Below are 111,345 nucleotides of genomic sequence, written 5' to 3'. Positions count from 1 at the left end.
GACCTGCTCGTGGTGGGGCGGCGGCCGCACGCCGTCAGCGTCAAGGAGGCCGGCCTGTGGGTGGCCTTCTACGTCGCGCTCGCGGCCCTCTTCGGCGCGCTGCTGTTCGCCTTCGCCGGTTCCACCAGCGGCGCGGAGTTCTTCGCGGGGTACGTCACCGAGTACAGCCTCTCGGTGGACAACCTGTTCGTCTTCGTGATCATCATGTCGCGCTTCGCGGTGCCCCGCGAGCACCAGCACCGGGTGCTCTACATCGGCATCCTGATCTCCCTGGTGCTGCGCGCGGCGTGCATCGCCGCGGGTGTCGCGGTGCTCGCCGCGTTCAACTGGGTGTTCTACCTCTTCGGCGCGTTCCTGATCTACACCGCGATCAAGGTCGCCCGCGACGCCGGTGGTGACGAGCCCGACGACGAGGGCAGCGGCATGATCCGCGCGCTGCAGCGGTTCGTGCCCACCACCGACACCTACGACGGCGGCAAGATGGTCACCCGCGTCGACGGCAAGCGGATGTTCACGCCGCTGCTGCTGGTCGTGGCCGCGCTCGGGCTGGCGAACGTGATCTTCGCGCTGGACTCGATGCCGGCCATCTTCGGGCTGACCAAGGACGGCTTCATCATCTTCACCGCCAACGCCTTCGCGCTGATGGGGCTGCGGCAGCTCTACTTCGTCATCGGCGGGCTGCTCGACCGGCTGATCTACCTCAGCTACGGGCTGGCGGTCATCCTCGGTTTCATCGGCCTCAAGCTGATCGTCGAGGCGCTGCACGGGTCGCACGTCGAGGAGATCCACTTCCCGGTCCCCGACATCGGCATCGCGGCCTCGCTGGGCTTCATCGTGCTCACCCTGGCGATCACCACGGTCGCCAGCCTGGCCCGGTCCCGCACCGCGCGGGCGGAACCGGCGCCCGAACCGGTGACCAGCGGCGCCGAGTCGGAATAAAGCCGCCCGCACGGCGTTGACCGAGCATGGCGCGCAAGTCGCCGGAGAGGCTCCTGGCCGACCACCGGACCGAGGTGCAGCACCGCATCGAGTCGCTGCAGCGGCACCTCACGTCCATCGTCGAGTCGGCGACCTGGACCACCAACGACGACGAGCACGACCCGGAAGGCGTCACCATCGCCTACGAGCGGGCCCAGACCCAGGGCCTGCTGACCGACGCCAAGGCCGAGCTCGAAGCGCTGGACGAGGCCGCCAGGCGCGTCGAGGACGGCACCTACGGGCAGTGCCAGCGCTGCGGCAAGCGCATCACCAAGGAACGCCTCGAAGCCCTGCCCGCGGCCAAGCTGTGCATCCGCTGCACCTCGGCCCGGCGCTGAGTCAGTCCTCGCCGACGGACAGGCGGGAGAGGCGCGTCGGGGTGGGCCAGCGGACGTGGTGGGCCCAGCCGGCCTTCTCGAACAGCCAGATCACCCGTGCCGAGATGTCGATCTGACCGCGCTGGACGCCGTGGCGCGCGCAGGTCGGGTCCGCGTGGTGCAGGTTGTGCCAGGACTCGCCCATGCTCAGGATCGCCAGCGGCCAGAAGTTCGCCGCCTTGTCCCGGCTCTTGAACGGCCGTTCGCCCACCAGGTGGCAGATTGAGTTGACCGACCACGTCACGTGGTGCAGGAACGCCACCCGGACCAGCCCGGCCCAGAAGAACGCCGTCAGCGCGCCCCAGGCGGTCCCGGTGATCAACCAGCCCATCAGACCCGGCAGCAGGAACGTCGCGACCGTGAGCGGGCCGAACAGCTTGTGCACCAGCCGCATGTCGGCGTCGGCCAGCAGGTCCGGGACGAAGCGCTCCTGGTTGGTCAGGTCGCGCTCGAACACCCAGCCCATGTGCGCGTGCCAGAACCCGCGCACCAGCGCGGCGGGCGAGGTGCCGAAGGCCCAGGGGGAGTGCGGGTCGCCCTCGCGGTCGGCGAAGGCGTGGTGCCTGCGGTGGTCGGAGACCCAGTGCATGATCGGTCCCTGCACCGCCATGCTCGCCACCACCGCCAGGGTGATGCGCAGCCACCGCTTCGCGCGGAAGGCCCCGTGGGTGAAGTAGCGGTGGTAGCCGACCGTCACCCCCAGGATGGTCAGCACGTACCAGCCCGCGGCCAGCGCCACGTCCCACCAGTTCAAGCCCCAGCCCCACGCCAGCGGCACGGCGGCCACCAGGGCGAGGAACGGGCCGAGGATGAACACGTACACCGACAGTTGCGGACCCCACGGCCTGCGTCCGGCGAGCATGGGCTTGGGGCCTGCGATCTCAGCTGCGTCCAACTCGAGCTCCTCGCGTAGTTGCGGGGAAATCCCGCCTCGACCACCAAACCCCGAATGCTCTGGTGATCGCAAGAAACGGGATGGCAACCGAGAGTGAACGGCCAACGATTCCGGGGACGCGTGCGCGGTCTGCGCACACCGCTGGTCCCGGTCTACGTCGCGGACGGTAGCACGGGTGTCGCTCCTGGTCGGACGACCGGATCGCCGTCGGCGCCGATGCTGGGAATCACCGACGAGGAAGGTGAGCAGCGATGGTGACCGAACTACTGATGCAGTGGGGCCCCGGGCCCGGACCCGGAGGCCACGGCGGAGGTCCGTTCTGGATCTTCGGCCTGGTGTGGATGGTGCTGATCGCGTCGCTGATCGTCACCGCGATCTACGCGATCCTGCGCAGGACGCGGCGGCCTTCGGCGACCGAGAGCGCGCGGATGATCCTCGCCGAGCGCTACGCCCGAGGCGAGCTCAGCGGTGAGGAGTACCGGGAGCGCCTCGGCGAACTGCGCTGAGCGAGGGGTGCGCGACTTCGCGAGAGGTCGCGCACCCCAGGCCCCACTATCGGGCGATGGGCTCAGGGCCGGTGGAGCTGGTCGGTGAGGTTCCAGGAGCGCCAGGACATCTCACCCGCGTTGGCGTTGATGTCCAGGACCACCGAACCCTTGATGTCGGCCGGGAGCCGCTCGATCGCGGGCAGCGCGTCCGCGGACAGCTCCGCCAGGTACTCGGGGTCGACCTTGCCGGTGTGCTCGAAGCGGGAGACGTTGGCCTCGGCGACCGCGCCTTCCGGGTTGAGCCCGGCCAGCACCAGCAGCGCGCCCATCGCGGTGCCCAGCACCGCCGTGGGCAACCAGTGCGCACGCAGCCGCACGCCCGCCGCGATGATCATCGCGTAGACCACGCCGAGCCAGATCTCGCAGGTCATCACCAGCAGCCGCAGGACCGTGTACCCGTAGGCGTCCTGGTAGGACCACATCCGCGCCAGCGCGGAGCCGACGATCACCAGCGTCAGCACCGCCAGCGCCCCGGCCAGGCCGCGCAGCAGGTTCCGCTCGGCCCGCGTGCGCCTCGGCGCCCAGCGCGCGGCGGCCGCGATCACCGGCAGGGTCAGGATCGTCACCAGCGTCAGCTGCCAGAACCCGTTGCGCGCGTAGGAGGAGAACGTCACCCCGGCGCTGTCGCGCACGTGCGCGGGACCGCCGAACAGCGACGCCGCCTGCACGACGATGAACAGCGCGAACAGCGCCACCAGCACGCCGATCGGCACCGCCCACTCCGCTCCGCGCAGCGTGCGCCGCTCACCGCCGGGCGCGTCGAGCTTCGGAGGGCGCAGCGCGGTGAAGGCGGCGCCCAGGGCGAGCAGGGTGAAGGGCGCGAACACGAACGTCGCGCGGAAGAACGTCTCGAAGTCCAGTTCGGGCACGACCGCGTCGGCGATCCGCGCGAAGTTCTCGTCGGCGCCGGCGAACAGCGCCCCGAAGATCAGCAGCAACAGCAGCGCGACCAGCACCGAGAAGCCCATCCGCAGGGCTCGGCTGCCGCGCACCCGGCCGCGCATGCCGCGCGCGGTCCACGGCAGCGCCCGGCAGGCGGCGATCGGCACCGCCACGGCCATCAGCACCAGCTCCCGGACCGCCCGGGCGCGGCTGATCGCCAGCGCCGCCGCGACGGCGGAGGTGAGCACGCACAGCGCCGCCAGCCACTCGGCGCTGCGCAGCGCGCACACCGACAGCAGCAGCAGGCCGGTGACCACCCACAGCACCTGCCCGATCCGGACGTCGCGCACGGCGAACAGCAGTCCCGCCGCCGCGCACAGCCCGAACAGCGTCCAGCCGATCCCGGGGCCTTCCAGCGGGAGGAACACGGCTGCGGCGACACCGGTGATCAGCGCTGCGGGCAGCGCTCGGGGCACGCCGTTCTCGGGCCGGGGCCAGAAGGAGTCGAACAACGGGGGTGCGGGGACCTGGTACTGCGAGACGACCGGCGGGGGAGCGAGGTGGTCGGACATGTTCCTCCAGAGCGAACCGTGCTTCGCCTGAAGACGTCTCAAGCCCGGCGCGGGTTGCGTCGCGCCGGGCTTGAGGAAGTCGGACCGTCAGTTGTTGCGCGCGGCCTGCCGGGAACCGGGCGCGGAGAGCCGGCCTCGGGCGGTGACCAGCGCTGTGCGCGCGTTGGCGCGCTCGCCGTGGGCGAGGTGCTCCGCGGCGGTGCGCACCGCGGTCGCCGCGTCCGCGGAGACCGCGATCTGCGGGTGCTCGTCGAGCAGCCCCACCGCGCGCATCAGTTCCTGGCGGGCGCGGTCAGCCGGGGTGTTCGGCTTGGTCAGCAAGTCGATGAGGGCTGTGTCCACCGCGTCGCGAAGGGCCGCCTCGGTCGAGCTGTGCGGTAGTGCAGTCACGGGCCGGGAGTCTATGCGCTGAACGGCACAATTTTCTCGGCCGCTGATCACCCACATGGGTGGATCTCTGTGGTCCGGTGCAACGGTGAGCTGAACACGACCCGTCATTTTTGCTTCTGGCCCGTCGAATTCGCGCGCTGGAGCGACTCGTCGCGCACGCGCCCGGGCTGAGCATTTCGCCTGGTTGTGCGGCTTTCGGCACTTCGTCCGCTCTGAGATGTGCCCTAACGCACGTTTAGTTGATGTGCGCAACTAACTTGTTACGGTCACGGCGAGTACCGATTTCTGCTCAGCGAGTTCGGCTGAGTGACCGGAACGGATGAGGTTTCCGGGGGAAGCGCGGGAACCGAAAGGGGCGCGAGGGTGACTACTGGCCAGCAATGGGACATCGTGACCAGCGTCGGGCTGACCGCGCTGGGAGTGGCGGCGGCGCGGGCGCTGGAGACCCATCGCGAGGACCGGCTGATGTCGGACCCGTTCGCCGCGGCGTTCGTGAAGGCCGCCGACGCGCCGGCGCCGATGCCCACCTCGCCGGAGGAGGTGGCGCAGCTGCCGGAGGACTCCATCTGGGCCCAGGCCAAGATGGAGGACTACATGGGCGTGCGGTCGCGCTGCTTCGACGACTTCTTCGCCGCGGCGGGCGAGGCCGGTGTCCGGCAGGTGGTGATCCTGGCCTCCGGCCTGGACGCGCGTGCCCACCGCCTGGACTGGGCTGTCGGCACCACCGTCTTCGAGATCGACCAGCCCAAGGTCCTGGAGTTCAAGCGGACCGTCCTCGACGGACTCGACGCCGCGCCGAAGTGCGCGCACCGGCCGGTGCCGATCGACCTGCGCGAGGACTGGGCCTCGGCGCTGACCGAGGCCGGTTTCGACACCGAGGTGCCCACCGCGTGGCTGGCCGAGGGCCTGCTGCCCTACCTCCCGCCGGAGGCCGAGCAGCAGCTGCTGACGAGCATCGACCGGCTGTCGGCCTCCGGCAGCCGGTTGGCGGTGGAGGACTTCAACGACGTCCGCCGGCTCTTCGAGGACGACGACCTCGCCGACTTCGGCCAGGAGTGGGGCCTGGACATGCGCGACCTGCTGCACTCCGACGATCGCCCCGAGTCCCCGGACGTGCTGCGAGGCCTGGGCTGGAAGACCGAGGTCGAAGGCGCTGAGGCGAAGGCGCGGGGCTACGGCCGCGACCTGAGCGGGATGTTCGGCGAGATGGCCGACGCCAGCCGCTTCGTGGAGGCGCGCAAACCCGCCTGAGGTGCGCGGGGTCCGAAATGACCTGTTCGGCAGGTGATTTCGGACCCCGTCGCACGTCCCGCGCCGACGGCGTTCGCCGCCTACGATCGGGGAGTGGCAGAACAGGACTGGGACATCGTCAGCGGCATCGGCGTCACCGCGCTGGCGGTGGCCGCCGGGCGCGCGATCGAGAGCTGCCGGGACGACCGGCTGATCAACGACCCCCACGCCCAGACGCTGGTGCGCGCCGCGGGCCAGGGGATGGCGTTCCCGACCACGCCGGAGGAGCTGGCGGCCATCCCCGACGACGGGCGCCGCTGGGCCGAGCGCATCGACCACTACATCGGTGTCCGCTCCCGCTTCTTCGACGACTTCTTCGCTCAGGTCGCCGAATCCGGCGTGCGCCAGTTCGTGATCCTGGCCGCCGGATTGGACACGCGCGCCTATCGGCTCGACTGGCCCGACGGGACCGCTGTGTTCGAGCTGGACCAGCCGAAAGTCCTCCAGTTCAAACGGGAGATCCTCGATCGGGTCGAGTCCGGTTGTGAGCACCGGATGCTGGGAATCGACCTGCGGGAGGACTGGCCCGCCGCGCTGATCGCCGCCGGCCTGGACGTCGGCGTTCCCACCGGATGGCTGGCCGAAGGGCTGCTGCCGTATCTGCCGGGCGAGGCGGAACGAGGGCTCCTGCAGGCCATCACCGACCTGTCCGCGCCGGGAAGTCGCTTGGCGGTGGAGGAGTTCCACGACACCAGCAAGATCGCAGGTGACGCGAAGATCTCCGAGTACGGCAAGCAGCAGGGCATGGACGTCAGCGCGATCCTGCACGACGACGGCCGCCCTGCCGCTCCGGATCTGCTGGTGGAGCTGGGCTGGAACAGCGAGGCCGAGACCAGCGAGGACGCGGCGGTCCGCCTCGGCAGGGATCCCGGGCTGGCGATCGGCCCGATGCTCGAGGTCAGCCGTTTCGTGACCGCCTCGAAACCCGGGTGAAGACGATCACCGCGACTGGGCGGGCATGATCGGAGTAGCCTGGGATTTCGCACTGTCCGCGAGCGAAAACGGGTGAGCTCGGTGTTCCTGACAATTCTCGGCTGGATCGTGTTCGGCCTGATCGCCGGTTTCCTGGCCCGCGCCATCGTGCCGGGCAAGGACGACATCGGCCTGCTGATGACGATCGTCCTCGGCGTCGTGGGTTCCGCGGTCGGCGGTTTCCTGTTCGGCTTGTTCACCGTGGGTCTGCGCGGCTTCGAGCCCGCCGGCTGGATCGGGTCGGTCATCGGCGCGGTGATCGTGCTGGTCATCTACAACAAGGTTACCGGCCGCAAGCGCCGCGTCCGGTCATAGTTTCCGGCCGACGCCGACCAGCCCGGTCATGCGCTCCGGGTTGTCGCCGACTTCCGAGGGGGAGACCGGTCGCCACTGCGGCATGAAGACCAGGCCCGGTTCGACCAGCTCGAAGCCCTCGAAGAACCCGCCGATCTCTGCTCGCGAGCGGAACGTCAGAGGAGTGGCGGTCCGCTGCTTGTAGAGGTCGGCGTGTTCGCCGGCGACGTCCGGCCGCCCCTCGTCGGTGGCGTGCGAGATGCACAGGAAGCTGCCCGGCGCCAACGCGTCCCGGTACCGCGCGATCATCTCGCGAGGTGCGGAGTCGTCGCCGATGAAGTGCAGCAGCGCCACCATCATCACCGCCACCGGCTGGCCCGGGTCGAGCAGCGCGGTGACCTCGTCGGAGGCCAGGACGGCTTCGGGATCGCGGGCGTCGGCGCGCACGATGTCGGCGTCGGCGTTGTCGGCCAGCAACGTCTTGCTGTAGGCCACGGCGACGGGGTCGGTGTCGACGTAGACGACGCGGCTGCCGGGCGCCGCCAGCTGCGCCACCTCGTGCACGTTGCCCACCGTCGGGATGCCCGAGCCCAGGTCGAGGAACTGCCGGACGCCCTGTTCGACGCAGCAGTGCACCGCGCGTCGCAGGAAGGCGCGGTTGGCCTGCATGATCTGCGGCAGCTCCGGCCACATCGCGATCGCCTCGTCGCCCATCTCGCGGTCGACGGCGAAGTTGTGGCTGCCGCCGAGGTAGTAGTCGTAGACCCGCGCGGCGTTGGGCTTGTCCAGGTCGACTTCGTTGGGCTCGGACATCGCAGACCTCCTCACGGCTGGGCGGGGCCACCGCCCAGCCGTGATGTTAGAGGTCGGCCACCCCGATCCGGGGTCAAGCAGCGGCCACGGTTCGGTTGCTGAGCCGTACCACCGCCGCCAGGGCCACGAGGGCGACCGCCGCGCCCGCGGTCATGATGACCGCCATCGCGGGTCCGTCGTTGCCCAGCACTCCGACCAGCGGCGCGATCAGCGCGCCGAGCCCGAACTGGCAGGCGCCCAGCAGTGCCGCGGCGGTTCCCGCGGCCTCGCCGTGCCGCCCCAGCGCCAGCGCCGGGGCGTTGGGCATCACGAAGCCCATCGACCCCAGGACCAGCCACAACGGCACCAGGAATCCGACCAGCCCGCCGATGCCGGTGGTGGTCAGGGCGATCATCACCAGCCCGGAGGCGGTGGCCACGATCAGGGAGGTCACCACGATCTGCATCGTGGTGAAGCGGTTGAGCAGCACGACGTTGAGCTGCGAGGCGCCGATCAGCGCCACGGCACCCGCTCCGAACACGAGCCCGAACGCCTGCTGGTTGAGCCCGTACTGCTCCTGCAGCACGAACGAGGAACCCGACACGTAGGAGAACAGCGCCGTCATCGCCAGCGCGGCCACGACCAGCAGCAGCACGAACTCGCGGTCGGTGAGCAGCTTGCCGTAGGTCTTGAGCACGGGCGCGAAGTGCGGTTCCTGCCTGCGCTGCGGCGGCAGCGACTCCGGCAGCGCGAGCACCGCCAGCACCAGCAGGGCGGCACCGAGCGCGGCCAGCACGCCGAAGACCCCGCGCCACGAGGTCGACAGCAGCACCGCGCCGCCCAGCGTCGGCGCCAGGATCGGTGCGATGCCCATGACCAGGATCAGCCGCGAGAGCGCGGTGGCGGCCGCACGCCCGGACCACAGGTCGCGCACCACCGCCATCGCGACCACCATCGCCGCGGCCGCCCCGACTCCCTGCACCACGCGCAGCCCGCCGAGCACGGCGACGTTCGGCGCGATGAGGCAGGCCAGCGAGGCGAGGATGTGCAGCGCGGTGCCGGCGATGAGCGGCTTGCGGCGTCCGACGACGTCGGAGAGCGGGCCGATCAGCAGTTGTCCCAGCCCCAGGCCGAGCAGCGTCCCGGTGAGGGTGAGCTGCACGGTGGAGTCGGGAGCCCCCAGGTCCGCGCCGATGGAGGGCAGCGCGGGCAGGTACATGTCGATGGTCAGCGGCCCCAGGGCGATCAGCGCCCCGAGCACCACGATGATGCGCAGTCGCTCCAGCCCGGTCGGTTCGTCGGCGCGGACATCACTCGTCCGGGCCGGCGCCGCCGGGGATTGCACAGCAACGTCTTCCATCGCTTCCTTCCGGAAATGTCGTCCAGTACCCGACGTAGAGCGTGGTGGAAGCCGCGTTTGTTCCGGAGAAATCAGGAATTCTCTGTGATGCGGATTACAGACGATGAATTATGAGTCCATTGTGGACGAGTATTCCCGGAATCGATGACAGTTCTGTGAATTCCGGGTTCCGCGCGGGCTGCCCGGGCCCGGCGGACCCGGGCAGCCGCTCGCTCAGTGCTGGGTGAGCATCGTGCGCATGGAGTCGATCTCGGACTGCTGGCTGATCATGATCTCCCGCGCCATCTGCTGGGCGTCGGGGAATCGACCCTTCTCCACCTCGGTCCGGGCCATCTCGACCGCACCTTCGTGGTGCTTGATCATGAGCATGAGGAACTTCTGGTCGAACTCGGGGCCCTTGGTCTGGCCGAGGCTCGCCATCTCGTCGGTGGACATCATGCCGGTCATCGAGTGACCACCATGTCCGCCGTGCCCTCCATGTCCGGACTGCTGGGCGTTCCAGTCGCGAAGCCAGCCGTTGAGCTTGTCGATCTCCGGGCCCTGCGCCGCCTCGATCCGGGCGGCCAGGTCCTTGACCTGCTGGGAGCCGGCGTTCTGCGCGGCCATCCTGGACATCTCGATGGCCTGCTGGTGGTGCGGCAGCATGCCTTGGGCGAACATCACGTCGACGTCGTTGTGCGCGGGTGCGGTCTGAGCGGGCGGAGCCGCCGGAGCGGGGGTCTCCGCCTGGCCGCAGCCGGCCAGGAACGACAGGGACAGGGCGGCGCCGAGCACAGCGGCGCCCGTGCGGGCGTGCTTCATCACGAATTACCTCGTCTTCGAATGGGCGTGATCGGGCGTGACCGGGTCGGGCCGGTCCGGAGGCCGATCAGCGCCGGAGTACGCAGAGTGCGGCGAGCCGCCGAGGTAAGGGGTCCGGAGGTCGCGCCCGTTGCAGTGTGCGCCGAATCCGGGAGAGGAACATCTCGGCCGTGACGACGGCGGCCAGGTGCAGCCGCGGGGCCAGCAGCACGAGGAAGCTCGCGGCGACCGCCAGGCACAGGTGCAGCGCGTCGTGCCCGTCGGGCGCGGCGTCGTCGGAGGCCTGGACCTGGGCGTGCGCGCTGACCGCGTGCTGGGCGTGGTGCGCGTCGTGCTGCGCGGGCACGTGGTGCATGAGCACCACGCCGAGGGCCAGGGCCACCAGCAGGGCCCAGCGGAACGCTCCGGTGCGCACGGGCAGGTCCGTCAGGACTTCACCAGGCGCGCGATGGCGTCGCTGGCCTCGCGGATCTTGGCGTCGGCCTGCTCGCCGCCCTCGGACATCGCCTCGGAGACGCAGTGCTTGAGGTGCTCGTCGAGCAGCCCGAGCGCGACGGCCTGCAGCGCCTTGGTGGTGGCCGAGACCTGGGTGAGCACGTCGATGCAGTACTCGTCGTCGTCGATCATGCGCGCAAGACCGCGCACCTGACCCTCGATGCGACGCAGTCGCTTGGCGTAGTCGTCCTTGTTGTGGGCGTAGCCGTGCATCGAATTACCTCCCCTGGGTCGGTGGACCCACCACCTTTATACCCCAGGGGGGTAATTGTGGCCAGTCAGAGGAACTCGCTGCGCGCGGCCGGCTTCTCCGCTGCCGTCCCGCGCTGCTCGGCGCGGCGCATCCACAACCAGCCGCCGAGCTGGACGAGCGCCGCACCACCGGTCAGCGCCACGGCGATGACGGCGTACGACGGCCAGCCGTTGATCACGCCCAGGGCCACCGCCACGGCGAAGAACAGCAGCGTGCGCACCAGCAGGATGCCGAGTTGGCTCTTGGTCACGGCCTGACCACCTCCGGCCCCCGAGTCTAGGCGGGATCCCGGCGGCGTCCGTCCGGGCGTGCGGCATTGACGCTGCGTGTCGGCCTGCTTACTTTTGATGACGGCCGTGCTCACATCGAACGGAGCGTCGGATGACCGAACCGCTGGGGCCGGATTCGTTGATGTGGCGCTACTTCGGCGACTGGCGCGGGTTGCTGCTGGCGCTGTGGGCCGGGTCGATGCAGAACATGCACCCGCAGCTGGGCGCGGGCGTGGAGGAGCACTCGGAGTTCTTCGACGAGCGCTGGGAGCGGCTCTACCGATCGCTGTACCCGATCGGCGGCGTGGTCTACGACGGCCCGCGCGCGGCGGAGACGGCGAAGCTGGTCCGCGGATTCCACAACGGCATCAAGGGCGTCGACCAGCGCGGCAGGCCCTACCACGCGCTCAACCCGGAGACGTTCTTCTGGGCGCACGCGACGTTCCTGGTGATGCCCATCCTGATCAACGACCGCCTGGGCAAGCCCCTGGCCGAGGAGCAGAAGGCGCAGGTCTACGCCGAGGGCGTGCAGTGGTACCGGCTCTACGGCATGAGCATGCGCCCGGTCCCGCCGGACTGGCCGAGCTTCCAGCGCTACTGGGACCACATGTGCCGGGACGTGCTGGAGGTCAACAAGGCGACCCTCGACGTCCGCGACCTCTCCCGCATCGGCAGGCCGCCGCTGATGCGGTGGTTGCCCGAGCCCGCGTGGCGGTGGGTGCGGCCGCCGATCGCGCGGCTCATGCACTGGCTGACCACCGGCTGCTACGACCCGCCGATCCGCGAGAAGCTCGGCCTGCGCTGGACCCGCCGCGACGAACTCCTCCTCACCGTCGTCGGCCGCGTGTTCGCGGCGCTGTGGAGCCTCGTCCCCTTCAAGCTCCGCTTCCACCCGCGAGCCAGGGCGGCCTGGAACCGGGCGGAAGGCCGCCTCCCCGCCGACGCCCCGCTGGTCGAAACCCCACCCCGCAACTACCCACCCCCGCACAAGCGCGCGGACCCGAAGCACTACTTCCCAGGCCCCGTCGCCTGACCGGGTGAGGGATTCGAATTTCGCGCGAAATTCGAACGGCAGGTTTCGGCCTCGAATTTCGCGCGAAATTCGAACGGGGCTGGTCAGCGCCAGTGGCGGTCGAGCTTGGCGACGTCGGGAGCCGTGCGGGGGCGGCCCGGCTGGGCGGCCCAGCGGATGCCGTTGGTGAGCACTCTGCGGATCTCCGGCTGGTGGTAGACGGGGTAGCGCTGATCGCCGGGGCTGAAGTAGAAGATCCGGCCGTGACCCCGGAAGAACGTCACGCCCGACCGGAACACCTCACCGCCGTCGAAGGACGAGATGAAGAGCAGCTCGTCCGGCGCGGGGATGTCGAAGAACTCGCTGTAGGTCTCCTGCTCCGGGATGACCAGCGGGTTCGGCACGCCCTCGGTGATCGGGTGGTGCGGGGCGACCGTCCACACCAGCTCCTGCTCGGCCGCGTCCCGCCAGCCCAGCGAGCAGGTCGTGCCCAGCAGCCGCTGGAAGATCTTCGAGAAGTGCCCGGAGTGCAGCACCAGCAGCCCCATGCCGCCCAGGACGTGCCGCTGCACCCGATCCACCACCGCCTCGTCGACCTGACCGTGCGCGCGGTGGCCCCACCACAGCAGCACGTCGGTGTCGGCCAGCACCTCCTCGGGCAGCCCGTGCTCCGGGTCGGCCAGCAGGGCGGTGCGCACCGAGGCCTCCGGCAGCCCCTGCCGGATCCCCTCGGCGAGGGCGCCGTGGATGCCGTCCGGGTAGATCTCGGCCATCACCGGAGGGTCCTGCTCGGCCTCGTGCACGCCCTCGTTCCAGACCGTGATGCGCAGACCGCTCACGCGACCGCCACCTCCCGCTTCTCGGCGGCCGAGAGGTAGCAGGCGTCGATGACCTCCGCGCGGCGCAGCGCCTGCGAGCCGTCGTTGTCCGGCCACTCCTGCGGAGAACCCAGCAGCCGCACGAAGTTCTCCACCACCGCGGCGTGCGCGCGCCCGGGTTCGGCGCTGGGCTGGTAGTCGGCGATCTCGCCGTCGACGTCCCGGTAGACGTGCAGGTCACCGACCTGCGCCTTGGTGGCGCCCACCGCCCTGAGCTCGGCGCCGCCCTCGGTGCCCAGGACGCTGAAGTCGATGAGGTCGGTGGGATTGCGGAACGCCGCCCACGAGGTCTCCAGCACCAGCGTCCCGCCGCCTTCGAGCCGGATGAACGCCGAGGCGAAGTCCTCCACCTCGAAACCGCCCTTGGCCTGGGCGGTTTCCCACTTCATGCCGCCGATGTTGCGCGGACCCAGCTCGGCGTAGGTCACCGCGCTCACCGACTCCACCTTCGGCTCGCCGAGCAGGAACAGCGCGTAGTCCAGCACGTGCACGCCGATGTCGGCCAGCGGCCCGCCACCGGCCATCTCGCGGTTGGTGAACCAGCTGCCGATCTTGGGGATGCCGCGCCGCCGCATCCAGGACGCCTTGGCGTAGTAGGGCCGTCCGAGCTCGCCGCTCTGGATGATCCCGCCGAGGGTCTGGATGTCGCCGCGCAGCCGGTGGTTGAACGCCACGTCGAGCACCCGGCCGGCCGAACGCGCCGCGTCGACCATCTGCCTGCCCTCGATGCCGTTGCGGGCCAACGGCTTCTCGCTGAGCACGTGCAGTCCGCGCTTGAGCGCGGCGACGGCGATCGGGGCGTGCAGGAAGTTGGGCACCGCGATGCTCACCGCGTCCAGGTCGGGAAGCTCGACGAGCTGCTCCCAGCTCTCGAACAGGTGCGGTGCGCCGTACTGCTCGCCGAGCGAGGCCAGCATGTCGGCCTCCTGTCCGGCGATCGCCACGATCTCAACGTTGGGCAGCGCCTGGTAGGCGGCGAGGTGCTGCTGCCCAGCCCAGCCGACGCCGACGACTCCGACCCGGAACGTGGGGTCACTCATCAAGGGACTCCTTCTTCTGCGGTGGCTTCAGCCCTTGATCGCGCCGGCGGTGAGACCGGCCACGATGCGCTTCTGGAAGACCAGCACGAGTACCAGCAGTGGCAGGGTGACGAGCACGGAGGCCGCGCTGATAGTGCCGATCGGGTGGTCGAAATCGCTCGTTCCGGAGAAGTAGGCGATGGCGACCGGAACGGTCCGGGCCTCCGGCGTGGAGGTGAGCGTGACCGCCAGCAGGAATTCGTTCCACACCGAGATGAACACCAGGATCGCCGTGGTGGCGATGCCGGGCACGGCCAGCGGCAGGATCACCGCGCGGAACGCGGTGAACGGGCTCGCCCCGTCGATCAGCGCGGATTCCTCCAGCTCGAACGGGATCTCGCGGAAGAACGAGGTGAGCACGAAGATCGCCATCGGCAGCGCGAAGGTCAGCTTCGGGATGATCAGCCCGGCGAGGGTGTCGTAGAGGCCGATGTCGCGCCAGATCGTGAACATCGGCGCGGCGATGGCGATCACCGGGAACGTCGTCACCGACAGCACCAGCCCGAGGACGATGCCCTTGCGCGGCAGCTTCAGCCGTGCCAGCGCGTAGGCGGCGAACGAGGCCAGCAGCAGCGCCAGCGCGGTCGTCACCACCCCGACCACCAGCGAATTGCCCAGCGCCGTCAGGAAGTCCTCGTCGGCCAGCACGTCCAGGTAGTTCCGCAGCGACGGCGAACCGGGCACCAGCGAACCCGAGGACAGCTCGGCGCCGGTCTTGAGCGAGGTGTTGACCAGCCAGTAGAACGGCACCAGCGAGGCCAGCATCACCACCAGCCCGAACAGCAGGACCACGGGGCGGCTCATGACTTCTCCTCCGCGACGTCGCGAATGTTGCCGCCTGCGAAGCGGATGTAGACCAGCGACACGGCCATGACGGTGATGAAGGTGAGGATCGACAGCGCCGAGCCCTGCCCGATCAGCCGCTGCTCGCGCAGCTCCTGGTAGGCGATCATGGACATCGTCTCGGTGCCGTTGGAGCCCTTGGTCAGCACGAACGGCAGGTCGAAGATCCGCAGCGCGTCGAGCAACCGGAAGATCGCCGCCAGGGCGATCGCCGGGCGCAGCAGCGGCAGCGTGACCCGCCAGAACGTCTGCAGGCGGCTCGCCCCGTCCAGGTCCGCCGCCTCGTAGACGTCGCCGGGGATGACCTGCAACCCGGCCAGCACCAGCAGCGCGACGAACGGCGCGGTCTTCCAGACGTCCGCGGCGATGATCACGGCCATCGCGTAGCCGGGTTCGGCCAGCCACACCTGCTCGCCGCCGGGCAGGCCGAGGGCGCGCAGCAGGCCGGTGACCAGGCCGAGGTTGGACTCGAACATGGCCTGCCAGGTGATCGCCGAGACCACCGTCAGCACCGCGTAGGGCACCAGCAGCACCGAGCGCAGCAGGTCGCGGCCCCGGAACGCCACGTTGAGCAGCAGCGCCATCGCCACCCCGATGACCACTTCGAGCGCGACGGAGGTGAAGGCGAACAGGAAGGTCTGCCCGAACGCACGCCACCACTGCTCGGAGACCAGCGCGTTCCAGTAGTTGGTCAGGCCGACGAAGTGCGACAGACCCGCCCGCCGGACGCTGTAGACGTTGAGCGACAACCAGATCGCGTAGCCGATCGGAACCGCGGCGACCAGGAACATGATCACCAGCGCGGGGGAGACCATCCACACCGCGGTGCGCCGCTGCTGGGCGTCGACGCGGCTCATCAGAACGTCTCCTGCGCGGACTCGACGTCCGCCGCCATCTTCCGCACGCCCGACTCGACGTCGGTCTGCCCGGAGATCACCTCGTAGGCGTTGTCGTAGATCGCTCGCGACACCTGGGCGTACACCGGCGAGCGCGGACGCGGTTTCGCGTGCAGCAGCGACTCCTTGAGCTGCGGGATGAACGGCAGCTCGGCGCGCACCTCGGGGTCGTCGTAGAGCGCGGCGAACACCGGGGCCTGGGCGGTGCGCATCACCATCTTCTTCTGGAACTCCGCGCTGGTCGCGTAGTCGATGAGCGCGACCGCCGCACCAGGGTCGTCGGACTTGGCGGCGATGGCCAGGTTCCAGCCGCCGAGCACCGCGGCCGGCCGGCTGCCCTCGTCGAAGGCGGGCAACGCCGCCGCTCGGGTGACAGGTCCCGCCGAGGTCTCGCTGATGAGCTTGTGCGCGCTGGGCCATTGGCGCAGGTACCCGGCTGATCCGGACTCGTAGGCGCGGCGGGCGTAGTCCTCGTCGTAGGTCAGGCACGCGCGGTCGATCGCCCCGGAGTCCACGCCCTGCGCCATCAAGCGCAGCACCGCGCGGGTCTGCGGCGAGTCGACGGTGACCCGGCCGGAGTCGTCGATCACCGAACCGCCTGCGGAGTAGAGCAGTTCCAGGAAGTTCGCGGTGAGGCCCTCGTAGCGCTTGGCCTGCATCTGCACCCGCTTCGAGCGGTCCTGCCCGGCCTGGGCGTAGACCTCGCGCCAGGTCGTGGGCGGCGGAACCCGGTCGGCGCGGTAGAACAGCAGTCCGGCGTTGGTGTAGAAGGGGACCGCCCAGTCGCGCCCGGCGTAGCGCACCGTTTCCCACGTCGACGGCATCAGCTCGTCGCGGTGCCGTTCGGTGAGCCTGCTGTGGTCGAGCAGCCAGCCCTGCGTCGCCCACTCGCTGGTCCAGGTCACGTCGGTGAGGTAGATGTCGCACTCCGACGACCCGCCTTCGAGCCGCTGCAACGCCTGCGCGCGGGTGGAGTCGGTGTCCTGGCCGATCTCGACGTAGCGCGCGCTGAGCCCACCACCGCGCGCGTTGAACTCCTGGGTGAGGTGCTCGAAGACTCCGGTGTTGCGGACCCCGCAGATGGTGACCTCGCCGCGAGCGCCCTGGGCCGATCCGGGCTCTGCGACTGCGACCTGCGGTGCGTGCTCGCCCGGCGGACCAGCCGGGGGAGGGCTCGCGCAGCCGCCGAGGAGCAGCGCCGCGACGGCGAACGCGGCCCAGGGCCGGGATGAGGGCATGGCATGTCTCCGCTTCGCGGTTCGTCGGCGGTGATCCCGGGACGAACCCGGTCACCGGTCGAACGGCGGCGTGAGACGATCACATGGTTGCGGCGCGGTTACCGGGTGTCAAGGCATGTCGCGCACCAGCCGGTGAATCCCCTCGGGGGACAGCACGTTCTCGATCCCCGCCACGACCGCGCCCGCCAGCCCCGCCGAGCGGCCCAGCGTGCTGTTGGCCAGCGACAGGTGCCGGGTCGCCAGCGGCAGCGCCCGGCGGTAGACGACGCTGCGGATCCCGGCGAGCAGGTCGTCGCCGACCGAGGTGATCAGTCCACCTAGGACGATCCGCTTCGGGTTGTAGAAGTGCACCAGCATCGCCACCACCTCGCCGATGGTCGCCGCGGCGGCCCGAATCCTGCGGATGGCCAGCGCATCGCCGTCGCGCAGCAGTCGCGCCAGGTCCTCTATCGTCTCCGGCCCGCCCGACTCGGCGCGCAGCCCGCGCAGCACCGCGTCGGCCGAGGCCACCGCTTCCACGCAGCCGACGTTGCCGCACTGGCAGATCACGTCGTCGGCGCCGGGCACCCGGATGTGCCCGATGTCGCCGGCCGCGCCGTCGGAACCCCGGTGCAGCTCTCCGGTCGCCGAGACGATGCCGCCGCCGATCCCGGTGCCGATCTTGAGGAACAGCAGCGGGGACTCCTCGGCGGGCAGCGCGCGGGCCTCGCCGAGGGCCATCAGGTTCACGTCGTTGTCGACCGAGGCGGTGCAGTCGAAGCGGTCGGCCATCGTGTCGCCGACCGGGAAGCCGTCCCAGCCGGGCATGATCGGCGGCCGCACCGGCATGCCCATGCGCGGATCGACCGGGCCGGGAAGCCCCATCACCAGCGCTTTGACCTCGTCGGCGGCGACGTCGGTGCTGCGCAGGAGGTCCCGCAGGTGCTCGGTGAGCACGTCGAGCGCCTGCTCCGGCCCGACCGAGAGGTCCAGCGACACCTGCGTCTCGGCGAGCAGGTCCTGGCCGAGGTCGGCCACCGCCAGCCGGGTGCTGTGGGCGCCGACGTCGGCGGCGAGCACGACCCCGGCGCGCGGGGCGATCGCCAGCCGGTGCGCGGGACGTCCCCGGCCGCCTCCGCTGAGCGCGCCGCGCTCGGCGACGACCCCGGCCGCGATGAGCGCGTCCAGGTGGCTGTTGACGGTGGAGCGGGCCAGGCCGGTGTGCTTGACCAGCTCGGCGCGGCTCTCCGCCGTGCCGGAGGCGATGAGCCTGGTCAGCCCGCTGAGCACCAGGTCCGCGTCAGCGCGCCCTGACGTCCTCGGCACCGTCAACCGGACGGGATCCCATCCCACGGTCGCCCCCTCTGCCGTATTTACCGCTTATTTATGACCGAAAAGAAAATAAATTGTAGCTCTTGTCGGCATAAATGTGGGGTCCTAGCGTGAGTGAAGACGAAAATCGGGCGTGAGACACCCGTCGTTGACATCGGAACCGACCGAGGGAGGCAGGCGCGTGAGCCCTGGGAACACCAGGCGCGGCGCTGCGATCGTGGGCGCCGGGATGATCGGCGAGGTGCACCGCCGCTCCGCGCTGCTCGCCGGCGCCGAGATCACCGGAGTGCTGGCGTCCACGCCGCAGCGTTCGCTGGAGAAGGCGGGGGAGTGGAACGTCTGCGCGTTCGCCTCCTTCGACGAGGTCCTCGCCGACGACCGCGTCGACGTGGTGCACATCTGCACCCCCAACGCCACCCACGCGCCGTTCGCCGAAGCCGCGCTCGCCGCGGGCAAGCACGTGATCTGCGAGAAGCCGCTGGGGATCTCGCTGGAGGAGGCCGAGCGGATGGCCGCGGCCGCCGGCGCCAGCGGACTCGTCGCCACCGTGCCCTTCGTCTACCGCTACCACCCGCTGGTCCGCGAGATCCGGGCGCGGCGGCAGGCCGGCGAGTTCGGTGACTGGCACCTGCTGCACGGCAGCTACCTGCAGGACTGGATGCTCGACCCGGACGCCTCCGGCTGGCGCGTCGACCCCGACCAGGGCGGGGTGTCGCGGGCCTTCGCCGACATCGGCTCGCACTGGTGCGACCTCGTGCAGTGGGTGTCGGGGGAGACCTTCACCGACGTCCTCGCCGAGTTCTCCATCGCCGTGCCCACCCGCCCGGCCGCCGGGGGAGCCAGCTTCAGCGGCCCCAGCGGCGAGGTCGGCGAGCGGGTCGCGGTGCGCACCGAGGACACCGCGGCGCTGCTGCTGCGCACCGGCTCCGGCGTGCTCGCCTCGGCCACGATCTCGCAGGTCGCGGCGGGCCGGAAGAACCGGTTGTGGTTCGAGCTCGACGGTTCCGGCGGCAGCGCGGTGTTCGACCAGGAGAACCCCGAGCAGATCTGGCTCGGCGGCGCCGAGAGCAACCGCGTCCTCACCCGCGACATCGGCACCGGGTCGGCCGAGCAGCGCAGGCTCTCCAAGCTGCCCGCCGGGCACGCGCAGGGCTACGCCGACTGCTTCGACGCCTTCGTCGCCGACACCTACGCGGCGATCGACGGCGGAGACCCCGAAGGACTCCCCACTTTCACCGACGGACTCCGCTCGGCCCGACTGGTCGACGCGGTCGTGCGCGCATCCGGATACGGCTCCTGGACGAAGGTGTGATGATGCGACTCGGAATGCTCACCGCTTGCCTCCCGCAGTGGACGCTGGAGCAGTGCGCCGGCTGGGCCAAGAACAACGGTTACGAGGCCCTGGAGGTCGCGGTCTGGCCGGGAACCGGCGGCCGGGACTTCGAAGCGGCCCACCTGCCGGTCGCCGAGTTCGGCCCCGAGCAGGTCGACGCGACCAAGGACCTCTTCCAGCGCTACGGCCTGGAGCTGTCGGCGTTCGCCTACTACGAGAACAACCTGCACCCCGATCCCGCGCGCCGCGAGGAGATCCGCACCCACCTCAAGCACTCCATCGACGCCGCCCAGGCGCTCGGCGTGCCTTACGTGGGGACGTTCATCGGCCGCGACTGGACCAAGTCCGTCGCCGACAACCTCGCCGAAGGGCAGCGGGTGCTGCCCGAACTCGTCGACTACGCCGGTGAGCGGGGTGTGAAGCTCATCGTCGAGAACTGCGTCATGGAGGGCTGGCACCCCGACGGCTACCCCGGCAACCTGGCCTACTCGCCGGAGCTGTGGGAGTGGATGTTCTCGCTGGGCTTCTACCTCAACTGGGACCCCTCGCACCTGACCTGGATCGGGATCGACCCGGTGGAGACCATCGCGCCCTACATCGACCGGATCGTGCACGCCCAGGCCAAGGACGTCGAGCTCGACCCGGCGGCGCGCAACCGCTACGGCTTCTTCGGCAAGGTCGACAAGGGCGGCAACCCCTGGGACATGGGCTGGTGGCGCTACCGCGTGCCCGGCCTCGGCCAGGTCGACTGGCCGAAGGTCGTGGACCGGCTCTACGAGCACGGGTTCACCGGCACGCTGTCGGTCGAGCACGAGGACCCCGTCTGGGGCGGCGACGACGAACGCATCACGCAGGGCCTGCGCATCGCCCAGCGCACCCTCCGGCCGTTGATCGTGGGTTGATTCCCTCCCTGAAGGGGTGAGGTCCTTGCCGACACTGTCCGTTCAGCTCTACAGCGTCCGCGACCAGCTGGCCGCCGATCAGCCCGCGACGCTGGCCCGCCTCGCCGAGATCGGCTTCCGCTACGTCGAACCGTTCGGCCTCGGCTCGCTGGCCAAGAGCCAGGCCGAACGGCTGGCCGCCACCCGCAAGCTCCGCGCCGACCTCGACGCCGCCGGACTGGCGGTCTCGGCGACGCACGCCGCTCTGCCGAGCGTGGGGGAGCTGGCCGAGGAGTGCGCCGAGCTCGGCGCCGACACGGCGTTCATCCCGCACCCGCGTCAGATCCCGGGATTCGGCGAGGACACCTTCACCGACACCGCGGCCCTCGACGCCTTCGCCGACGCCCTCGGCCAGGCCGCCGCCGACGCCCCGGACGGTCTGCGGCTCGGCTATCACAACCACTGGTTCGAGTGGGCCGAGCTGCCCGGCGGTCCCGCCTACGACCGCCTGTGGCAGCGCACCCACCCGCAGGTCCTCGCCGAGCTGGACGTCTACTGGGCGATCGCGGCCGGAGCCGACCCCACCCGGATCCTGAACGCGCTCGGCTCCCGTGCGGTGGCGGTCCACCTCAAAGACGGCCCCGCCACCCGAGACGCTCCCCAAACCCCCTTGGGCACGGGGGCCCTGAACGTCCCCGCCGTCCTCGAATCCGTCGCCGAAACCCCCTGGCACGTAGCGGAAATCGACACCACGGACCGCGACCCCCAAGACCTCCTCGCCACCAACGCATCCCTCCTCCGCTCCCACGGATCCACCTTCACCTGACCCCGCAGAAGCCCCACCCCACCTCACTCCCAACCCGGATTACCGCAGTAATCGGGTCCCCGAATACGGCCGTATTCCGGCACCGGATTACGGCGGTATTCAGGGTGCGGATGACGTGAGTGATCGTGGAACCCGGTGCGGAACGGGGCGCGCCGGGTGGGGCCGGTGTCCGTCGGGTGATTGCGGTTCAGGCGTCCATCGGGGTGGGGGTGGGCGGTTGTGGTCCGGGCCGGCCGTGATCGGAATCCGTTTTGTCCGGTCGGTTCGGGTCGCAACCCTCACGCGGTGCGCGCGGGTCCGGGGGACGTGAGATATCGAACCGGTGACGGAGCGGTGTGTGGGGTGGGGCGTGGGCCGGGGTGCGGTTGATGATGATCGGTATGTCTGAGAACGGGTCGAAGGACGCTGGAGCCGGGTCGGAGCGGGAGTCCGGGGCGGTGGAGCCGAGCGCGAACGGCGCGGCGGCCGAGGACGTGACCGCCGAGGGCACCAACGGCAAGGACGCCGAGGGGACCGCCGGTGGCAGCGGGGCCGTCGAGAAGGCGGGGGAGCCCGTCGAGCGTTCCGGTGGCGGCAAGCACGAGCTCGCGCCGCAGAGCCGGACCGGCGTGCTGTGGACCGCGCTGGCCATCGCGGGCGTCGTGCTGGTCTTCCTGCTGATCTTCGTCGCGCAGAACTTCGCGGCGGTGACCGTGCACTTCCTGGGCCTGGAGTTCAGCCTACCGATCGGTCTCGCCCTGCTGTTCGCCGCGATCGTCGGCGGCGTGCTCGTGTGGCTGGCGGGCACGGCGCGCATGATCCAGATGCGCCGCGCCGCCAAGAAGGCCCGCAAGCAGTCCTAGTTCGGTTCCCCCAGAGGAGCCGAGGTGAACGGGCCGCCGAGCAGTTCGTGCGAGGTGTTCGCGGCGACGCGGGAGGCGAAGACGGCCTCCGCGTCGTCGCGGGACGCGTAACCGAGCTCGGCGGCCTCGGTCAGCGGCACCGGGCGTCGCGCGTTGTCCGAGACGCCCCAGATGACGCGGTAGCCCGGAGACGGGTGCGACAGGCAGGATTCCAGCAGCCGCGCGCAGTCGTCCGGCGAGAGCCACAGGCCCAGCCCGCGCTCGTCGCCCACGGTCTCGAAGCACGCGCCGATGCGGATGCAGATCACGTCGATGCCGAACCGCGAGTGGTAGAGGCTGCCCAGCGCCTCCATCGCGGCCTTGCTCACCCCGTAGTAGGTGTCCGGGCGCGGCGGTGAGTCCGCCGCCAGCGTCGCGGCCTCCGAGAGGGGGCGGAACCCGGCGACGTGGTTGCTGGAGGCGAGCACGACCCGCCGGACGCCGGTGCGGCGGGCGGCGTCCAGCACGGTGCGGGTGCCGTCGATGTTGACCGAAAGCGTTTCGGCCCAGCTGTTCTCGCGGCTGTGGCCACCCAGGTGCACCACCGCGTCGACGTCGGCGCAGGCCCGCGCCATGGCTTCGGGGTCGGTGACGCTGGCTTCGACGATCTCGACCGCTTCGCCGTCCGCCGCGGGCGCGGGTCGAATGATGTCCAGCAGCCGCAGCGTCCGGCCCTCGCGGCGCAGCCGAGGCCGCATCAACGTGGCGATGCCGCCGGCTGCGCCGGTGATCAAGATGCGTTCCGACAAGGTGTTTTCCCTTCGCATCAAGGAATTCCGGATGCGTGGTGCCGCGCCGAACGCTGGTTGACATGTGATCGACGCCATACTAGCGTCCGGCTCCGGAACTTTACGAAACGAATTGTTCAGGGCTTCGCGGGAAATCCGTGAGGTCCGTACGGCCCAATTGGGAAGCGCTTTCCTCCCCTTGGGCGAGCAAGCACCACATCCGGCGCACGCGCCCGGGTCGACGACGATCCCGCAGCGAGCTCGAAAGCCGCGGAGTTCCAAGCCATCGGATGTGAAGGGGTGGGCCGGTGCACGCGCTGGACTGGGTCATGGTGATCGGGTACTTCGGGTTGATGATCGGCATCGGCTGGTGGTCGCACCGAAGGGTCAAGACCGATAAGGACTTCTTCATCGCCGGGGGTCGAATGCCCTGGTGGCTGGCCGGGATCTCGCACCACATGTCCGGCTACAGCGCGGTGTTGTTCGTCGCCTACGCGGGAGTGGCCTACAGCCAGGGCGTCACGGTCTACTTCTGGGGATTCGCCTCCATCGGCATCGGCGTGGCGATCGGGGCCTGGTTGTTCGCCGCGCGCTGGAACCGGTTGCGCGCCGAGTTCGGCGTGGCCTCGCCGCTGGAATTCCTCGCCCGTCGCTTCAACATCCCCACCCAGCAGGCGCTGGCCTGGAGCGGCGCCTCGCTGAAGGTCTTCGACGTGGCCTCGAAGTGGTTCGCGGTGTCGATCCTGCTGGAGTCCTTCGCGGGCGTGCCGATCCTGGCGGGCATCCTGGTCACCGGTGGCGTCACGCTGCTGTACTGCACGGCGGGCGGGCTGTGGGCGGACGCGCTCACCGACTTCGGGCAGTTCGTGATCCAGGGGCTGGCCGGGATCGTGATGATCTGGGCGGTGCTGTCCTCGCTCGGCGGGATCTCGGGGCTGTGGACCCTGTGGGACCGGCTGCCCGCTGGGCACCTCTCGCCGGTCACCGAGGACTACACGACCGTCTTCCTGCTGGTGTACGTGCTGGTGAAAACCCTGGAGTACAACGGCGGGATGTGGAACCTGGCGCAGCGCTACATGGCCTCGCCGGACAACCACGCCGCCCGCAGGGGCGCGCTGCTGTCCTCGGCGCTGTACCTGGTCTGGCCGCTGGTGCTGATGTTCCCGATGTTCGCCGCGCCGCTGTTCGTGCCGGGGCTGGAGGACCCGACGACCTCCTACGCCGCGATGACCGAGAAGCTGCTGCCCGCGGGCATGGTGGGTCTGGTGCTGGCCGGGATGTTCTCGCACACCATGGCCATGGTCGCCTCCGACGCCAACGCCATCTCGGCGGTGATCACCCGGGACATGCTGCCGGTGCTGTGGCGCAAGGCCCGCGCGTTCGGCGAGGTGCAGCGGTTGCGCGCCGGCCGGATCGCGACGTTCGGCTTCATCGCGCTGAGCATGCTGGTGGCCACCCAGGCGGACAACCTCGGTGGCGTGCTGTCGATCGTGGTGTCGTGGGTGGCGGCGCTGATGGGGCCGATCTCGGTGCCGCTGCTGCTGGGGATGCTGCCGTGGTTCCGCCGCTGCGGTTCACGCGCGGCCCTGGTGTCGTGGGCCGGTGGTCTGATCACCTACGCGGTGCTCTACTACGGCGTGGACGCCGGTCAGACCGCGACCGTGGCGACGCCGATCCTGGTCTCGCTGGCCCTGTTCATCAGGCTCGGGGCCGTCGCCTCCGAACGGACCGAGGAGGTCGACGAGATGCTCGACGTGCTGGACCGCGCCGCGAAGGGCGCCGCAGCGGCGGCCGCGCGGTGAGCGCGCACGTCACCGGCTACGCCTATCCCTGGGACGTGCGGCCCGGGTTCGCCGACCGGGTCGCGGCGTCCGGGGTGGACGAGGTCGCCGTCGCGGTCGCGTACCACAGCGCTCGCGCGGCCACGCCGTTCGACGAGACCCGCAGCGCGGTGGTGGCCCGCCACGCCGCGCTCTACCGGCCGGTGGGCACCGGCTGGGGGAGGCTGCGCCCGGCCGAACCGGACTGGGTGGGGCCCGACAGCGCCGGTGAGGCCGTCGCGGAGCTCCGCCGCAGCGGCGTCGACGTCGCCGCCTGGCTGGTGCTGACCCACAACTCCCTGCTGGGCGGGCGGTTCCCGGACGTCGCGGTGCGCAACTGCTTCGGCGAGGTCTACCCGTGGGCGCTGTGCCCGTCGCACGCCGAGGTGCGCGACTACGCGGTGCGGCTCACCCGGTCCGCGCTGGACGGTCTCGACGTGCGCTCGGTGGTGCTGGAGGCGTGCGGTCAGCTCGGCGCGGTGCACCAGCACCAGCACGAGAAGACCGACGCGGTCTGGTCACCCGCGGCGGCCCGGCTGCTGTCGGTCTGCTGCTGCGCGGCGTGCGCGCGCGGCTGGACCGGCCTGGACGCCGAGCGGGTGCGGGAGGCGCTGCGCACGGAGGTCCGCCGCGTCATCGCCACCGGCGATCTGACCGCTGTGGACGACGAACTGCCCGCCGACCTGCGAGAAACCCTGCTCGAGACCCGTTCTGCGGCCACCGACCTGCTGCGCGGCGCCGTGCTGGAGGCGATCGGCACGGGTCGCCGGGTCCTGCTGCACGGCAGCGCCGATGCCTGGGCGACGGGCGCCCTGCCGGGACTGACGCCGCGCGCGGCCGGCGAGGTCGACGGCGTCGTCGTGCCCTGCTGGAACTCGGCCGGGCCGGAGGAGGTCGCCGCGGCCAAGGACGCCGGGGTCGACGACGTCGGCGCCTACGTGACCGCCGTCGGACCGCAGGCCGGCGGCCTGGTCGACCACGTCCGCCGGGTGCGCGCGGCCGGAGCGGGCCAGCTGCACCTCTACCACCTCGGGCTCGCGGGTCCGGCCCGCGCTCCGCTACTGCGGGAAGCCGCCGACGAGGCTCATCGCGGTGGTTGAATCCGTCGGTTTGGCCCGATTCCGGGGTGATCGCGAGAATCGTCGGGGGAATTCCGCCAGTAAGGGGTCCGGACTCCATTCGAGTGACCTCGAAGGCTCCTTTATCGGGGTTCACCCCGTGCGCATCCGGGGCTTTTCACACCTTTTTCCCACGGTCGCGGTTCAGTGGGAAAAATCCCGGTGGAGGTCTCGTCCGTCCAGCTGTGGTGGGGAATACCCGCCAACCTCCACTATTGAGTGAAGATCATCCGATAAGGTGCCTGGCGTATCGAGGGCACGCGATGTCGGACCGCCGGGATGCGCCCTGGCGTGGGCGAAAGACCATCGATGGAAAGAACGTGGAAGTGACGACCCAAGACGACTCCCAATCCTCGCCAGGCCCAGAAAGACAACGCCCGGGCGGTTCCTCGATCCGGTCGCGACTGACCTGGGCGGTGTTCGTCCCGTGGGTCGTCGTCGCGGTGCTGTGGTCGGTGGGGTGTTCGCTGTTCGCCTTCGACGCGTTCTTCGCCCGCCAGATCGCGTCCGGCGTGCAGTCGATGTCGTTGCCCGCGGTCAACGCGCTCGACCAGGTCCAGCGCGAGCGGCTGCGCAGCCTGGAGGTCATCAGCCAGCCCGGCACGGGGATCAACGAGCTCGCCGGTCAGCAGCGCGCCACCGACAGCGCCCTCGACGAGCTCAACGCGAAGGCCGCCCCGGTGCTGGAATCGGCGCCCGCCGACGTCATCGCGCCGATGAACCAGCTCAACGGCTACTTCAGGCAGCTGCCCGCCGTGCGCGAGCGGATCGCCGGCCGCCAGGCGACCGTCGAGGAGCTCAACGCCTTCTACGACGAGATGTTCGCCACCGCGACCAAGCTCTTCGACATCCAGTCGCGCATCACGCCCGACTCCGAGGCCCGCCAGGGCTCGCTGGCCGCGGTCGGCCTGTTCCGCGCGTCCGACACGCTCTCCCGCGAGTCCTCGATGGTCGGCACCATCCTCACCAGCGGTGAGCTCAGCCCCGCCGAGCACCGCGAGCTGACCGGCTACATCGTCAGCCACCACGCCATCGTGCAGGCCAACATGACCACGATGCTGCCCGAGGTGCGCCAGCGGTACCAGGCGATGATCGCCAACCCGGACTGGAAGCAGCTGGTGGCCGCGGAGGACCAGCTCGTCCAGCACGGGGCCTTCGGCCCGAACGAGCGGCCGCAGCTGCGCGTCGAGGACTGGCGCCGGATGACCAACGACATCGGTGCCGAGATGTCCAACCTGGTGCGCACCCAGAGCGAGCTGGTCGCCAACGGCGCGGTCAGCCGCGCGACCGGGACGCTGTGGACGGTGCTGATCGGCAGCCTGGTGGCGCTGGCGGTGTCGGTGGGCTCGTTCTTCTTCGCCCGCCGCGTCTACCGCACGGTCATCGACGACGCGCTGCTGACGCGGCTGCAGGGACTGCGCACCGAATCGCTGGCGATGGCCGAGCGGCTGCCGGACGTGGTGCGCAGGCTCCGCGAAGGCGAGCCGGTCGAGGTCGACGCCGAGCTGGTGGCCCTGGGCCACTACGGCAGCGACGAGGTCGGCGAGGTCGCCCACGCGATCCAGCTGTTCCAGCAGGAAGCGGTGCAGGCGGCCGTCGGCGAGACGAGGGCCAGGCAGGGCGCCCGCGTGGTGTTCGTGGGCATGGCGCACCGCATCCAGCGGCTGCTGCGCGGCATGCACACCACGATCGACGAGCTGGAGCGCAACGAGGACAGCTCCCAGCAGCTGGCCAGGCTGTTCGACCTGGACAACGCCACCACCCGCGCGCGCCGCACGGTGGAGAACCTGCTGGTCCTCGGCGACCAGCAGCCCGGTCGCCGGTGGAGCCGCCCGGTCGCGCTGATGGACGTGCTGCGCTCCTCGGTCTCCGAGATCGACCAGTACTCGCGCGTGGTCATCGGCCACGTGCCGGAGGTGATGCTGCACGGTTCGGCGGTGGGCGATGCGATCCACCTGATCTCCGAGCTCATCGACAACGCCACCGCGTTCTCGCCGCCGAACACGCAGGTGCACGTGGGGGCCCACGAGGTCGCGCGCGGCATCGCCATCGACATCGCCGACCAGGGCCTGGGCATGGATCCGGAGATCCGGCAGCGGGCCAACGAGATGATGCACGAGCCGCCGGAGTTCGACCGGCTCGTGCTGGAGAACAACAAGGCCGAGCAGCTGGGGCTGTTCACCGCCGCCCGGCTGGCCTCGCGCCGGGAGATCTCGGTGGAGTTCGGCGTGTCGGCCTACGGCGGGACCCGCGCCACGGTCCTGCTGCCCGACCGGATCCTGGAGGCGGGCCACAGCGGCGACGGCGACACCGTGCAGGTGCCGGTGAGCGCTCTGGACCGCCGTCGCGAGCTCGCCGGGAACCTGGAGCAACAGCCGGTCAACGGTGCGCGGCCCGAACGAACGTTGGTGCCGCAGCCGCGCGAACTGAGCTGGAATGGGACCATGACCGACCAGTCGACCGCCCCCGGCAGGGCCGCCGAGACACCCGACCACGAGTGGCCGGCCAAGGCATCGCCCGCTCCCGAGCAGCAAGCCGAGCGCGGCGAGGGCGGCGGCAAGGCGAACCGTCCCTGCCTGCCCAAGCGGGTGCCGCAGACGCACCTGGCCGACGGCCTCAAGGACGACCCGGACGCGGAAGAGCAGTCGATGATCGCTTCGCCGAGCAAGCTGGCGGGGTTCCGCCGGGCGTTCCGGGGCGGTTTCGACGAATCCGATGGCGGCGACACGTGACCAGATCAAACGACAAGCAAGCGCGTGTGAGGTGGGCATGACCGAGACAGCTTCGAAATTGAGTTGGCTGCTGGACGACTTCGTGCACGGCGTGCACGGAGCCGACCACGCCGTCGTGCTGTCCAACGACGGCCTGGTCATCGCCAAGTCCGCCGGGCTGGACCGCGACGCCGGCGACAAGCTCGCCGCGGCGGCGTCGAGCATGCGCAGCATCGGCAAGGGCGTGAGCAAGGACTTCGGTCGCGGCCAGGTCGCGCAGACCCACGTCGAGATGGAGCGCGGGTTCCTGTTCGTCTCGGCGGCGGGCAGCGGCGCGTGCCTGGCGGTGCTGTCGGCGGCCGACACCGACATCGAGCTGGTGGCCTACGAGATGGGCCGCCTGATCACCCGGGTCGGATCCTTCCTGTCGGCCGCGCCGCGCGAGCTGCACGGGTTGGCGGCGGAGAGGACCTGACGGTGGACGAGGCGTGGTACGACGATGAAGCCGGGCCCATGGTCCGGCCGTACACGATCACGCGCGGCCGGACCCCTGGGCAGCACAAGCACCGGCTCGACACGGCGACCCAGGTGGTCACCGTCGAGCCGCGACCGGAGACCCCGAGGCTGGAACTCACTCCCGAGCACCGAGCGATCCTCGAGGGGTGCCACCGCCCGGTGTCGCTGGCGGAGCTCGCCGTCGCGCTGGGACAGCCGATGGGAGTGGTCCGGGTCCTGTGCGGTGACCTGCTCGATCACGGTGCGGTCTTCGTGCGCACGCCTCGTACCGAAGTCAGCCGAGAAATCTTGGAACAGGTGTACCGTGGGCTTTGCAAACTCTGAGGTGACCGAGGCGAAAACCCGGTCAGAACAAGCCGTTCCGGTGCAGTCCGGCCGGGACGACGCCGACGATGGCGGAAATCCCGCCCCGATACCCGTGAAGCTCGTCGTGGCCGGTGGTTTCGGTGTCGGCAAGACGACGATGGTCGGCGCGGTGAGCGAGATCCCGCCGCTGACCACCGAAGAGGAGATGACGGTCGCCAGCGAGGGGATCGACGACCTCAGCGGCGTGGAGCGCAAGGAGACCACCACCGTCGCGCTGGACTTCGGCCGCATCACCATCTCCGACGAGATCGTGCTGTACCTGTTCGGCGCCCCCGGCCAGAACCGGTTCTGGCCGCTGTGGAACGACCTGGCGCTCGGCGCGGTCGGCGCCGTGGTGCTGGTGGACACGCGCAAGCTGCAGGAGGCGTTCGCCTCGGTGGACTTCTTCGAGCGGCGCGGCATCCCGTTCGTGGTGGCGGTCAACATCTTCGACGACGGCTACCAGTACGAACCCGAGGAAGTGCGCGACGCGCTGGTGATCCCGGCCGAGGTCCCGATCGTCATCTGCGATGCCCGTGAGCGCGAGCTGTGCAAGAACGCGCTGGTCACGCTCGTGCGCCACGCGATCGACCGCACGCCTTCGGGACTGACCTGACCGCCCGCCCCGGGTACCCGGCGTCGGGTACCCGGGGAACGGGGCTCAGCTCAGCGGCTCGGTCCGGCAGCGGAAGTGGCGCAGGATCGGTGGGTTCTCCGTGATCCGGTAGCCGGGCACCGACTCGGGGTACTTGGCGATCTCGGCGAGGACCTCGCCCACGTACTCCAGGTGGCTGTGGTCGTAGACCCGCCGCGGCAGCGCCAGCCGGACCAGCTCGAACGGCGCGGGCGAGATCAGCCGGTCGTTCTCGTCGAGAGCGCCCAAGTACAGCGAACCCAGTTCGGCGCAGCGGATCCCTCCCTCGCGGTAGAGCGCGCAGGCCAGCGCGTGCCCCGGGAACTGCGCCGGCGACAGGTGCGGCAGCAGCCGACCCGCGTTGAGGTAGACGCCGTGCAGGCCGGACGGGCGGATCGTGCTCACGCCCGCGTGGTGCGCGCGTTCGGCGAGGTAGGCCGCCTCGTGCTCGCGGTCGGCGAGGTACTCGGGCGTGACGACCTCGCGCAAGCCCTGCGCCAGCTGCTCCATCGTGGACCCGGTGAGCCCGCCGTAGGTGCGGAACCCCTCGGTGGCGATCACGTCGACCTCGCACCGGTCGGCCAGATCGGTGTCGTTGAGGCCGATGAACGCTCCCTCCGGTGACAGGCCGTCCTTCTTCAGGCTGGCCACGGCACCGTCGGCGAGCTCGAACGCCTCGCGCGCGACCTCCAGCGGAGTCTTGTCCCCGTACCCGGCTTCGCGGCGGATGACCAGCCAGGCGTTCTCGGCGAACCGCGCTGCGTCGAGGATCAGCGGCACCCCGCGCTCGCGCGCGAGCGCGCTGATCTCCTTGAGGTTGGCCATCGACACCGGCTGCCCGCCACCGCCGTTGTTGGTGATGGTCACCAGGATCTGCCCGACCCGGTGCCCGTCGGGGCCGTCGAGGACCTCGCGCACCGCGGCGACGTCGATGTCGCCCTTGAACGGGTGGTCGCTGTCGAGGTCGAACAGCTCCTGGTTCGGCAGGTCCCTGGCCTCGGCGCCCAGCCGCTCCACGTTGGCGCGGGTGGTGTCGAAGTGCGTGTTGCTCAGGCTGATCCTGCCTTCGCCGAGCAGCGCGGTGAACAGGACCCGCTCGGCGGCGCGTCCTTGGTGCACCGGGAGCAGGTGCCGGTAGGGCACCACTTCCCGCAGCGCGTCGCGGTAGCGGTAGTAGGACTCGGCACCCGCGTAGCGCTCGTCGCCGCGCTGCGCCCACGCCTGCTGGTCGACGGAGACCGCGCCGGTCCCGGAGTCGGACAGCAGGTCGATGCTCACCTGGTCGGCGGGCAGGTTGAACGGGTTGTGGCCCGCGAGATCCAGCGCCTCGACGCGCTGCTCGCGGGTGGTGATGGGGATGCGGCGCACGACGGCGGAGACGTAGGGGCGCAAGTGCGGCATGGGGTGTGCTCCTCGATGTGGTTGCGGCTGGGTGTTGTGTGAAGAAGGCGGCGGTAGCCGCTGTTTCAGGTGTGGGACTCAGCTCGCACCCCCGCGGGTTCTGACACGTCTTCTGGGGAGGGCGCCGTAGCGCCGTGGACGTGCATCAGTCTCGGATCCCGGAGCCAGAGGGCGTGTCAGGTTCCGCCACCCGCACCGCCAAGCACAGCGACTCATCACCAAGCTCTAGTTCTCGGGCGCCGTGCCGCCGTAGGCCTCGGAGGAGGCGTAAATCGTGGTTCCGGTCTGATCGGGGCTCAACCGCAGCGAGACGTGCGCGAGCAACCCGGCCCGGGCCGCCAGGTCGCGGTCGGTGAGCGCGCCGATGACCTCGTCGAGCATCACCGGGTCGATCCGGTGGTCGCGCAGGTGCCGCCGGACGCGCTCGCGGGCCACCGAGTCGTCCGGCACGTAGTCGCGCAGGGGCAGGTAGATGCTGTAGTTGCTGGGCTTCTCGCGGTCGCCTTCGACGAAGGAGTAGCTCGACACCAGGGGGCGGCCGGGGAAGCGCTCGACACCGGGCGCCAGCGTCCGGCAGAAGTCCCCGACCTGGTAGCGGTCGATGCCCGGAACCGCGGAGGCGGCCCGCTCGACGTCGTCGATGCGCGCGTCGTGCTGGGAGACGTAGAGCTTGACCCGGGACTGCGGGCTGTTGTCGAGGTCCAGGGCGAAGAACGTCAGCCGGTCGGCTTCGCGGCGCAGCGCGTAATCGACGACGGTGGGGTGAGCGCCGTCCAGCCCGAGCCGGGTGAACGCCTCCTGGACGACCTTCGGGGCGTGGTCCGCGCCGTGCACGTCGGGGTTGAAGTAGATCTTGAACCGGGGACGCCCGTCGGCGTCGAAGATGAAGGAGAACCACCAGGAGAACCTGCCCCGCGGTTCTTCCGGGCTGAACAGGTCCTCGACGGCGCGCAGCCGGTCCAGCGCCAGGTCGTAGCGCTCGGCGAGGGCGGTGACCAGGTCCCGGGCGGCGTGCAGGTTGGCGGCGGGTCCGGGTGCGGCGGGCAGTGTTTCGGCGAGGATCCGCAGGTGGCGGCCCCCGCCGTCGTCGACCTGGACGGAGAACTCGATCGGGGTGGCGTCGTCGGCGACGTCGGACGGCCACAGCGGCGGCTGGGCCAGCGGGCGGTCGCGGGCAGCTCCCAGGACCTCCCCCAGCAATCGGAGCGGATCGGTCCGGTCCATTCCCACGACTCGGCAGAGGTTGTGCAACTGCCTGCTCGTGAGATCGCCGAGGGTCGCGTCGGCAGTGCTCATTGCAGCCTCGATCAATCTGGCTTACGACTCCGGCTCCGTGTTCGCCGGAAAGTGACTGGCGGGCGCAGCAGCACCCGTGATCTTGACGATCAAAGGTAACCGAGGTGGTCTTCACAGAGTTCTCCGGTGGCGTGAAACCGACTGCTGTGCAGTCGAACTGCGCAGATCATCCACTGTGACCGCCCGGCCGCCGGATGATCAACAGTGAGTGACCGAAATACTGTTCAATTGGCAATGAGGCCACAGTGGACTGTGTAATTCAGCGGATGGGAACTAGGGGGATCGGTGCCTACCGGTAAAAATTCGAGCCCATGCCTGGTCAGCCGCCCGCGTTCGCATTGCCGCGCCGGAGAGGTGCAGGTGTGAACAAAGGGAAACCCCTTCGTGAGTATGATCTTGAAGCGGTCCGCGCGGCGGAAGCGGCGAGACGCGGGAGCGCGTCCGCGCCGCGCCCGGTGTGGCGGACCTCTGGGGCGTCCAGGTCCGCCTGGCCGGTCAGTGATGGCGTACAACAGGCGTGATCGGGCCCGCATGGTCGGGTGACGGTCGCGGGTCCGGGGGTCGTCCTCCGGTACACTTCCGCGGCCGGGCGCAGAGTGAAGTTGGAGAGTCTCGATGGCACGTGACGCGGACCACGACGATTCCGGCGGGGTCTCCGCGATCCTGAACCGGATCGACCCGTTCGCGTGGGTACCGATCATCACGATGCTGGTACTCGCGCTGGTGACGGCGTTGGTCCTGGAAGTGCCGTTGCTCGGCCTGATGCTCCTGATCATGGCCTTGGTGATCTTCGGCTTCGACCTGTGGATCAACAGCCGCAAGCAGGCGGGCAAGGCCCCGTTGCGCATGCCCCGTCGCAGGCGTCGGGATGACGACGACTTCGACATGGACTTCGACCGCGACGACCGCGGGCCGTCCCGCGCGGAGACCTCCCGTCCGGAGCGCGGCGCGCAGCCGCCCGCCGGTCGGCCCGGTGCGCGGCCGGGAGCCAACCAGGGTCGCCCGGCCGGAGCAGGTCAGGCCCGCCCGGCCGGTCAGCAGGGCCGTCCCGGCGGTCAGCCGCCAGGCGGTGGCCGTCCCGCCCCGAACCAGGGCCGCCCGCAGGGGAACCCGCCGAACCAAGGCGGTCGTCCGGCAGCACCCGGTCAGGGTCGCCCCGGCGCCCCCAACCAGGGCCGTCCCGGCGGGAACCCGCCCGCGGGCCCGCCGCCCGGCGCCGGTCGTCCCGGCGCCCAGCCCCCGGGACCGGGTCGCCCCGGCGCCCCGGGCGGTCGCCCTCCGCAGCGACCGGCACCCGGCGGCAACCGCTACTGATGCACGAGATCGGCCCCGGCCAGTTCAGGCCGGGGCCGATTCGCGTCCGGGGTCAGTGCGGCGCGGGCTCCGGGTCGCGCACGGCCTCGGGCGAGCTGTTCTCGCGCAGGCCCCGCCGCGCGAGCTCGGGGTGCACCCCCTCGCCGAACCAGTACGCCTCCTCCAGGTGCGGGTAGCCCGACAGCACGAACTCGTCGATGCCCACCGAGTGGTACTCCTCGATGAGGTCGGCGACCTCGGAGTGGCTGCCCACCAGCGCGGTTCCGGCCCCGCCGCGCAGCAGTCCGACCCCTGCCCACAGTCCCGGGTGGACCTCCAGGTCGCGGGCGCTGGAGGGCAGGACGCCGCCGTGCAGCGCGGCCATCTTCTGCTGCCCGACGGCCTCGGTCTTGGCGATCTTGGCCTGCGAGGCCGCCACGTCGGCGGGGTCCATCTGCTCCAGGAACCGCTGCGCCGTGTCCCACGCGTCGGCGCTGGTGTTGCGGGTGATGACGTGCGCGCGCAGGCCGAACCGCAGCTCGCGGCCCTCCTCGGCGGCCAGCTCCCGCAGCCGCTGCACCTTGCGCCCCACCGCCGCCGGCGGCTCTCCCCAGGTCAGGTGCACGTCGGCCCGCCGGGCCGCCACCGGCAGCGCGGCCTCCGAGGATCCGCCGAAGTACAAGGGCGGGACCGGTGCCGGGGGCTCGAAGGACGTCGCGCCGCGCACGCTGTAGTGCGCACCGTCGAAGTCGACGGGCTCGCCCGCGAAGATGGCGCGCATGATCGCCAGGAACTCGTCGGTGCGGGCGTAGCGCTCGTCGTGGTCGAGCCAGTCGCCGTAGCGCTGCTGCTCGGTCGACTCACCACCGGTGACGATGTTGAGCAGCAGCCGCCCGTCGGAGACCTTCTGGTACGTGCTGGCCAGCTGCGCGGCCAGCGTCGGCGACAGCGAACCCGGCCGGAACGCGACCAGGAACTTGATCCGCTTGGTGCGCGCCAGCAGCGCGGCGGTGGTGATCCAGGCGTCCTGGCACCAGCTGCCGGTGGGGGTGAGCATGCCGGTGAAGCCGAGGTGCTCCACGGCTTGGGCGACCTGCGCGAGGTAGTCGATGTCGGGTCGGCGCGGCGTGTCGGCCCCGGTCGGCGTGGTGTGCGGGCGGTCCACGACGGACCGGCCGTCGCCGTGCGTGGGCAGGAACCAGTGCGTGGTGATGGGCATGGGGGGAGTTCCTCTTAGACGGTCGCGAGCCGGCTCGCGAAGCGGTGGTCGACGTAGTCGGCGAAGGCGAACCTGCGCGGGATCTCCTCAGCCGCCACGAAGGCGTCGGCGAGCTGCTGCTGCGAGCGGACGACCTTGTCGTCGAGCGGGATCGGCAGGTCGGGCCCGAGCTCGGTGGCCTTGCGGGTGACCTCGATGGGCAGCCCGGTGTCCTGCGACCACGCCTGGGCGCGCTTCTCGCGGTGGGTGTCGGCGAAGCGGTACGCCCGCGACAGCCGCCCGAGGTAGTCGGCGATCGCCGAGTTGCGCCGGGCGTCGGCCAGGGCGTCGGTGCCGGCGACCTGGAAGCTGTAGCCGTTGGCCCCTCCACCGCGCCCGTCGGCGATGACCCGCGCACCGGATTCGAGCTGGACCTGCGCGAAGTACGGGTCCCAGATCGCCCACGCGTCCACCGCGCCCTGCTCGAACGCCCCGAGCGCGTCGGCGGGTTGCAGGAAGACGAGCTGGACGTCGTCGGGCGTGAGTCCGACGGCCGCCAGCGTCTGCAGGATCTGGCCGTGCGCGGAGCTGCCCTTGGCGACCGCGATCTTGCGCCCGCGCAGCTGGTCCCGGGAATGGAGCGGGGAGTTCGGCAGGACGACGAGCGCGTCGCTGGCGACGTTGCCCTGGGAGGCGGCGACGATCTTGATGTCGGCCTTGGCCGCGGCGGCGAACAGCGGGGGAGTGTTGCCGGTGCCGCCGATGTCGATGGCGTCCGCCGACAGCGCTTCCAACAGCGGCGGGCCGGAGGTGAAGGTCGCCCACTCGACCTCGTACGGGAAGTCGTCCAGCCCGGCCGAGCGCAGCAGCGACTGGGATGCGCCCTTCTGGTCGCCGACGCGGAGTGTCACCCCGGCGAGCTGGTCGGGCGGGATCGGCGGCGGGACGGGTGCGGAGGCGGCATCACCGCCGCGGCCTCCGGAGCACGCGGCGAGCAGTCCGGCGGCCGAACCGGCTGCGGCCAGGGAAAGGAAATCACGACGGCGCACGGTGTTCACTCCATCTGCGAGGCACGACGAATCCACCCGATGACGCGAGGTCAGCGGGCGCGCGTGAGGGGACGGTCGGTTCTGGTCAGAACCGCCCGGGAATCAGCGAGTGGGACGGGCTCGAGACGAGAACCGCCCGGGAGTCCTCGAAGGCTCTACGGAGCCGGACAGATGGAGCTGGCCTGCCGTCGCAGATCGACGTGCAGGCGCCAGGAGAAGGCGTTCCGGGCGAACACGACCACGGATGTTCGCAGCACCCCGCCCGCAGGTCAACGCACGAGCCCCCGGTCCCACGGGCCGGGATCGGCTGCGCGCCGCACGCGCTCGAAACACCGCGGGTCCCGGATTTCAGTGGACATCACCGACCCCGATTTCAGTGGAAATCCGTCCGGGAGTTCCACTGAAATCGGGGTCGGGAGGGGATGTGCCCAGCCGGGTGGGTCAGACGGTGGCGGGGGTCTTGCGCGCGCCCAGCTCGGGCGTCGGAACCCGGTGGGTCTCGCGGGCGGAGGCCACCGCGATGATGTTCAGCGCGCACAGGCCCGCGGTGAACAGCGCGACGTAGACCCAGCCTTCACGCCCACCACCGATGGCCTCGGCGATGCTGGGGGAGAACCCGGCCAGCGCGAAACCGATCTGGGTGCCCACGGCCATGCCCGACAGCCGCACCTTCGCCGGGAACATCTCGCCGTAGAAGGCCGGCCAGATCCCGTTGGTGGCGCTGTAGACGACGCCGAACAGCAGGATGCCGAAGGTGAAGATCAGCGCCCAGCTGCCGACCGACAGCGACCACAGGTAACCGAACATCAGCACCGCGCACCCGGCGGAGCCGCCGATGAACACCGGCTTGCGGCCGACCCGGTCCGCCAGCCCCGCCCACAGCGGGATCGCCGCCAGCGCAACGATGTTGGCCAGCACGCCCACCCACAGGATCGGCGTCTTGGCCAGTCCCACGGTGTTCACCGCGTAGCTGAGCGCGTAGACGGTGAAGATGGTGCTCACCGCCGCGATCACCGATGCGACGACCACCCGCAGCACGTCGGCCCAGTGGTCGCGGAACAGCGGCAGCAGCGGGGTCTTCTCGCGCTTGGCGTCGGCGACCTCCTCGACGAAGACCGGGGTCTCGTCGAGCTTGCTGCGGATCACCAGTCCGACGATCACGACCACCGCGCTGAGCCAGAACGGAATTCGCCAGCCCCAGCTGACCAGGTGCTCCTCCGGCAGCGCGGCGACCGGCAGGAACACCGCCGTGGCCAGGATCTGCCCGGCTTGCGTGCCGCTGAGCGTGAAGCTCGTGTAGTAGGCGCGCCGGTGCGCCGGTGCGTGCTCCAGCGACATCGAGTTCGCCCCGGCCTGCTCGCCCGCTGCCGAGAAGCCCTGCAGCAGGCGCAGTGCGACCAGCAGCGCCGGTGCTGCCAGGCCGATCTGGTCGTAGGTGGGCAGGCATCCGACCAGGACCGTGGAGATCCCCATCAGCAGGACGGTGAACACCAGCACCCGCTTGCGGCCGAAGGCGTCGCCGATGTGGCCGAGGACGAACGCCCCGATCGGCCGTGCCAGGTAGCCCACGCCGAAGGACGCCAGCGCCAGCAGGGTGCCGGTCGCGGGGTCGGAGGTGGGAAAGAAGATCTTGTTGAACACCAGCGCTGCGGCGGTGCCGTAGATGAAGAAGTCGTAGTACTCGAGCGCACTTCCGATCCACGCGGCGATCGCGGCTTTGCGCGGTTTGCCCTGGGTGGCTCTCGGGCCGTCGGTCACTGTCTGCTCCAGGAAGTCCGTGCACCGTTGCGCGGTGACTTATGAACCATCTAGTTAGTTCTCAAGACTGTGAAGCGCCCGCGAACGTGTGTCAAGGCCGTGTTTCAGTCCTGTGACAGGAAGCCGAGCACCATGTCGCCGAGCATCCGGCGGTAGTGGTCGCGCCGCTTCGGGTCGAGCAGGTCGCGCTCGAAGATCGCCTGGAACGTGTAGCGGTTGGCGGTGCGGAAGACGCAGAACGAGCTGATCATCATGTGCACGTCGAGGGCGTCGACGTCCTCGCGGAACTGCCCGCTCTCGCGCCCGCGCCGCAGCACTCCGTCGAGCACCTCCACCGCTGGCCCGGCCAGCCCGGGCAGCAGCTCCGACTTGGTCAGGTGCTCGGCGCGGTGGATGTTCTCGATGCTGACCAGCCGCAGGAAGTCCGGGTGCGACTCGTGGTGGTCGAAGGTCAGCTCGGCCAGCCGGCGGATCGCCTCGGCGGGTTCGAGCGCGTCCACGTCGACCTGGCTCTCCAGGCCGCGGATGACCGCGTAGGCGTTCTCCAGCGCCGCCAGGTAGAGCTGGTCCTTGCCGGAGAAGTAGTAGTAGATCATCCGCTTGGTGGTGCTGGTCCGCGCGGCGATCTCGTCCACCCGGGCGCCGGCGTAGCCCTTGTCGGCGAACTCCTCGGTGGCCACCCGCAGGATCTCGGCGCGAGTCCGGTCGGCGTCGCGCTGCTTGATCGCTCCGGTGTCGGACGTCGGTGCGGCCACGATGCTCCCCTGCGGTTGTTGCACTTCAGCGCCACTCTAATGCACTGAGTCTTCCGGGGGAGGGCCTCGTGTGCCTACAATTAACTAGCTAGTTCGTTACTTAATGGGGAGTGCGGAGTGCACGACGGCTACCTGGTGGGGCTCATCGGATCGGGCATCGGCCCGTCGCTGAGCCCGGCGTTGCACGAGCGGGAGGCCGCCGAGCTCGGCCTGGACTACCGCTATCTGCGGTGGGACCTCGACGATCTCGGCGAACCGCCGAGCGCCGTCGGCGAGCTGCTGGCCCGCGCCCGCGCAGAGGGCTACCGGGGGCTGAACATCACCCACCCCTGCAAGCAGCTCGTGCTCGATCACCTCGACGAGGTCGACGCCGACGCCGCAGCGCTGGGCGCGGTCAACACCGTCGTCTTCGACGGCACGCGCGCCATCGGCCACAACACCGACCACTCCGGGTTCGCCCGCAGCCTCCAGCGAGGACTGCCCGAGGTCGCCCTGGACCGTGTCCTGCTGCTCGGGGCCGGAGGTGCCGGCGCCGCCGTCGCGCACGCGCTGCTGGGCCTGGGAGCGGGGGAGGTCCGGATCGTCGATCTCGACGCCGACCGCGCCGCGGAGCTGGCCGCCTCCCTGCCCGAACGCGCGGTAGCCGGCGGGCGGCTCGACGATGAGCTGGACGAGGCCGACGGTCTGGTGCACGCCACGCCCACCGGCATGGCCGCCCACCCCGGGCTGCCGGTGCCCGCCGCACTGCTGCGGCCGGAGATGTGGGTCGCCGACGTCGTCTACCGGCCGCTGGCCACCGAACTCGTCGTCGCCGCCCGCCAACGCGGCTGCCGGGTGCTCGACGGTGGTGGCATGGCGGTGTTCCAGGCGGTGGACGCGTTCCGGCTGTTCACCGGCTTGGAACCGAACGCCGAACGGATGCTGCGGCACTTCGCCGAACTGGAGGGAGCGCATGTCTGAGCCACGACGGTCCATCGCCACGGTCTGCCTGTCGGGCACCCTGGAGGACAAGCTCGCCGCCGCCGCTGCGGCCGGTTTCAGCGGCGTGGAGATCTTCGAGAACGACCTGATCGCCTCGGCCGCGTCCCCGGCCGAGATCGGCGCCCGGTGCCGAGACCTGGGCCTGTCGGTCGACCTCTACCAGCCGTTCCGCGACTTCGAAGCAGTCCCGCCCGCGCGGCTGCGCGACAACCTGCGCCGCGCCGAGCGCAAGTTCGACGTCATGGAGCAGCTGGGCGCCGACCTGGTGCTGGTCTGCTCGACGGTGTCCCCGGACGCCGTCGACGACGACGAGCTGGCCGCCGAGCAGTTGCGGACGCTGGCCGACCGCGCCGAAGCGCGCGGGATGCGGGTGGCCTACGAGGCGCTGGCCTGGGGACGTTTCGTCAACACCTACGAGCACTCCTGGCGGATCGTGCGCCGCGCGGACCACCCGGCGCTGGGGCTGTGCCTGGACTCCTTCCACGTGCTCTCCCGCGACGGCGATCCGTCGCTGATCCGCACCATCCCCGGCGAGAAGCTGTTCTTCCTCCAGCTGGCCGACGCGCCGAAGCTGGACATGGACGTGCTGCAGTGGAGCAGGCACCACCGGCTGTTCCCCGGGCAGGGCTCGTTCGACCTCACGACCTTCGCGGGCAACGTCCTGGAAGCCGGCTACACCGGGCCGCTGTCGCTGGAGGTGTTCAACGACGTCTTCAGGCAGACCGATCCGAAACCCGCTGCCGTGGACGCGATGCGGTCGCTCCGGCTGCTGGAGGAGCAGCTCGGGATCCCGGTCGCCGAACCCGCACCCGACCTCGACGGGTACGCCTTCACCGAACTCGTCGCCGACCCCGCCACCGCCGCCCGGCTGGCCGAGGGGCTCGCCGCGCTGGGCTTCACCGAGACCGGGGAACACCGCAGCAAACCCGTGCGGCGCTGGGAGCAGGGCGGTGCGCGGGTGCTGATCAACACCACCGCGTCCGCCCCGGACACCGCGGAGATCGGTGCGCTGGCGGTGGAGAGCTCGGACCCGCTGCGCTCGGCGCGGCGGGCCGAGGCGATGAGCTCGCCGATCCTGCCGCGCGAGCACGGACCGCAGGAAGCGGGCCTGGCCTCGGTCGCCGCGCCCGACGGCACCGGCGTGTTCTTCTGCGACACCGCCGCACCCGACGGCTGGCTCTCGGACTTCCGCGACACCGCGGCTCCGGGGCGGGGGCTGGGGGTCACCGGCATCGACCACGTGTCGCTGACCCAGCCGTTCGACCACTTCGACGAGGCCGCGCTGTTCTGCCGCTCGGTCCTCGGCCTGGAACCGGAGGAGATCACCGAGTACGCCGCGCCGTTCGGCATGGTCCGCAACCGCGGGATGGTCGACGCCACCTGTTCGGTGCGCATCGCGCTCAACGGCACCCTGGTCCGCCGCGGCGAGTGGGCCCCGGCCGTCCGCGATCCGCAGCACATCGCCTTCACCTGCACCGACGTGATCGCGGCGGCCGAGCAGCTGCGCGCCTCCGGTGCTCCGGTGCTGCCGATCCCTGACAACTACTACGACGACCTCGACGCCCGCTTCGGTCTCCGCCCGGAGCTGCTGGAGACCCTGCGGCGCTGCTCGGTGCTCTACGACCGCGACGCGGGCGGCGAGTTCCTGCACCTGTTCACCGAGCTGTTCGGCTCGCGGGTGTTCCTCGAACTCGTCCAACGCATCGAGGGCTACGCGGGCTACGGCGTGGCCAACGCGCCGGTCCGCATGGCCGCGCACCGGAGGCAACGCTTGACCGCGTTCGGTGCCGCCTCGCGGAACTCCTAAACGTTCAGGGGCTGTTCGGCGGTGCTGAGCCGCTGGACCAGATCGAGGTTCCACTCGGTGATGTACCGGTGGAGGAGGAACGCGTCGACCAAGACCCACACCAACGTCACCGGCAAGCCGACGAGGGTGAGGGTGAGCACCAACTGGGCGATGCCGGTGCCTTCGCGGTCGACGTAGAACCGGTGCACCCCGAGCACGCCGAACACGGCGAGCATCAGGTACGCGGCCACGGGTGAACGTGCCTGGGCCTGGTAGCGCATCAGCTGCTGCTGGTCGGGTGAGACCGTCATCGCGAACCCCCTGGGTGTGTGCTCCCGTGGCGATCGCATCAGCGGGAGGGTTCCACGTTGCGCCGACCCGGCGCGACGGGGCAGAGCCCAAAGCCCCGGCGCCCCTTCTCCGCCCGGTCGCGCGGCGTTGGACGTCGCGATCGGACCATTCATGTGCCTGCATGTGGAGGATGATCCACGCCGTTCTCTGGCGGAAACTGGGCGAAATCGTACGACGTACGGAGTGAGAGGGGCCCTGCGCCAGATGCAGCAAGTGAATCGTCGGACGCTCATGACCGCCGCTGGGATCGCCGGCCTGGCCACCGTGCTGCCGACCGGAACGGCGGCGGCCGCACCGGGTCGCTGCGGAGATCACGCCTGGTGCGACCCCGGGCGCTCGCCCGACGAACGAGCGGCGATGGTGCTGCGCGAGCTGACCCTGGACGAGAAGATCTCGCTGCTCGGCGGCGATGACCTGGCCGGTGCGGCCGGATCCGGGCACACCGGCACCGGTCACGGCGTCGAACGGCTCGGGATCCCACCGGTCTACTACGGCGACGGCCCCGTCGGTTCCCGGCAGGGCAGCGGCACCTCGATGCCCTCGGGCGTGTCGCTGGCCGCCTCGTTCGACCCCGAGCTGGCTACGACCTACGGCGCCACCGTGGCCAACGAGGTGCGGTGCAAGGGCAACGACGTGGTGTTCGGCCCGACCGTCGACGTGCTGCGCGTGCCGACCTCCGGCCGCGCCTTCGAAGGCTTCGGCGAGGACCCGTACCTGTCCTCGCGGATCGGCGTCGGCTGGGCGGCCGGAGCTCACTCCGAAGGCGTGATGGTGTGCGTCAAGCACTTCGCCGCCTACACGCAGGAAGGCGTCCTCGGCGTCGTCGGCTCGCGGATGCTCTACAACGCCGTGGTCGACGAGCGCACGCTGCGCGAGATCTACCTGCCGCCGTTCGAGGCCGCCGTGCGCGAAGCGGGTGTCGGCGCGGTCATGGGCTCCTACAACCGGGTCGGCGGCCAGTACGCCTGCGAGCACCAGTGGTTGCTCAACGACCTGCTCAAGCACGAGTGGGGTTTCACCGGCTACACCATCGCCGACTACGCCGCGATGCACTCCACCGGGAACTCGCTGGCCAACGGGATGGACTTCGAACCGTGGCCCGCGCTGGTGTACTCGCCGGCCGCGATCCGCACCGCCCTGGCCACCGGCCAGGCGGCGACGTCCGATGTGGACGAACACGCTCGCCGCATCCTGCGCACGATGTTCTCGCACGGCATCTTCGACCGCCCCGCCTACCCGAACGACGACAGCCAGATCGACAAGAAGGCACACCTCGACACCGCCGGGCACGTCGCCGAGCAGGGCATGACGCTACTGCGCAACGACGGACTGCTGCCGCTCGACCCGGCCGCGCTGCGCGGCAAGACCATCGCGGTCATCGGTGAGGCCGCCGACAAGTTCGTGCAGGGCGGCGGTTCGTCCTCGACCACCCCGTACAGCTTCGTCTCCCCGCTGCAGGGAATCCAGCGGCGCGGCGCCGAGGCCGGCATCACCGTCGTCCACGAACCCGGCACGACGCCGGGCGCGGCGGCCGAGGCCGCCCGCAACGCCGACATCGCGGTGGTCGTGGTCTCGGACATGATGTCGGAGTTCCTCGACAAGCCGAACCTCGACCTGGACTCCGGCATCGCCCAGTTCCCGCCGCCCGCGCTCGGCAACCCGCTGGCCGACCAGGACGCGATCATCGAGGCCGCGCTCGACGCCAACGCCAACACCGTCGTCGTGCTCGAAACCGGTGGTCCGGTAGCCACGCCGTGGCGGTACCGCACCCGCGCGCTGCTGGAGGCCTGGTACCCGGGTGCGAACGCGGGGACCGCGCTCGCGTGCGTGCTCTTCGGCGACGTCGACCCCGGCGGTCGGCTTCCGCTGACCTTCCCGGACAGCGACGACGACGTGCCCACCGCCGGTGACATCGCCCGCTACCCGGGCAAGGGCCTGGACGTGCACTTCACCGAAGGCGTGTTCGTCGGCTACCGGCACTACGACGCCGAGGAGATCGAACCGGCGTTCCCGTTCGGCCACGGCCTCTCCTACACCTCCTTCGCCTACTCCGACCTGCGCGTCTCCGGTGAGAAGGTGAGCGTGGTCGTCACCAACACCGGCAACCGGACCGGGCACGCCGTCCCGCAGCTCTACCTCGGCCTGCCCTCGCCGCGCGAGGACGTGCCGCAGCCGCCCCGGCAGCTCAAGGGCTTCGCCAAGCTCACCCTCGATCCGGGGCGCTCGGCGTCGGTGGAGTTCACGCTCACCGACCCGGCCCTGTCCTACTGGGACGAGCTGGCGGGCGGTTGGACCGTCGCGGCCGGGGAGTACCGGGTCCACGTCGGCGAATCCTCCCGGGACATCCGCGGTGACGGCAGCTTCACCGTCGCCGCCGAACGCCGGGTGCGGTGAGTCAGGGCTTGGACGCGTAGTACACGGCGGCCATGTCCTCGTCGGCGTGGCCCGCGGTCAGGGCTCGGGCGAACCGGGCCCTGACCGCCTCGGCCAGGTCGAGGCGCACGCCGGCGCTGGCCGCCTGGGAGACCAGACCGGCGTCCTTGGCGGCTGCGCTGAGGGTGAACGCGGGTGGGAACTCGCCGCTGATGATCGCGGCGCCCTTCATGTGCGCGTAGGCCGAATCGGTCGCGGTGCCCTTGATCGCCGCCAGGAACTCCGATGGGTCCACGCCCAGGTCCTCGGCCAGCGCGATCGATTCGCCCACGGCGTTGGTCAGCGTCAGCACCCAGTTGTTGGCGACGAGCTTCAGCCGAGATCCGCCGGCCTGCGACGGGTCCTCGCCGACCCACTGGGTGCGGGAGCCGACCGCGTCGAACAGCGGCGCCACGACCTCGCGCACCGCCGGAGCGCCTGCGGCCAGCACCACCAGCTCGCCCTTCTCGGCGGGGAGCTTGGTGCCCAGCACGGGGGCGTCGACGACGGTGACACCGCCGATCTCGGCCGCGGCCGCGCACACCGCCTCCGTTCCGGGCAGACCGATGGTCCCCATCTGCGCCCACACGCCACCGGTGTTCAGCGCGGCGGCGGCCTCGCGGCCGGCGCTGAGCGTCGAGTCGGCGTCGAGCAGCATCGTGACCAGGACGTCCGCGCCTCGCGCGGCCTCGGCGGGGGAGTCGACGACGGCCGCGCCGGTCTCGGCCAGCGGCTCGGCCCGGCTGCGCGTGCGGTTCCACACCCGCAGGTCGAATCCGGCGGCGGCGAGGTTGCGCACCATCGGCGCGCCCATCGTGCCGGCGCCGAGGAAGGCGACTGTGGTCATGGCGAACTCCCAACCCAGAGGACTCGAATTCGCCGCCGATTCTCCCCGCAGGCCTTCGGGAGCACCAAGCCGACACACCACCGGCGTGTTGGTGCCGGGCGCGCGCAAAGGGTTCGGGCGCAGGGCGTTTCCCGGCCGGAACGGGACGAACCGGCCACAGTGGATGATCAGAGGAGCTCGATGCGCCAGGTGCGGGAGATCAGCAGGAACCCCGTCAGAGCCGCGGCCGTCAGCGCCGCCGCGCCCTCGTTGAGGAACAGGCACATGAGCGACAGCACGCCCGCGCAGGCGGCCAGCGTCATCCGGGCGGAGACGCGAGCGCGCAGGTAACCGAAGGTGCTGGTCTGGCTGAGCCTGCGTGCGAGCCTGGGATCCTCGTCGACGAGCTGCTGCTCGATCTCGCGCAGGCGGCGCCGTTCGTCCCTGGGAAGCATGGCCCACCTCCACCGGGTAGTACCGCCTGGTTGAACAAGTATCGCAACGTTGGAACGTGCTGTGAAGGGTCAATCCAGGCGACGTCCGCAGCAACCCACAACCCTGTGACCTGCGATGGGGCGTTTTCACGACGAGAGGCGGGCACCCGCAGGTGCCCGCCTCTCGTCTCGCTCGGCCGTCACGCGGCGACAGGGGCCTCCACCTGGAGGTCCAGGCCGCCGTCGCGGGTGCCGACCCGCAGCCGGGTGCCCTCGGTGAGCTCGCCGTCCAGGATCAGGTCGCTGATCCTGTCGTCGACCTCCCGCTCGATGGCCCGGCGCAACGGCCGCGCACCGAACTCGGGCTGGTAGCCGCGGTCGGAGACCCAGGCCACCGCGTCGTCGTCGAAGACGACCTCGACGCCCAGATCGGCCAGCCGCTTCGTGGTGGTCGCCAGCAGGGCACGGGTGATGGTGTGCAGCTGCTCGCCGTCGAGGCGCTTGAACACCACGATCTCGTTGATGCGGTTGAGGAACTCCGGCCGGAAGGCGTCCTTGAGCTTCGGCATGACCCGCTCCTCCAGGTCCTGGGTGGGGCTGCCGGCGGTGAAGCCGATCTTGCCGCCCGCGCTGGAGACGACCTCCGAAGCCAGGTTGCTGGTCATGATCAGCACCGTGTTGCTGAAGTCCACCGTGCGGCCCTGACCGTCGGTCAGGCGGCCGTCGTCGAGGACCTGCAGCAGGGTGTTGAACACGTCCGGGTGCGCCTTCTCGATCTCGTCGAGCAGCACCACGGAGTAGGGGTTGCGCCGCACGGCCTCGGTCAGCTCACCGGCCTCGCCGTGCCCGACGTACCCGGGCGGGGCGCCGACCAGCCGGCTGGCGGTGTGCCGCTCCTGGAACTCGCTCATGTCCAGCCGGATCATCCGCTGCTCGTCGCCGAACAGCGACTCCGCCAGCGCCTTGGCCAGCTCGGTCTTGCCGACACCGGTCGGACCCAGGAACAGGAAGCTGCCCACCGGACGGGACGGGTCGCCCAGTCCGCTGCGCGAGCGCCGCACCGCGCGGGCCAGCGCCCGCACCGCGTCGTCCTGCCCGACGACCCGCTCGTGCAGCTCCGACTCCAGGTTCTGCAGCCGGACCTTCTCCTCGGCGGTCAGCCGCGCCACCGGAACACCGGTCGCTCGGGAGACGACCTCGGCGATGTCGGCCGGACCGACTTCCAGCACGCCCGAACCGCCCTGCTCCAGCCGTGCCTGCGCGGCGGTGATCTCGTCGCGCAGCGCGGAGGCGCGCTCGTAGTCCTCCTCGGCGACCGCCTCGTTCTTGTGCTGCTCCAGCCGCTCGACCCGCTCGCGCAGCTCGGTGTCGTCGGCGACACCGGCGTTCAGCCGCTTGCGGGCACCGGCCTGGTCGATCAGGTCGATGGCCTTGTCCGGCAGGAACCGGTCGTTGATGTACTGGTCGGACAGCTTCGCGGCGGCCTGGACGGCCTCCTCGGTGTAGCTCACCTTGTGGTGCTTCTCGTACTGCTCCTGCAGCCCCCGCAGGATCGTCACCGTGTCGGTCACGCTCGGCTCGGGGACCTGGACCGGCTGGAAGCGGCGCTCCAGGGCCGGGTCCTTCTCGATGTTCTTGCGGTACTCGTCGAGGGTGGTGGCACCGACGACGTGCAGCTCACCGCGAGCCAGGCGCGGCTTGAGCATGTTGCCCGCGTCCATCGCGCCCTCGGCACCACCGGCGCCGACGACGGTGTGCAGCTCGTCGATGAACACGATCAGCTCGCCGCTGTGCTCGGCGATCTCGTCGATGACCTTGGTCATCCGCTCCTCGAAGTCACCCCGGTAGCGGGTGCCGGAGAGCATCGCCGAGAGGTCCAGCTGCACGACCCGCTTGCCGGTGAGCACCTCGGGCACGTCACCGGAGGCGATGGCCTGGGCCAGTCCCTCCACGAGCGCGGTCTTGCCGACGCCGGCCTCACCGACCAGCACCGGGTTGTTCTTGGTGCGACGGGACAGGATCTCGATGGTCTGCTCGATCTCGTCGGCGCGGCCGATCACCGGGTCCAGGCCGCCGTCGCGGGCCTGCTCGGTGAGGTCGCGGCCGTACTCGTCCAGCGTCGGCGTCTGGCCGCCGCTCGGGCTGGACTGCGGCGCCTGCTGCGGGGCGGGCCGCTGCCCGGCGTCGCGCAGGGCCTCGGGGCCCGCACCGGCGCCGGCCAGCAGGCGGCCGGCCTCGGTCTCGGGGTTGGCCGACAGCGCCAGCAGCAGGTGCTGCGGACCGATGTAGGTCGAACCCAGCGCGCGAGCCACCCGGTGGGCGTCGGCCAGCGCGGTGCGCGCGGCCAGCGTCAGCGAGACGGACTCCTCGTCGACCGGGCTGCTCGCAGCGGGCAGGTGGCCTTCGACCTGCTTGGCGAAGGACTCGGTGTCCACGCCCAGCTGGCCGAGCTGCGCCCGGGTCGGCTCCTGCTTGGCGGCCGACCACAGCAGGTGCAGGGCGTCGAGGCTGCCCTGCCCGCGGTCGCGGGCGAACTTCGCGGCCTCGCCGACCAGCTGTTGCGCCTGCTCGGTCATCAGCTCGGTGATGTCGACGCGGCGCGAGCCGCCCGTGGAGTCCTCGGCCCCGAAGAAGCGCGCGAAGTACTCGTCGAACGGGCCACCGACCGGTCCGAAGAACGTCGCCATTACTTACCTCCTCGTGACGGTGTTGCTCAGCATCGCCGCCATCTACTTGAGTCTGTCACTATCAACCAACATAAGTGAGCGCGCCGTAATTCCAAGTTGATCGTGGAGTGGTTCGCGTCACGTCCGGCGCGGGTTGGAGGTGCTCAGCCCGCCGCGGCACCGCGGGTGTGGTGGTCCCCGCGCGAAAGGGGCTCGCCGAGGTGTTGACCTCCAGTTAAGTGGAGGTCGCAGGCTGAGGTGACCTGCTCAGATGAAAGGGACACCTCATGGGAACGTCTGTGGATCGCTCAGTATTCGACGAGGCGTATGTGGCGGGCACCGCACCGTGGGTGATCGGCGCGCCGCAAGAGGCGATCGTCGAGCTCGAACGGGGCGGTGAGATCGGGGGAGCGGTGCTCGACCCCGGCTGCGGCACCGGCGAGCACACCATCCTGCTGACCGAGCTCGGCTACGACGTGCTGGGCGTGGACTCGGCGCCGCACGCGATCGAACTCGCCCGCGCCAACGCCGCCGCCCGCGACGTGCCCGCGCGCTTCGAGTCCGCCGACGCGCTGGCGCTGACCGGCGGGCCCTTCGACACGGTCGTCGACAGCGCCCTGTTCCACGTCTTCGGGGAGGAGGACCAACTGCGCTACTTGCGCAGCCTGCACGGGGTGTGCCGGCCGGGGGCGACGGTCCACGTCCTGGCGCTGGCCGACGCCGAGCCCGCGCTCGGACCGCGCGTCGCCGAGTCGGTGTTCCCGCGCGTGTTCACCGATGGCTGGCGACTGGAGCGCGTCCGCCCGAGCACCTACCGGGGCGTCGCGCGCGGTGATCACGCGCAGGCCCACGGAGTCGCCGAGGGCGCGCAGGTGGACGTCCCCGCGTGGCTGGCCACCGCCACGCGGCTGTAGCGGTGGTGGTCCCGGCCTGGGAGCGGCTGGCATGCTGGGGCGCATGACCGAGGATGCCGCGTGCGCGGTCGCGCACGGTGAAGTGCCGGCCGAATCCGGGCAGCGAGTGCTGGCGGCGGTCTTCGCCTCGCCCGTCGCCGAACACCTGCTGCGCTACGGCCGGGACCTCGGCTACGCCACGATGCTCATCGAGCCCGACCCGGAACGTGCCGCGGGCCTGGACGCTCTGGCGGAGGTGCCGGAGCTGAGCCCCGGCACGGACCTGGTCGTCACCGACCACCACCGCGACGAGCTCGGACCGGTGCTGCGCGACGCGCTGCGGCACGAAGCCCGCTGGATCGGGATCATGGGCAACCCGCGCCACGAGGGCCCGCACGTCCAGGCCCTGCGCGACCTCGGCGTGGACGACGCGCAGATCGAGCGGGTGCACCGCCCCATCGGGCTCAACATCGGTTCGCGCACGCCGCCCGAGATCGCCATCGCCACGCTGGCCGGTCTCATCGCCGACCGCAACGGAAAACCGGGCGGCTTCGAGTTCTGATGCCGCTCGGGGAAGCGCACGGCGTCGGAGCAGCGCTCACGGCCGATCCCGTTCCTCGGGCAGCAACGAACCGAGCGGTCCGAGGTCGAGGTTGAGGTCTTCCGGGGAGAGCCCGAAGTGGTCCTGGAGCTCGGACATGGCCTCCGCCAGCTGCATGAGGCCGAGTCCGATCTCCTCGATCTGCTCCTCCGACAGATCGCCTTCGTCGACCCGGCGCAGCGCCTGCCGCTCCATGAGCTGACGCACGAGTTCGACCAGGGTGAGGACCAGGCGCACGAGGTCGCGCTTGATCGACTCGGAGTCCGCTTCGATCCGGTTCTGCAGGCGTCGCGATCGCGCGTGCGCGTCGTCGTTCGGCTCGGTCACGCCGGTGGTCCCTCCTGCCCCGTGGTCTCCGCGCGGATGGAGGTGATGAGCGCCCGCAGGGAGACCTGGACGAGGTCGACGTCCGCGAGCGAGATCGTGATGTCGCCGGCGATGACCACGCCCCCGGCCAGGAGCCGGTCCAGCAGGTCGACGAGCGCGACGTCCTGGGGTCCGCGCAGCTCCACCGGTGCCGGTTCCTCGGACGTCATCGCTGCTCCCGCTCGTCTTCCAGGATCGTGGCGAAGGAGTACGGCGGCCACGGCCCGGTGAGTTCGAACCTGAACTTCGGGTGGCCGTGCGCCAGCTCTCGCAGCTTCTCCTTGAACGAGCCCTCGCGGGTGTCGTCGACCAGGTAAGCGCCGTTGAGCACCATCACACCGTCGTAGCCCGCGAGCTCGCGGCTTTGCGGTGGGTGGGCGGTCGACTCCTCCGCCAGCTCGACCAGCGACGCGTGAACCTCGGCCGCGTGGTGCAGTGCCTCCTCCTTCGCCTGCTCACGGCTCTCCTCGCGGCGGCGGAGCCGCTGCAAGTACGCGGCGCCGGGCCGCTCGCCCCGGGGCTCGCTCGAACCGGGTTGACCGGCGGAGATGTCCGCGTACGCCTTGACGCCCCACTCCGTTCGGCCGGTGACCCGGTCGAGCACGGTCTCGAACCTGTCCGCCCGGTCCGCCAGGCACTCGCGCACGCGGCGGTCGCTGTAGTAGACGGTGGCGAACCCCATGGGCGCCACCGGCCGGACGCTCGCGGCCGCCTCGACGACCCGGTTGTGGTCGCGGACCGCCTTGCCCAGCCAGTCGAGATCCTCCAGGTTGCGGCGCAGCGCCGGTTCGCCGAACTCGTCCTCGGCGACGTCGCTGACCAGCGCGCTCAGGCCCGCGACCTCGACCCAGCGGACGGTCGAGCCGGCGATTCCCTCCAACTCGGACGGGAGGTTCGCGTCCTGTCCGCGAGCGATCGCGTACACGTAGGTCAACGGTTCAACCACCACGCCGCTCCTCGTCCTCTTCGGTGTTCGGGGGTGTCTCTGCGGAACCGGATTCGAGCTCGCGCACCCTCCGCTCCAGGCGGCGGTTCTCGTGAACGAGGTCGCGCTGCCCCGAGGACAGCGACGGGTCGTGCTCCCACCAGTCGATGCCCATCTCCCGTGCGCGTTCCACGGAGGCCACCACGAGCCGGAGCTTGATGGTGAGCAGCTCGATGTCGAGCAGGTTGACCCGGATGTCGCCGGCGATGACGATGCCCTTGTCGAGCACGCGTTCCAGGATGTCGGCGAGGTTCGCGGACTCGGACCGGGACGACAGCGCACCCGCCTGCCCGTACCTCGCCGGAGGGCCGGTCCTGCCACCGTTCGGCTCCGTCATCCGGGTCCTCCCTCGATCAGCGCTCGTTTCCGCGCCCTCGCGCGTAGCGGTCGACGCGGCGATACGAGACGAGCTCGCCGCTGTGGTCCACCGCCGCCTCGTACACGGCCAGGAGGTCCGTGCTGTCGGGCACGCGGCGGCTTTCGACGACTTCGACGCCCACGAGCCAGCCGTCGTCGGTGCGTTCCAGCGAGGTCACTCCCTCCGATTCGCGCCCGGTGAGCGCCGTGACGTGATCGACCGCGAGCTTCGCGGCCTCCGCGGCCCCGAGCTGCCGCGTCCGCTCCTGAGCGGGGACTTCCTGGCGACGTGGTGCGTTCTCCTGCTCCTCGTCGCGACGGCGACGTCGTCGCTCGGTGGGCTCCGACGCCCGACGCGACGGCGGGCGTTCCCTGCGCGGCTTCGCGTCGTCCCTGGCATCACCGGCCACTGCGGATCACGTCTCCTCGGTCAGGTTCTGCGCCTCCACCAGACGGTCCAACAGCGCCATCTGGAGGTCGTCCCGCTGCTCGTCGGTCAACTCCCCGACGGCGTGCGCGTCTTCGACCTTCGCCAGCTCGTTGCGCACCACCGCCGGGTCGTAGTACTCGGCCTCCGCCGCGTCCTTGAGCTTCTCCGCCACCCACACCGTCGCTCGGGCCGGTTTCAAGGGGAGGTCGAGGAACGCCGTGATCAAACCCATGTCAGTCCTCCGGCACGAAGTCGTACGGCGCGAGCGGGCCGATCTGGCGCAGGCCGATCCGCTCGGCCCACCGCTGCGCGAGTTCTCCGAGCGCGTCTTCGAAGTCGGAGACCTGATCCCGGTCGACGAGGAAGGACACGTGCAGGGCTTCCGATTCGCCGACGACGTCGTGGACTCGCGACCGCAGCGTCGCCGAGTCGGTCGCCAGGACCAGCTGCTCCGCATCGGCCCGGCGTTTGGCCACCACCGCGTCGTGGACCAGTTCTCCGAGCCGAACGCGTTCTTCGTAGGCGGCGTCCTCCGCGACACCGCGCAGCTGCTCCCGCAACTCGGCGATCACGGGGTCCTCCGCGACGACTTCGCGCAGGTGCGCATCGTCGAGGTAGGAACCGCGGACCGCGTACTGGATCGTGCCGTCGAGCTCGGCCAGCGCCGATGTGAACTCGTCGCGATGGGGTTCGAGGAGTTCGTCGGCGACGGCGTCGGCATCGGCGAGGACCGCGCCGAACCGCATGGGCAGCACGGTGGTCTCGACTGCGACGGCGTCCAGCACGCGTTCGTGCGCCAGCAGGTCGGCGGGTGTGCCGAGCGGACGGTTGATCTCCAGATCGCTGATCAAGGCCGACAGCCCACCACGTGACACCACGCGCACCTCGGATTCAACCCCGACAGTCGGGAGAGCACCAGGCCCGGCCTCCTGCTCACGCGTGATCCCGTACACGTACGCACCGTGCCTCGTCTCGGCGCGGCTCTGCTGGTGATCGGCCTGCGCGGTCATTCCTCCTTCTCCCTCCGCTGGGCGCTTCGCTTGGGTCGCGCCGGTTCCTTCTCCCGTTCGCGGCTGCTGTCGCGGAACTCGTCGACCGTGTCCTTGGCCGCCTCGATCACTCCCTTCGTCTTGCCCTGCGAACCGCTCTCGGTGACGCCCTCGACGAGCTCGGGCAGGTCCTTGCCGCCCTTCTCGTGCAGGTCCAGGCGGTTGGTCGCCTCGGCGAAGCGCAGGTAGGTGTCCACGCTGGCGACCACCACGCGCGCGTCGATGGTGATCAGCTCGATGCCGACGAGCGAGACGCGCACGAACGCATCGATCACCAAGCCCTTCTCCAAGATGAGGTCCACGACGTCGGCGAGACTGCTCGCCTGTTGCTTGGAAACAGCGGAACTTCGGCTCTGTTGGTTATTTGCCACCGTCACGGAAGCAGCCTCCCCGCGTTCGCAGCATCTGCGTCTTCGGTCTCTTCCTCGCGAGATCTTGTTCGGCATCCGAATGGATAAACTCGGAGTACCCCGGTTCTCGCGGAACACACCTCAGCGGGCAACGTTTTCGGTGATCAACGAAGGTGGCCGGGATGGGCCGCGTCGACCACGTCGTGAGGCCACTGTGGACGGCTTCGATCGGCTCCGAGGTCGCCTGCCGGGATCGCACCTGCCTCGACGCTTCCGCTGAGATCGAGTCGTGCGACGTGCCGGGCCTCCGAGTCTCGCCGGACCGTTGCGCGCTCGCGAACTCTCGCCCCGGCGGATCCGGGTGGTTATGCTCCGCGCACCCGACGACGGGTGCAGAAGGAGGCTTCAGGTTGACCGGGATCGCTTTTCGGGAACTGAGTCCGGTGTCCTTCCTGGAACGCGCGGCGGCGGTGTTCGCCGACCGGCCGGCGGTCGTCGACGGCGATCGCCGGGACACCTACGCCCAGCTCTGGGACCGCGCGCAGCGGCTGGCCGGGCTGCTGGCCGCGCGGGGAGTCGAACCCGGTGATCGGGTCGCGGTGCTCTCGCCGAACACCCACCTGCTGCTGGAGGCGCACTACGGCGTCCCGCTGGCCGGTGCGGTGCTGGTCGCGCTCAACACCCGGCTGGCCCCGTCGGAGATCGCCTACGTCGTGGAGCACAGCGGGGCGAGCCTGGTCCTGGTCGACGCCGAGTTCCGGGAGGTGCTGGGGGAGCGGTCGATCCCGGTGATCGACTCGGAGTCCTACGACGACCTGGTCGACGCGGCCGAACCGCACCGGGTCGAGGTGACCGACGAGCGGTCGCTGCTGTCGATCAACTACACCAGCGGCACCACCGGCCGCCCCAAGGGCGTCATGTACCACCACCGGGGCGCCTACCTGCAGGCCCTGGCGATGGCCTACCACGCCAAGCTCGACACCTCGTCCCAGTACCTGTGGACCCTGCCGATGTTCCACACCAACGGCTGGTGCTTCCCGTGGGCCGTGACGGCTGCCGGGGGCGTGCACCACTGCCTGCGCAAGGTCGATCCCGGGGAAGTCTGGCGCGCGATCGATGCCGAGGGCATCACGCACTTCTGCGCCGCGCCGACCGTGCTGACGATGCTCGCCGAACACCCCGACGCGCGGACGCTGGACCACGTGCTGCGCGTGTTCGCGGGTGGCGCACCGCCGTGGCCGGCGCTGCTGGCGAGGATGAGCGAGCTCGGGTTCGACATCCGCCACCTGTACGGGCTCACCGAGACCTTCGGCCCCGCCGTGGTCTGCGAGTGGCAACCGGAGTGGGACAGCGCTGACCCGGAGCGCCGGGCGTGGCTGATCGCCCGCCAGGGCATCGCCAACGTCGTCGCCGAACCGGTCCGCGTCACCGATCCCGAGGGCAACGACGTCCCCGCCGACGGGCGGACGCCGGGCGAGATCCTGCTGCGCGGCAACGATGTCATGCTCGGCTACTACCGCGACCCCGAGGCCACCGAGAACGCCACCCTCGACGGCTGGTTCCGCAGCGGCGACCTCGGCGTTCGCCACCCCGACGGCTACGTCGAACTGCGCGACCGCCTCAAGGACGTGATCATCTCCGGTGGCGAGAACATCACCTCCATCGAGGTCGAGAACGCCCTCACCGCCCACCCCGACGTGCTGGAGGCCGCGGTGGTCGCGGCGCCGCACAAGAAGTGGGGTGAGGTCCCGGTCGCCTTCGTCAGCCTGCGCGCGCGGTCGAGCGCGGGGGAGGCCGAGCTGATCGACTTCGTCCGCGCCCGCATCGCCGCGTTCAAGGCGCCGAAGAAGATCGCCTTCGGCGAGCTGCCCAAGACCTCCACCGGGAAGCTGCAGAAGAACGTGCTGCGAACCCGAGCCGTCGCCGACTGACCACGCTCCGCGACGATGCCGCGTCAGCTGGTCAGGACATCGGACAGCACCGCGGCCTGGCTGATGTCCGGGTGCTTGGTGCCCGTCAGCAGCGTCAGCCGCTTGCGCGCTGCCAGTTCGCGCAAGTGCCCGAGCGCTTCAGCTCGTTCCGGCCCGTCGAGCTCGGCGCGGTAGCGGCGGCGGAACTCGTCGAACTTCTCCGGGTCGTGGCCGTACCACTTGCGCAGCTCCGTCGACGGCGCGACTTCCTTGCACCACTCCGTGAGAGCGGCGTCGTCCTTGCTCATGCCGCGCGGCCAGACGCGATCCACCAGCACGCGGTTGCCATCCCGGTCGGCCGGTGCCTCGTAGATCCTGCGGACCTGAACGTCCGTTTTGCCCTTCGCCAACGTCGCTCTCCTCGTGGCGTGATGGCTGTCGCGCACAGTGATTCCCCCTTCGCCGTGCGCCGAAACCAGGCCGCCGACGTGCGCTGATGCTGCCCGGAGCGGAATGGCGCGGTGCTTCCCACGACCCCGGCCTGGATCGGGCGGGGCCGTTCGGGCGATACTCCGCAGATCGCTGATCCGCGTCGGGGCGGGTCGCGACGAGTTGAGGTAGGGGGCCGAGTGGCAGGGGAGATCGAGCTCAGCCGGCACGTCGAGGAGCACCACGAGGCCGCGGAGGCGACGGGCTCGAACGTGATCGGCGGGCTGCTGGGCCTGGCGAGCCGGGTGGGACGCGATGTCGCGCGCACCGGTATGGGCCTGGTCCGCGAACTGCCCGGTGGCGTCGAGGTGGAACGCCAGGTGCAGGCCATCGAGAAGGTCGTGGCCTCCGGCGTGCGGGTCTGGCTGGACTCCGTCGACGAACGCCAAGAGGACGAAGCGGAGCACCCGGATCCGGAGGCTCCCGAGGACGAGGACGTCGCCAACGGCCACGACGGGCTGCGCGAGGCGATGTCCGAGCTGCTGTTCCGCTCGGCGACCGCGAGCAAGGCCGAGGCCCGAGAAGGCCTCTACGCCGGAATCCTGCGGCTGATCACCCCGGACGAAGCCCGCATCCTCGCGGGACTCGGTGACGGTGCCGCCTATCCCGTGGTGCACGTCGCCGAGCGCGCCGGCATCGGCGGGACCAGCAGGTTCGCGCTCCGCAACGGCTCGACCGTCGGTCGTGCGGTGGGAGTGGCCCTGCACGAGGAGGTTCCGCTCTACCTCAGCCGCCTGCACGCGCTGGGACTGGTCGAGATCGGCCCCGAGCTGGAGGCCATGGACGACCAGTACGAGATCCTGCAGACCGAGTCGCGGATCCGGGAAGCGTTGCGCTCGGCGAAGTCGACGAAGGTGGTGCGCCGCAGCGTGCGGATCTCCGAGCTGGGCGCGCGGTTCTGGCAGCGATGCGATCCGACCGTCCTGCCGACCACCGGCGACGCGTTGAACGCGTAGTCGCGACAGGTATGGTCGCAGCCACTGCGGCGGGGTGCGCAGGCGGTTTCGGGGTTTTCCGGGGAAGGGTGTGAGATGGGCGCGATCCTCCAGGACTTCGGCGAGCACTGGATGCTCTACCTGTCGATCCCGCTCGTGGCCGCCTTGATCGGTTACGTCACCAAGATCCTCGCGATCAAGATGATGTTCTACCCGGTGGAGTTCCGCGGGAAGAAGCCGTTCCTGGGCTGGCAGGGCATCGTCCCCAAGCACGCGGCGAAGATGGCCGGCATCGCCTGCGACACGCTCACCGAACAGCTCCTGAGTCCGCAGGAGGTCGTCGAGCGGCTCGACCCCGAGCGCATCGTCGCCGAGGTCGAGAAACCGCTCCGGCACGCGATCGAGGAGATCGTCGAGGAGGTCGGCTCCACCTACCAGCCCGGCGTGTGGGAGGCGATGCCGAAGATCGTGCGGCGGGCCATGATCCAGCGGGTGCAGAACGACGCACCGCGCATGCTGGCCGAGATCATGGACGAGATCAAGTCCGATGTGGACAACGTCTTCGACCTCAAGTCCATGGTCGTCACCGCGCTCGTGCGGGACAAGGAGCTGCTGAACCGGATCTTCCTGGAGGCCGGCGGCAAGGAGTTCCAGTTCATCCGGCGCTCCGGCGCGGTGTTCGGCTTCATCATCGGCCTGGTGCAGATGTCGGCGTGGGTGCTGTTCAAGGCGCCGATCCTGATGCCGCTGTTCGGCCTGTTCACCGGGTGGTTCACCGACTGGCTCGCGCTGAAGATGATCTTCCGGCCGCAGCAGCCGACCACCTACTTCGGCCTCTTCGAGTGGCAGGGCCTGTTCCTCAAGCGCCGCAAGGAGGTCTCCGAGGCGTACGGCGAGCTGATCGCCAGGGAGATCGTCACCCCGCGCAACGTCATCGAAGAGGTGATGCGCGGACCGCTGTCGGACAAGGTGCTGGCGCTGGTGACGCGCAAGGTCGACGAGGAGCTCAGCAGGCGCACCAGCATCGCCAAACCGCTGGTGGTCTTCGCCGTCGGCGGGCGCCGCTACCAGGACCTCAAGGGCCGCATCGCCGAGATGGTGATGAGCAGGCTGCCGGAGACCATGAGCTACGTCGAGGACTACGCCGCCGACGCCATGGACATCCGCAACACCCTGGTCAGCAAGATGCAGGAGCTGGAGGCCGACGAGTTCGAGGAGCTGCTGCGCCCGGCCTTCCGCGAGGAGGAGTGGATGCTCATCGCCACCGGCGCGCTGCTGGGCTTCGGCGTCGGCGAGGTGCAGGTCCTCGCCCTGGAATTCCTCGCAAGCTAGACGGCGTCGGCCTCGACGGCGGTGTGGGTGCGGATGACGCGCGCGGGAACTCCGGCCAGCACGCTGTTGGGCGGATAGGTCCCGGCCGTCACCTGGGCGCCGGAGGCGACGATGGAGTTCTCGCCGATCTGAGCCCCGGCGAGGATGACCGATCCGGTGCTGATCACGGTCCCGGAACCGATGGTCACCGGGCGCACGGGCAGCGGCCACTGCGCGGCGACGGGCACGTCGGTGAGGTCGTGGCGGTGGTGGTGGTCGACGATCGTCACGCGGCTGGAGGTCCACACGTCGTCACCGAGCACCACCGACGACATCGCCAGGATCTCGGAGTTGCGACCGAGCACGCAGCGATCACCCAGCACGATCATCGGATCGCCGTCGCCCAGATCGGCTCCGGGCAGACCCGCGGAGAGCACCGAGTGCTCGTTGATGATGCAGTCCGAGCCGATGTGGATGCGTTCGGAGCCGGTCAGCGCTCCCTGCGGGAACGCGAGATGACTGCGGGCTCCCATCGACCCGAACCGGCGGCCTTCCCGGGTCCGCGCGGTAATGGCGGCGCCGTTGCGCGCCCACTGCCACCAAGCCCGCGTCAGCCGGCCCATCCAACGGTTCATCTGTCGACCTCGAACAACGACGCAACCCTGCGTTCCCACAACGAGCAAGCCCTACCCAGCGGTAGGGAAGCTACCGTAACGGGCCGCGCGTCGGTCCTCGAACACCCGTCGCGATGCTCCGGCGTTCCTCGCGCCCGGTGACCGCTGCTCATGAGCGTGCCGCCTCGCCGCCGAAGTCGCCGGTCACTCGCGCTCGGGGTGGGGCGAGTGACCGGCGAAGATCGACTTTGTGGCTGGAGGTGTCCGATGTGTGATTTGCTGGGGTTTGTGCCCGGCTCGCCGCGGGTTCGGCTCGCGAGCGGTGAAGCGAACGTACTGCGGAGGTGCGAGAAATGGGATTTCACCTGCACAGGAGGGTGAGACTGGGGCCGATCTACCTCAACGTCCACAACACGCGGATCACGTCGTGGGGGTTCAAGCTCGGCCGGTTCAGCCGGAACATGACGCACGGCAAGACGACCATCGACACCCCGGGGCCGGGGCGCTACACGTTCGACGGCAAGCGGCGGCGTCGGTGAGCTGAGTTGGTGAGAGGTGGACCGGAAGTGGGGTGGCATTCCGGTCCACCTCAGATCGTGGGGTTCTTACGGGGAGGTCTGCGACACCGCCGCGGGGGCGACGGCGGGCGCAGGTTCGGGGGTGGGTGCTGCGAGCGCCTGAGCCGTCGGGGCGATGGTGGCCATGGCCAGGACCGCGGCAGCGGCGAGACCATGCGTCAGGCGGGTGGGGTCCTCGCGAACGGACTCCGGGAGCACTTGGAGAAGACGCTGGCGGAACACGACCTTCCTTTCGGGAGCGCAGGGCTTGTCCGGGGGTGCGAGCGGAAGCGGTCCCAACCGTTCGGGGGCTCCGGCTGTCGTCGGGGACGGCTGCCGCCGTGACCCTTCCGTAACTCGCCTCATCGAAGGTAACCAGGGGTAGTCGCAGCTTCAAGATGCCTTCACGCGAACAGGGGATACACAGGCCTGCTACCCCTGATCGATTGCGGAGGGTAACTGAAGGTGTTCATGTGCGACCAGCGAAAACGCCTGCGCGCACGAGCGCGCGTGACGTCAGCCACAAGAGCAAGAAGTCCCTGGTCAGAGCGCCTTTTCGGTCGCGCCGGTGTTCGATTGCACGCCCTGGCGCGTGAGCGGGGTCACTGCGGGATCAGGGGCTGGGGTGCAGGTCCTGGGTGCCGATGACCCGGAGCAGGTCCAGCTTCTCCCTGGCGTCGGTGCCCTCCGCTGGGAAGTAGGCGAGCAGCTTGAGGTCCGAGTCCGGGGTGAGCAGGGTTTCGCAGTTGATCTCGACCACGCCGACCTCGGAGTGGATGAAGCGCTTCCGGTCCAGGTGGCGGATTCCGACCTCGTGCCGCTCCCAGAGCTCGCGGAACTCCTCGCTGCACTCCAGCAGGTCCTCGACCAGGCTGGTGATGTCCTGCTCGCCCGCGCGCCGGGAGTAGGTCGCGCGGAGGTCGCTGACCTGGGCCGCCGAGTTGTGCGTCCAGTCCTCGCCGGGCATCCCGGCCCGCACCTCGGGTTCGGTGAACCAGCGCCACACGATGCTGCGATGCCGCCCCCGGTACGACCGGTGGTCCCCCATGAGGGCGATGGCCAGCGGGTTCTGCCACAGGACCTCGTTGAGGTCGGTGCAGATGACGACCGGGACGTCGGTGAGCCGGTCGGCCAGGCTGATCAGGCCCGGGCGGACGTGCCCGCCCGCGCGGCGCGGCGGCGGGGTCAGGCCGGCCAGGTGGAACAGGTGGTCGCGCTCGTCCAGGTCGTACCGCAAGGCGCGCGCCAGACCGGCCACGACGGACTCGGACGGGTGCGAACCGCGCTGCTGCTCCAGGCGCGTGTAGTAGTCGGTGGAGATCCCGGCGAGCTGGGCGACCTCGTCCCGTCGCAGACCCGGGGTGCGCCGGCGGAGCCCCTCGGCCAGGCCGACGTCGGACGGGCGCAGCAGCGCGCGGCGGCGGCGAAGGAAGTCGGCGAGTCCCGGTCGGTCGATCACGCCACCCATTCTCGACCTGACCGCGCCCGGCAGCCAGGGAGCGCGCGTCCCTGGATGAAGCGGGCCTGTGCGCCCTCGGCGGGAGCGGCCACGGTGGTGGCATGACAGCTCAGCTCACCACCCGCCGCCTCGGCGTCACCGGTCCCACCGCCACCTCGCCCGGACTCGGCTGCATGGGCCTGTCCGGCGTCTACGGCCGGACCGACGACGACCAGAGCCTGAAGGTCATCCACGCCTACCTCGACGCAGGGGGCAACGTCCTCGACACCGGCGACTTCTACGGTCACGGCCACAACGAGATGCTCATCGGCCGCGCGCTCCGGGAACGGGACCGCGACGAGGTCGTGCTCTCGGTGAAGTTCGGCGCCATGCGCGGGCCGGACGGCGCCTCGCTCGGCATCGACGCGCGTCCCGAGGCGGTGCAGAACTTCCTGCACTTCTCCCTGCAGCGCCTCGGCGTCGACCACGTCGACGTCTACCGGCCCGCCAGGCTCGACCCCGACGTCCCCATCGAGGAGACCATCGGCGCGATGGCCGAGCTGGTCGACAAGGGCTACGTCCGCCACATCGGCCTCAGCGAGGTCGGCGCGGACACCCTCCGCCGCGCCGCGTCCGCGGCACCCATCAGCGACCTGCAGATCGAGTACTCGATGCTCACCCGCACGATCGAGGACGAGATCCTGCCGACCTGCCGGGAGCTCGGCATCGGCATCACCGCCTACGGCGTGCTCTCCCGGGGGCTCATCGGCGGCAGCGGTGCCATCGGCGGCGGCCTGTCGTTCATGCCCCGCTTCCAGGAGGGCAACCGCGAGCACAACCAAGCGCTGGTCGACCGGGTGCGCGAGATCGCGGCCGAGAAGGACGCGACCGTCGCGCAACTGGCCATCGCCTGGGTCGCCGCGCAGGGCGAGGACGTCCTGCCCGTCGTCGGCGCGCGGCGCCTGGAGCAGGTCGACTCGATGATCGGCAGCAACGCCGTCGCGCTCGACGCGGGCGACCTCGCGCGGATCGACGAGCTCATCCCGCGCGACGCGGTGCGTGGCGACCGCTATCCGACCGCGTTCATGGCCCAGCTCGACAGCGAGAGGTGACCCGCCCTCAGGGCTTGCGGGCGATCAGGCCGTACTGGGGGACGCTCGGCTCGGACTCGTCCGGGTTGCGCCAGCGGGCGCAGGAGACGATCCCGGGCTCGAGGACCTCGAGGCCCTCGACGAACGCCGCGATCTCGTCCCCGCCCCTGGCGGTGATCGGGGGAGTGGCGTTGTCGTTCCAGAACGCCATCGCCTCCCGGTTGGCCTCGCCGTCGAGCTCGGTCGTCGGGTGGCTGATCACCACGTAGCTGCCGGACGGGATCGCCTCCACCAGCTGCCTGACGATGGCGGTGGCCTGGGCGGTGTCGGGGATGAAGTTGAGGATCCCCAGCAGCATCACGGCCACCGGGCTCTGGAGGTTCAGCGTCCGCGAGGCCGCCCGCAGGATCTCGCCCGGGTGCCGGGCGTCGGCCTCGATGTAGTCGGTGCGGCCGAGCGTCGAGCTGGTCAGCAGCGCGCGGGCGTGGGTGAGCACCAGCGGATCGTTGTCGACGTAGACGACGTGCGAGTCCGAGGCGATCCGCTGCGCCACCTGGTGGGTGTTGTCGGCCGACGGCAGCCCGGTCCCGATGTCGAGGTACTGGCGGATGCCGGCCTCACCGGCCAGGTGGGCGACCGCGCGCTTGAGGAAGGCGCGGTCGGCGCGGGCCACGTCGGCGATCAGCGGGAACATGTCCTGGATGTGGTCGCCGACGTTGCGGTCGACCTCGTAGTTGTCCTTGCCGCCCAGCCAGTGGTTCCACACCCGCGCGTTGTGCGCGACCGTGGTGTTCACGCCTCGAAGTGGAGTGCCGGCCGTCCAGTCGCTCATCTGCCCCGCTTCCTCCGAAAACCCGTTCTCAGACGCGAAGTCTAAACGCCCGGTCACTCCTCCGGGGCGGCCAAGGCGTCGAGCACGCCTTGGCCGTAGCGGTTGAGCTTGCCCTCGCCGACGCCGCTGATCGTGGCCAGTTCGTCCAACGTCGACGGTGCGACGGTGGCGATCTGCCGCAGCGTCGAGTCGTGGAAGATGATGAACGGCGCCTTGCCCTCCTCGCGGGCCACCTCCATCCGCCACGCGCGCAGCTTCTGGAAGACCGGCTCGACCTCGGGCGGCATGTCCTGCGGCACCCGCTTGGAATCCCGGGCCTTCGCCTTGGCCGCGGGCTTCTTCGCGGGCTCGGTGCGCAGCCACACCTGCCGCGGCTCTTCGCGGCGCAGCACCTCGGAGCTGGTGTCGGTGAGCACCAGCGTGCCGTAATCGCCTTCGACGGCGAGCAGGCTCTGGGCCAGCAGCTGACGGATCACACCGCGCCACTCGTTGTCGCTGATGTCGGCGCCCACGCCGAAGACGCTGAGCTCGTCGTGGCGGAACTGCTCGACCTTCGAGGTCTTCTTGCCGCGCAGGATGTCGATGATCTGCCCGGCCCCGAACTTCTGGTTGCGCTCCCGCTGCAACCGCACGACGGTCGACAGCAGCTTCTGCGCGGCGACCGTGCCGTCCCAGGACTCCGGCGGGTTCAGGCACGTGTCGCAGTTGCCGCACGGGCTCGAATCCGGCTGGCCGAAGTAGTCGAGGAGCTGCGAACGCCGGCACTTCACCGTCTCGCACAGCGCCAGCATCGAGTCCAGGTGCCTGCTCTGGGTGCGGCGGTGCGCCTCGTCGCCCTCGGAGTTGTCGATGAGCTTGCGCTGCTGCACCACGTCCTGCAGGCCGTAGGCCATCCACGCGGTCGAGGGCAGTCCGTCGCGACCCGCGCGACCGGTCTCCTGGTAGTAGCCCTCGATCGACTTGGGCAGGTCCAGATGCGCCACGAACCGCACGTCGGGCTTGTCGATACCCATGCCGAAGGCGATCGTGGCGACCATGACCAGCCCGTCCTCGCGCAGGAACCGGGACTGGTGCTTCGCGCGCACCGCCTTGTCCAGGCCCGCGTGGTAGGGCAGCGCGGTGACGCCGTTGGCGGTGAGGAACTCGGCGGTGCGCTCGACCTCGGCGCGGGAGAGCCGGTAGACGATGCCGGACTCGCCCAGGTGCTCGGTCTGCAGCAGCTGCAGCAGCTGCCTGCGGGCGTCGCTCTTGGGCGCGATCCGGTACTGGATGTTGGGCCGGTCGAAGTCGGAGACGAAGTGCCGCGCCTCGGTCAGCTGCAGGCGGGTGGCGATCTCCTGCCGGGTGGCGGGCGTGGCGGTGGCGGTCAGCGCAATGCGCGGCACGTCGGGCCAGCGCTCGTGCAGGACGGACAGCGCCAGGTAGTCGGGCCGGAAGTCGTGACCCCACTGCGCCACGCAGTGCGCCTCGTCGATGGCGAAGACCGCGACCTCGCCGCGCGCGAGCAGCTCCAGCGTCGAGTCGAGCCGGAGGCGTTCGGGGGCGAGGTAGAGCAGGTCCAGCTCGCCGTTGAGGTAGGCGTCCTCGGTGTCGCGGCGCTGCTGGTAGCTCTGCGTGGAGTTGAGGAATCCCGCTCGCACGCCCAGCGCGCCGAGCGCGTCGACCTGGTCCTGCATCAGGGCGATCAGCGGGGAGACGACGACGCCGACTCCGGGGCGCACCAGCGCCGGGACCTGGTAGCACAGCGACTTGCCGCCGCCGGTGGGCATGAGCACGAGGGCGTCGCCACCTGCGACCACGTGGTCGATGATCTCCTGCTGGGTGCCCCGGAAGGAGTCGTAGCCGAAGACTCGTCGCAGGACCTGCAGGGGTTCGGTGGTCTGGTCGGTCGCGGTTTCAGGAGACGCCACGGCGGGCATCTTACGCAGCGGGCCGGACGTCCCCGGGTGCCCACACGCCACCGGTGAGTCGGCTCGGGAAGGCGCTCGGATGTGACCTGCGTCGCCTTGGAGGAGTGCCGTGGTTCCCCTGGAATACTTCGTAGGGAAGACTCGTTCCCGGAAGTAGTTGAAGCTCGTACAAAAAAGCGGGCTCGGGTTCAGTAGGGAGTTCACAATGCAGTTCGGGATCTTCTCGGTCAGTGACGTGACGACTGACCCGACCACCGGCCGGACCCCGACCGAGGCCGAGCGGATTCAGGCGATGGTGCGGATCGCGCTCAAGGCCGAAGAGGTCGGACTCGACGTCTTCGCCACCGGCGAGCACCACAACCCGCCGTTCGTGGCCTCCTCGCCGACGACGATGCTCGGCTACATCGCGGCCCAGACCAAGAACCTCGTCCTGTCGACCTCCACCACGCTGATCACCACGAACGACCCGGTGAAGATCGCCGAGGACTTCGCGATGCTGCAGCACCTGGCGGGCGGCCGGATGGACGTGATGATGGGCCGCGGCAACACCGGGCCGGTCTACCCGTGGTTCGGCCAGGACATCCGGCAGGGCATCCCGCTGGCCATCGAGAACTACGCGCTGCTGCGCCGGTTGTGGCGCGAGGACGTCGTCGACTGGGAGGGCAAGTTCCGCACCCCGCTCCAGTCGTTCACCGCGACCCCGCGTCCGCTCGACGGCGTGGCTCCGTTCGTGTGGCACGGCTCGATCCGCTCGCCCGAGATCGCCGAGCAGGCCGCCTACTACGGCGACGGGTTCTTCCACAACAACATCTTCTGGCCGGCCGAGCACACCAAGCGCATGGTGCGGCTCTACCGGCAGCGCTACGAGCACTACGGGCACGGCAAGGCCGACCAGGCCATCGTCGGGCTCGGCGGCCAGGTGTTCATGCGCAAGAACTCCCAGGACGCAGTCCGCGAGTTCCGGCCCTACTTCGACAACGCCCCGGTCTACGGCGGCGGACCGTCGCTGGAGGACTTCAGCCAGGCCACCCCGCTCACCGTCGGCAGCCCGCAGCAGGTCATCGACCGCACGCTGAGCTTCCGCGAGAACGTCGGCGACTACCAGCGCCAGCTGTTCCTGATGGACCACGCCGGTCTGCCGCTCAAGACGGTGCTGGAGCAGCTCGACATCCTCGGCGAGGAGGTCGTGCCGGTGCTGCGCGAGGAGTTCGCCAAGCTCAAGCCCGCGCACGTGCCGGACGCCCCGACCCACCAGTCCCTGCTCGCGGCCAAGCAGCAGGACGAGCAGAAGCAGGAGGTCGCGAAATGAGCGAGCGCGACATCGTCGTGATCTCGGCCGGGCTCAGCACCCCGTCCTCGACGCGGATGCTGGCCGACCGGCTGGCCGCGGCCACCGCGCGCAACACCCCGGTCAACGTCCGGGTCGTGGAGCTGCGGGACCACGCCACCGACATCGCCAACAACTTCGTCACCGGCTTCGCCGGCCCGGAGCTGGAGGAGGTGCTCGAAGCGGTCCGCGAGGCCGACGGGCTGATCGCGATCACCCCGATCTTCCAGGCGTCCTACAGCGGGCTGTTCAAGTCCTTCTTCGACGTGATCGACAAGGACGCTCTGGCGGGCACGCCGGTGGTCATCGGTGCGACCGGTGGTTCGGCCCGGCACTCGCTGGCGCTGGAGCACGCGATGCGGCCGATGTTCGCCTACCTGCACGCCGTGGTCGCGCCGACCTCGGTGTACGCGGCCTCGGAGGACTGGGCCACCGGTGGTGACAGCACGCTGGCCGACCGCGTCGAGCGCGCGGCAGGCGAGCTGGCCGCGCTCATCGAGCAGCGACCGGCGGTCCGGGCCGCCGACCCGTTCGACGAGCCGGTCCCGTTCGAACAGCTCCTGGCGCAGCAGCAGAACTGAGGGCTGTTCAGGGCTCATCTGCTTGGCGGTGCGAGCTGAGTCCCACACCTGAAGCAGCGGCTACCGCCGCCTTCTGCAACAGCCCTGAGAAGCACCGCGCACGCCCGCTCCCACCGCCGATCGCGGGGGAGCGGGCGTGCGCGCGCTGGAATCCGCTGCGACCGGTGCGCTGCGGCGACTACCGTGGGTGCATGAGCGGTGATCGGATCCCGGCAGCGGAGCCGGCCGAGCTGGTACCCGCCTCGGCGCGGCTGCGGGCCGAGGGCGTGGAGCTGCTGGAACTGTCCTTCGTGGACAACGCGGGCATCGTGCGGGTCAAGACCGCACCGCTGGACCGGTTGCCCGAGCTCGCCCGCTACGGGCTCGGCGCCTCGCCCTGCTTCGAGACCTTCACCTTCGACGACGTGATGCTGCGCGGAACCCACCTCGGCGGTCCCGACGGCGACCTGCGCCTGATCCCCGACATCAGCCGGCTCACCAGGCTGGTGGCCATGCCGGGGTGGGCGTGGGCGCCCGCGGACAAGTACACCCAGGACGGGCCGCGGTTCGTGGCCTGCCAGCGGGACTTCGTCGCCCGGCAGGTCGCCGCGGCAGCCTCGATGGGTCTGACGGTCTCGGCCGCCTTCGAGCACGAGTGGGCCCTGGCCGAGCCCGGCACCGACGACTTCGTGCCCGCCGTCACCGGATCCGGGTACGGGCAGGTGCGGCTGGAAGCGCTCGCCGACTACGGGCTGGCGCTGGTGCGAACCCTGCGCGAGCAGGGGCTGGAGGTGCTCCAGTTCCACCCCGAGTACGCGCTCGGGCAGGCCGAGCTGTCGGTGGCGGCCAAGGACCCGGTGGGCGCGGCCGACGACGCGGTGCTCACCCGGCACACCATCCGCGCGGTCTCCCTCCGCCACGGCTGGCGCGCGAGCTTCGCCCCCTGCCTCGTCCCGGAGGGCGCGGGTGCCGGCGCGCACCTGCACCTGTCGGTGCACGACTCGCGCGGGAACCTGTTCGCCGGTGGTCGCGGCCGCTACGGCCTGCAACCGGACGGCGAGGCGTTCCTGGCCGGTGTGCTGCGCGAACTGCCCGCGTTGGTGGCCATCGGGGCGGGCAACCCGGCGAGCTTCCTGCGGCTCGGCCCGTCCCGCTGGGCCGGCATCTGGCAGGTCTGGGGACGCGAGACCCGGGAGGCCGCCCTGCGCCTGATCACCGGCACCGAGGGGACCCAGTCCTGGGCCGCCAACGCCGAGATCAAGTGCTTCGACGCCACCGCCAACCCCTACCTGGCCGCCGGAGCGGTGGTCGCAGCCGGGCTCGCCGGTGTGCGCGAGGAGCTCACCCTGCCCGACGAGATCACCGGCGATCCGGCGCTGCTGACCGAGTCCGACCGCGCCGAGGCCGGGATCGAACGCCTCCCGGCCGGGCCGGAGGAGGCCGCCGACGCCCTCGCCGGCTCGGAGGTGCTCGCCGAGGCGCTGGAACCGGAACTGCACGACGCGATCCTCACCGTCCGCAGGGGCGAAGCGGCCCGCTTCGGCGAGGCCACCCCCGACGAGGTGGCCGCCGCCACTCGCTGGACCTGGTGAGGAACAACGTCGTCGCGCGGGCGGTTGTCGCCGAAAACGACCGAACACGGGGGACTGCTGTGCCCAACGGCCTGGAACGACTGGACAACCCGGTGTGGCACGCGCTCAACGGCGCGCAGGCGGACCTCGCCGAGCGATCCGGTGAGGTCGCGCGCTACGCGCCGGACGTCTCGCCCTTCGCGGCGCTGCCCACCGAGCCCGACGCCGGGGCGTGGGCCGATGCGGCGAAGCTCGTAGGGCCGGGCGGCTTCATGGTCATCACCGGGGAGCCGCGCACGCCACCGCAGGGCTGGGAGACCTTCGAAGACCTCCCGGGCGTCCAGATGATCGACGACGGAGTGACCGGAGCCGCCGATCCCGAGGCGGTCCGGCTCACCACCGCTGACGTGCCCGAGATGCTCGACCTGGTCCGGCGCACCAAGCCCGGCCCCTTCGGGAACCGCACCATCGAGCTAGGCACCTACCTGGGCATCCGCCGCGACGGCGCGCTGATCGCGATGGCCGGCGAGCGGATGCGCCTGGACGGGTGGACCGAGATCAGCGCCGTGTGCACCGACCCGGCCCACCGCGGCCGGGGACTGGCGGCCCGCCTGGTCCGGGCGCTGGTCGCCGGCATCCGGTCGCGCGACGAGCAGCCGTTCCTGCACGCCGTCACGACCAACACCGGCGCCATCGCCCTCTACGAGCGGATGGGGTTCCGGATCCACCGCCGCCCGGTGTTCCAGGCCCTGCGGGCCGCCGGGTGAGGCTCAGCCCGCGGTGGCGGTGACCCGGCCGATCTCGCCGTTGCGGAAGGCGTCGACGAACAGGCGGTAGTCGTCGCGGACGACGTCGGCGTAGTGCAGCGCGAAGTCCACGAGCCAGTCGACGAACTCCTGCTCCCGGTCGCCGACCGCCTTGAGGATCGCCTCCTCGACCTGGAAGTCGACCAGCTGGTTGTCCGACTGCGCGTCCGACACGCAGTGGATCTTGGCGATCGCGCGGCCCAGGTAGTCCAGCACCGGCACGATGTCGCTCGGCTCGGTCAGGTCGTTCCACTCCAGGTCCGACTCGTACGGCGAGAGCTCGTCGACGAGGTAGCCGACCCCGCCGATCTCGGTGTGGCCGAGCATCGGGTCGGCGTGGGCCTGCAGCGCGCGCTGCGACAGGGCCGTGCGGTGCCCGTGGTGCTCGAAGTGGTCGCGGATGCGCTGGTCGGTGACCACCCGCGACGGCGCGGCCACGTTGCCCTGCTTCATCGACAGCACGATGTCGTTCTCCAGGGCCTCGGTCGGCCCCTCGATGAGCACGTTGTACGCGGGAAGCCCCGCGCTGCCGATGCCGAAGCCGCTGGAACCGACGATGTCCTTGACCGTGTAGGCGACCTCCCGCATCCGGTTCTCCTGCGGGATGGTCTCCAGGTAGCGCGCGAACGCCTCCTCGACCCTGCCGCGCTCGGCGTCGTCGAGCTGGCGGATGTTCGGGCCTCGCCGCATCCGCCGGTCGTAGCCCTCCGCCTCGGTGAGCCGGTCGAGCAGGCCGGTGCGGCTGCGCAGCCGGGTCTGCTGCAGCAGGTCGTGGATCGTGCCGTCGGTGGTCGACAGCCGCAGCGAGTAGTCGGAATCGCCGCTCTGGGTGGCGAAGGACCGGACCTGGTCGAGGTAGGACGTGGCCGCGCGCCGCACGAAGGCCACGATGTCGGCGTCGGGCAGCGCCTTGCTCCAGGCCAGCAGCGCCAGGCTCGCGGCGAAGCGCTGCAGGTCCCAGGTGAAGTGCCCGAGGTAGGCCTCGTCGAAGTCGTTGACGTCGAAGACCAGCACGCCGGAGGCGTTCATGTAGGTGCCGAAGTTCTGCGCGTGCAGGTCGCCCTGGATCCACACCCTGCTGGTGCGCTCGTCGGCCCACGGGTCGGGCAGTCGGTTGACGTCGGCGTAGAACAGGCACGCGGTGCCCCGGTAGAAGGCGAACGGGTCGGCCGCCATCTTGCGGAACTTGGTGCGGAACGCCGCCGGGTCGCGTTCCATGAGTTCGGAGAAGGAGTCGACGAGGATGTCGGCGATCCATCGGCGGCGGGCGTCGGTGTCGGTGACGCCGAGGCTTCGAGCGAGCTCGGACATGTGGTTCCGTCCACTGTGAGCAGTAGTGACAATGAGGCGTTCGCAGATTATCCGAAGGTTCTGCGGTTTTCGACGACGACAAGCCATCCACGTAGGACAAAACGGACCACCGGGGCGATGCCGATCGTCCGCATCGGCACGGCGAGTATCAGCCCGCCACCACCACGTCGCAACGAGAGCGGGAACAGCGGGAATCGCGCGGGCGAAACCGCGGTGCTGCTGGTGGGGATGAGTCGAGGTTGTTCCGCTTCGCGTGGCGAAATAGCCTCAGCCGGGCACGGCACCCGGAGCGAACGGAGGTGGTGATGGCCGAGGTGGGCAGTCCGCCCGCGCGCAACACGCGGCCCCGGAACCGGCGAGCGCTGATCACCGCTGCCGCGGCCGAGCTGTTCCACCGGGACGGCTTCGACCAGGTCGGCATGAGCGACATCGCCGAGGCGGTCGGCGTCGGGTCCTCCGCGCTCTACCGGCACTTCGCGGGCAAGCAGCAGCTGCTGACCCACGTCGTGCTCGACGAGCTGCACCCGTTCGTCGAGATCACCGCCGAGCCGGGTGACGTCGAGGACGTGGTGGCGCGGCTGGCCGCGACCGCGCTCGACCACCGGCAGCTCGGGGTGCTCTGGCAGCGCGAATCCCGGCGGCTGCCCGAGGAGCGTCGCGACGTGCTGCGCGGCGAACTGCGCGAGGTCGCGCGCGGGCTCACCGGCCTGGCCCGGGCCTTCCGGCCCGAGCTCGGCGACGCCGACGCGCGGTTCCGCGCCTGGTGCATGTTCAGCGTCCTGACCAGCCCCTCCTACCACCAGGTGCAGCTGGGGCGAGGCGAGTTCGAACGCCTGCTGCGCGAGATGGTGGTGATCATCGGCACCCTGCCGCCGCAGGAGCTCGCGCCGCGCCCGGAAGCGCGCCCCGACCAGCTGGAGCGCTTCTCCGGACGAGCCTCGCGGCGGCGGTTGCTGCTGGCCGCGGCCACCCGGCTGTTCGCCGACGCCGGCTACACCAAGGTCACCACCGAGGACGTCGGCGCGGCGGCCGGGATCGCCGGGCCCAGCCTCTACAACTACTTCGCCAGCAAGCAGGAGCTGCTCAGCGCGGTGATCACCCGGGGCAACGCGTGGCTGGAGGTGGAGCTGGAACGCACCCTGGCCACCAAGGCCGACCCCGCCGAGGCGCTGCGGGCCCTGCTGCGCTCCTACATCCGCTTCGCCTTCGACCACGGCGGGTTCATCGACATCCTGGTCAGCGAGGTCGGCCACCTGCCCGCCGCCGAACGCCACCGCGCGCGCCAGACCCAGCACTCCTACGTCGCCGAGTGGGTCGGACTGCTGTGCGAGGCGCGTCCGGAGCTGGACCCGGTGCGCTCCCGGATCCTGGTGCAGGCCGCGCTGACCGCCGCCAACGACATGGCCCGCACCGGCCCGATCCGCGACGCCGTCGCCGTGCTGCGCCTGGGCTCGGCGCTGATGCTGGAAACGCCCGTCGAAGGCTGAACCGGCGCGCTACCAGCCGTTCACTTAGAGGGAGAAAAGGCAGGAGAACCCGGCTGGAGCGCCTCGGCGCGGCTAATGCTCGGTCACTTGTGCGTTTGACTCGATCAACCCCCGGCAATTAATCTCCGGCGAGACAGATCCGCCCGCCGAACCGACGGCGACAGGCTGCGCGCAGACCTGCGGATACTGGAACCGAGCAGGTAACGAGGACAGGTTGGTTGCATGAGCAGCGCGACGGAGCCGGTCGGTCAGCCGCCGGTTGATGTGCCCGACATCCACACGACCGCGGGCAAGCTGGCGGATCTGTACCGGCGGAACGACGAGGCGGTGCACGCCGGCTCGGCTCGCGCGGTGGCCAAGCAGCACGAGAAGGGCAAGAAGACCGCGCGCGAGCGCATCGACATGCTGCTGGACGAGGGCTCGTTCGTCGAGCTCGACGAGCACGCGCGGCACCGCTCCACCAACTTCGGGATGGAGGAGAACCGCCCCTACGGCGACGGCGTGGTGACCGGCTACGGCACCGTCGACGGCCGCAAGGTGTGCGTGTTCTCCCAGGACTTCACCGTCTTCGGCGGCTCGCTCGGCGAGGTCTTCGGCGAGAAGATCGTCAAGGTCATGGACCTGGCGCTCAAGACCGGCTGCCCGCTGATCGGCATCAACGACTCCGGCGGTGCCCGCATCCAGGAGGGCGTGGCGGCGCTGGGCCTCTACGCCGAGATCTTCAAGCGCAACACCCACGCCTCCGGCGTCATCCCGCAGATCTCGCTGATCATGGGACCGTGCGCGGGCGGTGCGGTGTACTCGCCGGCCATCACCGACTTCACCGTGATGGTCGACAAGACCTCGCACATGTTCATCACCGGCCCGGACGTCATCAAGACCGTCACCGGCGAGGACGTCACCTTCGAGGAGCTCGGCGGCGCGCACACCCACAACTCGCGCTCGGGCAACGCGCACTACCTCGCCTCCGACGAGGACGACGCGATCGGCTACGTCAAGGAACTGCTGTCGTTCCTGCCGAGCAACAACCTCTCCGAGGCCCCGGTCTTCGAGGGCGCCGACACCGGCGCCGGGGCGATCGCCGACGCGATCACCGACGCCGACCGCGAGCTCGACGCGCTGGTCCCGGACTCACCGAACCAGCCCTACGACATGCACAAGGTCATCCAGACCGTGGTCGACGACGAGGAGTTCCTGGAGGTCTCCTCGCTGTTCGCGCCGAACATCATCACCGGCTACGGCCGCGTCGAGGGCCAGCCGGTGGGCATCGTGGCCAACCAGCCGACCCAGTTCGCCGGAACGCTCGACATCGGCGCCAGCGAGAAGGCCGCCCGCTTCGTGCGGACCTGCGACGCCTTCAACATCCCGGTGCTGACCTTCGTCGACGTGCCCGGGTTCCTGCCCGGCACGGACCAGGAGTGGAACGGCATCATCCGGCGCGGCGCCAAGCTGCTCTACGCCTACGCCGAGGCCACCGTCCCGCTGGTCACCGTGATCACCCGCAAGGCCTACGGCGGCGCCTACGACGTGATGGGTTCCAAGCACCTCGGAGCTGACATCAACCTGGCGTGGCCGACCGCGCAGATCGCGGTCATGGGCGCGCAGGGCGCGGCCAACATCCTCTACCGGCGCCAGCTCGCCGACGCGGCCGCCGCCGGCGAGGACGTCGAGGCGCTGCGCGCGCGGTTGCAGCAGGAGTACGAGGACACCCTGTGCAACCCCTACACCGCCGCCGAGCGGGGCTACGTGGACTCGGTCATCCCGCCGTCGATGACCCGCGGCTACGTGGCCCGGTCGCTGCGCATGCTCCGCGACAAGCGAGCGAGCCTGCCGGCCAAGAAGCACGGCAACATCCCGCTGTGATCGGCGAAGCGAGGAGCCATCCGATGAGCGAGCAAACCCCGCAGCGGCCGGTGCTGCGCATCGTGCGCGGCGATCCCGACGACGTCGAGATCGCCGCCGTGGCCGCCGCGCTGGCCGGCGCGGCCGCCGCCAAGACGCCCGAGGACGAGCCCGAGCCCATGTCGTTGTGGGGTGACCCGGTCGCGGCGGTGCGCCACCCGGCGGGCCGCCGCCCGCTCCGGCCGGGACCGCACGGGTGGCGGGCCTCGGCCCTGCCGGGCTGAACCTCGTTTCCCAGACTTGACGTTTTCCGCCTTCTCCGGCGTCGCGCCGGGTACATGAGGAGTTGACCACTGTGGACGTGACGCCGATCAGCAAGGTCCTGATCGCCAACCGCGGTGAGATCGCGGTGCGGGTCATCCGCGCCTGCCAGGACGAGGCCATCGCCTCCGTCGCGGTCTACGCCGAGCCGGACTCCGACGCGCAGCACGTGCGGCTGGCCGACGAGGCCTTCGCGCTGGGCGGTTCCACGCCCGGCGAGTCCTACCTGAACATCGACAAGATCATCGACGTCGCCAAGCGCTCCGGCGCCGACGCCGTGCACCCCGGCTACGGGTTCCTGTCGGAGAACGCCGACTTCGCCCAGGCCGTGCTCGACGCCGGTCTGATCTGGATCGGCCCGTCGCCGCAGGCCATCCGCGACCTCGGCGACAAGGTCACCGCCCGCCACATCGCCACCCGCGCCGGGGCGCCGCTGGTGCCCGGCACCAAGGACCCGGTCCCGGGCGCCGACGACGTCGTGGCCTTCGCCCAGGAGCACGGGCTGCCGGTGGCCATCAAGGCCGCCTTCGGCGGTGGCGGTCGCGGCCTGAAGGTCGCGCGCACGATCGAGGAGATCCCGGAGCTGTTCGCCTCCGCGGTCCGCGAGGCCGAGAGCGCCTTCGGGCGCGGTGAGTGCTTCGTCGAGCGCTACCTGGACCGCCCGCGGCACGTCGAGGCGCAGGTGGTGGCCGACCAGCACGGCAACGTCGTCGTGGTGGGAACGCGCGACTGCTCGCTGCAGCGCCGCCACCAGAAGCTCGTCGAGGAGGCCCCGGCGCCGTTCCTGACCGACGACCAGCACAGCCGGATCCACGAGGCCGCGCGGGCGATCTGCTCCGAGGCAGGCTACTACGGCGCGGGCACCGTGGAGTTCCTCGTCGGCCAGGACGGCACGATCTCGTTCCTGGAGGTCAACACCCGGCTGCAGGTCGAGCACCCGGTCTCCGAGGAGACCACCGGCATCGACCTGGTCCGCGAGCAGTTCCGCATCGCCTCCGGCGAGAAGCTGCACCTCGGCGCCGACCCGGAACCGCGCGGCCACTCCATCGAGTTCCGCATCAACGGTGAGGACGCGGGCCGCAACTTCCTGCCCGCGCCGGGCACCGTGACCAAGTTCGTCGCCCCGCAGGGCCCGGGCGTCCGCGTGGACGCGGGCGTGGAGACCGGCAGCGTCATCGGCGGCCAGTTCGACTCGCTGCTGGCCAAGGTCATCGTCACCGGCGCCGACCGGCAGCAGGCGCTGCAGCGCGCCCGCCGCGTCCTCGACGAGATGCAGGTGGAGGGCATGGCCACCGTCCTGCCGTTCCACCGCGCGATCGTGCGCGACCCGGCGTTCGTGGGCACCGACGGCTTCACCGTGCACACCCGGTGGATCGAGACCGAGTTCGACAACACCATCGAGCCCTTCGCCGGTGCCGCTGAAGCGGGCGAGGCACCCGAGGAGCGGCAGACGATCCTCGTCGAGGTCGGCGGTCGCCGCCTGGAGGTCTCGCTGCCGGCGGAGTTCGCGGCGACCTCGGCCGCTCCGGCGGCGAAGGCCAAGCCGCGCAAGCGCGCCGCGGGCAAGGCCGGCGGCGCGGTGTCCGGCGACGCGGTCGCCGCACCGATGCAGGGCACCATCGTGAAGGTGGCGGTCGAGGACGGTCAGGAGGTCGCCGAGGGCGACCAGATCGCCGTCCTGGAGGCCATGAAGATGGAGAACCCGGTCACCGCCCACAAGGCGGGCACGGTCACCGGCCTCACGGCCAAGCCCGGCGACTCCGTCACCCAGGGCACCACCCTCTGCGAGATCAAGTAACCCGGAATCGCGTCGTCGGCCCCGAGCAACCACCCAGGGGCCGACAACACGTTCCACCCCTTCGAATTTCGCGCGAAATTCGGCCGCGAACTTCAGCCTTCGAATTTCGCGCGAAATTCGAACCCAGCCCGGACCTCAGGGCTGTGACCTGCTGAGACACGCCCGGGCGCGGGGTGCCATTCGAATTTCGCGCGAAATTCGAGGGGGCCTGGGCGGGGTTGGGCAGGGCGGGTTCAGGTGGTGGTGAGCGGGGCTTCGGCGTTGCGGGGACGTGTGAGGTAGCAGTGGGCGTGGTACCAGCCGGCTGCTTCGAGGCCCTCGGGGTCGAGGCCTTGGCGTTCGACGTCGTGGACGGCGGCCTGCTGCTCGGTGGTGTCGGCGAAGCGGCGTTGCGGGAAGGTCCCGGGTAATCGCTCGGTGACCAGGTCGTGGTCGGCCAGGAGCCCGGCGATGTCGGAGTAGTCGAAGACGCGCAGCACGAAGATCGCCAGCCACAGCTCGTGCGGCCGGTCGATCGCGCCGAGGAGCCGTTCGAAGGTCGGCAGGCCGACGTAGCCAACCCCTCCGGTGGAGATGATCAGGCCGGTGTCGGCGATCCCCTTGACGAGTTCGGGCGAGGGGTCGGTGGTTTCGAGGTTCTCGGCCCACCCGTCGGTCAGCAGCCCCGCCTCGCGGCCGTAGGCGATCGCCGGTTCCGACACGTCCAAGCCGACGACGTCGAGGTCACCGGTGAACTCCTCCCGGTCGGCCGCGGCCAGTTCGGCGGCCGACCACCGCGCCGCCGACGGATCGGTGTAGCGGGTGAGGACTTCGCGCGGGTCCTGAGCGGACTTCAGCAGCGCCGAGTTGATGCCGTAGGAGCAGCAGACGTCCAGGACGCGCCCGGGGCGCGCCGCCCCGATCACCTCGCGGAAGATCGGGGTGGCGCGCTGTGGGATCTGGTACTCGAACCGCTCCAGCGTCGAGACGTACGCCCGCGGGTCCGGCTGGGCGTAGATGTCGCTGAAGTCGGCCTTGCGCTCTCCGGTCAGGCTCATGATCCGGTGCCGACGAGGTCGGCGAGCTCGTCGATCGCGCGGGCGAGCTGGTCGGCGAAGGCGGTCATCTGCTCGCCGACCGTGCGCGGCGTGCTCAGGTGCACGTTGAAGCTCTGCGGCAGCAGCACGTAGGCGACGCCGATGCAGTGCTCGCTGGTGGCGCCGAAGCCGAAGTACTGGATGTTCACCGACGGCGCGGCGCTGGTGCTCAGGTAGTCGTCGCGCATCTTCTGCCAGCCGGGCGAGGGGTACAGCGCGGGCGCGAAGTCCTGCCCCCGGCGGCCGGCGATGAGCTGCAGCTCCCACAGGTGCTGCTCGGGGGCGTCCCCGGCCTGGCACTCCTTGGCGCGCGTGACGTGCGCGTCGGCCGCGCGCCGGAACGCCTGCTCGCGGGTGGAGCGGTCGGCCTCGGGATCCTCCATCGCCGCGACGAAGTCGAGGATCTCCGGGGTCACCACCCGCATCGCCTCGGTGCGGCCGTGGTGGAAGTGGCGGGTCGCGATGGACTCGTAGGTCGCGCCGGTGAAGCCCTTGGAACGCCGGTGCGCCAGCTGGAAGGCCATCTGCACGAACGCGTCCGGCGAGACGCCGAGCGCCTTGGAGCGCTCCGAGCCGAAGTCGTCGAAGCGCACGGTGCGGGTCGCGGTGGCGTCGGCGTAGGCCGTGTAGTCCTTGGCGGCCGCCTCGATCTCGCCGGAGAGCTCGGGCGAGAGGCGGAATTCCAGCGCCCGGGGCTCCGGCGCGCCCTGCGGGGCCGCGCCCGAGGACTGCGAGTGGGATTCGGCGGTGCCCGCCATGAGCGAGTCGACGAACTCGACGATGGTGGTGCCGTCCAGCAGGCAGTGCTCGCCGTTGATGCCCGCCGAGCCGTCGGGGAACACGATCAGCGTGACGCCCTTGTCGAACCAGCGGTCGGTCGGGTCCCCGGCCAGCAGCTGCTTGCACTTGCCGTCGGTGTCGGCGGGCAGCTCGTGCTCCAGCGCCAGGCAGAACAGCGCCGTCTCGATCACGTCGACCGAGCCGGTGTTGTCGACCAGCAGCGCCTCCCGGTTGGCCGCCCAGCGAGCGCGGTCGTGGCTGGTCAGCGCGCCGACCCCGGGTCCGCGGTCGGTGGTGGCGATGACCTGGCGCAGCGCTTCGGCGAGCTCGTCGAGGGTGTGCGGGACGCCGTCCTGCCCGATCACGTCGAGGCGGAATGCGTTGCCGCGGAAGAACACCACGATGTGCCGGGCCTGGCTGGGGCCGGGCTGCTCGGGGGTGTTGGGCGCCCGCACCCCGTCGCGCTCGGCGCGGGGGATGCGGGTGGTGGAGAACAGGTACCGGTGCTGCTGCATCGACAGCGGCTGTCCGCGCCGCGCCGTCGGCGGCACCGACTCGGTGTCCAGCGCCAGCTTGTGGTCCACCGACGCCGCGATGAGCCGCACCGCGCGGGTGATCTGGTCGTCGTCGGTGTCGTTGAACAGGAAGAAGAAGTTCGCGTTGAGCGCGATCCGGTCCCGGCGGCCCAGGTAGCGGTCGCGCCAGAACTCGTCCAGCCAGCTGTGCACGTCGTCCTGGCCCGCGTAGGCCGTCAGGGAGGCGTGCAGCTCCTTGGCGGTGTCGGAGTTGAGGAACTCCTCGACGGCCTGCCGGGTGGCGGACAGCTCGTCCTCGCTCAGCAGCGGCGCGCACCACTGCAGGAACCGGGCGCCGCTGTCCTCGAGCGTGGGCAGCGGAACCCGGGGGAGCGCGTCCTCGTTGCCGAAAGTGCTGGTGCGCAAAGCAACCTCGATCGTCTCTAGGTCCTGTTTCGAAGTGGCGGAGCCACTCTCGTCCTGGTGAGCCCCGAGCGGCTCGCACCGCCGGGGCTTCGACGAACGCCTCAGTCGAGCAGGTCGTCGGTGCGGGCGGTGGTCCCGTGAGCCGCGGTCACCCGGCCGAAAAGCTGCCGGGTGCGTTCCGCGGATCCCACCACCCCTGGACGATCACTGTAGGCGAAGATCGCCGAATGCCGGGCGACTTCCCCTGCGACGGCGCTGACCCGGTGCAACGCGTACCGGCCGTGGAACAGCTGCAGATCCCCCGGTCGCAGCGGCAGTTGGCGCACCCGGCCCCGGCCGCCGCCGTTGATCACCTCGCCGACGTCGGCGAAGTTCTCCGACTCGGCCGAGCGGATGTGCGGGCAGTACTCGAAGACCCCGCCGTCCTGCGGCTGCTGGGTGAGCATGCTGACCGCGAACTCGTTGGTGTCGAAGTGCCACGGGTGCTCTTTGCCCGGGTTGACGATGTTGACCACGAGCCCGGCCAGCGGGTCCTCCAGCGGGTGGATCCGGGGCCGTTCCAGGCAGTCGGCGAGGAAGCGCTGGAACAGCTCGTCGGTGTAGAGCCTGTGGATGAGGTGCTCGGCCGGGATGTCCTCGCGCGCCACGAAGGCGTTGCCGCGCAACGTGGTCCGCCTCGCCGGGTGCCCGTCGGGCAGCGAGTCGTCGGGCGCGGTGTTGTAGACGTTGACCGTCTGCTCCTCGTAGTACGCGCGATCGGCGATGCTCGCGCACTCGGCTCGCAGCGCCTCCCGGTGCTCGGCGGCCACGAAGTCGCGCAGCACGCTGCACCCGGATTCGCGCAGTTCCGCGCGCACGGATTCCACTGCCCGGACCCAGCCCTCGCCGCCGGGATCGTGGAGCGGGTAGCGGGCGGTGTCGACGATGTCGGTGACCGCAACGGTCATCGGGTTCCCTCCGTGGCCGGGATGACGGGCAGCGTGATCTCCGAAGGATGCTCCGGGGAGTTGTGGATGGCAACGGGCGACAGCGCGGCGGGCAGGTCGCGCACCGTGGGCAGCAGGTGCGGAACGTCGAAGGCCTGCACCGAGATCCGCAGCTTGTGGCCGGGCGGGATGACCGCGGCGGTCGGGAACACCTCGACGTCGACCGGCTCGACCTCGCCTGGCTCCATCGTGCGCTGGGCTTCCTCGGTGAACGGGTGGAACGGCTGGATCAGCTCGCCGTCGAGGTAGCGCGAGCGCGACTCGTCGAGGGCTCGGTGGGAGAGCACCTGCCAGCCCCCGGTGAGCCGGTTGACCGCGCCGTCGGGTGCCACCGAGGACACCGACACCGACAGCATCCCGTTGCCGGTGGGCGTGGAGGCGTGGAGGTGAGCGTTGATCGGGCCGCGCATCCGCATCGCCTCGGTCATCGGCTCGGTCTCGAACACCGCGCCGGAGAGGTCGTTCCACCGGTTGTCGTGGCAGAGCTGGGCGATGCCGATGGCGTTGGGCATTCCCGCGGTCCACTGGTTGGTCGAGCGCGTGCACAGCCCGGAGACGGGCAGCGGTGCGACGGTGCTCCGACCCGGTTGCGGGTCGGAGTCCACGAGCCCGCCGGGCAGTCCGGGCAGCGAGGTGCCGGAGAGCTGGAAGCTGCGGGCGCGCTGCTCACCGATCCACTGGTCGGCCTCGAACCACTGCCCGGAACCGATCTCGTGGTAGGTCAGCGGCGGGATGTCGGTGTCCAGGGACGGATCGGCCTGCCCGCGCACGTGGTGGTCGAACCAGCGCAGCTGGAGTTCCTGCAGCGTGCCGTGCCCGGCCTCGGCGATGCCGTCCCCGCTGCCCTGCATGTGGTCCCACGGGCCGAAGATCATCTTCACCGGGACGCCGCGCTGCCGCAGGCTGTCGAACACCATCGGCGTGCCGCGCTGGAACAGGTCGTACTCGCCGCCGACCAGGAAGGTCGGCACGTCGATGCGGTCGAGGACGCTCGCGGGGGAGCGCTCGGCGTAGAAGGGGCCGTCGAAGGCGGCGTTGAGGCCGAGGGTGGCCTCCAGCAGCGTCGGCGCGGTGAAGCTCGTGGCGCCCTGGACGCGGTCGAGGTACATCTGCAGCGCGTTGTCCGGCTCGGCGGGGCCGTAAGCCGGTGGGATCAGCCCGGTTCCGGTGACCAGGCCCATCCACAGCGGGATGAACCCGACGTCCAGCGCGCCGCCGGAGGCGACCACGTCGCGGTAGGTGTCCACGGCCGGGACCTGCGGGAAGATCGCCTTGAGCCCGGGCGGCCGGTTGCCCGCCGCGAACAGCTGGCTGATGCCCATGTACGACGCGCCGTGCATGCCGACCGCGCCGTTGCTCCACGGCCGTTCCGGTGAGGCCGCCCAGTTCACGATCTCGCCCGAGTCGGTGTTCTCCCGCGCGCTGAACGCCTGCCAGTCGCCGGCGGAGGAGCCCGTGCCGCGCGCGTCGACGGTGACGTGCACGTAGCCGCGCTTGACGAAGAAGTCCGGGTCACTGTCGATCGCCGCGGCGCTGGGCCCGCTGATGATCGACTTGTTGTAGGCGGTGATGGTCAGCAGCACGGGGAAGCGGCCCTCGACCGGGTTTCCCTCGGCGTCGGCCGGGCGTCGCACGTCGGCGCGCAGGACGGTGCCGTCGGACATCGGGACCTCGACGTCGGTCTCGGTCACCGAGCCGGGGTGCTCCTCGGCTCGGGCCGTCCACCCGGACGTCGGTGCGGCATCGGCGGCGGTGAGACCGGCGAGCCCGGTCAGCAGGGCGAGGAGCAGGGCCAGCAATGAGCGACGCATTCAGACCTCCCGGGAATTCCGGGAGATCAACGATCATGCGCGGCCGAGGTTACGCGGTTCGCGGTCGGTTCTGCTGAGAACGCAGGTGAGCGGCCATGACTCGGCGCGCCTCGGCAGGGTCGCCGGCCTCGATCGCGGTCAGCAGCCGCTCGTGGCGCGCGATCGCACCGGGGTCGGTCTCCACCGGCAGCTCGGCCAGCAGCCGCATGAACGGTTCGAAGAGCAGTGGGACGAAGGCGTTGCCGGTGGCGCGCACGATCGCCTGGTGGAAGGCGATGTGGGCGGTGGCGTCCGCTTCGGGCGTGTCGGCCTCGCGCATCTTCCGCAGCTGCTCGCGCAGGTGCCGCAGGTCGGCGTCGGTGCGCTTGATCGTGGCGAGCTCGGCGATCCCGGATTCCAGCATCCGCCGCGCTTCGTGGATCCCGGCGACGACCTCGGGATCGGCTCCGGGGGAGGTCGCGGCGCGGATCATCGGGTGAAGGGAGGTCCACTCGGCCGGCGGATTGACGTAGGTTCCGCGTCCGCGCTCGATGCGCACGACGTTCTGCACCCGCAGCGCCTTGACGGCCTCGCGCACGGTCAGCCGGCTCATCGAGAACAGCTCGGCGAGCTCGGGTTCGGAGGGCAGCGCGGCACCGGGCGGGTAGGTCCCGTCGATGATCGACCCGAGAAGCTGTTCGGACAGCTCTTCCGGCAACGACACGCGGTCTCCGCCCGTTCGCGATCGGCACACCGCGAGAACCCGCGGTTCTCGCGCCAACAAGGTCAACGTCCGCTCCCGCGTCCACAGTGGACGCATGGGTGATCTGGATCCGGGGAGTCTACTGCACCAGTGAGCGTTGCCACACACCAACCGGTTGGTATGTGTGGTAGAGCTGGTGGATCGGGTCTCTGGAGGTGTCGCCATGGGTGAGTCGCGGTACGAGTGGATGGAGCCGGGGGCGTTCGAGGTGGCGCCGGGCGTGCACCGGATCCCGCTGCCGCTGCCCAACGACGGCCTCCGCGCGGTCAACGTCTACGCCATCGCCGACGGCGACTCGCTGACCCTCGTCGACGGCGGCTGGGCCCTGGACGAATCCCGCCGGCAGCTCGACGCCGCGCTCGCCCAGATCGGCGCCGGTGCCGGCGACATCACCCGCTTCCTGGTCACCCACGCGCACCGCGACCACTACACGCAGGCGCTCACGCTGCGCCGCGAGTTCGGCTCCGAGGTGATGCTCGGCGAGGAGGAGCGGCACACCCTCGACCGGCTCATGTCCCCGGACCACCGGTCCATGGACCGCCAGCTGGAGCTCCTGGCCGAGCACGGCGCGAAACCGGTCCGCGACGCGCTGCTGAGCGTGCGCTCGGACGCGCCCCGCAACCACGTCTGGGAGAGGCCCGACGCCTGGATCAACGCCACCACCGACCTCGGCCTGTCCGACCGGCAGCTGCGCGCCATGCCCACGCCCGGGCACACCCGTGGCCACCTGGTGTTCCTGGAGGAGCAGGCGGGGCTGATGTTCGCCGGTGATCACGTGCTGCCGCACATCACCCCGTCCATCGGCTTCGAGCAGGCGCCGACCGCGAGCCCGCTGCGCGACTACCTGGCCTCGTTGCGGCTGGTGCGCGGCCTGCCGGACATGCGGCTGCTGCCCGCTCACGGGCCCGTCACCGACAGCGTCCACGACCGGGTCGACGAGCTGCTGGCCCACCACGACGCGCGGCTGGTGGGCACCGCCGCGGTCGTCGCGGCCGGTGCGAGCACGGCCTACGAGGCCGCTCGGGCGCTGACCTGGACCCGGCGCGAGCGCGCCTTCGACGACCTCGACGTGTTCAACCAGATGATGGCGGTGCTCGAAACCGCGGCGCACCTGGACGTCCTGGTCCTGCAGGACGAGCTCGGCGCGGAGCGCGTCGGAGGAGTTCTGCACTACTCGTAGTCACCGGCGACGGAGCGTGATCATCGGGCGGTCCTTCGGCGGGCCGAAATCACCCGACTGCAGCGTAGGGGTGGCAGGCGATCACGTGCGAGCCTGGATGAGCTCCACGGGCCGCGTGCGGCAGTTGAGGAGCGAGTACCTCGTTGGGGTCAAAGGGGACGTCACTAGGAGCTCGTCATGTTGAGCAAGCACGAGCGGGACATGCTCGCCGAGATCGAAACGGCGCTGGAGTCCGCAGACCCTGAGCTCGCGGAGAAGTTCGAGCGGTTCGAAGGCGAGCCGGGCTGGGGCCTGATGCGCCGAGTCCTGGTGTTCACCGCGCTCACGCTGACCGCGATGCTGTCGTTGCTGTCCTTGGCCAGCGGCCTGGTGTGGACCTCGGCGGCGCTGGGCATGATCACTGCCGCCGGCGCCATCGCGGCGTGCTTCACCGGACGCCGGCACGAGGAGACGTGACTCGTCAGTCGTGCATCGGGTGCGGCAGGGCCTGCAGCACCGTGTCGGCCTCGACGTAGGTGCCCTCGGGCAGCTCGTCGAGGCGGTCCATCTGCTCAGGACCGGCCCCGAGCTCCGCGCACTGCTGCACGATCTCCCGCTTGGTCGCGGGGAACCGGACGTGGCAGAGCACCCGCAGCATGTCCGCGCGATCGGCCAGCACCATGATTCCTCCGTTCGGAAACCTCGCCCACCAACTACCCGGGCCGAACGCGCGGAAACCCTCAGGACGCCAGTTCGCGGGCCTTCTCGGCGATGGCCGTGGCGTCGATGCGGGCCTGGCCGAGCAGTTCGGCGGGCTGACCTGAACCGGGCATCTCGTGCACGGCGAGCGTGCGCACCTGCGCGGGCTGGTCGGTCAGCGCGCTGAGCACCGCTTCGCCGAGACCGCCTTCGGGCCAGTGGTCCTCGGCGGTGACCAGTCCTGCCGTCTCGGTCGCGGCGCGCCGCAGCGTGCCGGAGTCGACGGGTTTGATCGAGTACAGGTCGATCACCCGCGCCTCGATGCCCTCGTGCGCCAGGACGTCCGCGGCCTTGACCGCCTCGTGGAGCGTGACCCCGGCACCGACCAGCGTCACGTCGTCGCCGTCGCGGACCACCTTGGAACCGCCGATCGGGAACTGCTCGCCGGGCGGGTAGATCACGGGCATCGCACCGCGGCTGGTGCGCAGGTAGCTGATGCCGGGCAGGTCCGCCATCGCCGTCACCAGCTGCACGGTCTGGTTGGCGTCGCACGGGTAGAGCACGGTGCTGCCGTGCACCGCGCGGAACGCGGCCAGGTCCTCCAGCGCCATCTGCGACGGGCCGTCCTCGCCGATCGCCACGCCGGCGTGCGAACCCATCAGCCGCAGGTCGGCCCGGCTCACCGCGGCCATCCGGACGAAGTCGTAGGCGCGGGAGAGGAACGCGGCGAAGGTCGAGGCGAACGCGCACCACCCGCGGACCTGCATGCCCACCGCCGCGGCGATGAGCTGCTGCTCGGCGATGTACATCTCGAAGTAGCGGTCCGGGTGGGCATCCCGGAACAGCTCCGCGAAGGTCGAGTTCGACACCTCGCCGTCCATGGCCACCACGTCCCCGCGCCGGTCTCCCAGCGCGGCCAGCGCCTGCCCGTAGGCCTTGCGGGTGGCCAGCTCGGTGCCCTCCTCGAAGGCGGGCAGTCCGCCGCTGCCGGTGTCGAACACGTGCGGCTTGGCGTCGGCGTCGGGCTTGGCGGGCTTGACCCGCAGGTCGCGCAGCCCTCCGAGCTCGACGATCGATTCCTCGGCGTGCGCCAGCGGTTTGCCGTGGAAACCGGGTTTGTCGGCGACTTCGGCGACGCCCTTGCCCTTCTGGGTGGCGGCGATGATCGCGACCGGGCGGCCGTCGCCGTCCTCGGCCTGGGTCAGCGCGGATTCGATCTCGTCGAGGTCGTGCCCGTCGATCTCGATGGTGCGCCAGCCGGCCGCCTGGGCTCGCGCGGTGTAGGAGGTCAGGTCCCAGCCGTGCATGGTGGGTCCGGTCTGGCCGAGGCGGTTGACGTCGATGATCGCGATCAGGTTGTCCAGCTGCTCGTGCCCGGCGTGCTCCAGGGCTTCCCACACCGAGCCCTCGGCCATCTCGCTGTCGCCGCAGAGCACCCAGACCCGGTAGGGCAGCCGGTCCAGCCGCTTGCCCGCCAGCGCCAGGCCCACGCCGATGGGCAGGCCCTGGCCCAGCGAGCCGGTCGCCACGTCCACCCACGGCAGGATCGGTGTCGGGTGGCCTTCGAGCCGGCTGCCGAACTTGCGGAAGGTCAGCAGCTCGTCGTCCTCGACGGCGCCGACCGCTTTGAACGCGGCGTACTGCAGCGGCGAGGCGTGGCCCTTGGAGAAGATCAGGTGATCGTTCGCCGGGTTGTCCGGACGTTCGAAGTCCAGCCGCAGGTGTCCGTCGAGCAGCACCGCCAGCAGGTCGGCCGCCGACAGCGACGAGGTGGGGTGCCCGGAACCGGCGGCCGTGCTGGTCCGGATCGAGTCCACCCGCAGCTGCTGTGCCAGTTCGGAGCGGAACAGTGCCTGGTCCATGCCCCGAAAGGTGCCCGCGGTCCGGCCCGGCGAAACAAGGCCCAGGTCAACCAGCCCTGCGCCGGAGCTGGTTCGGGAGCGCGGCGGAGTCGTCGTTGCAGGCGCGGGACTCAACCGGCACCGCCGAGCGGGGTGACCGCTCGGCGGGGTTTGTCAGTCCAAGCCGCCGTTGCTCAGTCCGGAGAGCAGGCGCTTGATGACCTCGGGGTCGACCTCGGCGGTCTCCTCGGTGGTCTGCGGCGCCATCGCGTTCTTCTTGCGGGAGCGGCGGGGGAGCGGGACGGAGTCGGCCTTGACGCCGCTGGGCAGCGGCATCTCGCACCACACCAGGGTGCCGCCGGTGCGCAGCGCCGTCGCACCGCAGCGGCCTTCGGCGAACCCGGGCGCGAGCTGCGGGGGAACGGTGGCCTGCTCGTCCTGGACCTCTGCGACGAGGCTCTCACCGCTCAAGCGCAGGCGGACGGTGATGAAACCGGGGTTCTTCTGGTCGGCGGCGTCCACGGCCGCGGTCACCAGGGCACCGGTGAGTTGCGTGGCGATGTCGGTCATCTCGCGCAGAGACCACTCGGCCAGGGAGAACCGCACGAACATCTCGGTGCAGTTCACCGCGCTCGGGAGCGCGATCAGTCGAAGGTCGTCGACTTGTGCGGTCTGAGTGTTCACCTGGTTGAGTTCCTCCGTCCGCCCCCACTGCGCTTTCGATCACCCGGAAGCCGTATTTTGCCAACTCTACTGGGTGGCTTGTACGCAGGGGCCCCTTTTGCTTTCGGCCTTGCCGTTCACCGTTCGGCCCGGGATCGGCGGGCCGCCGCGAACATCGCAATCGCCGCCGACAGCCTTCTCCATCTGCGACGACGCACGATCTGGTGAAAAACGTACGTGACGAAAGCAGGTCGGGACCACCTCCGGACGTATCGGTTCCACAACGGGGAAGTTCCAGACGGATGGCCGCTGTAATAACCGAGGGGGTGAACGGCGATCGGGCGCCGCGCGTGTCGGAGCGGCCGCGGCGTGTCGAGGCCGCTCCGGCACCCTCTGCGCGTCAGGCCAGGGAGTCGAGACCCTCCGCGAACGCCTTGCCGATGAGGCCGATCTCGTCCTCGGTGATGATCAGCGGCGGCGAGACGGCCAGCGCCTTGCCCAGCGGGCGGACGATCACCCCGAGCTCGCGGATCTTCTTCTGCAGCTTGGGCAGACCGCCCGCCTGCAGCGCTTCAGCGGTGAGCTCGACGGCGCCGAGCAGGCCGACGCCACCGCGCACCTCGGCGACCGCCGGGTGGTCGGCGACGCTGCTGAGCGCGTCGTGCAGCGGCTGCTCCAGCTCGTCGGAGCGCTGGACGAGCTTCTCGCGCTCCAGGATGTCGAGGTTGGCCATGGCCGCAGCCGCCACCGTGGGGTGTCCCGAGTAGGTGGCGCCGTGGCGGAACACCCGTCCCGGCTCCTCCCAGAACGGCTCGGCGACGTGCTCGGCCACGACCACACCGCCCAGCGGCAGGTAACCGCTGGTCACGCCCTTGGCGAAGGTGATCATGTCGGGCTGCAGGCCCCAGCGCTCGACGCCGAACCAGGTGCCCACCCGGCCGAAGCCGCAGATCACCGAGTCGGCGACGAACAGGATGCCGTTCTCGGCGCAGATCTTGGCGATGGCCTCCAGGTAACCCGGTTCCGGCGGGTAGAGACCGCCCGCGCCCATCACCGGCTCGGCGAAGAACGCCGCGATCTTCTCCGGGCCGATGCGGTCGATGGCCTCACGCAGGCTCTCGGCGTCGTCGTGCGCGACGCGGCCGGTCTCGGGGACCAGCTGACCGAACCCGGTCTGGTTGGCCTCGATGCCGCCGATGCTGGTGCCCATGCCGTTGGTGCCGTGGTAGGCGTTGCCGCGGCTGAGGATGTGGGTGCGCTGCGGCTGCCCGCGCTGCGCCCAGTACTGCCGCGCGAGTTTCGCGGCCGTGTCGATGGCCTCACCGCCGCCGGTGGTCAGGAAGATCTTGGCGCCCGGCATCGGGGCGAGCTCGGACAGCCGCGTGGCCAGCGCCTCGGCGGGCGGGTTGGTGTAGTCGTTGAAGACGAAGTAGGACTCCAGCTCCCGCATCTGCGCGGCGGCGGCCTCGACGATCTCGGTGCGGCCGTGCCCGGCGTTGGCGTACCAGAGGCTCGCGGTGCCGTCGAGGTAGCGGCGCCCGGAGTCGTCGTAGATCCAGACTCCCTCGGCCTTGGTCACGCAGAAGCTGCTGCTCTTGACCTCGAACATGTCCGCGAACGGGTGCCACAGCGCGGTCTGGCTTGATGACATGAATCCTCCTTCGTAGTTCAGCCGACAGCTTCGTCTCCCGGACACCTCGATGGCCAGAGGTGCGGACGGGAAGTCCGGCCGCCGGCGTCCGCCAGATGAGATCCGGCGACCGCTCGTTGACACCGCGAGCGCACCGCCAAGACGATGGGGTCCGTGACCACTCCGAGACTCAGCAGGCGGATGCACCTCGACTTGCGGCGCCTGACGGCGCAGGGCTGTCGCTCCTGACGAAACCACGAAGTCAGGGGTGACGCCGCCTCCGGCCGAACCCGGTAACGGTCCGCAGAGGGCCAGATTCAGGGAGCAGTTCGTGTCCACCGTCCTGGTCATTTCCGGAAGTCCGTCGCGCACCTCGAAGACGGAGAAGATCGGCGAGCACATCGCGCAGCGGCTGGCCGCGGCCGGGCGCACCACCGAACACCTCCGGGTTCGGACGCTGCCCGCCGAGGCGCTGCTGAGTGCCGACGTCTCAGACCCGGCGATCTCGGCGGCGGTCGAGCAGGTCGCGGCGGCCGACGGCATCGTGCTGGCGACGCCGACCTACAAGGCCGCCTACTCGGGTCTGCTGAAGTCGTTCCTGGACCTGCTGCCGCAGTTCGGATTCGCGGGCAAGGCCGTGCTGCCGCTGGCCACCGGCGGCAGCGTCGCGCACGTGCTGGCCATCGACTACGCGCTGCGCCCGGTGGTGCACTCGCTGGGCGCGCGGCACGCCGTGCAGAGCTTCTTCCTGCTCGACAAGCACCTCTCGCTGGTCGGGGAGGAGCTGGCCGTGCACGACGACAGCGCGGGACCGCTGGCCGACGTCATCGATCAGTTCGCCAAGGCGCTCGACGGCGTCCCGCACGCCACGGTGCTGGGGCGCTCCGCCTAGAAGTCGTTGATGGGTTGTTGCGGTGCGGGCTGGGTCCCGCACCTGAAACAGCGGCTCCGCCGCGCTCTGAACAACACCTAGAGCGGGCCGTCGATCCACCGCTGGATCAGCGGTGCCGTGAGGGCCACGAGCTCTTCGGTGGGCTCGGCGCTGATCGCCTGGGTGCGCAGCACCAGGCGCGCGGCGCCGAGCCCCATCAGGTGGCTGCACACCAGCTCGGCGCGCAGTCGCGCCCGGGGACCGTCGAGACGATCGGCGAGCCGGGTGACCAGCTGGGACTCGAAGTTGTCGCGGAAGCGGCCGCCCGCCGGGCGCGACGAGGTGAACACCGCGCGCACGAGCGGATCGCCCTGGGTGCGCTCGTGGTAGTCCAGCAGCGTGCGCACCAGGTGCTCGCCGAGGTTCGGCAGCTCGCAGTCCAGCAGCCGCTCGGCGTCGTGCTCGAAACCCGAGGCCTGCGCGAACAGGTCTTCCTTGCTGCCGAAGTACTTGACCACCAGCGCGGCGCTGACGTCGGCGTCCGCGGCGATGTCGCGCAGCGTCACGTCGGCGTAACCGCAGGAGGAGAAGCGCCGCCTCGCCACCTTCAGGATGGTTTCCCGCGTGGCGCACGCGTCGCGGCGCTGCTCCTCGATCGACCCCGTGGTGGGCATGCACCTCAGGCTAGCGCGAGCCCCCCACCGCGAAGGCCACCCGATGGGTAACAGCCTCGTACCGAGGCGGTGCCGGGGTCGCCGCGGCGATGAGCGCGGCCACCAGTCCGGCTCCGCCGGCGACCACGAACACCCAGGAGTAGGCGTTGATCGAGGGGTAGGTTCCGCCGGCCACGTGCACCAGGGATCCGGTGGTCAGCGCCACCACGATCGCGCTGCACCCGGAGGTGCCGATCGACCGGGCCAGGCTGTTGAGCGCGTTGGCGGCGGCGGTCTCGGTGGTGGGCACGGACCGCATGATCAGCGCGGGCAGCGCTCCGTAGGCCAGGGCGCCGCCGATCGAGGCGATCGTCAGGTTCACCACCACGACCGACAGCGGGTCGTGCAGCAGCGAACCGCCGAGGTTGCCCAGCGCCAGCACGCAGGCGCCGAGGATGAGCGTGGTGCGCGGACCGTAGCGACGTGAGATCCGGGCCGAGACGGGGGAGAACAGGCCCATCGCGGCACCGATGGGCAGCAGGACCAGGCCCGCGACCACCAGCGACAGGCCGTATCCGTAGCCGGTCTCCGGCGGGGCCTGCAGCAGCTGCGAACCGACCAGGAAGCCGGTGAACATCGCGATGCCCACCAGCACGGACGCGATGTTGGTCAGCAGCACCGTCGGCCGCGCCGACACCCGAAGGTCCACCAGCGGAGCGGCGCTGCGCAGTTCGTAGGCGCCCCACAGCAGCAGGACGACGATCGCTCCGGCGAGCAGGCCGAGGACCAGGCCGCTCGACCAGCCCCACTCGTTGCCCTTGGAGATGGCCAGCAGCAGGCAGGTCAGCGCCACCGAGAGCCCCACGGCGCCGACGAAGTCGAACTTCCCGCCCGTGCGCAGCGAGGACTCCGGCACCACCCACAGGATCAGCGCGATCTCGACGAGGGCGAAGACCATCGCTCCGGCGAACAGCCAGTGCCAGTTGAGCTCCTGGGCGACCACACCGGTGATCGGCAGCCCGACCGCACCGCCGATGCCCAGCGTCGCGCTCATCAGCGCCACCCCGGAGCCCACGCGCTCCTCGGGCAGCTCGTCGCGCATGATGCTGATGCCCAGCGGCACCACGCCGACGGCCGCGCCCTGCAGGACGCGGCCGATCAGGACCGCGGTGAAGTCGTCGCTGACCGCTCCGATCGCGCTGCCCACCGCCATCGTGGCCAGGGATAACAGCAGCATCCGGCGCTTGCCGTACATGTCGCCCAGCCGTCCGGTGACCGGCGCGCACACCGCGCCCGCGACGAGCGGGGCGGTGACCAGCCAACCGGCGTTGGCGGCGGTGGTGTGGAGCAGGTGGGGGAACTCGGGGAGCAGTGGGACGACGAGGGTCTGCATCAGCGATACCGCGATCCCGCACGAGGCGAGCACGATGATGACCACTTTCGAACTGCGCGTTGCGGACGAAGCGGACCCGGCGACGCTCATCAGACTCCTCACTCCCGGCGTGAACTCGTGTTCACCAGGTGAGTAAACCTGTGTTCACCAGTCGATGCAAGGCGCTGGGCGTCCGGTTTCGCATGGCAGTCGCGAAAATTCACCGCCGTGATGTCCACTGTGGACACGAAGGGGTGCCCCTTCCGGCTAAGCAGAGGAGCTCGACGTTGTGAACCCGAGGTTCACACTGCTACTGTGAACCTCGGGTTTACAGAGAGGGGGAGTCGTGTCGGCACAGGAAGCAGCCCGGCTCGTCGAGCGCGTGGCCGCGGAGGTCGTCGTGGAGGTCCGCGATCCCGGCCCGAAGGGCTCCGACGTGGGTGATGAGCAGCAGCGGCGGGCGGCATCGCTCGCGCGGTTGCAGGCGGCGCTGGCAACCGAAGAGCTCGTGGCCGAGGCCGCGGCTCAGCAGACCGAAGCGGCGTCGGCCGAGAGCGTGTGGCTGGGCGCCAGCCTGGCCGACCTGAGCGCGGTCACCGGCAGGACCCGGCAGGCCGCGCGCAAGCGGTGGCCGGAGCTGGGATCGATCCACCGGCGCCGCAAGTGGCTCGGCAACCACGTCGAGGACATCGCCCACATGGCGGGTCTTCTCGCCGCGCACGCCGAAGAACTGGCTCCCGGCTGGGGCCGGGGCGAGTTCATGAAGCACGCGCGGCTGCTGCGCGACGGGCTCGCCCGGTGCACCGAGGACTTCGCCGAGGACGCCCCGGCCGGCGGCGACCCGGCGCGACGCTGGCGGGACCTCGACGCGCTCGTCGACACCACCCTCCGCCGGATCGTCGAGACCGCGGGCGAGCCCGCCACGCCCGAAGCGGGCTTCGCCCTGCACGGTGCCACCGGCGTCCTCGGCTACTACGACCACGCCACGGCCGCCGACCGCGGCTAGGTTCTTGATGGGTTGTTTTGCTTGGCGGTGCGGGTGGCGGAACCTGACACGTCTTCTGGCTGCGGGATCCGAGACTGATGTATGTCCAACACACGGCGCTACGGCTGTCCTCACCAGAAGACGTGTCAGAACCCGCGGCGGTGCGAGCTGAGTCCCACACCTGAAACGGCTCCTCGACGGTCAGAGCGGGGGGAGGACGGCGGCGTGCTGAGTCGCCCGCTCGAAGGCGTGGGCGATCTCCAGCAGCCGCCGTTCGCCGCGGTGCGGGGCCACGAGCTGGAGTCCGACCGGGAGGCCCTGCGTGGTGAAACCGGCCGGGACCGAGATCGCCGGGCAGCCGGTGGCCGAGATCCAGTACGCCGAGCGCATCCAGTCGAGGTAGGACGGCATGGCCACGCCGCCGATCTCGGTGGGGAACTCCAGATCGATGTCGAACGGCGGCACCTGGCTCACCGGGAGCGCGAGCACGTCGTAGCGGCCGAAGAACTCGCGGACCCGGTGGTAGAGATCGGCGTGGAGCCGTTCGGCGCGACCCACGTCGGCGCCGGTCAGCGCCCGTCCCGCGTCGATGTTGTCGCGCAGGCTGGGTTTGATCCGGTCGGGGTGGGCGTCGCGGAGCTCGCCGAGGGCCATCTCGAACTGCCAGGCGCGCAACGTCCGGAAGACCTCGTCGGCGCCGGTCAGGTCGGGCGCGGCCTCCTCCACGACCCCACCGATGTCGGCGAGCACCTGCGCGGCCGGTTCCAGCACCGCCCGCACCTGCGGGGCCACCACCAGCTCGCCGCCGAGGTCCACCGAGAACGCCACTCGCAGCCCGGACAGGTCGGTCTCCAGGGAGCCCTGGAACACCGAGCCGGGCTCGCTGATCGCGATCGGGCTGCGGTCGTCGGGCCCGGCGACCGCCGAGAGCATCAGCGCCACGTCGGCGACGGTGCGGCCCATCGGGCCCTGCACCGACAGCGTCGACCACGCCGCGAGGTCCGGCCACGTCGGCACCCGGCCCGGTGCGGGCCGCAGGCCCACGACGTTGCAGAACGACGCCGGGTTGCGCAGCGAGCCGCCCATGTCGCTGCCGTCGGCCAGCGGCTGCATCCGGCAGGCCAGCGAGGCCGCCGCGCCACCGCTGCTGCCACCCGCCGAGCGGTCGAGCGCGTAGGGGTTGGCGGTGGTGCCGAAGACCGGGTTGAAGGTGTGCGAACCGGCCGCGAACTCGGGCACGTTCGTCTTGCCCATCGCGATCGTGCCCGCGGCCTTGAGCCGTTCCACGACGAGCTCGTCGCGGTCCGGGACGTTGTCGGCCAGCAGCGGCGACCCGTAGGTCGTGTGGATGCCCGCGGTGTCGTGGGTGTCCTTGTGCGCGATCGGCAACCCGTGCAGCGGACCGACCTGGGCGCCCGAGGCCAGCCGCTCGTCGGCGGAGGCGGCCGCGGCCAGCGCCCGCTCGGGGTCCACCGAGACCAGGGCGTTGACCTTCGGGTTCAGCAGCTCGATGCGGTCCAGGTGGGCCTGCATCACCTCGCGCGCCGAGACCTCCCGCGCCCGGATCAGCGCGGACAGTTCGGTGGCGGTGTGGTGGCAGAGCGAATCCGGCACGTCGTGGCTCCTCCTCGCAGCGTGGTTCGCCACGCAAGATAGCCGCCCGGACGTGCCGGGCGGATCAGCCCAGGTCGAGGTCGACGACCACCGGGGCGTGATCGGAGGTGCCCTTGCCCTTGCGCGCGTTGCGGTCGACGTAGGAGTCGGTGACCGCGCCGGTGAACGCCGCGTTGCCGTAGGCGAGGTCGATGCGCATGCCCTGGTTGTTCGGGAACCGCAGCGCCCGGTAGTCCCAGTAGGTGAACGGCACGTCGTACTTCAGCGCCCTCGGGTACACCTCGCTCAGGCCGGACTCGGTCAGCGCGGTGAGCGCCTTGCGCTCCTCCGGGGTGACGTGGGTGCAGCCCTCGAAGGCGGCGATGTCCCACACGTCCTCGTCGTTGGGGGCGATGTTGAAGTCGCCCAGCACCGCCCACGGGCGGTCGGCGGCCAGCTCCTCGACCGCGGTGGCGCGCAGCGCGTCCAGCCAGCGCAGCTTGTAGTCGTAGTGGGCGTGCCCGACCTCGCGTCCGTTGGGCACGTAGACCGACCAGACGCGGACCCCGCCGCAGGTCGCGGCGACCGCGCGGGGCTCGGGCGTCTCGAACATCGAGCCGTCGGCCTGGAAGCCGGGCTGGTCGAGCAGCCCTCGGCGGACGTCGGTCAGGCCGACGCGGGAGAGCACGGCGACGCCGTTCCAGCGGCCGGTCCCGTGCGCGGCGATCTCGTAGCCGAGCTCACCGACCTCGTCGAACGGGAAGGCGTCCTCGGCGCACTTGAGCTCTTGCAGGCACAGCACGTCGGGCTCGGCCGTGCCGAGCCAGTCCAGCAGCTTGGGCAGCCGGGCTCCTACCGAGTTGACGTTCCACGTGGCGATCCGCATGGCCGCAGCTTGGCACAGCCCCCTGACGCCCGGACGGGCCAGGTGCTGTCTGAGGACGCGGCGGAGCCGCTGTCTCAGGTGGGACTCAGCCGGCGCCGCCCAGCAGCGCGATTCGTCGACAGCTCCTAGGGGGCGACGTTCTGCTCGCCGGCGTACTGGTAGCGCCAGACGCCGTCGGGGCGCTGGTCACGCCGGTTGTAGCACGCGTAGGGCGAGCAGGGGTCCTCCCCGTCGCGGGGCGAGGGGAAGGCGAACTCGCCCATCGGTAAGTCCGCGTCGACCGCGGGGATGATGAACGACCGGCCGTCCTCGGGGCCGCCGATGAGTTCCGCGTACACGTGTTGCTCCATCGAGATCTCCTTGCTCGGCGTTCGCCGCAACTCCCTTACAGCCAATAGGAACAAAAAGAACGGCCAACGGTTCCCGTTGTCACCCGAATGTTTTAACGATGTGCTGCGAACGCTGCTCACGACCAGGTGAATAGGGGTTCCGGCGCCCGGGTACTGCACTGCCATGCCGCGAAACGAGACGCAGGACCGCACCGGACCGTCCAACCCGGACAAGGTCCTCTACCCGCAGGACTCCTTCCGGAAGCAGGACGTGTTCGACTACTACCGGGCGGTGTCCGGCCAGCTGATCGCGCACGCGCGGGACAAGCCGGTGACGCTGCGCCGGTTCCCGGACGGGATCGGCGCGGAGGGCTTCTTCCAGAAGGAGGCGTCGAGGCACTTCCCGGAGCGGATCCCGCGCGCTCCGGTTCCGCAGCGCGGCGGCGGATCCCCGGTGCACCACGTGCTCGTCGACGACGAGGACGCGCTGCTCTACCTCGCCGACCAGGCGTGCCTGGAATTCCACATCGCACTGTCCACAGTGGAAGACCTGGAGCGCCCCGTGCTGGCGGTGCTCGACCTCGACCCGCCGGAGGACGTCGGGATCGCGACGCTGCGGGATGTGGTGCGCACGATGTGCGAGCGCTTCGCCGATGAAGGATTCGTCCCGCACCTGCAGGCCACCGGCGGCAAGGGATTCCACATCGCCGCACCGCTGAACGGCGACCGCGTGTTCGACGAGGTCCGCTCCCAGGTGCGCGAGCTGGCCGATCGCGCCGCGCGCGACGATCCGCAGCGGCTGACCACCGAGCAGCGCAAGAACAAGCGCGGCGACCGGATCTTCCTGGACACCAACCGCAACGCCTACGGCCAGACCATGATCGCCCCCTACTCGCTGCGCGCACGCCCCGGAGCACCGGCGGCCACCCCGCTCGACCTCGACGAGCTCGGCCGGGTGAACCCGCGCTCGTACGGGTTGAGCAACATGGCCCGCCGCCTCGCCCAGAAATCCGACCCGTGGCGCGACCTGCACTGATCGGTCGTGCATGGGTCGGCGCGGGTGCGGGTAAGCGAGGTGGACGCACGACGTTGGAGGGAACGTGGACGCCGACATCACGCTGTTCGTGGACGGCACCGAGCACCGGCTCACCGTGGACACCCGCACGACCGTGCTCGACGCGCTGCGCGAACGACTCGGGATCACCAGCGCGAAGAAGGGCTGCGACCACGGCCAGTGCGGCGCCTGCACCGTGCTGCTGGAGGACCGGCGCGTCAACAGCTGCCTGATGCCCGCCGTGGCGCACGACGGCGCTCACCTGCGCACCGCCGACGGCCTCGGGGACGGTGAGCCGCACCCGGTGCAGCGCGAGTTCATCCGGCACGACGCCTTCCAGTGCGGCTACTGCACACCGGGCCAGGTCGTCTCCGCGGTCGCCGCCGTCGAAGAGCTGAAGGCGGGAGAGCCCAGCGCTGTGACCGCCGAGGGCGCCGATCTCGACGATGAGATCCGGGAGCGCATGAGCGGCAACATCTGCCGGTGCGGCGCCTACGCCAACATCGTTCGCGCGGTCAACGAGGCGGTGACCCGATGAGACCCTTCCACTACGAGCGCGTCGCCGACGTGGACTCGGCGGTGAGCGTGCTCGCCGAGACGCCCGGAGCCGAGTACCTGGCCGGTGGCACCAACCTCGTGGACCTGATGAAGCTGGAGGTCGCCGCGCCGGAAGTCCTCGTCGACGTGCGTCCGCTGACCTCCGACCAGATCGAGGACCACGACGGCACGTTGCGCATCGGTGCCTCGGTCACCAACAGCGCGCTGGCTGCGGATCCGCTGGTGCGTCAGCGCTTCCCGTTGCTGTCCCAGGCAGTGCTCGCGGGTGCCTCCCCGCAGCTGCGCAACCTCGCCACCACCGGGGGAAACCTGCTGCAACGCACCCGGTGCGGCTACTTCCAGGACATCACGACGCCGTGCAACAAGCGCGAACCCGGCAGCGGCTGCTCGGCCCGCGAGGGCTTCCACCGGGAGCACGCGATCCTGGGCGCCTCCCGCGAATGCGTGGCCACCCACCCCTCGGACATGGCGGTGGCGCTGGCCGCGCTCGACGCCGTGGTCAACACCGTCGGTCCCGGCGGAAGCCGCCGCATCGACTTGGTGGACCTGCATCGGTTGCCCGGCGACGAACCGCAACGCGACACCGTGCTCGAACACGGTGAGCTCATCACCTCGGTGGACGTGCCGCCGCTGGACTTCGCGGTGACGTCCCGCTACCGGAAGGCCCGCGATCGCACCTCGTTCGCATTCGCGCTGGTCTCGGTGGCGGCCGCCCTCGACGTCGCCGACGGCGCGGTCCGCGACGTGCGGCTCGCGCTGGGCGGGGTGGCGCACAAGCCATGGCGGGCCACCACCGCCGAGCAGGTGCTGCGTGGTGAGCCGGCGACCGCGGACGACTTCCGCCGTGCCGCCGATGCCGAGCTGGAGGCGGCGAATCCGTTGCCCGGTAACGATTTCAAGGTGCAGCTGGTGCGCAACATGATTACCGGAGCGCTCGCGGACCTGGCGGGGGTGTCGAGATGAGCACCGCCGCCACCCGAATCCTCGGAGCTCCACTCGACCGCCTCGAAGGGGAGGCGAAGGTCCGCGGCCGCGCGCTCTACGCGGCCGAACACCCGGTCGACAAGCCCGTGCACGCCCACCTGGTGCAATCGCAGATCGCGCGCGGGCGCATCACCACCATCGATGCGACCGCGGCGCTGGACGAGCCCGGAGTGCTCGACGTGGTCACCCACCACAACGCTCCCGAGCTCGCCTCCACCGACGACGCCGAACTCGCGGTCCTGCAATCACCGCAGGTCGGTTACCGGGGACAGCCGATCGCCGTAGTGCTCGCCGAATCCTCCGAAATCGCCCGCGCCGCAGCCGGTCTCGTGCGCGTCGAGTACGATCAGGACGAGCACGACGCGGACCTCGACGCCGACCGCGACGATCTCGTACCGGCCGACGACGACCTCGACCAGGGCGAGCTCGACGCCGCGTTCGCCGGGTCGGTGATGGCGCACGACGCGGTCTACACCGTGCCGCAGGAGCACCACATCGCGATGGAACCGCACGCCACGACCGCCGCGTGGTCCGAAGGCGAGCTCACCGTCTACGACTCCACGCAGGGCGTGCACTGGGTGCGCGACGCGCTCACCGAGCTCTTCGGTGTCGACGCCGAGAACGTGCACGTCGTGGCACCGCACGTCGGCGGCGGGTTCGGGTCCAAGGGACCCGCGCACGCGCACCTGGTGGCCGCCGTCCTGGCAGCCCAGCGCGTCGAACCGCGCCCGGTGAAGCTCGTGCTCACTCGTCAGCAGGTCTTCCCCGTCGTCGGGCACCGCGCCGCCACGATCCAGCGCGTGCGGCTCGGCGCAGACTCCAGCGGACGCCTCACCGCCATCGGCCACGACGTGATCGCACAGGACGCCCGCTTCAAGAGCTTCCCCGAACTGGCCGGAAAACCCACGCGCACGATGTACGCCGCACCGAACCGCCGGATCACCCACCGGCTGGCGCAGCTGGACCTGCCGGTGCCGACGTGGATGCGGGCACCGGGCGAGTGCCCCGGGATGTACGCGCTGGAAACGGCGATGGACGAGATGGCCATCGCCTGCGGGCTGGACCCCATCGAGTTCCGCATCCGCAACGAACCCGAGACCGATCCGGACACCGGGCTGCCGTACTCCAGCCGGAACCTGGTGGCCTGCCTGCGCGAAGGCGCCCGCAGGTTCGGCTGGGCCGACCGCGACCCGGTCCCGGGCGCCCGCCGCGACGGCGAGTGGCTGGTGGGCACCGGTGTCGCCGCCTCCACCTATCCGGTCAACTCGCAGCCCGGCACCCAGGCCACCATCCAGGCCAGGCCCGACGGCCGGTACCGGGTGCTGCTCGGCGCGGTCGACATCGGCACCGGCGCGTGGACCGCGCTGACCCAGATCGCCGCCGACGCCCTGGGCGCCGACGTCGATCGTGTCGTGCTCAGCATCGGCGATACCGACCTGCCCTGGGCCTCCGGCGCGGGCGGTTCGACCGGGATCACCTGCTGGGGCTCGGCGATCGTCGACGCCGCGCGCCGGCTGCGCATGGAGCTGCCCGACGGCGAGCCGGTTCCCGAGGAAGGTGTGGTGGTGACCGGTCGGATGCCCCACAACCCGCATCAGGGCACCTACGCGATGCACAGCTTCGGCGCTCAGTTCGCCGAGGTGCGGGTGAACGTCGACACCGGCGAGGTGCGGGTGCCGCGCATGCTCGGCATCTTCGCCGCCGGGCGCATCGTCAACGCCAAGACCGGTGCCTCGCAGCTCATGGGAGGCATGACGATGGGCATGTCGATGGCCCTGCACGAGGAGGCCCACGTCGATCCGCGCTACGGGCACGTGATCAACCGGGACATGGCGCAGTACCACGTCGCGGCGTGCGCCGACGTCGGAGACATCGAGGTCGACTGGATCGACGAGGACGATCCCTACGTCAACCCGATGGGCACCAAGGGCATCGGCGAGATCGGCATCTGCGGCACCGCGGCCGCCATCGACAACGCGGTGCACCACGCCACCGGCGTCCGCGTCCGAGACCTGCCCATCACGCCCGACAAGCTCGTCGGCACCATCTGAATCGTCGCTGGGCACCCCGGAAGCGGTCGACCTCGACGCTGATGCTCTTCGGCATCCTCGGGCCCGCGCACCCGGCGGCCGGTGGTCTCGTCGCGGTCGGCGATCGCGTGCGCCGTCAGCTCTTCTTCAGATCCTGGGCGAACATCACGAGGATGCCGCTGGGGCCGCGGACGTAGGTGAGCTTGTAGACGTCCTCGTAGGTCGCCACGCCGCGCAGCGGACGGCATCCGTGCTTCGCGGCGATCGCCAGGGCGTCGTCGATGTCGTCGACCGAGAAGGCGACGCGGTGCATGCCGATCTCGTGGGGACGAGTCGGCTCGGTCTCGATCGCTTCCGGGTGGAGGTACTCGAACAGCTCGAGGTGCCCGCCGTCCGGCGTCCGGAGCATCGCCACGTTGGCGTGGTTGCCGTCGAGGCCCACGGCGGTGTCGGCCCACTCACCGCTGATCGCGGTGCGGCCGACGACCGTGAGGCCGAGGTCGGTGAAGAAGGAGATCGTCGCGTCGAGGTCGCGCACCGCGATGCCGACGTTCTCGAACTTGATGGCCATGCTGCGGAGGGTACCGAGCCGGACCGACCGTCACCGGTGAGTTCGGGAGGGACCTCAGCCGCGCGCCTCGTCCAGGGCTATGTCGGTGACGGTGCGCAGCGGGAGGCCGAGGGCCTTCGCCGCGGCGGCGACGTCGTCGTGCTCGGGCTTGCTGCGGTGCGGGCCGTGCTTGACGCGGATCCGATGCCCCCGCACGGACACGGTCGTGGTGCGGCGGGGGAGCGCGGTGCGCTGGACCTCGTGCCGGCGGGTGCCGAGCGTGCCGGTCTCGGCCACCACGATTTCGGTCAGCTCCGCCTCGACACCGGGGGCGCACAGCACGTGCAGGACGTGGGCGGGACGGGACTTCTTCATCGTCGCCGGACTGGTCCACGCGTCGGCCGCGCCGGCGTCGAGCAGCCGTTCGACCACGTGGCCCAGGGATTCGCCGGTGACGTCGTCGACGTTGCACTCCACCACGACCATCGTCTCAGGCTCGGTGCTGGAGGACCCCAGCGAGGCCGACAGGACGTTCGGGCGTTGTGGGAAGCGCTTGGTCCCGGCCCCGTAGGCGGTGGCACCGAGCGTCATGGCCGGGGGAGGGGTGAACCGGGTGCCCATCGCCGCGACCAGGGCCGCGCCCGTCGGCGTGACCGTCTCCCCGGCGAGGTCCGCGCCGACCACCGCCGCGCCGTCCAGCAGGCGCAACGTCGCCGGAGCGGGCGCGGGGAGCACGCCGTGCGCGCAGCGGACCGTGCCCGACCCCAGCGCGATCGGAGCGGAATGCACTGCGGTGACCGACAGTTCGTGCAACGCCGCCGCCACGCCGACGGTGTCCACGACGGTGTCCAGCCCGCCGACCTCGTGCAGGTGCACCTCCGCCGGATCGCGGTCGTGCAGCCGGCCCTCCACCTCCGCGATCGCTTGGATCGCGGAAACCGCCAGCTGCGCAACGGGTTCCGGCCGCGCGCGGGAAGCGATCTCGATCAGCTCCGCCGCGTGCCGCTCAGGGGCGTCGTCGTCCGCGGTCACGACCGCCTTGGTCGCCGCGATCCCGTCCACCTGGACCTGCTCGGCGTCCAGCGACCAGCCCCGCAGACCGGTGGACTCGATCGCCGATCGCACCTGCTCCAGCGGGGCGCCGAGCCCGAGCAGCGCGCCCAGCAGCATGTCGCCGGAGAGCCCGGTCGCGGGGTTGAGCCAGAGGATCATCGCCGGGCCACCACGGCCAACCGGTGCGCGGCCATCGCGGCGGAGAACCCCGAGTCGATGTTGACCACCGTCAGCCCGGCAGCGCAGGAGGTGAGCATCGCCAGCAGCGCCGTCACGCCCTCCAGCGAGGCTCCGTACCCGGTCGAGGTCGGCACCGCGATCACCGGGCACGACACCAGGCCGCCGACGGCGCTGGCCAGGGCGCCCTCCATGCCCGCCACCACGACCACGGCGTCGGCCTGCTCGAGGTCCTCGCGCGCGGCGAGCAGCCGGTGGATGCCCGCCACCCCGACGTCGCGGACCACGTGGGTGCGCAGGCCGATCGCGGAGGCGACCGCGTCCGCCTCCGACGCGACCGGCCAGTCCGACGTGCCCGCCGTGGCCACGCACAACCGGAAATCGCGCTGCTCGGCCGGTCGCCACACCAGCAGCCGCGCCGTCTCGTCGTAGTCGCCCCCGGGCACCCGCACCGCCGCCGCGACCTCGGGTTCGACCCTGGTGACCAGGACCGGGCCGGTGCTGCGCGCCAGCAGCTCGGTCACGATGCCGGTGATCTCCTCCGGCCGCTTGCCCGGCCCGTAGACCACCTCCGGAAGCCCCTGGCGGGATTCCCGGTCGGTGTCGACCCTGGCGTAGCCGAGATCGCTGAAGCCGGTCATGACGCCGTCCGGGTGGGCAGCAGCGGGAGCAGCACGTTCATCCGGCCGCTGGAGAAGCCGGCCATGTCCAGCGCGCAGAACTCGAAGCCCGCCTCCCGGCCCGCGGCGTCGAGCTCGGCGTGGTGCGCTGCCGCGCGGTCGATGTCCTCGGCGGGCACCTCCAGGCGGGCCACCGTGCCCTGACCGTGCGCGCGGACCCGGCACACCGGGAACCCCAGGGCGTGGACGGCGGCCTCCGCCCGCTCGATGCGGGCCAGCACTTCCGGGGTGACCGGATCGCCGTAGGCGACGCGGGAGGCCAGGCACGCCGCGGCCGGTTTGTCCGCAGTGGACAGACCCAGCTCGGCGCTGACCTCGCGGACGTCGGCCTTGGTGAGCCCGGCGTCGACCATCGGCGCGATCGCGCCGCGCTGCGCGGCCGCGCGCTGGCCCGGACGGTGATCGCCCAGATCGTCCACATTGGTGCCCAGCGCGATCGTGGCGCCCATCGTCGCCGCCAGCGGCTCCACCGCGTCGAACAGCGCGGACTTGCAGTGGTAGCAGCGATTTCCGTCGTTGGCGGCGTACTCGGGCCGATCGGCCTCGTCGGTGCAGACCTCGACGTGGGCGAGGCCGTGCTCGCGGGCGAAGCGCTTGGCCCGCTTGCGCTCCTCGGCCGCCAGGCTCGGGGACACGGCCGTGACCGCGAGCATCCGCGATCCCAGCTCCTGGTGCGCCACCACGGCCAGCAGCGCCGAGTCCACGCCACCCGAGAACGCCACGACCAGGGATTCCTCGGTTCTGACGCGCGCCCGCAGGCGGTCCAATCCGGTCACGACGCACTCCTCACGCACGCTCGCTCACAGCCATGTGGTCCGACCAGACTCTAACTCCAACGAGCGATGCATCCCATGCCGTCGAAGGAGATCTTTCCGGTGGTCAACGAGCCTTTTGACGGCTCGTTCGGGGTGCTAGTGCGGACGCGCCCGCATGTCCCTCGACCGAGTGGCACTCCCCGGCTCGGTGGCCGGATCGACCTACCTTTCGAAGGGAACGTGCCGATGGGAGGAGACTGCGGTGACCGACAACAACGCTGCGCAGCAGATCGCGGCCGGGTACACCTCCGGCGGAGCCGCCGTCGACCTCGGGGCGGTGGTCATCGACAACGAGGCCGATGCCGCGGCCCAGGTGCGCATCCCGCTTGCCACGCTCAACCGGCACGGCCTGGTCGCGGGCGCGACCGGCACCGGCAAGACCAAAACGCTGCAACTGCTGGCCGAACAGCTCTCCGACGCCGGGGTTCCCGTCGTGCTCGCCGACATCAAGGGCGACCTCTCCGGGCTCGCCCAGCCCGGCGAGGGCGGCGAGAAGCTCACCACGCGCGCCCAGGACGTCGGCGACGACTGGCAGGCCTCCTCCTACCCGGTGCAGTTCCTCTCGCTGGGCACCGGCGGCCGCGGGGTGCCGATCCGGGCGTCGATCACCAGCTTCGGGCCGCTGCTGCTGTCCAAGGTGCTCGGGCTCAACGCCACCCAGGAGTCCACCCTCGGGCTGATCTTCCACTGGGCCGACCAGCGCGGGCTCGGACTGCTGGACACCAAGGACCTGCGGTCGGTCATCCAGTACCTGACCAGCGACGAGGGCAAGGCGGACCTCAAGGGCATCGGTGGTGTCTCGGCCGCCAGCGCCGGGGTGATCCTGCGGGCGCTGTCGAACCTGGAGGCCCAGGGCGGGGACGAGTTCTTCGGCGAACCAGAGCTGGAAGTGGCCGACCTGCTCCGGCAGTTCGAGGGCAAGGGCGTGGTCAACCTCCTCGAGCTCGATGACGTGCAGACCAACCCGGTGCTGTTCTCCACGTTCCTGATGTGGCTGCTGGCCGAGCTCTTCGAGGAGATGCCCGAAGCCGGTGACCTGGACCGGCCGAAGCTGGTGTTCTTCTTCGACGAAGCGCACCTGCTGTTCAACGACGCGTCCAAGGCGTTCCTCGACCGCATCGAGCAGACCGTGAAGCTCATCCGCTCCAAGGGAGTCGGCGTCTTCTTCTGCACCCAGCTGCCCACCGACCTGCCCAACCCGGTGCTCTCGCAGCTGGGCGCCCGCGTCCAGCACGCGATCCGCGCGTTCACCCCCGAGGACCAGAAGGCGCTGTCCAAGACGGTGAAGACCTACCCGACCACCGAGCACTACCAGCTCGACGAGGCGCTGACGAGCCTCGGCATCGGGGAGGCGATCGTGACCGTGCTGTCGGAGACCGGCGCGCCGACACCGGTGGCCTGGACGCGGCTGCGCCCACCGCGCTCGCTGATGGGCACCATCGGCGAGGACGCGGTCCGCACCTCGGCCCGGTCTTCCGACCTGCACGCCAAGTACTCCGAGACGATCGATCGCGAGTCCGCCTACGAGAAGCTCGCTCAGAAGGTCGCCGAGCCCGCGGAAGAGGGGCAGGCCCCGCAGCAGAATAAGGGTGCTCGCGAGGAAGCCGGGATCTTCCAGAAGACGATGGAGAACCCGGCCGTGCGCTCGTTCTTCCGCTCCGCGGCCAGCGCCGTCGGCCGCGAGGTCACCCGCGGGTTGTTCGGCAACAGGAGGCGCTGACTTACCCCGCTTCACCCGATCAGGTAGGGTCTGCCCGACTTATCCACGCGGGAGCTCGGGCGGATCGGGCTGAGAGGGTGGCACGCAGCGCGCCACCGACCGCAGAACCTGTCCGGATAATGCCGGCGTAGGGAGCTGTCGATGGCGCTTGACGTCGAACGGTCCGAAGTTCCGAACACCCTGGACGAACCGGCACCCAGAACGCTGGGCGTGCTCGACCAAGGAGCCTTCTGGGGCAACCTCGGCGTGAGCCTGCTGGGCTTCAGCGGTGCGCTCGCGGTGCTCGCGCCCGCCGGTGTGCCGCAGCTGTCCTTCGCGGCCGCGGTGACGGCCACCGTCGTCGGGACCGTGCTGGGCAGCCTGATGGTCGGCATCGCAGCCATCCCCGGAGCCCGCACGGGCGCACCGGCGATGATGCTGCTGCGCGGCCTGTTCGGCACCCGGTTGTCCTACCTGCCGACGGTGCTCAACATCCTCCAGCTGGTCGGCTGGGGGACGTTCGAGCTGCTGGTGATCGCCCAGGGCGCCGAGGCGCTGTTCGGCGGCGGGCCGCAGTGGCTGTACGTGCTCATCGCCGGAGTCCTCACCACCGCGCTGACCTTGCGCCCCCTCGGTGCGCTGAGGTTGCTGCGCCGCTACGTGAGCATCGCCGTGCTCATCGCGATGGTCTACTTCTTCGTGCAGCTGCTGCTCCAGCCGTTGCCGCCGATGAACGACGGGTCCTGGGAGGGGTTCTGGCCCGGTGCCGACGCGGCGCTGGCCGTCGCGGTGTCCTGGCTGCCGGTCGCCTCGGACTACTCGCGGCACTCGCGGTCGGCCAGCGGCGCGTTCACCGCGGCGACCGTCGGCTACTCGGTCACCCAGATCGCCTGCTACCTGCTGGGACTGCTCGGTCTGGCGCTGGTCGGGTTCGACGGGGACAAGGCCTTCGACCCGCTGCTGGCGGCGCCGCTGGGCGTGCTGTTCTTCGCGGTGCTGGTGCTGCGCGAGGTCGACCAGTCCTTCGCCGACACCTATTCGACCGCGGTGTCCATCCAGAACCTGCGCCCCAGCACCGATCGGCGGCTGCTGAGCCTGATCGTCGGCGTGGTCAGCACGCTGGCCGCGCTGACGATGGACATCGAGCAGTTCTCCAACTTCCTGCTGCTGATCGGTTCGGTGTTCGTGCCGATGTTCGGCGTGCTGGCGGTGGACTACTTCTACAACGCCCGCAACCGCGAGTGGGACGTCTCGGCGCAGGCCCCCTCCCGCTGGGGGATGCTGATCGCCTGGCTGCTGGGCTTCGCGGCCTTCCAGCTGATCAACCCCGGTGAACTGGGCTGGTGGACGGCGTTGTGGACCGGTGCCCGCGAGGCCATCGGGTTCACCGTCCCCACCTGGATGAGCGCGGCGCTGACCTCGTTCGTCATCTCCGCGGTGGCCGCCGGCATCATCGGCCTGCTCGCCCGCAGCCGCCGGAAGGGCTGAACCGGGCGGTTCGCGTCGAGGCGAACCGCCCGGAGACCGGGGACGGCTCCAGCCAGGAGGGGCGGCGGTGGTGGCTGGAGCCGTCGTTTCCGGGCGCCGGGACTCAGTGGTCCCGGCGCGTCACCAGGTGGGCCAGTGCCGTGAGCGCCTCTGCCGCGTCCTCCTCCGGCTCCGCTCTGCGGAGATCGGTCAACGCCGAGGCGAGCAGTTCATCGGCCTGGGCCTGGCTCCACGCCCGCCCGCCGGCGAGCGTGACGAGCTCCGCGGCCTGGGCGAGCTCGCCGCTGACCAGCGGCTGCTCCCGGTAGTAGAGGGACGCCAGCCGCTGGCCCGCGCTGGATCCCGAGGTCAGCGCCGAGACCACCGGCAACGTCTTCTTGCGGGTGCGCAGATCGGAGAACACGGGTTTGCCGGTCATCGCCGGATCGCCCCAGATCCCCAGCAGGTCGTCGATGTGCTGGAACGCCAGCCCCAGCCGCTCCCCGAAGCTGCGCAACCTGGTGATCTGCTCCGGCGAGCCGCCGCCGTGCAGCGCGCCGAGCGCGCACGCGGCCCCCAGCAGAGCACCGGTCTTGTCGCGGGCCATCCGCTGGCACGCGGCGACGTCCACGTCGGCACGCGTCTCGAACTCCAGGTCCGAGTTCTGCCCGTCGATGAGGCCGAGAACCGCGCTGCTGAGCATCCGCACCGCGCTGGCCGCCTCCGGGTGCTGGGAGGAGGCGAGCACGTCGGCCGCCAGCGTCAGCAACGCGTCGCCGGCCAGGATCGCGGTGGCGTTGCCGAACACCGTCCACGCCGTCGGCCGATGTCGGCGCGTGACATCGCCGTCCATCACGTCGTCGTGCAGCAACGAGAAGTTGTGCACCAGTTCCACGGCCACCGCGGCCGGCACCGCGTCCGCCGGATCGCCACCGACGGCCGAGGCGCTGAGCAGCACCATGGTCGGCCGCATCGCCTTGCCCCGGTCGGCGCGCACCGGGTTCCCGCGCTCGTCGAGCCATCCCAGGTGGTAGCCGGCGACCTGGCGCATCCGGTCCGGGAGCCGGTCCACCGCCGCTCGCAACGCCGGCTCGACCATGGTTCGGCTGCTGGTCAGCGCCTCGAAGGCCTGACCGGCGCGGTTCGCGTCCTGCTGCATCGTGGTCATTGCGGGTTCCCTTCGCTCAGCGGGTGATTTCGACGTTCTCCAGGACGCCGAGCGCGTCCGGGACCAGCACCGCGGCGGAGAAGTAGGCGCTGACCAGGTAGGAGAGGACCGCCTGTTCGTTGATGCCCATGAAGCGCACCGAGAGCCCGGGTTCGTGCTCCTCGGCGACCCCCGTCTGGCGCAGCCCGACGACGCCGTGGTCGTCCTCGCCGGTGCGCATGCACAGGATCGAGGTGGTGCCCTTGGCGCTGATAGGGATCTTGTCGGTGGGCAGGATCGGCACGCCGCGCCAGGACTGGACCGCGTGCCCCTGCACCTCGGTGGTCTGCGGGTACAGGCCGCGCTTGCTGCACTCCCGGCCGAACGCGGCGATGGTGCGCGGATGTGCCAGGAAGAACCGCGACTTCCTGCGACGGGACAGCAGTTCGTCGAGGTCTTCCGGGGTCGGCGGCCCGGTGCGGGTGTGCAGCCGCTGCTGCAGGTCGGCGTTGTGCAGCAGGCCGAAGTCGCGGTTGTTGAGCAGTTCGTGCTCCTGGCGCTCGCGCAGCGCCTCGACGGTGAGCCGGAGCTGTTGTTCGGTCTGGTTCATCGGCTGGTTGTAGAGGTCGGCGACCCGGCTGTGCACTCGCAGCACGGTCTGCGCGATGCTGAGCTCGTACTCGCGCGGTGCCAGCTCGTAGTCGACGAACGTTCCGGGCAGCGCGGTCTCGCCGGAATGACCGGAGGCCAGCGCGATGTCGATCTCCCCGCGCTTGTTCGTCGCCGGTGCCGGCGAGGCGTACTCGGCGGCCACGTGCGCGCGCAGCTCGTCGAACTGCCTGGTGACCTCGTGCAGCGCCGCGCGGTCGAGGGCGAGCACGATGCAGGGCGTGACCGCGCGGTAGGTGCTGTCCCATGTGGACTGCGCGGTCGCCAGCACCTGGGAGCCGAAGAACCTGCCGCCCGCCAGCGTGTCGGTGACGGTGTCCTCGCCGTACTCGCCGCTGCGGATCTTGTCGACCTTGCCGTGCGCGATCAGCACCACCTCGGTCGCCGGTTCCCCGCCGACCGAGATCAGCTGGCCCGGCTCGTAGTGGCGCTGCACGAACCGGTCGGCCAGAGCGCTCAGCGCCGAGTCGTCGTCGTAGCCGCGCAGCAGCGGCAGTTCGGTGAGTTCGCGGGGGATCACGCGGACCTGGTCGCCGGTGTTGGTGAAGGTGATCAGGCCGTCGCCCGCCGCGCAGGTCAGCCGCCGGTTGACCCGGTAGGTCCCCGCTTCGATGTCGACCCACGGCAGCATCCTCAGCAACCAGCGGGAGGTCCTGCCCTGCATCTGCGGCTGCGTCTTGGTGGTCGTGGAAAGCCTGCGCGCAGCCTGCGTGCTCAGGCTCAGAGCCGGGTTCTCGGTGGCGGTCACGGTGTGTCAACTCCTCTGATCGGGGAGAGGAGCGGGCCGGCCTGCGTGACCGGCCCGCGCGGTCAGCTCTCGCGGCCCACTTCGACGTGCTCGAGCACGCCGAGCGCGTCCGGAACCATCACCGCCGCCGAGTAGTAGGCGCTGACCAGGTAGGAGATGACCGCCTGCTCGTTGATCCCCATGAACCGCACCGACAACCCGGGTCGGTACTCGTCGGGCAGGCCCGTCTGGTGCAGACCGACCACGCCCTGGTTCTGCTCGCCGAGCCGCATCAGCAGCACCGAGCTCGTGCGCTTGTCGCTGACGTGCAACTTGTCGCACGGCAGGATCGGCACGCCTCGCCACGCGGGAACCTGGTGCCCGCCGAGGTCGATGCTCTGCGGGTACAGGCCGCGCTTGCTGCACTCCCGGCCGAACGCGGCGATGGTGCGCGGATGGGCCAGGAAGCAGCCGGGTTCCTTCCACACCAGCGTCAGCAGCTCGTCCAGGTCGTCGGGCGTCGGAGGTCCGGTCCGGGTGGGGATGCGCTGCCGCAGGTCGGCGTTGTGCAGCAGGCCGAAGTCGCGGTTGTTGACCAGCTCCTGCTCCTGGCGCTCGCGCAGCGCCTCGATGGTCAGCCGGAGCTGCTGCTCGGTCTGGTTCATCGGCTGGTTGTAGAGGTCGGCGACCCGGCTGTGCACCCGCAGCACGGTCTGGGCCACGCTGAGCTCGTACTCGCGCGGTGCCAGCTCGTAGTCGACGAACGTTCCGGTCAGCGAAGGTTCGCCGGAGTGGCCCGATGCGATGTCGATGTCGGCCTCGCCGTGCGGGTTGTGCGGGCGACCGGGCCCGGCGAGGACCTCCCGGACGTGCTCGCGCAACGATTCCGAGGAGCCGTTGAGCTCCTGGAAGGTCTGCCGGCCGAGCGAGAGCACGGTGCAGGGCGTCACCGCCTTGTAGCTGGCGTCCCACTCGCCGGAATCGCCCGCCAGCACCTGCGCGCCGAAGTACTGGCCGTCGGCGAGCACTTCCAGCACGGTCTGGTCGCCGTACTCGCCGGTGCCGATCTTGTTGACCTTGCCGTGCGCGATGAGCACCACTTCCTCGGCCGGGGCACCGGAGTTGGCGATCACCTCGCCCGGTTCGAACTGGCGCTGCACGAACCGGTCGGCGAGCGCGCGCAGCGCCGCCTCGTCGTCGAAACCGCGCAGCAGTGGCAGTTCCTGGAGCTCCTGGGGGATGACGCGGACGTCGGCCCCGGTGTTGCTGAAGGTGATCCGGCCGTCCCCGAGGGTGTAGCTGAGCCTGCGGTTCACCCGGTACACGCCACCCGCGGCCTGCACCCACGGCAGCATGCGCAGCAGCCACCGCGAGGTGATGCCCTGCATCTGCGGGACCGACTTGGTCGTGGTCGCGAGATTCCTGGCCGCGGCGGTGCTCAGGCTCAACTGCGGCGCTTCGGTGTCGGCGGGGTTCGGATCGGTCGCAGTCACGACAGAAATACCACCAATCATAGAGCTGACAAATCGTCGGGAGAGTGCTCGATGGGTTCGGTCCGGCGCGAAGGTGGACGCGAAAGGTGAATCGGCGAATGTCGTCGAGGAATTCGAGAGGGATGGAAGGAATTGTTGTCCGGGTCGGATTGGCGGCCCCGGCGTTGCTTCCGGGTGGAACGCTAGCACCAGCCCACTCGGCCGTACAGTCACCCGAAAGTGCCGAACGGCGCTATACACGGTGGTCAGCGCGGGGGAGTGCCATGATCACCTGATGGTCCCATTGCGCCACGCAGGGTGGCGCTCAGCTCCCGTCGCGCTAGTCGTATCCGGGGTCGGATCAGCCTGGTGACCCATTGCCGGGGGCGGTGGAACGGGAGATTTCGGGACCGCATTGCTCCACCCGGGCGACGGATGTGTGAACTCGAATTCCACGAATCGGGTTATCCAATTCCCGGCGATCTTGGGCGTATTGTTCGGGATGTGGTTCTGCCGGGTGTTTCCCGGGTTCGGTCGAGATAGGTGAAGGACCATCAGAATCGGCGAACAGATTAGCTCTTCTCTCCAGGAGGCGATTTCGCGTGAAGTGGAACCTGCGGTTGGTCGCGGCGCAGCGCGGTATCTGGAAGGCCACCGACCTGCAGCGGAGATTCGCCGAGCACGGCCTGGTGATCTCCGCCGGGAAGATGTCCGGCCTGTGGTCGAAGACCCCCGCCAGCCTGAAGCTGGACGATCTCGACATCATCTGCCGGGTGCTGGGCTGCGAGGTCGGTGACCTGCTGGAGCCCGAAGCGCCGGTGGTGCCCGCGCCGCGACAACCCGACGTCGTGCGCGAGACGACCGCGGGAATCGCGGAGTGAACCTGGTCCTCAGCGGAACCGCCTGGGTGCTCGGCGCATCGCTGGGTGCGGCGCTGATCGGCTACCTGGTGCGCAGGATCGGTCAGGACGAGGGGAGGCCGAGCAACAACGACGCCGCCGGGCAGGTCTTCACCATCGTCAGCGGCCTGCAGGCCGTGGTCCTGGCGTTCGTGCTGGTGACGTTGTTCGACGCGGTCAGCGACGCCCGGGAGGGCGCCTACCAGGAGGCTCAAGACCTGGTGGCGGTGTCCTGGGCCGTGGAGTCCCTGCCGGCGCCGACGGCTGCCGAGGTGCGCGGGCACAGCGTGGCCTACCTCGACGGCGTCGTCGGCGCCGAATGGCCGCAGATGCAGCGCGGAGCTCCGGTCGGTGGACCGGGTTGGGCACGGCTGGACCAGATCCGGACGGTGGTGGTCAACGCGCCGGCCGACGGGGAGTTCCAGGAGGACCGCAAGTCCGAGGCCCTGGACAAGCTCAAGGACGTCTACGCGGAACGGCACGAACGGCTCACCCGGGCGTTCGACCGCGGGGTCGTCGCGGTCGTCTGGTTCGTGCTGATCGTGGGCAGCCTGGTGTGCGTGCTGCTGCCGAACCTCTTCGGTGGCACGAAGTTGTTCCCGCACATCGTTCTGGTGTCCACATTGGCCGGTGCGCTGGCGCTCCTGCTGTTCGCGATCTTCCAGTTGCAGAACCCGTTCAGCGGCGGGTCGCGGATCGAACCGGAGGCGTTCCAGTGGGCGCTCGCACGTCTCGGGCCGGGCTAGCAGGCGCCCTCGCGCTGCTGGCGGCGGTGGTCGCCC

At 70.5% G+C, this 111,345-nt stretch carries 111 protein-coding genes and 1 riboswitch (2 of these 112 running past the window's edge); of the genes, 49 read left to right on the top strand and 62 right to left on the bottom strand.

The features are described from left to right. Positions 1–939 carry the 3' portion of a TerC family protein gene (locus tag KBO27_RS30255; protein WP_210973253.1) on the top strand. Its footprint begins 63 nt before the window's first position, so the window shows 939 of its 1,002 coding nt (coding positions 64–1,002); its start codon lies off the left edge, out of view; the stop codon is at positions 937–939. A gap of 26 nt (positions 940–965) precedes the next feature. After that, on the top strand, positions 966–1,316 hold the full coding sequence (locus KBO27_RS30250) for a TraR/DksA family transcriptional regulator (RefSeq protein WP_210973252.1): 351 nt from the start codon (positions 966–968) through the stop codon (positions 1,314–1,316). 1 nt (position 1,317) lies between these two features. On the opposite strand, the gene KBO27_RS30245 is transcribed toward KBO27_RS30250, so the two are convergent. Continuing rightward, positions 1,318–2,217, bottom strand: a complete 900-nt coding sequence (locus tag KBO27_RS30245) for an acyl-CoA desaturase (RefSeq protein WP_210973273.1) — start codon at positions 2,215–2,217, stop codon at positions 1,318–1,320. Between the two features lie 284 nt (positions 2,218–2,501). Between KBO27_RS30245 and KBO27_RS30240 the strand changes: the two genes are divergently transcribed. Continuing rightward, positions 2,502–2,756, top strand: a complete 255-nt coding sequence (locus KBO27_RS30240) for an SHOCT domain-containing protein (RefSeq protein WP_210973274.1) — start codon at positions 2,502–2,504, stop codon at positions 2,754–2,756. 62 nt (positions 2,757–2,818) lie between these two features. On the opposite strand, the gene KBO27_RS30235 is transcribed toward KBO27_RS30240, so the two are convergent. Together KBO27_RS30235 and KBO27_RS30230 are read right to left on the bottom strand one after the other, a co-directional pair. Next, positions 2,819–4,252, bottom strand: a complete 1,434-nt coding sequence (locus KBO27_RS30235; protein ID WP_246538441.1) for a DUF4153 domain-containing protein — start codon at positions 4,250–4,252, stop codon at positions 2,819–2,821. A gap of 87 nt (positions 4,253–4,339) precedes the next feature. Beyond that, a complete protein-coding gene (locus KBO27_RS30230; protein WP_210973251.1) occupies positions 4,340–4,642 on the bottom strand; it encodes a hypothetical protein in 303 nt (100 codons plus the stop codon). A gap of 363 nt (positions 4,643–5,005) precedes the next feature. On the opposite strand from KBO27_RS30230, the gene KBO27_RS30225 reads away from it, so the two are divergent. The 3 genes from KBO27_RS30225 (at position 5,006) to KBO27_RS30215 (ending at position 7,219) form a co-directional block, all read left to right on the top strand. Then, positions 5,006–5,893, top strand: coding sequence for a class I SAM-dependent methyltransferase (locus KBO27_RS30225; protein WP_210973250.1), 888 nt, complete (start codon positions 5,006–5,008; stop codon positions 5,891–5,893). 93 nt (positions 5,894–5,986) lie between these two features. Beyond that, the gene (locus KBO27_RS30220) at positions 5,987–6,865 is read left to right on the top strand and encodes an SAM-dependent methyltransferase (RefSeq protein WP_210973249.1); all 879 of its coding nucleotides are present in this window, start codon (positions 5,987–5,989) and stop codon (positions 6,863–6,865) included. An 81-nt stretch (positions 6,866–6,946) separates the two neighbouring features. After that, positions 6,947–7,219 carry a GlsB/YeaQ/YmgE family stress response membrane protein gene (locus KBO27_RS30215; protein WP_210973271.1) on the top strand — a complete coding sequence of 91 codons (273 nt, stop codon included), beginning with the start codon at positions 6,947–6,949 and terminating at the stop codon, positions 7,217–7,219. Here KBO27_RS30215 and KBO27_RS30210 read toward each other — a convergent pair. The 6 genes from KBO27_RS30210 to KBO27_RS30185 form a co-directional block, all read right to left on the bottom strand. Next, entirely contained in the window at positions 7,214–8,011 is a 798-nt protein-coding gene (locus tag KBO27_RS30210; protein WP_210973248.1) for an SAM-dependent methyltransferase, read from the bottom strand. The genes KBO27_RS30215 and KBO27_RS30210 overlap by 6 nt on opposite strands. Before the next feature lie 73 nt (positions 8,012–8,084). Next, complete coding sequence (locus KBO27_RS30205) at positions 8,085–9,350, bottom strand: multidrug effflux MFS transporter (RefSeq protein WP_210973247.1); 1,266 nt, start codon at positions 9,348–9,350, stop codon at positions 8,085–8,087. 213 nt (positions 9,351–9,563) lie between these two features. Next, positions 9,564–10,151: a DUF305 domain-containing protein gene (locus KBO27_RS30200; RefSeq protein WP_210973246.1), complete on the bottom strand. Its 588-nt coding sequence runs from the start codon at positions 10,149–10,151 to the stop codon at positions 9,564–9,566. A 67-nt stretch (positions 10,152–10,218) separates the two neighbouring features. Further along, the gene (locus KBO27_RS30195; RefSeq protein WP_210973245.1) at positions 10,219–10,566 is read right to left on the bottom strand and encodes a hypothetical protein; all 348 of its coding nucleotides are present in this window, start codon (positions 10,564–10,566) and stop codon (positions 10,219–10,221) included. 11 nt (positions 10,567–10,577) lie between these two features. After that, complete coding sequence (locus tag KBO27_RS30190; protein WP_093420260.1) at positions 10,578–10,859, bottom strand: metal-sensitive transcriptional regulator; 282 nt, start codon at positions 10,857–10,859, stop codon at positions 10,578–10,580. Between the two features lie 65 nt (positions 10,860–10,924). Further along, on the bottom strand, positions 10,925–11,149 hold the full coding sequence (locus KBO27_RS30185; RefSeq protein ID WP_132686434.1) for a hypothetical protein: 225 nt from the start codon (positions 11,147–11,149) through the stop codon (positions 10,925–10,927). A gap of 131 nt (positions 11,150–11,280) precedes the next feature. On the opposite strand from KBO27_RS30185, the gene KBO27_RS30180 reads away from it, so the two are divergent. Then, positions 11,281–12,201 (top strand): oxygenase MpaB family protein, encoded by a 921-nt coding sequence (locus KBO27_RS30180; protein WP_210973244.1) that lies wholly within the window; start codon positions 11,281–11,283, stop codon positions 12,199–12,201. 83 nt (positions 12,202–12,284) lie between these two features. Here KBO27_RS30180 and KBO27_RS30175 read toward each other — a convergent pair whose 3' ends face one another. The 6 genes from KBO27_RS30175 to KBO27_RS30150 all read right to left on the bottom strand — a co-directional run bounded on the left by KBO27_RS30175 (position 12,285) and on the right by KBO27_RS30150 (position 18,446). Beyond that, on the bottom strand, positions 12,285–13,019 hold the full coding sequence (locus tag KBO27_RS30175) for a ThuA domain-containing protein (protein WP_307870703.1): 735 nt from the start codon (positions 13,017–13,019) through the stop codon (positions 12,285–12,287). Beyond that, positions 13,016–14,098, bottom strand: coding sequence for a Gfo/Idh/MocA family protein (locus tag KBO27_RS30170; protein ID WP_210973243.1), 1,083 nt, complete (start codon positions 14,096–14,098; stop codon positions 13,016–13,018). Before KBO27_RS30170 ends, KBO27_RS30175 begins: the two co-directional genes overlap by 4 nt. 27 nt (positions 14,099–14,125) lie before the next feature. Beyond that, positions 14,126–14,941 carry a carbohydrate ABC transporter permease gene (locus KBO27_RS30165; protein WP_210973242.1) on the bottom strand — a complete coding sequence of 272 codons (816 nt, stop codon included), beginning with the start codon at positions 14,939–14,941 and terminating at the stop codon, positions 14,126–14,128. Continuing rightward, positions 14,938–15,837, bottom strand: a complete 900-nt coding sequence (locus tag KBO27_RS30160) for a carbohydrate ABC transporter permease (RefSeq protein WP_210973241.1) — start codon at positions 15,835–15,837, stop codon at positions 14,938–14,940. The genes KBO27_RS30165 and KBO27_RS30160 overlap by 4 nt, the downstream gene beginning before the upstream one ends. Beyond that, on the bottom strand, positions 15,837–17,114 hold the full coding sequence (locus KBO27_RS30155) for an ABC transporter substrate-binding protein (protein WP_210973240.1): 1,278 nt from the start codon (positions 17,112–17,114) through the stop codon (positions 15,837–15,839). Before KBO27_RS30155 ends, KBO27_RS30160 begins: the two co-directional genes overlap by 1 nt. Positions 17,115–17,222: 108 nt before the next feature. Next, positions 17,223–18,446, bottom strand: coding sequence for an ROK family transcriptional regulator (locus tag KBO27_RS30150; protein ID WP_210973239.1), 1,224 nt, complete (start codon positions 18,444–18,446; stop codon positions 17,223–17,225). 160 nt (positions 18,447–18,606) lie between these two features. Here KBO27_RS30150 and KBO27_RS30145 point away from each other — a divergent pair, with 160 nt between their 5' ends. From KBO27_RS30145 to KBO27_RS30130, 4 genes are all read left to right on the top strand, one after another. Continuing rightward, positions 18,607–19,737 (top strand): Gfo/Idh/MocA family protein, encoded by a 1,131-nt coding sequence (locus KBO27_RS30145; protein ID WP_210973238.1) that lies wholly within the window; start codon positions 18,607–18,609, stop codon positions 19,735–19,737. Between the two features lie 2 nt (positions 19,738–19,739). Next, complete coding sequence (locus KBO27_RS30140; protein ID WP_210973237.1) at positions 19,740–20,660, top strand: sugar phosphate isomerase/epimerase family protein; 921 nt, start codon at positions 19,740–19,742, stop codon at positions 20,658–20,660. A gap of 25 nt (positions 20,661–20,685) precedes the next feature. Continuing rightward, complete coding sequence (locus tag KBO27_RS30135; protein WP_210973236.1) at positions 20,686–21,465, top strand: sugar phosphate isomerase/epimerase family protein; 780 nt, start codon at positions 20,686–20,688, stop codon at positions 21,463–21,465. Between the two features lie 380 nt (positions 21,466–21,845). Continuing rightward, positions 21,846–22,307 (top strand): LapA family protein, encoded by a 462-nt coding sequence (locus tag KBO27_RS30130; protein ID WP_210973235.1) that lies wholly within the window; start codon positions 21,846–21,848, stop codon positions 22,305–22,307. On the opposite strand, the gene KBO27_RS30125 is transcribed toward KBO27_RS30130, so the two are convergent. Continuing rightward, a complete protein-coding gene (locus tag KBO27_RS30125; protein ID WP_281420909.1) occupies positions 22,304–23,095 on the bottom strand; it encodes an NAD-dependent epimerase/dehydratase family protein in 792 nt (263 codons plus the stop codon). The two genes, KBO27_RS30130 and KBO27_RS30125, sit on opposite strands and share 4 nt — an antisense overlap. Positions 23,096–23,382: 287 nt before the next feature. Between KBO27_RS30125 and KBO27_RS30120 the strand changes: the two genes are divergently transcribed. The 6 genes from KBO27_RS30120 (at position 23,383) to KBO27_RS30095 (ending at position 30,200) form a co-directional block, all read left to right on the top strand. Then, entirely contained in the window at positions 23,383–24,876 is a 1,494-nt protein-coding gene (locus KBO27_RS30120; RefSeq protein ID WP_210973233.1) for a sodium:solute symporter family protein, read from the top strand. Beyond that, positions 24,873–25,994 (top strand): hypothetical protein, encoded by a 1,122-nt coding sequence (locus tag KBO27_RS30115; protein ID WP_210973232.1) that lies wholly within the window; start codon positions 24,873–24,875, stop codon positions 25,992–25,994. Before KBO27_RS30120 ends, KBO27_RS30115 begins: the two co-directional genes overlap by 4 nt. Positions 25,995–26,332: 338 nt before the next feature. Continuing rightward, entirely contained in the window at positions 26,333–28,744 is a 2,412-nt protein-coding gene (locus tag KBO27_RS30110) for a sensor histidine kinase (RefSeq protein ID WP_210973231.1), read from the top strand. Positions 28,745–28,781: 37 nt separating this feature from the next. Beyond that, on the top strand, positions 28,782–29,198 hold the full coding sequence (locus KBO27_RS30105) for a roadblock/LC7 domain-containing protein (RefSeq protein WP_210973230.1): 417 nt from the start codon (positions 28,782–28,784) through the stop codon (positions 29,196–29,198). Positions 29,199–29,200: 2 nt separating this feature from the next. Beyond that, positions 29,201–29,563: a DUF742 domain-containing protein gene (locus KBO27_RS30100; RefSeq protein WP_210973229.1), complete on the top strand. Its 363-nt coding sequence runs from the start codon at positions 29,201–29,203 to the stop codon at positions 29,561–29,563. Between the two features lie 40 nt (positions 29,564–29,603). Next, positions 29,604–30,200 carry a GTP-binding protein gene (locus KBO27_RS30095; protein ID WP_372448892.1) on the top strand — a complete coding sequence of 199 codons (597 nt, stop codon included), beginning with the start codon at positions 29,604–29,606 and terminating at the stop codon, positions 30,198–30,200. A gap of 45 nt (positions 30,201–30,245) precedes the next feature. Here the strand turns inward: KBO27_RS30095 and KBO27_RS30090 are convergent, their stop codons facing one another. Beyond that, positions 30,246–31,619 carry a tryptophanase gene (locus KBO27_RS30090; protein ID WP_210973228.1) on the bottom strand — a complete coding sequence of 458 codons (1,374 nt, stop codon included), beginning with the start codon at positions 31,617–31,619 and terminating at the stop codon, positions 30,246–30,248. A 225-nt stretch (positions 31,620–31,844) separates the two neighbouring features. Then, positions 31,845–32,915, bottom strand: a complete 1,071-nt coding sequence (locus KBO27_RS30085) for a tryptophan dimethylallyltransferase family protein (protein ID WP_210973227.1) — start codon at positions 32,913–32,915, stop codon at positions 31,845–31,847. A 615-nt stretch (positions 32,916–33,530) separates the two neighbouring features. Between KBO27_RS30085 and KBO27_RS30080 the strand changes: the two genes are divergently transcribed. Further along, positions 33,531–34,229 (top strand): hypothetical protein, encoded by a 699-nt coding sequence (locus KBO27_RS30080; RefSeq protein ID WP_210973226.1) that lies wholly within the window; start codon positions 33,531–33,533, stop codon positions 34,227–34,229. Positions 34,230–34,281: 52 nt separating this feature from the next. Here KBO27_RS30080 and KBO27_RS30075 read toward each other — a convergent pair whose 3' ends face one another. The 4 genes from KBO27_RS30075 to KBO27_RS30060 form a co-directional block, all read right to left on the bottom strand. Beyond that, complete coding sequence (locus KBO27_RS30075; RefSeq protein WP_210973225.1) at positions 34,282–35,427, bottom strand: LLM class flavin-dependent oxidoreductase; 1,146 nt, start codon at positions 35,425–35,427, stop codon at positions 34,282–34,284. Between the two features lie 14 nt (positions 35,428–35,441). Continuing rightward, positions 35,442–36,455 carry an ABC transporter substrate-binding protein gene (locus tag KBO27_RS30070; protein WP_307870702.1) on the bottom strand — a complete coding sequence of 338 codons (1,014 nt, stop codon included), beginning with the start codon at positions 36,453–36,455 and terminating at the stop codon, positions 35,442–35,444. A 441-nt stretch (positions 36,456–36,896) separates the two neighbouring features. Continuing rightward, entirely contained in the window at positions 36,897–38,213 is a 1,317-nt protein-coding gene (locus KBO27_RS30065; RefSeq protein ID WP_210973224.1) for an MFS transporter, read from the bottom strand. A 104-nt stretch (positions 38,214–38,317) separates the two neighbouring features. Beyond that, positions 38,318–38,968, bottom strand: a complete 651-nt coding sequence (locus tag KBO27_RS30060; RefSeq protein ID WP_210973223.1) for a TetR/AcrR family transcriptional regulator — start codon at positions 38,966–38,968, stop codon at positions 38,318–38,320. 117 nt (positions 38,969–39,085) lie between these two features. Between KBO27_RS30060 and KBO27_RS30055 the strand changes: the two genes are divergently transcribed. Further along, positions 39,086–39,928: a shikimate dehydrogenase gene (locus KBO27_RS30055; protein WP_210973222.1), complete on the top strand. Its 843-nt coding sequence runs from the start codon at positions 39,086–39,088 to the stop codon at positions 39,926–39,928. After that, positions 39,921–41,756 (top strand): bifunctional sugar phosphate isomerase/epimerase/4-hydroxyphenylpyruvate dioxygenase family protein, encoded by a 1,836-nt coding sequence (locus tag KBO27_RS30050; RefSeq protein WP_210973221.1) that lies wholly within the window; start codon positions 39,921–39,923, stop codon positions 41,754–41,756. Before KBO27_RS30055 ends, KBO27_RS30050 begins: the two co-directional genes overlap by 8 nt. Here KBO27_RS30050 and KBO27_RS30045 read toward each other — a convergent pair. Continuing rightward, on the bottom strand, positions 41,753–42,046 hold the full coding sequence (locus tag KBO27_RS30045) for an NINE protein (RefSeq protein ID WP_210973220.1): 294 nt from the start codon (positions 42,044–42,046) through the stop codon (positions 41,753–41,755). The genes KBO27_RS30050 and KBO27_RS30045 overlap by 4 nt on opposite strands. 271 nt (positions 42,047–42,317) lie before the next feature. Between KBO27_RS30045 and KBO27_RS30040 the strand changes: the two genes are divergently transcribed. Beyond that, positions 42,318–44,480: a beta-glucosidase gene (locus KBO27_RS30040; RefSeq protein WP_210973219.1), complete on the top strand. Its 2,163-nt coding sequence runs from the start codon at positions 42,318–42,320 to the stop codon at positions 44,478–44,480. Between the two features lies 1 nt (position 44,481). Here KBO27_RS30040 and KBO27_RS30035 read toward each other — a convergent pair whose 3' ends face one another. From KBO27_RS30035 to KBO27_RS30025, 3 genes are all read right to left on the bottom strand, one after another. After that, positions 44,482–45,345, bottom strand: coding sequence for an NAD(P)-dependent oxidoreductase (locus KBO27_RS30035; protein ID WP_210973218.1), 864 nt, complete (start codon positions 45,343–45,345; stop codon positions 44,482–44,484). 167 nt (positions 45,346–45,512) lie between these two features. Further along, positions 45,513–45,779 carry a DUF3040 domain-containing protein gene (locus KBO27_RS30030; protein WP_210973217.1) on the bottom strand — a complete coding sequence of 89 codons (267 nt, stop codon included), beginning with the start codon at positions 45,777–45,779 and terminating at the stop codon, positions 45,513–45,515. Positions 45,780–45,958: 179 nt separating this feature from the next. After that, positions 45,959–48,445 (bottom strand): ATP-dependent Clp protease ATP-binding subunit, encoded by a 2,487-nt coding sequence (locus KBO27_RS30025; RefSeq protein ID WP_210973216.1) that lies wholly within the window; start codon positions 48,443–48,445, stop codon positions 45,959–45,961. Between the two features lie 278 nt (positions 48,446–48,723). Between KBO27_RS30025 and KBO27_RS30020 the strand changes: the two genes are divergently transcribed. Next, positions 48,724–49,338 (top strand): class I SAM-dependent methyltransferase, encoded by a 615-nt coding sequence (locus tag KBO27_RS30020; protein WP_307870701.1) that lies wholly within the window; start codon positions 48,724–48,726, stop codon positions 49,336–49,338. A gap of 43 nt (positions 49,339–49,381) precedes the next feature. Beyond that, complete coding sequence (locus tag KBO27_RS30015) at positions 49,382–49,879, top strand: XdhC family protein (protein WP_210973214.1); 498 nt, start codon at positions 49,382–49,384, stop codon at positions 49,877–49,879. Between the two features lie 36 nt (positions 49,880–49,915). On the opposite strand, the gene KBO27_RS30010 is transcribed toward KBO27_RS30015, so the two are convergent. Genes KBO27_RS30010 through gvpJ form a run of 8 tightly spaced genes read right to left on the bottom strand, consistent with a single transcriptional unit; the run spans position 49,916 to position 53,482 of the window. After that, the gene (locus tag KBO27_RS30010) at positions 49,916–50,245 is read right to left on the bottom strand and encodes a gas vesicle protein K (protein WP_210973213.1); all 330 of its coding nucleotides are present in this window, start codon (positions 50,243–50,245) and stop codon (positions 49,916–49,918) included. After that, positions 50,242–50,454 (bottom strand): gas vesicle protein, encoded by a 213-nt coding sequence (locus KBO27_RS30005; RefSeq protein ID WP_210973212.1) that lies wholly within the window; start codon positions 50,452–50,454, stop codon positions 50,242–50,244. The genes KBO27_RS30010 and KBO27_RS30005 overlap by 4 nt, the downstream gene beginning before the upstream one ends. After that, positions 50,451–51,230, bottom strand: a complete 780-nt coding sequence (locus KBO27_RS30000) for a GvpL/GvpF family gas vesicle protein (protein WP_210973211.1) — start codon at positions 51,228–51,230, stop codon at positions 50,451–50,453. Before KBO27_RS30000 ends, KBO27_RS30005 begins: the two co-directional genes overlap by 4 nt. Next, positions 51,223–51,606 (bottom strand): gas vesicle protein, encoded by a 384-nt coding sequence (locus KBO27_RS29995; RefSeq protein WP_210973210.1) that lies wholly within the window; start codon positions 51,604–51,606, stop codon positions 51,223–51,225. Before KBO27_RS29995 ends, KBO27_RS30000 begins: the two co-directional genes overlap by 8 nt. Positions 51,607–51,622: 16 nt before the next feature. Then, positions 51,623–52,036 (bottom strand): gas vesicle protein GvpO, encoded by a 414-nt coding sequence (locus KBO27_RS34045; RefSeq protein ID WP_210973209.1) that lies wholly within the window; start codon positions 52,034–52,036, stop codon positions 51,623–51,625. Between the two features lie 6 nt (positions 52,037–52,042). Next, positions 52,043–52,288: a gas vesicle protein GvpG gene (locus KBO27_RS29985; protein WP_210973208.1), complete on the bottom strand. Its 246-nt coding sequence runs from the start codon at positions 52,286–52,288 to the stop codon at positions 52,043–52,045. A gap of 1 nt (position 52,289) precedes the next feature. Continuing rightward, the gene (locus KBO27_RS29980) at positions 52,290–53,066 is read right to left on the bottom strand and encodes a GvpL/GvpF family gas vesicle protein (RefSeq protein ID WP_210973207.1); all 777 of its coding nucleotides are present in this window, start codon (positions 53,064–53,066) and stop codon (positions 52,290–52,292) included. Then, positions 53,063–53,482: a gas vesicle protein GvpJ gene (gene gvpJ, locus KBO27_RS29975; protein WP_372448891.1), complete on the bottom strand. Its 420-nt coding sequence runs from the start codon at positions 53,480–53,482 to the stop codon at positions 53,063–53,065. The genes KBO27_RS29980 and gvpJ overlap by 4 nt, the downstream gene beginning before the upstream one ends. A gap of 383 nt (positions 53,483–53,865) precedes the next feature. Here gvpJ and KBO27_RS29970 point away from each other — a divergent pair, with 383 nt between their 5' ends. Then, complete coding sequence (locus tag KBO27_RS29970; protein ID WP_246538439.1) at positions 53,866–55,386, top strand: acyl--CoA ligase family protein; 1,521 nt, start codon at positions 53,866–53,868, stop codon at positions 55,384–55,386. A gap of 23 nt (positions 55,387–55,409) precedes the next feature. On the opposite strand, the gene KBO27_RS29965 is transcribed toward KBO27_RS29970, so the two are convergent. Beyond that, the gene (locus KBO27_RS29965; RefSeq protein ID WP_210973204.1) at positions 55,410–55,775 is read right to left on the bottom strand and encodes a DUF488 domain-containing protein; all 366 of its coding nucleotides are present in this window, start codon (positions 55,773–55,775) and stop codon (positions 55,410–55,412) included. A gap of 219 nt (positions 55,776–55,994) precedes the next feature. Between KBO27_RS29965 and KBO27_RS34040 the strand changes: the two genes are divergently transcribed. Continuing rightward, positions 55,995–56,810 carry an Abi-alpha family protein gene (locus KBO27_RS34040; protein ID WP_210973203.1) on the top strand — a complete coding sequence of 272 codons (816 nt, stop codon included), beginning with the start codon at positions 55,995–55,997 and terminating at the stop codon, positions 56,808–56,810. 75 nt (positions 56,811–56,885) lie between these two features. Next, the gene (locus KBO27_RS29955) at positions 56,886–58,121 is read left to right on the top strand and encodes a DUF445 domain-containing protein (protein WP_210973202.1); all 1,236 of its coding nucleotides are present in this window, start codon (positions 56,886–56,888) and stop codon (positions 58,119–58,121) included. Here KBO27_RS29955 and KBO27_RS29950 read toward each other — a convergent pair. Further along, positions 58,118–58,735: an acyltransferase gene (locus tag KBO27_RS29950; protein WP_210973201.1), complete on the bottom strand. Its 618-nt coding sequence runs from the start codon at positions 58,733–58,735 to the stop codon at positions 58,118–58,120. The genes KBO27_RS29955 and KBO27_RS29950 overlap by 4 nt on opposite strands. Before the next feature lie 332 nt (positions 58,736–59,067). Here KBO27_RS29950 and KBO27_RS29945 point away from each other — a divergent pair, with 332 nt between their 5' ends. Continuing rightward, positions 59,068–59,253: a DUF4236 domain-containing protein gene (locus KBO27_RS29945; RefSeq protein ID WP_132676175.1), complete on the top strand. Its 186-nt coding sequence runs from the start codon at positions 59,068–59,070 to the stop codon at positions 59,251–59,253. A 66-nt stretch (positions 59,254–59,319) separates the two neighbouring features. Here the strand turns inward: KBO27_RS29945 and KBO27_RS29940 are convergent, their stop codons facing one another. Then, on the bottom strand, positions 59,320–59,514 hold the full coding sequence (locus tag KBO27_RS29940) for a hypothetical protein (RefSeq protein WP_210973200.1): 195 nt from the start codon (positions 59,512–59,514) through the stop codon (positions 59,320–59,322). Between the two features lie 370 nt (positions 59,515–59,884). Beyond that, positions 59,885–60,730 carry a helix-turn-helix transcriptional regulator gene (locus tag KBO27_RS29935; RefSeq protein ID WP_210973199.1) on the bottom strand — a complete coding sequence of 282 codons (846 nt, stop codon included), beginning with the start codon at positions 60,728–60,730 and terminating at the stop codon, positions 59,885–59,887. A 101-nt stretch (positions 60,731–60,831) separates the two neighbouring features. Between KBO27_RS29935 and KBO27_RS29930 the strand changes: the two genes are divergently transcribed. Beyond that, entirely contained in the window at positions 60,832–61,821 is a 990-nt protein-coding gene (locus KBO27_RS29930; protein ID WP_246538438.1) for an aldo/keto reductase, read from the top strand. 7 nt (positions 61,822–61,828) lie between these two features. On the opposite strand, the gene KBO27_RS29925 is transcribed toward KBO27_RS29930, so the two are convergent. Together KBO27_RS29925 and recQ are read right to left on the bottom strand one after the other, a co-directional pair. After that, complete coding sequence (locus tag KBO27_RS29925) at positions 61,829–62,632, bottom strand: SAM-dependent methyltransferase (protein WP_210973198.1); 804 nt, start codon at positions 62,630–62,632, stop codon at positions 61,829–61,831. A 53-nt stretch (positions 62,633–62,685) separates the two neighbouring features. Further along, a complete protein-coding gene (gene recQ, locus KBO27_RS29920) occupies positions 62,686–64,551 on the bottom strand; it encodes a DNA helicase RecQ (RefSeq protein WP_210973197.1) in 1,866 nt (621 codons plus the stop codon). A 196-nt stretch (positions 64,552–64,747) separates the two neighbouring features. Here recQ and KBO27_RS29915 point away from each other — a divergent pair, with 196 nt between their 5' ends. From KBO27_RS29915 to KBO27_RS29900, 4 genes are all read left to right on the top strand, one after another. Next, entirely contained in the window at positions 64,748–65,851 is a 1,104-nt protein-coding gene (locus tag KBO27_RS29915; RefSeq protein ID WP_210973196.1) for an LLM class flavin-dependent oxidoreductase, read from the top strand. Continuing rightward, entirely contained in the window at positions 65,848–66,450 is a 603-nt protein-coding gene (locus tag KBO27_RS29910) for an FMN reductase (RefSeq protein WP_210973195.1), read from the top strand. The genes KBO27_RS29915 and KBO27_RS29910 overlap by 4 nt, the downstream gene beginning before the upstream one ends. 191 nt (positions 66,451–66,641) lie before the next feature. Beyond that, positions 66,642–68,021 (top strand): type I glutamate--ammonia ligase, encoded by a 1,380-nt coding sequence (locus KBO27_RS29905; protein WP_210973194.1) that lies wholly within the window; start codon positions 66,642–66,644, stop codon positions 68,019–68,021. 59 nt (positions 68,022–68,080) lie between these two features. Beyond that, positions 68,081–68,767 carry a GNAT family N-acetyltransferase gene (locus tag KBO27_RS29900; protein WP_307870700.1) on the top strand — a complete coding sequence of 229 codons (687 nt, stop codon included), beginning with the start codon at positions 68,081–68,083 and terminating at the stop codon, positions 68,765–68,767. 3 nt (positions 68,768–68,770) lie between these two features. Here KBO27_RS29900 and KBO27_RS29895 read toward each other — a convergent pair whose 3' ends face one another. Then, on the bottom strand, positions 68,771–70,117 hold the full coding sequence (locus tag KBO27_RS29895; protein WP_210973193.1) for a DUF2252 domain-containing protein: 1,347 nt from the start codon (positions 70,115–70,117) through the stop codon (positions 68,771–68,773). 305 nt (positions 70,118–70,422) lie between these two features. Here KBO27_RS29895 and KBO27_RS29890 point away from each other — a divergent pair, with 305 nt between their 5' ends. From KBO27_RS29890 to KBO27_RS29875, 4 genes are all read left to right on the top strand, one after another. Beyond that, positions 70,423–71,604, top strand: coding sequence for a TetR/AcrR family transcriptional regulator (locus KBO27_RS29890; protein ID WP_210973192.1), 1,182 nt, complete (start codon positions 70,423–70,425; stop codon positions 71,602–71,604). Positions 71,605–71,826: 222 nt separating this feature from the next. After that, positions 71,827–73,467 carry an acyl-CoA carboxylase subunit beta gene (locus tag KBO27_RS29885; RefSeq protein WP_132676155.1) on the top strand — a complete coding sequence of 547 codons (1,641 nt, stop codon included), beginning with the start codon at positions 71,827–71,829 and terminating at the stop codon, positions 73,465–73,467. Positions 73,468–73,490: 23 nt separating this feature from the next. Next, positions 73,491–73,730: an acyl-CoA carboxylase subunit epsilon gene (locus KBO27_RS29880; protein WP_210973191.1), complete on the top strand. Its 240-nt coding sequence runs from the start codon at positions 73,491–73,493 to the stop codon at positions 73,728–73,730. Positions 73,731–73,801: 71 nt separating this feature from the next. Continuing rightward, positions 73,802–75,565: an acetyl/propionyl/methylcrotonyl-CoA carboxylase subunit alpha gene (locus KBO27_RS29875; protein WP_210973265.1), complete on the top strand. Its 1,764-nt coding sequence runs from the start codon at positions 73,802–73,804 to the stop codon at positions 75,563–75,565. A 233-nt stretch (positions 75,566–75,798) separates the two neighbouring features. Here KBO27_RS29875 and KBO27_RS29870 read toward each other — a convergent pair whose 3' ends face one another. The 5 genes from KBO27_RS29870 to KBO27_RS29850 form a co-directional block, all read right to left on the bottom strand. Beyond that, a complete protein-coding gene (locus KBO27_RS29870; protein ID WP_210973190.1) occupies positions 75,799–76,602 on the bottom strand; it encodes a class I SAM-dependent methyltransferase in 804 nt (267 codons plus the stop codon). Further along, on the bottom strand, positions 76,599–78,362 hold the full coding sequence (locus KBO27_RS29865) for a choline/carnitine O-acyltransferase (protein ID WP_246538433.1): 1,764 nt from the start codon (positions 78,360–78,362) through the stop codon (positions 76,599–76,601). The genes KBO27_RS29870 and KBO27_RS29865 overlap by 4 nt, the downstream gene beginning before the upstream one ends. A gap of 101 nt (positions 78,363–78,463) precedes the next feature. After that, a complete protein-coding gene (locus tag KBO27_RS29860) occupies positions 78,464–79,309 on the bottom strand; it encodes a HalD/BesD family halogenase (RefSeq protein WP_210973189.1) in 846 nt (281 codons plus the stop codon). After that, a complete protein-coding gene (locus KBO27_RS29855) occupies positions 79,306–81,159 on the bottom strand; it encodes a CocE/NonD family hydrolase (protein ID WP_210973188.1) in 1,854 nt (617 codons plus the stop codon). The genes KBO27_RS29860 and KBO27_RS29855 overlap by 4 nt, the downstream gene beginning before the upstream one ends. 49 nt (positions 81,160–81,208) lie before the next feature. Then, on the bottom strand, positions 81,209–81,862 hold the full coding sequence (locus tag KBO27_RS29850) for a FadR/GntR family transcriptional regulator (protein ID WP_210973187.1): 654 nt from the start codon (positions 81,860–81,862) through the stop codon (positions 81,209–81,211). 202 nt (positions 81,863–82,064) lie between these two features. On the opposite strand from KBO27_RS29850, the gene KBO27_RS29845 reads away from it, so the two are divergent. Both KBO27_RS29845 and KBO27_RS29840 read left to right on the top strand, forming a co-directional pair. Beyond that, positions 82,065–83,081 carry an MBL fold metallo-hydrolase gene (locus tag KBO27_RS29845; RefSeq protein WP_210973186.1) on the top strand — a complete coding sequence of 339 codons (1,017 nt, stop codon included), beginning with the start codon at positions 82,065–82,067 and terminating at the stop codon, positions 83,079–83,081. A 177-nt stretch (positions 83,082–83,258) separates the two neighbouring features. Further along, complete coding sequence (locus KBO27_RS29840; protein WP_210973185.1) at positions 83,259–83,537, top strand: DUF3040 domain-containing protein; 279 nt, start codon at positions 83,259–83,261, stop codon at positions 83,535–83,537. Between the two features lie 4 nt (positions 83,538–83,541). On the opposite strand, the gene KBO27_RS29835 is transcribed toward KBO27_RS29840, so the two are convergent. From KBO27_RS29835 to KBO27_RS29820, 4 genes are all read right to left on the bottom strand, one after another. Then, positions 83,542–83,742, bottom strand: coding sequence for a DUF2795 domain-containing protein (locus KBO27_RS29835; RefSeq protein WP_132676131.1), 201 nt, complete (start codon positions 83,740–83,742; stop codon positions 83,542–83,544). Between the two features lie 58 nt (positions 83,743–83,800). Next, entirely contained in the window at positions 83,801–85,621 is a 1,821-nt protein-coding gene (locus KBO27_RS29830) for a transketolase (RefSeq protein WP_210973184.1), read from the bottom strand. 153 nt (positions 85,622–85,774) lie between these two features. Continuing rightward, positions 85,775–86,284 (bottom strand): ATP-binding protein, encoded by a 510-nt coding sequence (locus KBO27_RS29825; protein WP_210973183.1) that lies wholly within the window; start codon positions 86,282–86,284, stop codon positions 85,775–85,777. A 379-nt stretch (positions 86,285–86,663) separates the two neighbouring features. Next, entirely contained in the window at positions 86,664–87,914 is a 1,251-nt protein-coding gene (locus KBO27_RS29820) for an aminotransferase family protein (RefSeq protein WP_210973182.1), read from the bottom strand. A 310-nt stretch (positions 87,915–88,224) separates the two neighbouring features. On the opposite strand from KBO27_RS29820, the gene ssuE reads away from it, so the two are divergent. Next, on the top strand, positions 88,225–88,785 hold the full coding sequence (gene ssuE, locus KBO27_RS29815) for an NADPH-dependent FMN reductase (protein ID WP_210973181.1): 561 nt from the start codon (positions 88,225–88,227) through the stop codon (positions 88,783–88,785). A gap of 77 nt (positions 88,786–88,862) precedes the next feature. Here ssuE and KBO27_RS29810 read toward each other — a convergent pair whose 3' ends face one another. After that, positions 88,863–89,438 carry a TetR/AcrR family transcriptional regulator gene (locus KBO27_RS29810; protein ID WP_132676121.1) on the bottom strand — a complete coding sequence of 192 codons (576 nt, stop codon included), beginning with the start codon at positions 89,436–89,438 and terminating at the stop codon, positions 88,863–88,865. A gap of 10 nt (positions 89,439–89,448) precedes the next feature. After that, entirely contained in the window at positions 89,449–90,900 is a 1,452-nt protein-coding gene (locus KBO27_RS29805; protein ID WP_210973180.1) for an MFS transporter, read from the bottom strand. 235 nt (positions 90,901–91,135) lie between these two features. Between KBO27_RS29805 and KBO27_RS29800 the strand changes: the two genes are divergently transcribed. Continuing rightward, complete coding sequence (locus tag KBO27_RS29800) at positions 91,136–91,795, top strand: hypothetical protein (RefSeq protein WP_210973179.1); 660 nt, start codon at positions 91,136–91,138, stop codon at positions 91,793–91,795. Positions 91,796–91,975: 180 nt separating this feature from the next. On the opposite strand, the gene KBO27_RS29795 is transcribed toward KBO27_RS29800, so the two are convergent. The 3 genes from KBO27_RS29795 to KBO27_RS29785 all read right to left on the bottom strand — a co-directional run bounded on the left by KBO27_RS29795 (position 91,976) and on the right by KBO27_RS29785 (position 94,603). Continuing rightward, positions 91,976–93,388: an amidase gene (locus tag KBO27_RS29795; RefSeq protein WP_210973178.1), complete on the bottom strand. Its 1,413-nt coding sequence runs from the start codon at positions 93,386–93,388 to the stop codon at positions 91,976–91,978. Between the two features lie 64 nt (positions 93,389–93,452). Then, positions 93,453–94,253, bottom strand: a complete 801-nt coding sequence (locus KBO27_RS29790) for an exodeoxyribonuclease III (RefSeq protein ID WP_210973177.1) — start codon at positions 94,251–94,253, stop codon at positions 93,453–93,455. Between the two features lie 125 nt (positions 94,254–94,378). After that, positions 94,379–94,603 (bottom strand): DUF8847 domain-containing protein, encoded by a 225-nt coding sequence (locus KBO27_RS29785; RefSeq protein WP_132683966.1) that lies wholly within the window; start codon positions 94,601–94,603, stop codon positions 94,379–94,381. 163 nt (positions 94,604–94,766) lie between these two features. Here KBO27_RS29785 and ligD point away from each other — a divergent pair, with 163 nt between their 5' ends. The 4 genes from ligD to KBO27_RS29765 all read left to right on the top strand — a co-directional run bounded on the left by ligD (position 94,767) and on the right by KBO27_RS29765 (position 99,229). Then, positions 94,767–95,618, top strand: a complete 852-nt coding sequence (gene ligD / locus KBO27_RS29780) for a non-homologous end-joining DNA ligase (RefSeq protein ID WP_210973176.1) — start codon at positions 94,767–94,769, stop codon at positions 95,616–95,618. Between the two features lie 64 nt (positions 95,619–95,682). Then, positions 95,683–96,174, top strand: coding sequence for a (2Fe-2S)-binding protein (locus tag KBO27_RS29775; RefSeq protein ID WP_210973175.1), 492 nt, complete (start codon positions 95,683–95,685; stop codon positions 96,172–96,174). Then, the gene (locus tag KBO27_RS29770) at positions 96,171–97,157 is read left to right on the top strand and encodes an FAD binding domain-containing protein (RefSeq protein WP_210973174.1); all 987 of its coding nucleotides are present in this window, start codon (positions 96,171–96,173) and stop codon (positions 97,155–97,157) included. Before KBO27_RS29775 ends, KBO27_RS29770 begins: the two co-directional genes overlap by 4 nt. Beyond that, entirely contained in the window at positions 97,154–99,229 is a 2,076-nt protein-coding gene (locus KBO27_RS29765) for a xanthine dehydrogenase family protein molybdopterin-binding subunit (RefSeq protein WP_210973173.1), read from the top strand. Before KBO27_RS29770 ends, KBO27_RS29765 begins: the two co-directional genes overlap by 4 nt. Positions 99,230–99,344: 115 nt before the next feature. On the opposite strand, the gene KBO27_RS29760 is transcribed toward KBO27_RS29765, so the two are convergent. From KBO27_RS29760 to larE, 4 genes are read right to left on the bottom strand one after another with little or no spacing between them, the layout of a single operon-like run. Continuing rightward, on the bottom strand, positions 99,345–99,779 hold the full coding sequence (locus KBO27_RS29760) for a VOC family protein (RefSeq protein WP_210973172.1): 435 nt from the start codon (positions 99,777–99,779) through the stop codon (positions 99,345–99,347). 54 nt (positions 99,780–99,833) lie between these two features. Beyond that, positions 99,834–100,970 (bottom strand): nickel pincer cofactor biosynthesis protein LarC, encoded by a 1,137-nt coding sequence (gene larC / locus KBO27_RS29755; protein ID WP_210973171.1) that lies wholly within the window; start codon positions 100,968–100,970, stop codon positions 99,834–99,836. Further along, positions 100,967–101,629 (bottom strand): nickel pincer cofactor biosynthesis protein LarB, encoded by a 663-nt coding sequence (gene larB, locus KBO27_RS29750; protein WP_210973170.1) that lies wholly within the window; start codon positions 101,627–101,629, stop codon positions 100,967–100,969. Before larB ends, larC begins: the two co-directional genes overlap by 4 nt. Beyond that, a complete protein-coding gene (larE, locus tag KBO27_RS29745; RefSeq protein ID WP_307870699.1) occupies positions 101,626–102,444 on the bottom strand; it encodes an ATP-dependent sacrificial sulfur transferase LarE in 819 nt (272 codons plus the stop codon). The genes larB and larE overlap by 4 nt, the downstream gene beginning before the upstream one ends. A 241-nt stretch (positions 102,445–102,685) precedes the next feature. Between larE and KBO27_RS29740 the strand changes: the two genes are divergently transcribed. Then, positions 102,686–104,203 (top strand): helicase HerA-like domain-containing protein, encoded by a 1,518-nt coding sequence (locus KBO27_RS29740; RefSeq protein WP_307870698.1) that lies wholly within the window; start codon positions 102,686–102,688, stop codon positions 104,201–104,203. Between the two features lie 37 nt (positions 104,204–104,240). Beyond that, positions 104,241–104,354, top strand: a riboswitch (TPP riboswitch). Then, positions 104,345–105,670, top strand: coding sequence for a purine-cytosine permease family protein (locus KBO27_RS29735; protein ID WP_210973167.1), 1,326 nt, complete (start codon positions 104,345–104,347; stop codon positions 105,668–105,670). Its footprint overlaps the riboswitch before it by 10 nt. Positions 105,671–105,773: 103 nt before the next feature. Here the strand turns inward: KBO27_RS29735 and KBO27_RS29730 are convergent, their stop codons facing one another. From KBO27_RS29730 to KBO27_RS29720, 3 genes are all read right to left on the bottom strand, one after another. Continuing rightward, complete coding sequence (locus tag KBO27_RS29730; RefSeq protein ID WP_210973166.1) at positions 105,774–106,817, bottom strand: family 2 encapsulin nanocompartment cargo protein polyprenyl transferase; 1,044 nt, start codon at positions 106,815–106,817, stop codon at positions 105,774–105,776. A gap of 16 nt (positions 106,818–106,833) precedes the next feature. Next, on the bottom strand, positions 106,834–108,213 hold the full coding sequence (locus tag KBO27_RS29725) for a family 2B encapsulin nanocompartment shell protein (protein WP_307870697.1): 1,380 nt from the start codon (positions 108,211–108,213) through the stop codon (positions 106,834–106,836). A 62-nt stretch (positions 108,214–108,275) separates the two neighbouring features. Beyond that, a complete protein-coding gene (locus KBO27_RS29720) occupies positions 108,276–109,685 on the bottom strand; it encodes a family 2B encapsulin nanocompartment shell protein (protein WP_307870696.1) in 1,410 nt (469 codons plus the stop codon). A 581-nt stretch (positions 109,686–110,266) separates the two neighbouring features. On the opposite strand from KBO27_RS29720, the gene KBO27_RS29715 reads away from it, so the two are divergent. The 3 genes in view from KBO27_RS29715 to KBO27_RS29705 are tightly spaced (each overlapping or abutting the next) and all read left to right on the top strand, a layout consistent with a single transcriptional unit that may run on beyond the window. Continuing rightward, positions 110,267–110,545, top strand: coding sequence for a helix-turn-helix domain-containing protein (locus tag KBO27_RS29715; protein WP_132683954.1), 279 nt, complete (start codon positions 110,267–110,269; stop codon positions 110,543–110,545). Beyond that, on the top strand, positions 110,542–111,309 hold the full coding sequence (locus KBO27_RS29710; protein WP_210973164.1) for a bestrophin-like domain: 768 nt from the start codon (positions 110,542–110,544) through the stop codon (positions 111,307–111,309). Before KBO27_RS29715 ends, KBO27_RS29710 begins: the two co-directional genes overlap by 4 nt. Then, positions 111,279–111,345, top strand: the beginning of a protein-coding gene (locus tag KBO27_RS29705; RefSeq protein ID WP_210973163.1) for a DUF6923 family protein. The gene runs 1,073 nt beyond the window's last position; only the first 67 of its 1,140 coding nucleotides appear in the window; the start codon lies at positions 111,279–111,281; its stop codon lies beyond the right edge, outside the window. The genes KBO27_RS29710 and KBO27_RS29705 overlap by 31 nt, the downstream gene beginning before the upstream one ends.

This window comes from Saccharopolyspora endophytica (assembly GCF_018070075.1).
Taxonomy (GTDB): domain Bacteria; phylum Actinomycetota; class Actinomycetes; order Mycobacteriales; family Pseudonocardiaceae; genus Saccharopolyspora; species Saccharopolyspora endophytica.
This window is presented reverse-complemented; position numbering and strand designations above follow the sequence as displayed.

Coding starts and splice junctions, on each gene's coding strand:
- KBO27_RS30200 (WP_210973246.1), bottom strand. CDS start 10,151: ATGAAGCACGCCCGCACGGGCGCCGCTGTGCTCGGCGCCGCCCTGTCC.
- KBO27_RS30210 (WP_210973248.1), bottom strand. CDS start 8,011: ATGTCCGAGCCCAACGAAGTCGACCTGGACAAGCCCAACGCCGCGCGG.
- KBO27_RS29915 (WP_210973196.1), top strand. CDS start 64,748: ATGCAGTTCGGGATCTTCTCGGTCAGTGACGTGACGACTGACCCGACC.
- KBO27_RS29790 (WP_210973177.1), bottom strand. CDS start 94,253: ATGCGGATCGCCACGTGGAACGTCAACTCGGTAGGAGCCCGGCTGCCC.
- KBO27_RS29930 (WP_246538438.1), top strand. CDS start 60,832: ATGACAGCTCAGCTCACCACCCGCCGCCTCGGCGTCACCGGTCCCACC.
- KBO27_RS30080 (WP_210973226.1), top strand. CDS start 33,531: ATGGCACGTGACGCGGACCACGACGATTCCGGCGGGGTCTCCGCGATC.
- KBO27_RS30155 (WP_210973240.1), bottom strand. CDS start 17,114: ATGCCCTCATCCCGGCCCTGGGCCGCGTTCGCCGTCGCGGCGCTGCTC.
- recQ (WP_210973197.1), bottom strand. CDS start 64,551: ATGCCCGCCGTGGCGTCTCCTGAAACCGCGACCGACCAGACCACCGAA.
- KBO27_RS30235 (WP_246538441.1), bottom strand. CDS start 4,252: ATGTCCGACCACCTCGCTCCCCCGCCGGTCGTCTCGCAGTACCAGGTC.
- larC (WP_210973171.1), bottom strand. CDS start 100,970: ATGATCCTCTGGCTCAACCCCGCGACCGGGCTCTCCGGCGACATGCTG.
- KBO27_RS30005 (WP_210973212.1), bottom strand. CDS start 50,454: ATGACGTCCGAGGAACCGGCACCGGTGGAGCTGCGCGGACCCCAGGAC.
- KBO27_RS29765 (WP_210973173.1), top strand. CDS start 97,154: ATGAGCACCGCCGCCACCCGAATCCTCGGAGCTCCACTCGACCGCCTC.
- KBO27_RS29835 (WP_132676131.1), bottom strand. CDS start 83,742: ATGGTGCTGGCCGATCGCGCGGACATGCTGCGGGTGCTCTGCCACGTC.
- KBO27_RS29810 (WP_132676121.1), bottom strand. CDS start 89,438: ATGCCCACCACGGGGTCGATCGAGGAGCAGCGCCGCGACGCGTGCGCC.
- KBO27_RS30045 (WP_210973220.1), bottom strand. CDS start 42,046: ATGACGGTCTCACCCGACCAGCAGCAGCTGATGCGCTACCAGGCCCAG.
- ligD (WP_210973176.1), top strand. CDS start 94,767: ATGCCGCGAAACGAGACGCAGGACCGCACCGGACCGTCCAACCCGGAC.
- KBO27_RS30245 (WP_210973273.1), bottom strand. CDS start 2,217: ATGCTCGCCGGACGCAGGCCGTGGGGTCCGCAACTGTCGGTGTACGTG.
- KBO27_RS30160 (WP_210973241.1), bottom strand. CDS start 15,837: ATGAGCCGCGTCGACGCCCAGCAGCGGCGCACCGCGGTGTGGATGGTC.
- KBO27_RS29905 (WP_210973194.1), top strand. CDS start 66,642: ATGAGCGGTGATCGGATCCCGGCAGCGGAGCCGGCCGAGCTGGTACCC.
- KBO27_RS30170 (WP_210973243.1), bottom strand. CDS start 14,098: ATGAGTGACCCCACGTTCCGGGTCGGAGTCGTCGGCGTCGGCTGGGCT.
- KBO27_RS30165 (WP_210973242.1), bottom strand. CDS start 14,941: ATGAGCCGCCCCGTGGTCCTGCTGTTCGGGCTGGTGGTGATGCTGGCC.
- KBO27_RS29735 (WP_210973167.1), top strand. CDS start 104,345: ATGGCGCTTGACGTCGAACGGTCCGAAGTTCCGAACACCCTGGACGAA.
- KBO27_RS29950 (WP_210973201.1), bottom strand. CDS start 58,735: ATGAACCGTTGGATGGGCCGGCTGACGCGGGCTTGGTGGCAGTGGGCG.
- KBO27_RS30075 (WP_210973225.1), bottom strand. CDS start 35,427: ATGCCCATCACCACGCACTGGTTCCTGCCCACGCACGGCGACGGCCGG.
- KBO27_RS30130 (WP_210973235.1), top strand. CDS start 21,846: ATGTCTGAGAACGGGTCGAAGGACGCTGGAGCCGGGTCGGAGCGGGAG.
- KBO27_RS30190 (WP_093420260.1), bottom strand. CDS start 10,859: ATGCACGGCTACGCCCACAACAAGGACGACTACGCCAAGCGACTGCGT.
- KBO27_RS29995 (WP_210973210.1), bottom strand. CDS start 51,606: ATGACGGAGCCGAACGGTGGCAGGACCGGCCCTCCGGCGAGGTACGGG.
- KBO27_RS29890 (WP_210973192.1), top strand. CDS start 70,423: ATGGCCGAGGTGGGCAGTCCGCCCGCGCGCAACACGCGGCCCCGGAAC.
- KBO27_RS29980 (WP_210973207.1), bottom strand. CDS start 53,066: ATGACCGCGCAGGCCGATCACCAGCAGAGCCGCGCCGAGACGAGGCAC.
- KBO27_RS29910 (WP_210973195.1), top strand. CDS start 65,848: ATGAGCGAGCGCGACATCGTCGTGATCTCGGCCGGGCTCAGCACCCCG.
- KBO27_RS30035 (WP_210973218.1), bottom strand. CDS start 45,345: ATGACCACAGTCGCCTTCCTCGGCGCCGGCACGATGGGCGCGCCGATG.
- KBO27_RS29860 (WP_210973189.1), bottom strand. CDS start 79,309: ATGACCGTTGCGGTCACCGACATCGTCGACACCGCCCGCTACCCGCTC.
- KBO27_RS29855 (WP_210973188.1), bottom strand. CDS start 81,159: ATGCGTCGCTCATTGCTGGCCCTGCTCCTCGCCCTGCTGACCGGGCTC.
- KBO27_RS30025 (WP_210973216.1), bottom strand. CDS start 48,445: ATGGCGACGTTCTTCGGACCGGTCGGTGGCCCGTTCGACGAGTACTTC.
- KBO27_RS30205 (WP_210973247.1), bottom strand. CDS start 9,350: ATGGAAGACGTTGCTGTGCAATCCCCGGCGGCGCCGGCCCGGACGAGT.
- KBO27_RS29730 (WP_210973166.1), bottom strand. CDS start 106,817: ATGACCACGATGCAGCAGGACGCGAACCGCGCCGGTCAGGCCTTCGAG.
- KBO27_RS30015 (WP_210973214.1), top strand. CDS start 49,382: ATGACCGAGGATGCCGCGTGCGCGGTCGCGCACGGTGAAGTGCCGGCC.
- KBO27_RS30030 (WP_210973217.1), bottom strand. CDS start 45,779: ATGCTTCCCAGGGACGAACGGCGCCGCCTGCGCGAGATCGAGCAGCAG.
- KBO27_RS29985 (WP_210973208.1), bottom strand. CDS start 52,288: ATGGGTTTGATCACGGCGTTCCTCGACCTCCCCTTGAAACCGGCCCGA.
- KBO27_RS30240 (WP_210973274.1), top strand. CDS start 2,502: ATGGTGACCGAACTACTGATGCAGTGGGGCCCCGGGCCCGGACCCGGA.
- KBO27_RS30140 (WP_210973237.1), top strand. CDS start 19,740: ATGCGACTCGGAATGCTCACCGCTTGCCTCCCGCAGTGGACGCTGGAG.
- KBO27_RS29770 (WP_210973174.1), top strand. CDS start 96,171: ATGAGACCCTTCCACTACGAGCGCGTCGCCGACGTGGACTCGGCGGTG.
- KBO27_RS29805 (WP_210973180.1), bottom strand. CDS start 90,900: ATGAGCGTCGCCGGGTCCGCTTCGTCCGCAACGCGCAGTTCGAAAGTG.
- KBO27_RS29840 (WP_210973185.1), top strand. CDS start 83,259: ATGTTGAGCAAGCACGAGCGGGACATGCTCGCCGAGATCGAAACGGCG.
- KBO27_RS30040 (WP_210973219.1), top strand. CDS start 42,318: ATGACCGCCGCTGGGATCGCCGGCCTGGCCACCGTGCTGCCGACCGGA.
- larB (WP_210973170.1), bottom strand. CDS start 101,629: ATGACCGGCTTCAGCGATCTCGGCTACGCCAGGGTCGACACCGACCGG.
- KBO27_RS30090 (WP_210973228.1), bottom strand. CDS start 31,619: ATGCCGCACTTGCGCCCCTACGTCTCCGCCGTCGTGCGCCGCATCCCC.
- KBO27_RS30105 (WP_210973230.1), top strand. CDS start 28,782: ATGACCGAGACAGCTTCGAAATTGAGTTGGCTGCTGGACGACTTCGTG.
- KBO27_RS29845 (WP_210973186.1), top strand. CDS start 82,065: ATGGGTGAGTCGCGGTACGAGTGGATGGAGCCGGGGGCGTTCGAGGTG.
- KBO27_RS29830 (WP_210973184.1), bottom strand. CDS start 85,621: ATGGACCAGGCACTGTTCCGCTCCGAACTGGCACAGCAGCTGCGGGTG.
- KBO27_RS30180 (WP_210973244.1), top strand. CDS start 11,281: ATGACCGAACCGCTGGGGCCGGATTCGTTGATGTGGCGCTACTTCGGC.
- KBO27_RS29895 (WP_210973193.1), bottom strand. CDS start 70,117: ATGTCCGAGCTCGCTCGAAGCCTCGGCGTCACCGACACCGACGCCCGC.
- KBO27_RS29760 (WP_210973172.1), bottom strand. CDS start 99,779: ATGGCCATCAAGTTCGAGAACGTCGGCATCGCGGTGCGCGACCTCGAC.
- KBO27_RS29785 (WP_132683966.1), bottom strand. CDS start 94,603: ATGGAGCAACACGTGTACGCGGAACTCATCGGCGGCCCCGAGGACGGC.
- KBO27_RS30085 (WP_210973227.1), bottom strand. CDS start 32,915: ATGAGCACTGCCGACGCGACCCTCGGCGATCTCACGAGCAGGCAGTTG.
- KBO27_RS30250 (WP_210973252.1), top strand. CDS start 966: ATGGCGCGCAAGTCGCCGGAGAGGCTCCTGGCCGACCACCGGACCGAG.
- KBO27_RS29820 (WP_210973182.1), bottom strand. CDS start 87,914: ATGTCATCAAGCCAGACCGCGCTGTGGCACCCGTTCGCGGACATGTTC.
- KBO27_RS29925 (WP_210973198.1), bottom strand. CDS start 62,632: ATGAGCGACTGGACGGCCGGCACTCCACTTCGAGGCGTGAACACCACG.
- KBO27_RS29945 (WP_132676175.1), top strand. CDS start 59,068: ATGGGATTTCACCTGCACAGGAGGGTGAGACTGGGGCCGATCTACCTC.
- KBO27_RS29880 (WP_210973191.1), top strand. CDS start 73,491: ATGAGCGAGCAAACCCCGCAGCGGCCGGTGCTGCGCATCGTGCGCGGC.
- KBO27_RS29885 (WP_132676155.1), top strand. CDS start 71,827: ATGAGCAGCGCGACGGAGCCGGTCGGTCAGCCGCCGGTTGATGTGCCC.
- KBO27_RS29955 (WP_210973202.1), top strand. CDS start 56,886: ATGGGCGCGATCCTCCAGGACTTCGGCGAGCACTGGATGCTCTACCTG.
- KBO27_RS29870 (WP_210973190.1), bottom strand. CDS start 76,602: ATGAGCCTGACCGGAGAGCGCAAGGCCGACTTCAGCGACATCTACGCC.
- KBO27_RS30050 (WP_210973221.1), top strand. CDS start 39,921: ATGTCTGAGCCACGACGGTCCATCGCCACGGTCTGCCTGTCGGGCACC.